Source organism: Antrihabitans auranticaus (genome assembly GCF_016481275.1).
Lineage (GTDB): Bacteria > Actinomycetota > Actinomycetes > Mycobacteriales > Mycobacteriaceae > Antrihabitans.
The window spans coordinates 1-115,343 of the sequence record NZ_JAEMNW010000011.1 but is presented as its reverse complement, the minus strand read 5'-3'; the positions used below and the strand labels follow the sequence as shown (position 1 = coordinate 115,343).

At 64.2% G+C, this 115,343-nt stretch carries 102 protein-coding genes, 2 pseudogenes and 2 riboswitches (1 of these 106 running past the window's edge); of the genes and pseudogenes, 54 read left to right on the top strand and 50 right to left on the bottom strand.

Annotated features, from left to right (window positions below):
• From JGU72_RS31360 to JGU72_RS28445, 6 genes are all read right to left on the bottom strand, one after another.
• A protein-coding gene (locus JGU72_RS31360) for an FUSC family protein (protein WP_199687660.1) crosses the window boundary here: on the bottom strand, positions 1 to 1,024 show its 5' portion. 614 nt of this gene lie to the left of the window's left edge; 1,024 of the gene's 1,638 nt are visible here — the first part of the coding sequence; it begins with the start codon at positions 1,022 to 1,024; its stop codon lies off the left edge, out of view.
• A gap of 3 nt (positions 1,025 to 1,027) precedes the next feature.
• A complete protein-coding gene (locus JGU72_RS28465) occupies positions 1,028 to 1,894 on the bottom strand; it encodes a DMT family transporter (RefSeq protein ID WP_307828643.1) in 867 nt (288 codons plus the stop codon).
• A 16-nt stretch (positions 1,895 to 1,910) separates the two neighbouring features.
• Positions 1,911 to 2,252: a UBP-type zinc finger domain-containing protein gene (locus JGU72_RS28460; protein ID WP_199687658.1), complete on the bottom strand. Its 342-nt coding sequence runs from the start codon at positions 2,250 to 2,252 to the stop codon at positions 1,911 to 1,913.
• The gene (locus JGU72_RS28455) at positions 2,236 to 3,693 is read right to left on the bottom strand and encodes an ATP-binding protein (protein WP_199687657.1); all 1,458 of its coding nucleotides are present in this window, start codon (positions 3,691 to 3,693) and stop codon (positions 2,236 to 2,238) included. The genes JGU72_RS28460 and JGU72_RS28455 overlap by 17 nt, the downstream gene beginning before the upstream one ends.
• 13 nt (positions 3,694 to 3,706) lie before the next feature.
• Positions 3,707 to 5,353, bottom strand: a complete 1,647-nt coding sequence (locus JGU72_RS28450) for an NAD(P)/FAD-dependent oxidoreductase (RefSeq protein ID WP_199687673.1) — start codon at positions 5,351 to 5,353, stop codon at positions 3,707 to 3,709.
• Positions 5,354 to 5,446: 93 nt separating this feature from the next.
• Positions 5,447 to 5,605 carry a hypothetical protein gene (locus tag JGU72_RS28445; protein ID WP_199687674.1) on the bottom strand — a complete coding sequence of 53 codons (159 nt, stop codon included), beginning with the start codon at positions 5,603 to 5,605 and terminating at the stop codon, positions 5,447 to 5,449.
• Positions 5,606 to 5,749: 144 nt separating this feature from the next.
• On the opposite strand from JGU72_RS28445, the gene JGU72_RS28440 reads away from it, so the two are divergent.
• Entirely contained in the window at positions 5,750 to 6,211 is a 462-nt protein-coding gene (locus JGU72_RS28440) for an SRPBCC family protein (protein ID WP_199687656.1), read from the top strand.
• On the opposite strand, the gene JGU72_RS28435 is transcribed toward JGU72_RS28440, so the two are convergent.
• On the bottom strand, positions 6,208 to 6,873 hold the full coding sequence (locus JGU72_RS28435; protein WP_307828645.1) for a TetR/AcrR family transcriptional regulator: 666 nt from the start codon (positions 6,871 to 6,873) through the stop codon (positions 6,208 to 6,210). The two genes, JGU72_RS28440 and JGU72_RS28435, sit on opposite strands and share 4 nt — an antisense overlap.
• 203 nt (positions 6,874 to 7,076) lie before the next feature.
• On the opposite strand from JGU72_RS28435, the gene JGU72_RS28430 reads away from it, so the two are divergent.
• The 5 genes from JGU72_RS28430 to atzF are packed head-to-tail and all read left to right on the top strand — an operon-like array spanning position 7,077 to position 13,606.
• Complete coding sequence (locus tag JGU72_RS28430; RefSeq protein WP_199687654.1) at positions 7,077 to 8,624, top strand: amino acid permease; 1,548 nt, start codon at positions 7,077 to 7,079, stop codon at positions 8,622 to 8,624.
• Positions 8,621 to 9,370, top strand: a complete 750-nt coding sequence (locus JGU72_RS28425) for a DUF1989 domain-containing protein (protein ID WP_199687653.1) — start codon at positions 8,621 to 8,623, stop codon at positions 9,368 to 9,370. The genes JGU72_RS28430 and JGU72_RS28425 overlap by 4 nt, the downstream gene beginning before the upstream one ends.
• Entirely contained in the window at positions 9,367 to 9,984 is a 618-nt protein-coding gene (locus JGU72_RS28420; RefSeq protein WP_199687652.1) for an urea amidolyase associated protein UAAP2, read from the top strand. The genes JGU72_RS28425 and JGU72_RS28420 overlap by 4 nt, the downstream gene beginning before the upstream one ends.
• Positions 9,981 to 11,993, top strand: coding sequence for a 5-oxoprolinase/urea amidolyase family protein (locus JGU72_RS28415; RefSeq protein WP_199687651.1), 2,013 nt, complete (start codon positions 9,981 to 9,983; stop codon positions 11,991 to 11,993). Before JGU72_RS28420 ends, JGU72_RS28415 begins: the two co-directional genes overlap by 4 nt.
• A gap of 56 nt (positions 11,994 to 12,049) precedes the next feature.
• Positions 12,050 to 13,606 carry an allophanate hydrolase gene (atzF, locus tag JGU72_RS28410; protein ID WP_199687672.1) on the top strand — a complete coding sequence of 519 codons (1,557 nt, stop codon included), beginning with the start codon at positions 12,050 to 12,052 and terminating at the stop codon, positions 13,604 to 13,606.
• Positions 13,607 to 13,705: 99 nt separating this feature from the next.
• Here the strand turns inward: atzF and JGU72_RS28405 are convergent, their stop codons facing one another.
• On the bottom strand, positions 13,706 to 17,803 hold the full coding sequence (locus JGU72_RS28405; RefSeq protein ID WP_199687650.1) for a bifunctional nitrate reductase/sulfite reductase flavoprotein subunit alpha: 4,098 nt from the start codon (positions 17,801 to 17,803) through the stop codon (positions 13,706 to 13,708).
• 159 nt (positions 17,804 to 17,962) lie between these two features.
• Between JGU72_RS28405 and JGU72_RS28400 the strand changes: the two genes are divergently transcribed.
• Both JGU72_RS28400 and JGU72_RS28395 read left to right on the top strand, forming a co-directional pair.
• Positions 17,963 to 18,691 (top strand): SIMPL domain-containing protein, encoded by a 729-nt coding sequence (locus JGU72_RS28400; protein ID WP_199687649.1) that lies wholly within the window; start codon positions 17,963 to 17,965, stop codon positions 18,689 to 18,691.
• Complete coding sequence (locus JGU72_RS28395) at positions 18,676 to 19,827, top strand: PQQ-dependent sugar dehydrogenase (protein WP_199687648.1); 1,152 nt, start codon at positions 18,676 to 18,678, stop codon at positions 19,825 to 19,827. Before JGU72_RS28400 ends, JGU72_RS28395 begins: the two co-directional genes overlap by 16 nt.
• Here JGU72_RS28395 and msrA read toward each other — a convergent pair.
• From msrA to JGU72_RS28380, 3 genes are all read right to left on the bottom strand, one after another.
• A complete protein-coding gene (msrA, locus tag JGU72_RS28390) occupies positions 19,824 to 20,519 on the bottom strand; it encodes a peptide-methionine (S)-S-oxide reductase MsrA (protein ID WP_199687647.1) in 696 nt (231 codons plus the stop codon). The genes JGU72_RS28395 and msrA overlap by 4 nt on opposite strands.
• Positions 20,520 to 20,548: 29 nt before the next feature.
• Positions 20,549 to 21,034, bottom strand: a complete 486-nt coding sequence (gene msrB, locus JGU72_RS28385) for a peptide-methionine (R)-S-oxide reductase MsrB (protein WP_199687671.1) — start codon at positions 21,032 to 21,034, stop codon at positions 20,549 to 20,551.
• Positions 21,035 to 21,238: 204 nt separating this feature from the next.
• Positions 21,239 to 22,270: a beta-ketoacyl-ACP synthase III gene (locus JGU72_RS28380; protein WP_199687646.1), complete on the bottom strand. Its 1,032-nt coding sequence runs from the start codon at positions 22,268 to 22,270 to the stop codon at positions 21,239 to 21,241.
• A gap of 281 nt (positions 22,271 to 22,551) precedes the next feature.
• Here JGU72_RS28380 and JGU72_RS28375 point away from each other — a divergent pair, with 281 nt between their 5' ends.
• The 6 genes from JGU72_RS28375 to JGU72_RS28350 all read left to right on the top strand — a co-directional run bounded on the left by JGU72_RS28375 (position 22,552) and on the right by JGU72_RS28350 (position 29,394).
• The gene (locus tag JGU72_RS28375) at positions 22,552 to 22,827 is read left to right on the top strand and encodes a GlsB/YeaQ/YmgE family stress response membrane protein (protein ID WP_199687645.1); all 276 of its coding nucleotides are present in this window, start codon (positions 22,552 to 22,554) and stop codon (positions 22,825 to 22,827) included.
• 112 nt (positions 22,828 to 22,939) lie between these two features.
• Complete coding sequence (locus JGU72_RS28370; protein ID WP_199687644.1) at positions 22,940 to 23,677, top strand: phosphatidylserine decarboxylase; 738 nt, start codon at positions 22,940 to 22,942, stop codon at positions 23,675 to 23,677.
• On the top strand, positions 23,674 to 24,546 hold the full coding sequence (gene pssA / locus JGU72_RS28365; protein ID WP_199687643.1) for a CDP-diacylglycerol--serine O-phosphatidyltransferase: 873 nt from the start codon (positions 23,674 to 23,676) through the stop codon (positions 24,544 to 24,546). Before JGU72_RS28370 ends, pssA begins: the two co-directional genes overlap by 4 nt.
• A gap of 30 nt (positions 24,547 to 24,576) precedes the next feature.
• Positions 24,577 to 26,742, top strand: a complete 2,166-nt coding sequence (locus tag JGU72_RS28360) for an AAA family ATPase (protein WP_199687642.1) — start codon at positions 24,577 to 24,579, stop codon at positions 26,740 to 26,742.
• A gap of 32 nt (positions 26,743 to 26,774) precedes the next feature.
• Positions 26,775 to 28,058, top strand: a complete 1,284-nt coding sequence (locus JGU72_RS28355; RefSeq protein ID WP_199687641.1) for a hypothetical protein — start codon at positions 26,775 to 26,777, stop codon at positions 28,056 to 28,058.
• Positions 28,039 to 29,394: a hypothetical protein gene (locus tag JGU72_RS28350; RefSeq protein WP_199687640.1), complete on the top strand. Its 1,356-nt coding sequence runs from the start codon at positions 28,039 to 28,041 to the stop codon at positions 29,392 to 29,394. Before JGU72_RS28355 ends, JGU72_RS28350 begins: the two co-directional genes overlap by 20 nt.
• Here JGU72_RS28350 and JGU72_RS28345 read toward each other — a convergent pair.
• Entirely contained in the window at positions 29,391 to 29,798 is a 408-nt protein-coding gene (locus JGU72_RS28345; RefSeq protein WP_199687639.1) for an NUDIX hydrolase, read from the bottom strand. The two genes, JGU72_RS28350 and JGU72_RS28345, sit on opposite strands and share 4 nt — an antisense overlap.
• A 104-nt stretch (positions 29,799 to 29,902) precedes the next feature.
• Between JGU72_RS28345 and JGU72_RS28340 the strand changes: the two genes are divergently transcribed.
• Genes JGU72_RS28340 through mnhG form a run of 6 tightly spaced genes read left to right on the top strand, consistent with a single transcriptional unit; the run spans position 29,903 to position 35,996 of the window.
• Entirely contained in the window at positions 29,903 to 32,737 is a 2,835-nt protein-coding gene (locus JGU72_RS28340; RefSeq protein ID WP_199687670.1) for a Na+/H+ antiporter subunit A, read from the top strand.
• Positions 32,734 to 33,273 carry a Na(+)/H(+) antiporter subunit C gene (locus JGU72_RS28335; RefSeq protein ID WP_199687638.1) on the top strand — a complete coding sequence of 180 codons (540 nt, stop codon included), beginning with the start codon at positions 32,734 to 32,736 and terminating at the stop codon, positions 33,271 to 33,273. The genes JGU72_RS28340 and JGU72_RS28335 overlap by 4 nt, the downstream gene beginning before the upstream one ends.
• The gene (locus tag JGU72_RS28330; RefSeq protein WP_199687637.1) at positions 33,270 to 34,886 is read left to right on the top strand and encodes a Na+/H+ antiporter subunit D; all 1,617 of its coding nucleotides are present in this window, start codon (positions 33,270 to 33,272) and stop codon (positions 34,884 to 34,886) included. The genes JGU72_RS28335 and JGU72_RS28330 overlap by 4 nt, the downstream gene beginning before the upstream one ends.
• Positions 34,883 to 35,407, top strand: coding sequence for a Na+/H+ antiporter subunit E (locus JGU72_RS28325; RefSeq protein ID WP_199687636.1), 525 nt, complete (start codon positions 34,883 to 34,885; stop codon positions 35,405 to 35,407). The genes JGU72_RS28330 and JGU72_RS28325 overlap by 4 nt, the downstream gene beginning before the upstream one ends.
• Positions 35,404 to 35,664 carry a monovalent cation/H+ antiporter complex subunit F gene (locus tag JGU72_RS28320; RefSeq protein ID WP_199687635.1) on the top strand — a complete coding sequence of 87 codons (261 nt, stop codon included), beginning with the start codon at positions 35,404 to 35,406 and terminating at the stop codon, positions 35,662 to 35,664. The genes JGU72_RS28325 and JGU72_RS28320 overlap by 4 nt, the downstream gene beginning before the upstream one ends.
• Positions 35,661 to 35,996 carry a monovalent cation/H(+) antiporter subunit G gene (gene mnhG, locus JGU72_RS28315; protein ID WP_199687634.1) on the top strand — a complete coding sequence of 112 codons (336 nt, stop codon included), beginning with the start codon at positions 35,661 to 35,663 and terminating at the stop codon, positions 35,994 to 35,996. Before JGU72_RS28320 ends, mnhG begins: the two co-directional genes overlap by 4 nt.
• Here the strand turns inward: mnhG and JGU72_RS28310 are convergent.
• From JGU72_RS28310 to JGU72_RS28285, 6 genes are all read right to left on the bottom strand, one after another.
• Positions 35,968 to 37,275: a phosphatase PAP2 family protein gene (locus JGU72_RS28310; protein WP_199687633.1), complete on the bottom strand. Its 1,308-nt coding sequence runs from the start codon at positions 37,273 to 37,275 to the stop codon at positions 35,968 to 35,970. The genes mnhG and JGU72_RS28310 overlap by 29 nt on opposite strands.
• Complete coding sequence (locus JGU72_RS28305; RefSeq protein WP_199687632.1) at positions 37,272 to 38,573, bottom strand: phosphatase PAP2 family protein; 1,302 nt, start codon at positions 38,571 to 38,573, stop codon at positions 37,272 to 37,274. Before JGU72_RS28305 ends, JGU72_RS28310 begins: the two co-directional genes overlap by 4 nt.
• Before the next feature lie 104 nt (positions 38,574 to 38,677).
• Entirely contained in the window at positions 38,678 to 39,826 is a 1,149-nt protein-coding gene (locus JGU72_RS28300) for a glutamate--cysteine ligase (protein WP_307828641.1), read from the bottom strand.
• Positions 39,827 to 39,828: 2 nt separating this feature from the next.
• Positions 39,829 to 40,488, bottom strand: coding sequence for a superoxide dismutase family protein (locus JGU72_RS28295; protein WP_199687631.1), 660 nt, complete (start codon positions 40,486 to 40,488; stop codon positions 39,829 to 39,831).
• A gap of 111 nt (positions 40,489 to 40,599) precedes the next feature.
• Positions 40,600 to 41,115, bottom strand: a complete 516-nt coding sequence (locus JGU72_RS28290) for a LytR C-terminal domain-containing protein (protein ID WP_199687630.1) — start codon at positions 41,113 to 41,115, stop codon at positions 40,600 to 40,602.
• Positions 41,116 to 41,155: 40 nt separating this feature from the next.
• Positions 41,156 to 41,488, bottom strand: coding sequence for a DUF3263 domain-containing protein (locus JGU72_RS28285; RefSeq protein ID WP_199687629.1), 333 nt, complete (start codon positions 41,486 to 41,488; stop codon positions 41,156 to 41,158).
• A gap of 149 nt (positions 41,489 to 41,637) precedes the next feature.
• Here JGU72_RS28285 and JGU72_RS28280 point away from each other — a divergent pair, with 149 nt between their 5' ends.
• The 13 genes and pseudogenes from JGU72_RS28280 to JGU72_RS28225 all read left to right on the top strand — a co-directional run bounded on the left by JGU72_RS28280 (position 41,638) and on the right by JGU72_RS28225 (position 56,273).
• Positions 41,638 to 42,231, top strand: a complete 594-nt coding sequence (locus JGU72_RS28280; RefSeq protein ID WP_199687628.1) for a peptide deformylase — start codon at positions 41,638 to 41,640, stop codon at positions 42,229 to 42,231.
• A complete protein-coding gene (locus JGU72_RS28275) occupies positions 42,221 to 43,153 on the top strand; it encodes an N-acetylglutamate synthase, CG3035 family (RefSeq protein WP_199687627.1) in 933 nt (310 codons plus the stop codon). The genes JGU72_RS28280 and JGU72_RS28275 overlap by 11 nt, the downstream gene beginning before the upstream one ends.
• 8 nt (positions 43,154 to 43,161) lie before the next feature.
• Positions 43,162 to 43,680: pseudogene (locus tag JGU72_RS28270) on the top strand (exodeoxyribonuclease III); the annotation flags it as partial.
• Between the two features lie 48 nt (positions 43,681 to 43,728).
• Positions 43,729 to 45,129: a recombinase family protein gene (locus tag JGU72_RS28265; protein WP_199687626.1), complete on the top strand. Its 1,401-nt coding sequence runs from the start codon at positions 43,729 to 43,731 to the stop codon at positions 45,127 to 45,129.
• Between the two features lie 437 nt (positions 45,130 to 45,566).
• A complete protein-coding gene (locus tag JGU72_RS28260) occupies positions 45,567 to 45,908 on the top strand; it encodes a hypothetical protein (protein ID WP_199687625.1) in 342 nt (113 codons plus the stop codon).
• Positions 45,909 to 46,243: 335 nt separating this feature from the next.
• Positions 46,244 to 47,455: an ArsR family transcriptional regulator gene (locus JGU72_RS28255; RefSeq protein WP_199687624.1), complete on the top strand. Its 1,212-nt coding sequence runs from the start codon at positions 46,244 to 46,246 to the stop codon at positions 47,453 to 47,455.
• Between the two features lie 933 nt (positions 47,456 to 48,388).
• A complete protein-coding gene (locus JGU72_RS28250; RefSeq protein WP_199687623.1) occupies positions 48,389 to 48,658 on the top strand; it encodes a hypothetical protein in 270 nt (89 codons plus the stop codon).
• A 222-nt stretch (positions 48,659 to 48,880) separates the two neighbouring features.
• Entirely contained in the window at positions 48,881 to 49,105 is a 225-nt protein-coding gene (locus tag JGU72_RS31480; protein WP_374101167.1) for a helix-turn-helix domain-containing protein, read from the top strand.
• Between the two features lie 279 nt (positions 49,106 to 49,384).
• Positions 49,385 to 49,579 (top strand): hypothetical protein, encoded by a 195-nt coding sequence (locus tag JGU72_RS28245; RefSeq protein ID WP_199687622.1) that lies wholly within the window; start codon positions 49,385 to 49,387, stop codon positions 49,577 to 49,579.
• Positions 49,576 to 50,445 (top strand): hypothetical protein, encoded by an 870-nt coding sequence (locus tag JGU72_RS28240; protein ID WP_199687621.1) that lies wholly within the window; start codon positions 49,576 to 49,578, stop codon positions 50,443 to 50,445. The genes JGU72_RS28245 and JGU72_RS28240 overlap by 4 nt, the downstream gene beginning before the upstream one ends.
• A gap of 685 nt (positions 50,446 to 51,130) precedes the next feature.
• Positions 51,131 to 55,351, top strand: coding sequence for a single stranded DNA-binding domain-containing protein (locus JGU72_RS28235; RefSeq protein WP_199687620.1), 4,221 nt, complete (start codon positions 51,131 to 51,133; stop codon positions 55,349 to 55,351).
• 278 nt (positions 55,352 to 55,629) lie between these two features.
• Complete coding sequence (locus JGU72_RS28230) at positions 55,630 to 55,947, top strand: hypothetical protein (protein WP_199687619.1); 318 nt, start codon at positions 55,630 to 55,632, stop codon at positions 55,945 to 55,947.
• 5 nt (positions 55,948 to 55,952) lie between these two features.
• Positions 55,953 to 56,273, top strand: a complete 321-nt coding sequence (locus JGU72_RS28225; RefSeq protein ID WP_199687618.1) for a hypothetical protein — start codon at positions 55,953 to 55,955, stop codon at positions 56,271 to 56,273.
• Positions 56,274 to 56,633: 360 nt separating this feature from the next.
• Here the strand turns inward: JGU72_RS28225 and JGU72_RS28220 are convergent, their stop codons facing one another.
• Positions 56,634 to 57,302, bottom strand: a complete 669-nt coding sequence (locus tag JGU72_RS28220; RefSeq protein WP_199687617.1) for a hypothetical protein — start codon at positions 57,300 to 57,302, stop codon at positions 56,634 to 56,636.
• A 90-nt stretch (positions 57,303 to 57,392) separates the two neighbouring features.
• Positions 57,393 to 57,659, bottom strand: a complete 267-nt coding sequence (locus tag JGU72_RS28215; RefSeq protein ID WP_199687616.1) for a hypothetical protein — start codon at positions 57,657 to 57,659, stop codon at positions 57,393 to 57,395.
• Positions 57,660 to 57,719: 60 nt separating this feature from the next.
• Between JGU72_RS28215 and JGU72_RS28210 the strand changes: the two are divergent.
• Positions 57,720 to 58,007, top strand: a pseudogene (locus tag JGU72_RS28210) (exodeoxyribonuclease III); the annotation flags it as partial.
• On the opposite strand, the gene JGU72_RS28205 reads toward JGU72_RS28210, so the two are convergent.
• From JGU72_RS28205 to JGU72_RS28190, 4 genes are read right to left on the bottom strand one after another with little or no spacing between them, the layout of a single operon-like run.
• Positions 57,977 to 59,680, bottom strand: a complete 1,704-nt coding sequence (locus tag JGU72_RS28205) for a putative bifunctional diguanylate cyclase/phosphodiesterase (protein WP_199687615.1) — start codon at positions 59,678 to 59,680, stop codon at positions 57,977 to 57,979. The pseudogene JGU72_RS28210 and the gene JGU72_RS28205 overlap by 31 nt on opposite strands.
• Positions 59,681 to 59,711: 31 nt before the next feature.
• On the bottom strand, positions 59,712 to 60,167 hold the full coding sequence (locus JGU72_RS28200; RefSeq protein WP_199687614.1) for a MarR family winged helix-turn-helix transcriptional regulator: 456 nt from the start codon (positions 60,165 to 60,167) through the stop codon (positions 59,712 to 59,714).
• Positions 60,167 to 61,942 carry an MFS transporter gene (locus JGU72_RS28195; RefSeq protein ID WP_307828640.1) on the bottom strand — a complete coding sequence of 592 codons (1,776 nt, stop codon included), beginning with the start codon at positions 61,940 to 61,942 and terminating at the stop codon, positions 60,167 to 60,169. Before JGU72_RS28195 ends, JGU72_RS28200 begins: the two co-directional genes overlap by 1 nt.
• 47 nt (positions 61,943 to 61,989) lie before the next feature.
• On the bottom strand, positions 61,990 to 62,319 hold the full coding sequence (locus tag JGU72_RS28190) for a GNAT family N-acetyltransferase (RefSeq protein ID WP_199687613.1): 330 nt from the start codon (positions 62,317 to 62,319) through the stop codon (positions 61,990 to 61,992).
• A 123-nt stretch (positions 62,320 to 62,442) separates the two neighbouring features.
• A riboswitch (TPP riboswitch) is annotated at positions 62,443 to 62,553 on the top strand.
• Between JGU72_RS28190 and thiC the strand changes: the two genes are divergently transcribed.
• Both thiC and thiD read left to right on the top strand, forming a co-directional pair.
• Entirely contained in the window at positions 62,545 to 64,095 is a 1,551-nt protein-coding gene (thiC, locus tag JGU72_RS28185; RefSeq protein ID WP_199687612.1) for a phosphomethylpyrimidine synthase ThiC, read from the top strand. (Overlaps the previous riboswitch by 9 nt.)
• 19 nt (positions 64,096 to 64,114) lie before the next feature.
• On the top strand, positions 64,115 to 64,966 hold the full coding sequence (thiD, locus tag JGU72_RS28180; RefSeq protein WP_199687611.1) for a bifunctional hydroxymethylpyrimidine kinase/phosphomethylpyrimidine kinase: 852 nt from the start codon (positions 64,115 to 64,117) through the stop codon (positions 64,964 to 64,966).
• Here the strand turns inward: thiD and JGU72_RS28175 are convergent.
• From JGU72_RS28175 to thiO, 7 genes are all read right to left on the bottom strand, one after another.
• A complete protein-coding gene (locus JGU72_RS28175; RefSeq protein WP_233533166.1) occupies positions 64,963 to 65,784 on the bottom strand; it encodes an adenylate/guanylate cyclase domain-containing protein in 822 nt (273 codons plus the stop codon). The two genes, thiD and JGU72_RS28175, sit on opposite strands and share 4 nt — an antisense overlap.
• 85 nt (positions 65,785 to 65,869) lie before the next feature.
• A complete protein-coding gene (locus JGU72_RS28170) occupies positions 65,870 to 67,327 on the bottom strand; it encodes a M28 family metallopeptidase (RefSeq protein WP_199687609.1) in 1,458 nt (485 codons plus the stop codon).
• Positions 67,328 to 67,485: 158 nt separating this feature from the next.
• Positions 67,486 to 68,259 (bottom strand): ABC transporter permease, encoded by a 774-nt coding sequence (locus tag JGU72_RS28165; protein ID WP_199687608.1) that lies wholly within the window; start codon positions 68,257 to 68,259, stop codon positions 67,486 to 67,488.
• Positions 68,259 to 69,200, bottom strand: coding sequence for an ABC transporter ATP-binding protein (locus tag JGU72_RS28160; protein ID WP_199687607.1), 942 nt, complete (start codon positions 69,198 to 69,200; stop codon positions 68,259 to 68,261). Before JGU72_RS28160 ends, JGU72_RS28165 begins: the two co-directional genes overlap by 1 nt.
• A gap of 718 nt (positions 69,201 to 69,918) precedes the next feature.
• Positions 69,919 to 70,677: a thiazole synthase gene (gene thiG, locus JGU72_RS28155; RefSeq protein WP_199687606.1), complete on the bottom strand. Its 759-nt coding sequence runs from the start codon at positions 70,675 to 70,677 to the stop codon at positions 69,919 to 69,921.
• Positions 70,670 to 70,882: a sulfur carrier protein ThiS gene (gene thiS / locus JGU72_RS28150; RefSeq protein WP_199687605.1), complete on the bottom strand. Its 213-nt coding sequence runs from the start codon at positions 70,880 to 70,882 to the stop codon at positions 70,670 to 70,672. Before thiS ends, thiG begins: the two co-directional genes overlap by 8 nt.
• Positions 70,879 to 71,934: a glycine oxidase ThiO gene (gene thiO / locus JGU72_RS28145; RefSeq protein WP_199687604.1), complete on the bottom strand. Its 1,056-nt coding sequence runs from the start codon at positions 71,932 to 71,934 to the stop codon at positions 70,879 to 70,881. Before thiO ends, thiS begins: the two co-directional genes overlap by 4 nt.
• Before the next feature lie 131 nt (positions 71,935 to 72,065).
• Here thiO and thiE point away from each other — a divergent pair, with 131 nt between their 5' ends.
• Positions 72,066 to 72,758, top strand: coding sequence for a thiamine phosphate synthase (gene thiE, locus JGU72_RS28140; protein ID WP_199687603.1), 693 nt, complete (start codon positions 72,066 to 72,068; stop codon positions 72,756 to 72,758).
• Here thiE and JGU72_RS28135 read toward each other — a convergent pair whose 3' ends face one another.
• Entirely contained in the window at positions 72,759 to 73,442 is a 684-nt protein-coding gene (locus JGU72_RS28135) for an NUDIX hydrolase (protein WP_199687602.1), read from the bottom strand. It lies immediately after the preceding gene.
• A gap of 48 nt (positions 73,443 to 73,490) precedes the next feature.
• The gene (locus tag JGU72_RS28130) at positions 73,491 to 79,349 is read right to left on the bottom strand and encodes an amino acid adenylation domain-containing protein (protein WP_199687601.1); all 5,859 of its coding nucleotides are present in this window, start codon (positions 79,347 to 79,349) and stop codon (positions 73,491 to 73,493) included.
• Between the two features lie 591 nt (positions 79,350 to 79,940).
• On the opposite strand from JGU72_RS28130, the gene JGU72_RS28125 reads away from it, so the two are divergent.
• From JGU72_RS28125 to JGU72_RS28115, 3 genes are read left to right on the top strand one after another with little or no spacing between them, the layout of a single operon-like run.
• Positions 79,941 to 81,293, top strand: coding sequence for a hypothetical protein (locus JGU72_RS28125; RefSeq protein ID WP_199687600.1), 1,353 nt, complete (start codon positions 79,941 to 79,943; stop codon positions 81,291 to 81,293).
• A complete protein-coding gene (locus tag JGU72_RS28120) occupies positions 81,290 to 82,276 on the top strand; it encodes a glutamate ABC transporter substrate-binding protein (RefSeq protein WP_199687599.1) in 987 nt (328 codons plus the stop codon). The genes JGU72_RS28125 and JGU72_RS28120 overlap by 4 nt, the downstream gene beginning before the upstream one ends.
• Before the next feature lie 19 nt (positions 82,277 to 82,295).
• Positions 82,296 to 84,620, top strand: a complete 2,325-nt coding sequence (locus tag JGU72_RS28115; RefSeq protein WP_199687667.1) for a serine/threonine-protein kinase — start codon at positions 82,296 to 82,298, stop codon at positions 84,618 to 84,620.
• Here the strand turns inward: JGU72_RS28115 and JGU72_RS28110 are convergent.
• Positions 84,598 to 85,803, bottom strand: coding sequence for an acetate kinase (locus JGU72_RS28110; protein ID WP_199687598.1), 1,206 nt, complete (start codon positions 85,801 to 85,803; stop codon positions 84,598 to 84,600). The two genes, JGU72_RS28115 and JGU72_RS28110, sit on opposite strands and share 23 nt — an antisense overlap.
• Positions 85,800 to 87,893, bottom strand: coding sequence for a phosphate acetyltransferase (gene pta / locus JGU72_RS28105; RefSeq protein ID WP_199687597.1), 2,094 nt, complete (start codon positions 87,891 to 87,893; stop codon positions 85,800 to 85,802). The genes JGU72_RS28110 and pta overlap by 4 nt, the downstream gene beginning before the upstream one ends.
• Before the next feature lie 74 nt (positions 87,894 to 87,967).
• Here pta and JGU72_RS28100 point away from each other — a divergent pair, with 74 nt between their 5' ends.
• Positions 87,968 to 89,080 carry a GGDEF domain-containing protein gene (locus JGU72_RS28100; protein WP_199687596.1) on the top strand — a complete coding sequence of 371 codons (1,113 nt, stop codon included), beginning with the start codon at positions 87,968 to 87,970 and terminating at the stop codon, positions 89,078 to 89,080.
• Positions 89,081 to 89,084: 4 nt separating this feature from the next.
• Here JGU72_RS28100 and fgd read toward each other — a convergent pair whose 3' ends face one another.
• Entirely contained in the window at positions 89,085 to 90,095 is a 1,011-nt protein-coding gene (fgd, locus tag JGU72_RS28095; RefSeq protein WP_199687595.1) for a glucose-6-phosphate dehydrogenase (coenzyme-F420), read from the bottom strand.
• Between the two features lie 484 nt (positions 90,096 to 90,579).
• On the opposite strand from fgd, the gene JGU72_RS28090 reads away from it, so the two are divergent.
• Together JGU72_RS28090 and JGU72_RS28085 are read left to right on the top strand one after the other, a co-directional pair.
• Positions 90,580 to 91,383: an HAD-IIA family hydrolase gene (locus tag JGU72_RS28090; protein ID WP_199687594.1), complete on the top strand. Its 804-nt coding sequence runs from the start codon at positions 90,580 to 90,582 to the stop codon at positions 91,381 to 91,383.
• Between the two features lie 9 nt (positions 91,384 to 91,392).
• Positions 91,393 to 92,196 carry a transglutaminase-like domain-containing protein gene (locus JGU72_RS28085; protein WP_199687593.1) on the top strand — a complete coding sequence of 268 codons (804 nt, stop codon included), beginning with the start codon at positions 91,393 to 91,395 and terminating at the stop codon, positions 92,194 to 92,196.
• Between the two features lie 2 nt (positions 92,197 to 92,198).
• On the opposite strand, the gene JGU72_RS28080 is transcribed toward JGU72_RS28085, so the two are convergent.
• From JGU72_RS28080 to JGU72_RS28065, 4 genes are all read right to left on the bottom strand, one after another.
• Positions 92,199 to 92,819, bottom strand: coding sequence for an antibiotic biosynthesis monooxygenase (locus tag JGU72_RS28080; protein ID WP_307828639.1), 621 nt, complete (start codon positions 92,817 to 92,819; stop codon positions 92,199 to 92,201).
• A gap of 88 nt (positions 92,820 to 92,907) precedes the next feature.
• Positions 92,908 to 94,140: an O-succinylhomoserine sulfhydrylase gene (locus tag JGU72_RS28075; protein ID WP_199687592.1), complete on the bottom strand. Its 1,233-nt coding sequence runs from the start codon at positions 94,138 to 94,140 to the stop codon at positions 92,908 to 92,910.
• Positions 94,125 to 94,532, bottom strand: coding sequence for a rhodanese-like domain-containing protein (locus tag JGU72_RS28070; RefSeq protein WP_199687591.1), 408 nt, complete (start codon positions 94,530 to 94,532; stop codon positions 94,125 to 94,127). The genes JGU72_RS28075 and JGU72_RS28070 overlap by 16 nt, the downstream gene beginning before the upstream one ends.
• 54 nt (positions 94,533 to 94,586) lie before the next feature.
• Positions 94,587 to 94,701, bottom strand: a riboswitch (SAM riboswitch).
• Positions 94,702 to 94,743: 42 nt separating this feature from the next.
• On the bottom strand, positions 94,744 to 95,148 hold the full coding sequence (locus JGU72_RS28065; RefSeq protein WP_199687590.1) for an Rv0361 family membrane protein: 405 nt from the start codon (positions 95,146 to 95,148) through the stop codon (positions 94,744 to 94,746).
• 215 nt (positions 95,149 to 95,363) lie between these two features.
• On the opposite strand from JGU72_RS28065, the gene JGU72_RS28060 reads away from it, so the two are divergent.
• Together JGU72_RS28060 and JGU72_RS28055 are read left to right on the top strand one after the other, a co-directional pair.
• Positions 95,364 to 96,737 carry an FAD-dependent oxidoreductase gene (locus tag JGU72_RS28060; RefSeq protein WP_199687589.1) on the top strand — a complete coding sequence of 458 codons (1,374 nt, stop codon included), beginning with the start codon at positions 95,364 to 95,366 and terminating at the stop codon, positions 96,735 to 96,737.
• Positions 96,738 to 96,826: 89 nt separating this feature from the next.
• Positions 96,827 to 97,642 carry an amidohydrolase family protein gene (locus tag JGU72_RS28055; RefSeq protein WP_199687588.1) on the top strand — a complete coding sequence of 272 codons (816 nt, stop codon included), beginning with the start codon at positions 96,827 to 96,829 and terminating at the stop codon, positions 97,640 to 97,642.
• Here the strand turns inward: JGU72_RS28055 and JGU72_RS28050 are convergent.
• Entirely contained in the window at positions 97,619 to 98,101 is a 483-nt protein-coding gene (locus JGU72_RS28050) for a DUF456 domain-containing protein (RefSeq protein WP_199687587.1), read from the bottom strand. The two genes, JGU72_RS28055 and JGU72_RS28050, sit on opposite strands and share 24 nt — an antisense overlap.
• Positions 98,102 to 98,200: 99 nt before the next feature.
• On the opposite strand from JGU72_RS28050, the gene JGU72_RS28045 reads away from it, so the two are divergent.
• Entirely contained in the window at positions 98,201 to 99,283 is a 1,083-nt protein-coding gene (locus JGU72_RS28045) for a CaiB/BaiF CoA transferase family protein (RefSeq protein WP_199687586.1), read from the top strand.
• A gap of 136 nt (positions 99,284 to 99,419) precedes the next feature.
• On the top strand, positions 99,420 to 101,237 hold the full coding sequence (locus JGU72_RS28040; protein WP_307828637.1) for a putative bifunctional diguanylate cyclase/phosphodiesterase: 1,818 nt from the start codon (positions 99,420 to 99,422) through the stop codon (positions 101,235 to 101,237).
• A 17-nt stretch (positions 101,238 to 101,254) separates the two neighbouring features.
• Here the strand turns inward: JGU72_RS28040 and yczR are convergent, their stop codons facing one another.
• Positions 101,255 to 102,718 (bottom strand): MocR-like transcription factor YczR, encoded by a 1,464-nt coding sequence (yczR, locus tag JGU72_RS28035; RefSeq protein WP_199687585.1) that lies wholly within the window; start codon positions 102,716 to 102,718, stop codon positions 101,255 to 101,257.
• 76 nt (positions 102,719 to 102,794) lie between these two features.
• Here yczR and JGU72_RS28030 point away from each other — a divergent pair, with 76 nt between their 5' ends.
• Complete coding sequence (locus JGU72_RS28030; RefSeq protein WP_199687584.1) at positions 102,795 to 103,334, top strand: methylated-DNA--[protein]-cysteine S-methyltransferase; 540 nt, start codon at positions 102,795 to 102,797, stop codon at positions 103,332 to 103,334.
• Positions 103,335 to 103,340: 6 nt separating this feature from the next.
• Here the strand turns inward: JGU72_RS28030 and JGU72_RS28025 are convergent, their stop codons facing one another.
• The 3 genes from JGU72_RS28025 to JGU72_RS28015 all read right to left on the bottom strand — a co-directional run bounded on the left by JGU72_RS28025 (position 103,341) and on the right by JGU72_RS28015 (position 105,957).
• A complete protein-coding gene (locus tag JGU72_RS28025; protein ID WP_199687583.1) occupies positions 103,341 to 104,111 on the bottom strand; it encodes an SDR family NAD(P)-dependent oxidoreductase in 771 nt (256 codons plus the stop codon).
• A 39-nt stretch (positions 104,112 to 104,150) separates the two neighbouring features.
• Positions 104,151 to 105,440 (bottom strand): adenylosuccinate synthase, encoded by a 1,290-nt coding sequence (locus JGU72_RS28020; protein WP_199687582.1) that lies wholly within the window; start codon positions 105,438 to 105,440, stop codon positions 104,151 to 104,153.
• Positions 105,441 to 105,522: 82 nt separating this feature from the next.
• Complete coding sequence (locus tag JGU72_RS28015) at positions 105,523 to 105,957, bottom strand: hypothetical protein (protein ID WP_199687581.1); 435 nt, start codon at positions 105,955 to 105,957, stop codon at positions 105,523 to 105,525.
• 161 nt (positions 105,958 to 106,118) lie between these two features.
• Here JGU72_RS28015 and JGU72_RS28010 point away from each other — a divergent pair, with 161 nt between their 5' ends.
• The 3 genes from JGU72_RS28010 to JGU72_RS28000 all read left to right on the top strand — a co-directional run bounded on the left by JGU72_RS28010 (position 106,119) and on the right by JGU72_RS28000 (position 109,686).
• A complete protein-coding gene (locus tag JGU72_RS28010) occupies positions 106,119 to 106,784 on the top strand; it encodes a hypothetical protein (RefSeq protein ID WP_199687580.1) in 666 nt (221 codons plus the stop codon).
• A gap of 9 nt (positions 106,785 to 106,793) precedes the next feature.
• Positions 106,794 to 107,570: a site-2 protease family protein gene (locus tag JGU72_RS28005; RefSeq protein WP_307828636.1), complete on the top strand. Its 777-nt coding sequence runs from the start codon at positions 106,794 to 106,796 to the stop codon at positions 107,568 to 107,570.
• Positions 107,571 to 107,655: 85 nt separating this feature from the next.
• Positions 107,656 to 109,686 carry a serine/threonine-protein kinase gene (locus JGU72_RS28000; protein ID WP_307828635.1) on the top strand — a complete coding sequence of 677 codons (2,031 nt, stop codon included), beginning with the start codon at positions 107,656 to 107,658 and terminating at the stop codon, positions 109,684 to 109,686.
• Here the strand turns inward: JGU72_RS28000 and JGU72_RS27995 are convergent.
• The 3 genes from JGU72_RS27995 to JGU72_RS27985 all read right to left on the bottom strand — a co-directional run bounded on the left by JGU72_RS27995 (position 109,683) and on the right by JGU72_RS27985 (position 111,843).
• Positions 109,683 to 110,471 carry an FHA domain-containing protein gene (locus tag JGU72_RS27995; protein ID WP_199687579.1) on the bottom strand — a complete coding sequence of 263 codons (789 nt, stop codon included), beginning with the start codon at positions 110,469 to 110,471 and terminating at the stop codon, positions 109,683 to 109,685. The two genes, JGU72_RS28000 and JGU72_RS27995, sit on opposite strands and share 4 nt — an antisense overlap.
• Before the next feature lie 3 nt (positions 110,472 to 110,474).
• On the bottom strand, positions 110,475 to 111,263 hold the full coding sequence (locus JGU72_RS27990; protein WP_199687578.1) for a PP2C family protein-serine/threonine phosphatase: 789 nt from the start codon (positions 111,261 to 111,263) through the stop codon (positions 110,475 to 110,477).
• An 82-nt stretch (positions 111,264 to 111,345) separates the two neighbouring features.
• A complete protein-coding gene (locus JGU72_RS27985) occupies positions 111,346 to 111,843 on the bottom strand; it encodes a winged helix-turn-helix transcriptional regulator (RefSeq protein WP_199687577.1) in 498 nt (165 codons plus the stop codon).
• A gap of 115 nt (positions 111,844 to 111,958) precedes the next feature.
• On the opposite strand from JGU72_RS27985, the gene JGU72_RS27980 reads away from it, so the two are divergent.
• Positions 111,959 to 113,125 (top strand): thiolase family protein, encoded by a 1,167-nt coding sequence (locus JGU72_RS27980; RefSeq protein ID WP_199687576.1) that lies wholly within the window; start codon positions 111,959 to 111,961, stop codon positions 113,123 to 113,125.
• On the opposite strand, the gene JGU72_RS27975 is transcribed toward JGU72_RS27980, so the two are convergent.
• Positions 113,093 to 113,554 carry a hypothetical protein gene (locus JGU72_RS27975; protein ID WP_199687575.1) on the bottom strand — a complete coding sequence of 154 codons (462 nt, stop codon included), beginning with the start codon at positions 113,552 to 113,554 and terminating at the stop codon, positions 113,093 to 113,095. The genes JGU72_RS27980 and JGU72_RS27975 overlap by 33 nt on opposite strands.
• Positions 113,551 to 113,856, bottom strand: coding sequence for a hypothetical protein (locus JGU72_RS27970; RefSeq protein WP_199687574.1), 306 nt, complete (start codon positions 113,854 to 113,856; stop codon positions 113,551 to 113,553). The genes JGU72_RS27975 and JGU72_RS27970 overlap by 4 nt, the downstream gene beginning before the upstream one ends.
• Positions 113,857 to 113,931: 75 nt before the next feature.
• Between JGU72_RS27970 and JGU72_RS27965 the strand changes: the two genes are divergently transcribed.
• Both JGU72_RS27965 and JGU72_RS27960 read left to right on the top strand, forming a co-directional pair.
• A complete protein-coding gene (locus JGU72_RS27965; protein WP_199687573.1) occupies positions 113,932 to 114,972 on the top strand; it encodes a response regulator transcription factor in 1,041 nt (346 codons plus the stop codon).
• A 120-nt stretch (positions 114,973 to 115,092) separates the two neighbouring features.
• Positions 115,093 to 115,343 (top strand): hypothetical protein (locus JGU72_RS27960; protein WP_199687572.1); only part of this gene is annotated, 251 nt, incomplete at its 3' end.

The window sequence follows — 115,343 nt, the reverse complement described above, 5'->3', positions numbered from 1 at the left end:
CGCGAACAGTTCCGTACACTCGATCGAGGCCTTGATGCAGGATCAGAACTGCGCCGATGATTGCCCAGTCGGGCCGGCCGAGGTCCAGGATCACACAGATTCCGCCGCTGCCGACGCAGGCGACTCCAGTTTTGACGGCGGTCGTGGCGGCGTGTGAGTCCATCGCGAGAGACCGCCGGAACCGAAAGCCGAGTGACGGTCGCGGCAACGGGATGCCGAGTTGAAAGGCCTGGCCATCCTCCTGCGCCCCATCCGGAACAGGTTCGCGAAATCCCATGAACTTCCGATGCGCGGCCAGCAGCGTCTGCATCTGCTCGTGGTTCTGCCCGGCGTCGTAACCCGCTGCCCACCCGTTCCACAGCGCCTCGGCCGCGCGGTAGCGGACGCCGCCGAACGGTTCGCCGCGTTCCCGGACGGCGCAGTACTCGTCGATCGCGCGACAGGCCGCTGCAATCGCGGTCCGTTCCGGCTTGTGCGGATCGCGGAGCATTCCCGCCATCGAGACGACGAAGGACGAGGCAACGCCGATCACCGTGCAACTCATGATTACCGCCACCGATACTCCGGACCGTGCCATGAGCAGCCCGACCGCCGACACGAGCACGAAAAAGAACGAGCCGGGCGGCCCGAGGCGACCTGCATCCACGACGAAGACGCCGACCACCGCGATCGCGCTGAGCAATGCCACTTCGAGGATGTGGAATTCCCGGCCTGTAGCGGGATCGCTATGTGCGACAAGTGCACCGAGGGTCGCCGAGACCAGAAGGCAGGCACCTGCGATCAGCACGGCACGCCCACGGACTCGGTAGGGCCGGTTCTCGCCGTAGAGCACCGCGAATGCGCCGAGAATCACCGACAGCGCCTCGTGGGGATAGCCGAGTGCCGTGCAGACCAGCGCAGGCGCACCGAATGCGACGGCGGCCCGCAGTCCCGCGCTCCAACGGGTTCCGAGCGCAGGAGCAGAAATCAGTAGTTGCCGCCCACGTGGACGTGGCGGCAGCGGATAGGCCGAATCAGCGGCCACGGACTATGCCACGGCCTGCTCGCTGCGACCGGACTCGCGGGCGAGCGCAATCGTTGCGACAGCCATAACGACCAGCGCGGCGACCAGTAGCAGCGCGACCTCCTTGTCGGCGTCCAGGTACTCGCCGAGTACGGCAAAGCCGAGTGCCGTCGCGATCACCGGCTCGGTGACAGTCGAAGCCGGTAGCGAGGCCTGCAAGTCGCCGGCCTGATAGGCGTTCTGCTGCACCGCAGTTGCGGTTATCCCGACGACGATGAGCGCGTAGGTCTCGAGTGAGGTGAGCAGCGCACCGACGCCTTCGCTCGCCACCGCGACCACGCCCTTGGTCAGCACCGCCGCAACACCGAACAGCGCGCCGGCGGCAACGCCGAGCAGCACTGCCTTCTGGGCACCGGTCCGCGCGCGAGCGGTCAGCAGACACATTGCGAGCAGCGGCAATCCGATGATTCCGATGATGGCCCAGTGCAGCGCTTCGGCGTGATTCTCACCCGGACGCGGATCGCCGACGACGACCAGAATCGCGACTGCTGCGGTCAGCGCACCCGCCCAGGCCCATTCGCGCGGTGCGATCGACCGCTTCGTCAGCCACGCGCCGAGCGGAAGGGCGAACAGCAATGACGTGACCAGCAGCGGCTGGACCAAGAGCAGCGAACCTTTACCGAGGGCTGCAGCCTGAAAGATGTAGCCGCCCATACCGACGAGTGTCCCCGCCCACCACAGCGGCACGCGGGTCAGCGAACCGACGGCTCCGAGTTTGCCGAGCTCGTCGTCGGGCACCTTTGCCGCCGCGCGCTGTCGAAGAACGGCGCCGACGGCGATGCAGAGTGCGGCGGCGAGGGCGAAGGCGATCGCGAGGGCATGTGCGGGCACCATCGGAGATTAACCGCTAATGCAGGTGATTGCGCCAATCGCGCGGCAGTCGGTCGGCGGGTCCGGGCGCGGTCTGCTCGACCGGATGGTGCACGGGTGCCGTCAGGACCGGTCCGTCGTACATCTGCTCGGTTTCGTAATTCCAGTACCAGTCCTCGCCCGGTTCGTAGCTCTGGATGAACGGGTGCCCGGATTCGCGCGCATGTTTGGACGCGTGCTGGGCGGGTGAGGAGTCACAACAGCCGACGTGCCCGCACTGCGCGCAGCGGCGCAGGTGAAACCACCAACCGCCGGCGCCGTCACACTCGACACAACCCGCGCCACTCGGTGCGACCGACGGATCAATTCCCTGCGTCATCTTCGCTCTCCTCCCTGGCCGCCGTGAGCGGCAGCCGAACGATGAACCGTGTGTTCCCCGGCTTCGATTCCACCCGAATGTCGCCGCGATGCTTGTTGACGACGATCCGGAACGAGATGTCGAGACCGAGACCGGTCCCTTCGCCGACGGGTTTCGTCGTGAAGAACGGCTCGAAGACCCGGCTCTGGATTGCCTCCGGCACGCCGGGACCGGTGTCGACGATTTCTACTGCGGCGCAGTCGTTCTCCTTGTAGGTCCGCACGGTGAGCACACCGCTGCCACCCATGGCGCCGACCGCGTTGTCGATCAGATTGGTCCAGACCTGATTCAGCTCGGCCGCGTAACAGGGCACGAGCGGCAGCCCCCGGTCGTATTCCTTGACGACCTCGATGCCCGTGCCGATCTTTCGTTCCAGCATCACGAGGGTGCTGTCGAGCAACTCGTGCACGTCGACCACCTGGAACGGCGCGCGGTCCATCTGCGAATACTGCTTCGCGGCGCTGACCAGCGACGTGATTCGGTTGGTGGAATCGGCGATCTCGTTCATCAGGAGTTCGGTTTCGATGGTGTAGTTCAGCCACCTGATCGCGCCCTCGAGCACGAAATCCGCGTCGTCACCGATCGTCGCTTCGACCCGCTCGAGCCAGCCGACATCGAAGCCCGCTTGCACGAACGTCGGCGCAAGATCCCAGCCGTTGGCAATTCCGCGATCCTCGAACCACTCGCCGAGGACGTCCTCGCGATCGGATTCCTCCATGGGCGTCAGAGTGGGAGCCTTTGCCACCTGCTCTGCGGCTTGCTCCTGCAGTCTGATCAGCGATTCCAGTTCGGCTGGATCGAATTTCCCCTTGGCGATCATTCCGAGCTTGTGCCGCATGCCGGCGACCCGTTCGCGTAGCAGCGCGGTCGCACGGACAGCCGCTGCCGCAGGGTTGTTGAGTTCGTGCGTCAGACCTGCGGACAGCGTCCCGAGGGCAAGCAGCCGTTCGCGCTGGTCGATGACCATGCGGGCGTTCTGATTACCGAAGAACACACCTTCGAGCAGGTGTACCGCCATCGGGAACCACTTCTGCATCATCCGGGCGAAGGTGCCCGCATCGAGGACGAAGAAGCGTGCCGTTTTCGTGACGTACATCGACGCCTGGTACTTCTGCTCGACGCGATCGCCGAGGTAGGCACTCCACGCACCGGAATACGAGCCCCGATGATCTGTCCGCACGGTCTCGATATCCTCACCACCGGAAAGCTTTCGCAATGCGAGCTCACCCGACAAGAGGACGTAGAAGCACGTGGCCAGTTCGCCTTCGCGGTAGACGACGCCTGGCTCGATCTCTTCGATATGGCCGTCGCGGCACAGCCAGGCAAGCTGTTCGTCGTCGAGCTTCTCGAAAAGGAACAGCGTCTGCAGTTCTGCGGGGTCGCAGGGCAATTCGGTCTTCACGGCATTTCCCTTTTCACGGCATGGCCAGGTATCTGTGCACGAGCATCACTGCCATCGCTCCTTCTCCTACCGCGGACGCGACGCGCTTCGCCGATTCCGCATGGACATCACCTGCGACGAATACCCCTGGGACACTTGTCTCGAGATGGTGCGGGGGCCGTTCGAGGGTCCAGCCGCGTGGCTTCGCGCCGAGATCGGGACCGGCGAGAACGAACCCGCGGTTGTCGCGCTTGACGACGCCGTCCAGCCATTCTGTGCCCGGCGCGGCACCGATGAAGAGGAAGAGCCAGCCGGCGCTCACCGTCTCCTCGATATTTCCCGCGTTGTCCCGCAACCTGATTCGCTCGAGATGCGTGTCACCCTCGACGCCGATCACCTCGGTGCACAGGCGGACCCTAATGTTTCCGATGCCCTGGATCTGCTGAATCAGGTAGTGGGACATGGACTTGTCCAGCGAATCGGCGCGCACCACGATCGTCACCGACCGCGCGCTGCGCGAAAGGTACACCGCCGCTTGTCCTGCCGAGTTCGCGCCACCCACGATGTAGACATCCTCGTTCGCGCAGCGTGGTGCTTCCGTCATCGCGGACCCGTAATACACGCCGCGGCCGGTGAAATCGTCGACGCTGGCGGCAGGGTGCTTCCGGTACGTGACGCCGGTCGCGACGATGACAGTGTGGGCATCGAGCTTGCTCCCGTCGGCGAAGCGGACGGTCCGCGCGGAACCGTTCACTTCGAGACCGACGACGTCACGCGTCGTGATGACTTCGGCGCCGAACTTCGCAGCCTGCCGCCGGGCGCGGTCGGCGAGTTGGGACCCTGACACACCGTCGGGAAAACCCAGATAGTTCTCGATGCGCGAACTCTGGCCTGCCTGACCACCTGTCGCAGTCCGCTCGACGAGAACGGTTCGCAGCCCCTCCGATGCGCCGTAGAGCGCGGCGCCCAGCCCGGCGGGCCCGCCGCCGATGACGATCAAATCGTAGAAGTCACGAGCAGGCGTGGTGCTGAGGCCGACGCGGTCGGCGAGTTCGGCATCCGTCGGATCGATGAGCGCGTTTCCGGCGGCAGTCACGACGACAGGCAGGTGGTCGGCGTCCGCGCCCGCCGCTTCGAGGAGGCGTACCCCCTCCGGCTCGTCGGACATGTACCAGCGATAGGACAGTTGGTTGCGCGCCATGAACTCGCGGACCTGAGACGAGCGGGCCGACCAGCGGTGCCCGACGATCTTCGTCTCGGTGATCGGCCGCTGATCGGTCGACAACCACGCTTCGAGCTGTTCGTCGATCACCGGATACAGCTTTTCCTCCGGCGGATCCCACGGCTTCAGCAGGTAGTGGTCGAGGTCGACGACGTTGATGGCATCGATGGCGGCGTCGGTGTCCGCGTACGCCGTGAGCAGGACCCGTCGAGCAAACGGGTGGATGTCCATGGCCTGCTCGAGAAATTCGATGCCGTTCATTTCCGGCATGCGGTAATCGGCGAGCAGCACCGCCACCGCCTGGCCGCGAAGCTTCATTTCCCTGAGCGCGGCCAGGCCGTCAGCGCCGGACTGCGCCCGGACGATTCGATAGTTTTCGCCGTAGTGCCGCCGCAGATCACGGACGACCGCGCGGGATACGCCCGGGTCGTCGTCGACGCTGAGAATTGCAGGTTTGATTTGCGCGGATGATTCATTACGAACGCGCGGTTCCGTCACCCTTCGAGTATGCCGACCATGAGCAGGTCGCAGCTACCGAACCCCCGGCGGACCTCAGACGCGGTGGTGCAGAACCTGGTCGATCTCGCCGGGGGTCAGCAGGCGTTCGAGCTTCTCGCCCGGCCATGACTTCGGCTTGCCCTGTAGGCGGGCGGTCTCGAGTATCGGGATGGCGCTGTCGCCGTGGCGGCGCAGGATCGAATGCAATTTCACGACCGATCACTCCGTGGGTATCGCGGGCAGAGGCAGTTGTTAAATCTGTGTTGCAGTTCCTCCATCGTCGATACTGCTCCGAGTATTACGTGTTACGCGTGAGGCGCGCGGGGCGTGTCGCCGACCTGCGGTAATACTGTCGGTATGTCAAACGCCAAGAATCTCGAAGCATCCATCGACATCGCCGCGCCCCCGGGCCAGGTGTGGGAGGTCGTATCCGACCTCAAGCGGATGCCGGAGTGGAGCCCGCAGTGCAGGCGGATGCAGCCGCTGGGCAAGGTGCGCGCGGGCACGCGGACCATCAACCTGAACAAGCAGGGCTGGAAGTACTGGCCGACCACGTCGAAGGTTGTTCGGTTCGAACCGAACAAGACGATCGCGTTCCGCGTGCTGGAGAACCGCAGTGTGTGGTCGTTCGAGATCACCCCGAACGCGAACGGCTCGACACTCACCCAGCGCCGCGAGATCCCGCCGTCCGGCACCTCGTGGATTTCGAGTTTCGGCATCGAGAAGGCATTGGGCGGAAACACCAGCTTCGAGGTCGCGCTCGTCGACGGTATGAACTCCACCCTCTCGAGAATCAAGTCCGCGGCCGAGAACGGCTAGCGCGAGACCCGCAGTTCGAGCAAGCCTTCGGCCTCGGCGCGGACCGCATGGAGGTCGCCCGTCCAGCCGATCACCCGCAGGGCTGCGCCGGGGATCAGCCGCGGCGCGTGCTCGGGTGACGTGCCGTCGTCCGAGCGCATGTTGATGACGGTCTCGACGAGCCGGAACGGCAGGTACTGCGCACCCTCGTCCACCTCCGAGCCGGCGGCGATCACCGCTTTGGCCAACTCGGCGTAGTGGGCGCGCAGATCGTCGCGCCGCACCCGGAACGACTCGAAGCGTTCGGTCCGCAGTTCGGGCAGGAGATACAGCGCCCCGAGATTCCACTTGCTCGAGCACAATTGGGCGGTGTCGAACAAAGCCAGCGCGTAGAGCTTCGCAACGGGATCGCCTACGTTCTGCAGCAACCATTCGGCCAGCGCGATGGGCTCGGCGATGGTCTCGGCAAGCAGCGCATCGAGAATGTCGTCCTTTGTCCCGAAGTGGTGGTACAGCGACGCCTGCCGGATTCCGACGGCGTCCGCGATCCTGCGCGTCGACGTGTTCGCGTAACCGCGGCTGGTGAAAAGCTCTGCGGCAGCGTCGAGTATCTCCGCGCGCGGCGTGGGGCCGGGCCGTCGACGCTGTTCGAGCCGGGGTCGGCCGGGTCCGGGGTTAGCCACGTAGTTCATTGTGGCACTGTCCGCGAAATTACCCCTGTGCGCGCAGGCCGGTGAGGTTTCTGTCATCCGATAGAAATTGACGAAACCCAGATGTAACACCCCGACACCGACTGGATACGTGGCCGTCACCACAGCTGCGACGAGACCAGGAAAACTTTCAGGCGATAGGTAACCGCTCGTCTCTCGACACATAAGGAACGACCGTGAGCGCACCCCCCTTGCCTGCCACGACGAACACGCCCGCCGCGAACGGCGACAGTTCGGACGGCGCCGACCTCGCCCACTTCGGCTACGAGCAGCAACTGCACCGCAAGCTCGGCCGCTACGCGTCCTTCGCCGCGGGCTTCTCCTTCGTCTCGATCCTGACAACTATCTTCCAGTTCTTCGGGTTCGGCTACTCCTTCGGCGGTGCAGCGTTCTTCTGGACCTGGCCACTGGTGTTCGCAGGCCAGTTCCTCGTCGCGCTGAATTTTGCGGAACTCGCTGCCCGCTACCCGATCTCGGGCTGCATCTACCAGTGGTCGCGGCGCCTGGCGGGCGAGGCGGTCGGCTGGTTCGCCGGCTGGTTCATGATCATCGCGCAGATCGTGACCGCCGCGGCCGCGGCAATCGCCCTGCAGGTGGTGCTGCCGACCATCTGGAGCGGCTTCCAGTTCATCGGCGACGACCCCGCCCTGACCTCGACGTCGGGCGCCGGCAACGCCGTCTTGCTCGGCTCGATCCTGCTCGTCGTCACGACGACCATCAACTGCATCGGCATCGACCTGATGTCGCGCATCAACTCGATCGGCGTCACGCTCGAAATCATCGGCGTGGCGGCGGTTGTCGGACTCTTCTTCACGCACGCCGAGCGCGGACCGGGCGTGGTCTTCGACACCTCGCAGGCAGCACCCGGCGGTTACATCGCCGCCTTCCTCGTCTCCGGTTTGATGGCCGCATACGTGATGGTCGGATTCGACTCCGCCGGTGAGCTTTCGGAAGAAACCAAGAATCCGCGCAAGGTTGCGCCCCGGACGATCCTCACTGCGCTCTCCGTCTCCGCAATCGGCGGCGGCCTGATGCTCATCGGCGCCCTGATGGCTGCGCCGAGCCTCGACGACGGCGACCTCGCCACCGGCGGCCTCGGCTACGTCATCACGTCGAAGCTGGACAGCCCCGCGGGCACCGTCCTGCTCTCGACCGTGGCCATCGCAATTACCGTGTGCACCTTGGCAGTTCAAACCGCGGGTTCGCGACTGATGTTCTCGATGGCACGCGACGGGAAGCTACCGTTCGCGAAAGCACTCGCAACCGTGCACCCGCGCTTCGGTACCCCGATGCTGCCGGCAATCGTCATCGGCGCTCTCGGCATCGTCCTGCTGCTCGTGAACATGGGCAACGCCGCACTGTTCACAACCCTTGCCAGCGTGTGTATTACGACCCTGTACTTGGCTTATCTGCTGGTCACGATTCCGCTGCTGCTGCGCCGCCTGCGCGGCTGGCCGAGTGACCAGTCGGACGCACCCGCGGACGGAAGCACACTGTTCTCCCTCGGCAAGTTCGGCGTTCCCGTCAACATCCTTGCCGTCGTCTGGGGCGCGGCGATGGTGATCAACCTGTCGTGGCCGCGCGCCGAAATCTACGACCCGACAGGTAAGGGCTGGTGGATGCTCTGGGCCGCACCGCTCTTCGTCCTCTTGACGCTCGCGCTCGGCGCGATCACCTACAAGGCGGTCGGCGCAAAGACTCGTGAAGGAAGTGTCGAGCGATGACGACAGCATCGACGGCCGGGGCGCGCTCGCACGCGCGCGCCCAGGCGGGGGTGGCCGACTTCTCGATTCCGTCGCCGCCCACGGGTGTGGACGCCGCGAAAGTGGTCTGGGCAGAAGAAGTTCCGGCAGCCAGCTACACCACGAAGGTACTCGGCCGTGGCACGCGAATCCGGTTGCAGGACACGGCAGGCAACGCGTGCGCGCACGTTCTGCTCCTGCGGGCGGAGGCGCCCTGGGAACGACTGAACGTCGCCGATACCGTCAAGGTCCCGTGGCAGGCCTATCTCGGTGCCGGCCATCCCCTCCTGTCGGATCAGGGTCGTGTGCTCGCGACGGTCGTCGCCGACACGTCGAGCCACCACGACACCTTGTGCGGTACAACACCAGCGGGACGCGAACTGCTCGCCCGTGGAGGTGCCAAGCATGGCCTGACAATCCGCGATATCGGTCCGACCGTCTCGTTCTTCCGCGGCGTGCGCGTCGATGGAAGCGGGACGTTGAACCCCACCGGAAGCGCCGAACCCGGCTCCTATGTCGACCTGCTGATCCACCTCCCGGTGACGATCCTGCTCACCAACAGCCCGCATCCGCTGGACCCGGCCCCAACGTCTGCACTCGATGTGGTGGCGTGGCGCGCGGCCGACGAACTCGGCACCCTCACCAACACCGAGCCCGAGTACCTGCGCGCCGTACAGAACACCGAGAGTGCTTGGAACGCAATGCAGAACGGAGACTTCGCGTCATGACCGCCGTCGCAACAGCTGTGGTGCTCGACGAGATCGTGGCCGCCAACGCACCGTGGTCGGGGATTGTCCGGGCCGGTGAAACGCTCGACATCATCGACCTGGACGGCAACCAGGCCGTCGACTGCGTCCTGTACTCCGTAGCCGACCACACCGTCCGCTACAGCGCGCAAGCCACCGTCGCCGCCCAGCGCAACATCTTCATCGGCGCGGGCAGCGTGCTGCGGACCGACGACGGCACACCGATGATGACCGTGGTCGCCGACGAGGTCGGCAACCACGACACCATCGCCGGTGCCTGCTCGAAGGAATCCAACACGCTGCGCTACGGACACCACACCCAGCACCAGCACGCGTGTGTCGAAAACTTCCTCGTCGCAGCGGCGAAATGGGGACTCGGCAAGCGTGACATCGTCTCGAACATCAACTGGTACATGAACGTTCCGGTCGAAGCAGACGGCACGCTAGGCATCGTCGACGGTCTGTCGGCACCCGGCAAAGTGGTATCGCTGCGGGCCGAAATGGACACCCTCGTCCTCGTGTCGAACTGCCCGCAGATCAACAATCCATGCAACGGCTTCGATCCGACACCCGTGCGCATGGTGATCTCGCGATGACGTCGAAGATCGACGTCGTTCGGCCCGGAATGCTCACGACGATTCAGGATTGGCCCGGCCGAATCGGCTACTGGCACATCGGCGTACCGCCGTCCGGCCCGATGGACGACCTCTCGTTCCGGCTCGGTAACCGCGCCCTCGGCAACCCTGAGGGGGCCGCCGGGATCGAGGTCACGATGGCGGGTCCGGCACTGCGGTTCACCGACGCCGCAACGATCTGTGTGACCGGTGCGCCCGTACCCGTCACGGTCGACGGGCGCCCGGTGCACCAGTGGCGAACACTGCAGGTGGCGGCCGGATCGGTACTCGATGTCGGCGTGGTCCGCGGTCCTGGCCTGCGCTCCTACATTCTCGTCGGTGGCGGCCTTGACGTGCCCGAATACTTGGGCAGCACTTCGACATTCACGCTCGGCAAATTCGGCGGGCACAACGGCAGAACCCTCGCGGCAGGCGATACCCTGCTCACGCTGCCGTATGTGGGAGTCGACCGCTCCTCGGCGGGTGTCCCGATGGAGGAACAGCCGGTTCTGACCCGGAACTGGCACATCGCCGTGACCGAGGGACCGCACGGTGCGCCGGAGTTCTTCACCCGGCGCGACCTAGCCACCATTACGGGCACCGACTACGAGGTCCATTTCAACTCCGACCGCACCGGCGTCCGACTCATCGGACCGCAGCCGGAATGGGCACGAACCGACGGTGGCGAAGCAGGCCTGCACCCGTCGAACATTCACGACACGGCTTACACGATCGGTGCTCTGGACTTCACCGGCGACACACCGATCCTCCTCGGACCCGACGGCCCCAGCCTCGGCGGATTCGTCTGCCCCGTGACAGTTGTCGCAGGCGAGCGCTGGAAACTCGGCCAACTGGCACCGGGAGACACCGTTCGGTTCGTGCCTATTCGCGCCGACCGGGCGCCGTCCCCCCGCGCTTTGGGGACCGCACGGCGAGCGAACCTGTCGGCCGTTTTCTCCTCCGGCGGCGACGGTGACGATGGGATTCTGGGCCGAACCCAGCATGACGACCACACCGACGTGACCTACCGACGCGCGGGCGACGACGGCGTGCTCGTCGAATACGGTTCGATGACATTGGATTTGGGCTTGCGGGCACAGGTTCACGCGCTCCATCAGCATCTGGTTTCCGAAGCCGTGCCAGGCATCACCGAACTCACTCCCGGCGTGCGCTCGCTACAGGTTCGCGTCGACCCCGACATCATGCCCATCGGCAAACTCATGGGCTTGCTCGGCGCGGCGCAACCGCTCATGCCTTCGGCCGACGAGCTCGTAGTCCCCAGTCGAACAGTGCATCTGCCGCTTTCCTGGGACGATCCCGCGACCCGCGAGGCGATCATCCGGTACATGCACGGCGTCCGTTCCGACGCACCGTGGTGCCCGTGGAACATCGAGTTCATTCGGCGCATGAACGGCCTCGACACTGTCGCCGACGTTTTCGACACGGTCTTCGAAGCCGAGTACCTCGTGCTGGGACTCGGAGACGTCTACCTGGGCGCACCGGTGGCCACACCGACCGACCCGCGGCATCGCCTCGTGACAACGAAGTACAACCCGGCCCGCACCTGGACCCCCGAAAACGCGGTCGGCATCGGCGGCGCATACCTCTGCATTTATGGGATGGAAGGGCCAGGCGGCTACCAATTCGTCGGCCGCACAACACAAGTGTGGAACCACTCCCCCGAGCACACCGAGGGACCTTTCGAAGCGGGCACGCCCTGGCTGCTGCGCTACTTCGACCGCATTTCCTGGTACCCGGTGAGCGCGGAGGAACTCCTCGACCTCCGCTCCGACATGGCCCGGGGCCGGGGTGAGGTCAAGATCGTCGACGGTGAGTTCTCCCTCGCGCAGTACCGACGGTTCCTTGCCGACAATGCAGCGTCGATCGGGGGCTTCCGCACACAGCAGGCCACCGCCTTCGCAGCCGAGCGGCAGGCCTGGCACGACGCCGGCGAGTTTGCATCCAGCGAAGTAGCGGAGGTGCCGGCGTGAGCGAGCGAACCATCGATACTGCCGTCTGGATTCACCGGGGCGATCCTGGCCCCGCGATGTCCGGCCCGCTCGCGGGCCTGCGGCTCGCGGTCAAGGACAACGTCGACGTAGCCGGAATGCCTACCACCGCAGGGTGTCCGGAGTTCGGGTACGAGCCGGCGGTCGATGCGGACGCAGTCGCAGCGCTGCGGTCCGCGGGCGCCGTCGTCGTCGGCAAGACCAATCTCGACCAGTTCGCAACCGGGCTGGTCGGCACGCGGTCGCCGTACGGTGCCGTCGCTGATTCCCTTCGTCCCGAGTACATTTCGGGCGGTTCGTCATCCGGATCCGCGGTCGCGGTAGCCACCGGCGAGGCCGACATTGCGATCGGTACCGACACTGCGGGGTCGGGGCGCATTCCTGCTGCCCTGCAAGGGATCGTCGGGATCAAGCCGACGCTGGGCGTCGTGTCGACCGTGGGCGTCGTGCCGGCATGCAGATCCTACGACTGCGTGACCATCTTTGCCCGCGAGCTCGACGTTGCGAACCAGGCCATGGCGGCGATGGCCGCCGGTGCTGCGGACCGGGCATGGCCGACCGATGCGCGACTCGCCGCTCCCCCCACACCAACTGTCGCGGTGTTCCGCGAGCTACCCGAACTCGACGCGACGTGGACAGCCGCATTCGGTCGTGCGGTGGACCGGTTGATCGACAACGGTGCGTGGATCGTCGAGATCGATCCGGCGCCCTTCCTCGACGCGGCCCGACTGCTGTACAACGGCGGGCTCGTCGCCGAAAGATACGCGGCTGTAGGTGAATTCATCGACTGTCACCCCGATAAGGTGGATCCGACAGTGCGCGGAATCATCGCGGGAGCCAAAGACATTCCCGCACACAGACTCGTCGCCGACCTCGCCGAATTGGAGCGCCTACGTGGGGTCGCTATGGCAAGCCTGTCCGGCGTCGATGGCCTGCTCGTGCCCACAGCACCGTTCCACCCGACGATCGCCGAAGTCGCCGCCGACCCGGTCGGGGTCAACTCGCGGATGGGCACGTACACGAACTTCTGCAACCTCTTCGACATGTGCGCGGTCTCGGTGCCCGCAGGCATGGCAGGCGAGGCGCAATTCGGGGTGACGGTACTCGGCCGGGCATTCGAAGACGCTGTCGCACTCGATATTGCGGCGCTCCTTACCGGTTCGCCGGTCGAGCCGGCCTGGCCATTGGCGGCCGCACCGACGGTCGAGCTCGCCGTCTTCGGCGCCCACCTTCGCGGCGAACCGCTGGAGCACCAGCTCAATTCACTCGGAGCCCGTTGGGCGGGTCCGTTGTCGACCGCACCCAGCTACCGCATGGCTGCCCTGGACACGGTGCCACCCAAGCCGGCGGTAATGCGTTGTCCCGCAGATGAGGTCGGCGTGTCGCTCGCTGCCGAACTGTGGACGCTGTCCCCCGCGGCGCTCGGCCAGTTCCTCGCCGCATTGCCCGCCCCGATGCAACTCGGCTCGGTCGAATTCGACGACGGCACCTGGCGCACGTCCTTCGGCTGCGACGGCACCGCCGCCCGCCAGGGCAAGGACATCAGCGAATACGGTGGTTGGCGGGCCGCTCTGCATGCGGGTGCGGTCGGCTGAAGCGCCGTCGCACCTCTTTTCGGGATCCGCACTGGGATTAGGGCCCTATTTCGAGTGCGGATCCCGAAATGCAGTGCGGCTGAGGTCCCGAGATGCGCCTCAGTACACATCCCGCACGTACCGCTTGTCGGTGGTGAGCTTCTTCTTGTAGGCGAGGGCTTCGTCTTCCGACATCTTGCCGTGAATCTGGGCGATCTTGAGCAGGGTGTTGTCGACGTCCTTCGCCATGCGCGCCGCGTCGCCGCACACATACAGGTGCGCACCCGATTCGAGCCAGCGCCAGAGTTCGGCGCCGTGCTCGATCATGCGGTCCTGCACGTAGATTCGCTCGCGCTGGTCGCGAGAGAACGCCAGGTCGAGCCTGGTCAGGAAGCCGTCGCGGAACATGTTTTCGAGTTCGGACCGGTAGTAGAAGTTCGTGGCCTTGTGCTGCTCGCCGAAGAACAGCCAGTTCTGGCCGCTCGCGCCGAGTTCCCTTCGCTCCTGCAGGAATCCGCGGAACGGTGCGATACCGGTGCCTGGGCCGATCATGATCATCGGTGTCGACGGGTCCATCGGCGGGCAGAAGTGCGGCGCGCGCTGCAGGTAGACCGGCACGGTGCCCTCGTGTCCGCGATCTGCGAGGAAGGTCGAGCACACGCCACCGAGGTCGTCGCGGCCGAAGCGAACCACCGACACCGTCAGCTGGACCTCGTCCGGGCTGACCAGCGGACTGGACGAGATCGAATACTGGCGCGGCTGCAGCGGTTTCAGGACCGATTGCCATTCGACGAGGTCCGCGTCGATCGGGTAGTCGGCCAACAGATCGACCGCCTGCCGGCCCCAGAGGAACTTGTCCAGTTCGTTCTTGTTGTCGCGCCGGAGCAGTTTCGCGAACTGGGGGTCGGAGTTTCGATCGGCGATGAATCGCAACAGATCCGGGGTGATCCGGCAGATGTCGTATCGCTCTCGCAGCGCATCACCGAGCGCCATTTCGTCGTTGCCGACCGTCACCGATCGTGCCGGGTCGAGCCGGGTCGAACGCAGCCAGCCCTGCACCGCGGCGGGGTGATTCACCGGGTAGACGCCCAGTGCGTCGCCGGCGTCGTAGGAGACTCCGAATTCGCTGATGTCGAAACCGAACTGCCGGACCTCCTTGGCCGACCCCGCACCGGTCAGCACTTCGTTGCGGGCGAGTCGAGCCTGGACCGGAGCTGTCCGTGTGAAGAGCGGTTTCAGCGCGGTCGATCCCGGACGGCGCACAGGGGTGAGTGGCCGTTCGGTTGTGGTCTGCCCCAACGCCTTCATGACGTCGTCGAGCCAGTCACGGAAGGGCTCTTCGAAATCCGGCTCGCTGTCGACGCGCGGCAGAATCGGGGTCGCACCGAGAGCGCTGAACCGAGTGTCGACGGCGCGGCCGTGCCCACAGAAATCGTCGTACGACGAATCCCCCATCGCGAATACCGCGTAGCGCGTGCCTGCCATGCGCGGCGCATCCGCGGCGCTGAGCCTGGTCCAGAAGTCGGCACCGTTGTCGGGGGGTCCGCCGTCGCCGAATGTACTTGTGATCACAAGTATCTCACTGGCGGAGACCAGCTCGTCGAGTTCGCTGGTGTCCATGTCCAGGAGTCGTGGCGCAAATCCCTTGGACTCGAGCTCTATCGCACACTGATTGGCGCACTCTTCGGCATTGCCGGTCTGCGACGCCCACAGGACGACGACTTCCCGAGCATCTTCTGCCACAACACGTTCGGCGAGGTCCACGCTGCCGGTCCACTGCGGCACCCGTGAGTAGGTGCCCGCGAGCATACCGTCGACCCACAACTTTGTGCCACGTGAAACAGGCGCACCGGCGGGCAGGACGGGCACTGAGTCGGGCGGCGTGATGTGCAATGCCTTGAGAAAGCCCCCGAGATAGAGCTTCTCGGCATCGGCGAGGACAGGTGGCGACGACAGGTCGATGCCGAGCGCGGCGGCGATGGGGTCTTGGACGGGGACGCGTTGCGGCGTGGTGTCGACGCCCGTCGCACTGCGGATCTTCGCTACCCGGCGCAAAGTTACTGCGCACACCTTGAATTCGGGTTGCAGCGATTCGGCGTCGACCGCGTCACTCGTCACTGCGTTGATCGTCACGTACTCGCCGTGTTCGTCGTTCCAATGGAACGGCGCGAAGCAACTGCCAGGTTGCACCCGATCAGTGACGACGGCCGGCAGGACCGCGCGACCGCGGCGCGACGCCACCTCGATGTCGTCACCCTCGACGAGCCCGAGACGCTCCGCGTCCTCCGGATTGATCTCGACGAACGGGCCCGGATTCAGCTTGTTGAGCTTCGCCACCTTGCCGGTCTTGGTCATCGTGTGCCACTGGTGCTGCAAGCGACCGGTGTTGAGCACCCACGGGTACTCGTCGTCGGGCAGTTCGAACGGTTCCATGTGCGGGCGCGCGAAGAAGTTGGCGCGCCGCGTGGGTGTGGCGAACGCGAGACGCGGCGTGAAACCCGAATCGTCGACGAACAGGTCCTGACTGACGCCGTCGTTGAGATAGCGGATCGGGTGGCGATCGACCTTGTCTCCCGGCGGACTCGGCCATTGCACGGGATTTTCACGCAGTCTGTCGTAAGTGATGCCACGCAGGTCGTATCCCGTTTTCGGGTTGGCGAAGCGACGTATCTCGTCGAAGATCTCCGCGCTGCTCGTGTATGCGAAGTCGTCGCCGAAGCCCATTTCGGTCGCGACCTGAGCGATCAGCAACCAGTCTGGGCGTGCATCGCCTGCCGGTTCGATCGCCTGTGCAAGAAGGGTGAGATTACGTTCGGAGTTCACCATGACCGCATCGGACTCGGCCCACATGGTCGCAGGCAACATGATGTCCGCGTAGGCATTCGTGGCCGTGTCCGTGTAGGCGTCCTGCGTGATGACGAGCTCGGCAGCCTCGAGTCCGGCGATTACCGTCTTTCGATTCGGCACTGTCGCAACCGGATTCGTGCAGATGATCCAGCATGCTTTGATCTCGCCGGCGGCGAGCATGCTGAACATCTCGACGGTGCCCGGGCCGATGTCGGTCCGAATGGACCCGGCTGCCAATCCCCAAGCCTGCTCGACGAATTCGCGGTCCTTGTCCGACGCGACCGAGCGCTGGCCCGGCAATCCCGGCCCCATGTAACCCATCTCCCGGCCGCCCATGGCATTCGGCTGACCGGTCAACGACATCGGACCGCTGCCGGGACGGCAGATCGCACCTGTCGCGAGATGCAGGTTGCAGATCGCGTTCGTGTTCCATGTTCCGTGCGTGCTCTGGTTCAAACCCATTGTCCAGCAGGACATCCAGTTGCCTGATTCGCCGATCCACTGTGCAGCCGTACGAATGTCGGCTGGGGCGAGACCGGTGATCTCGGCGACCCGATCGGGCGTGTAGTCCGCGAGGAACGCCGGCATCGCGTCCCAGCCAGCGGTGTGCTCGGCGATGAATTCCTGGTCGATCCAACCGTTCTCGATGAGGAGATGCAGAATTCCGTTGAGCAGCGCCAGGTCCGTGCCCGCCTTGATCTGCAGGAACAGGTCAGCGCGCTCGGCCGTCGTCGTACGGCGCGGATCGACGACTATCAGCTTGGCGCCCAGCTTGAGCCGATCCGCCATCCGGAGAAACAGGATGGGGTGACAATCCGCCATGTTCGAGCCGATGACGAAGAAGACATCCGCCCTGTCGAAATCGGCGTACGAGCCGGGCGGACCGTCCGCGCCGAGAGATTGCTTGTAACCGGTACCCGCGCTTGCCATGCAGAGCCGAGAGTTCGACTCGATGTGGATCGTCCGCAGGAAGCCCTTCGCGAGTTTGTTCGCGAGGTACTGCGCTTCGATCGACATCTGACCGGACACATAGAGCGCGATTGCGTCGGGTCCGTGTTCGTCGAGGATCTTGCGCAGCCGGGTCGCCGCTTCCTTGACGGCGGTGTCCACGGGGGCCGGGACGCGGTCGGCATCGCGTTGTGTCCGGACGAACGCCGTTTCCATGCGGCCGCCCGCGTTCATGAGGTCCGCATGGGTCGCGCCCTTCGTGCACAACCGGCCCGCGTTCGTCGGATGAAGTTTGTCGCCGGAGACCTTGGCGATCAACTGCCTGCCCGACGCGGGATCGCTCTTCGTCTCCACGACCACGCCGCAGCCGACACCGCAGTACGAACACGCGGTCCTCGTCTTGGCGGAATGGTCCTCAGGCACATACCGATGGTCGCGAATAGACGTTTCCGGCAGGTTTCCGTCTTGGTAAGGACACTGTCAAACGTTCCTCACCAGCAGAAATCTGCGGCTGAGAAGCGACGTGCGTCACAATCCGTACACTCGAAAACGGGTCAGGGGAGGCCAGACCTATTCAGGAGGGTGCCCGAGATGCAACGACGCACGATCGTCACGACCTCTGCGGTAGCGATTGCCGCCACCGTCACGTTGGGGTTGACGGGATGCACAGACCCCGACAACGGGAGCAAACCGGGCGAAGTGACGGTGGTGGGCAACGGCGAAGTCCGCGGTGCGCCGGACATCCTCAACGCAACGATCGGCACCGAAGTGACTGCTCCTGACGTCGAGGCGGCGGTATCCCAATCCAACGAGCGCGCGCAGGCGATGATCGACGCGGTGAAAGCCGCCGGCGTGTCGAGCGACGACGTCCGTACCGAGAACGTCTCGATCCAGCCGGAGTACGGCAGTCCCGGCCCCGACGGGGGTGCGAGCACGATCACCGGATATCGCGCGTCCAACTCGGTAAAGATCGTGGTCCGCGACCTCTCGAAGGCGTCCGACGTCCTCGACAAGGCTGTTCAGGCAGGCGGCAACAGCGCGCGACTCGGCGGAGTGTCCTTCGCGATCGACGACAACTCCGCCCTGCTCAGCCAGGCTCGCGAGCGTGCGTTCAACGATGCGAAAGCCCGGGCCGAGCAGTACGCCGACCTTTCGGACCTTTCGCTCGGCAGTGTGATCACGATCAGCGAGTCCAGCAGCGGGACAGCGCCACAGCCCGAACTTCGCGCCGACTCACAAGCCTCCTACGCACTGGAACCGGGTCAGCAGACAGTCGGCTTCCAGGTAACGGTCAAGTGGGCGCTCGACTAGGCGCCGTCGGCAACGGCCTTGCACTGTTCGCGGTGCTGGCCGCGTGTAGTTCTGCCGCGACACCCCGCCCCTCGACACCTCCGCCGCCCGACTTCCCGGCGCTGGACGTCACGACGGTGCTGACCGGACTCGAACATCCGTGGGACGTGGCAACGGCGCCGGACGGGACAATTCTGACGGGCGAACGCAAGGGACGATTCGTCGCTTTGCGGCCGGGCGGTCAGCCGGCAGAAGTGCGTGCCGACCTCGGCGACCTCTTCGCCTCGGGCGAGACGGGGCTGATGGCTATCGCCTTGGCGAGCGACTTCACCGAAAGCCGAAAGGTCTTCACCTGTCAAGGTTTTCAGAGCGGGGATCAGAAAGACGTTCGCGTGCAGACCTGGACTGTCGACGCGAACTGGACCGAACTCACACGCACCGGAACGTTGATCAGCGGCTTTCCCATCAATTCCGGGCGCCACGGCGGATGCCGCATCCTGCCCCAACAAGACGGTACCGTGCTCGTCAGCGTCGGTGATTCGGCACGTCCGTCGATTCCGCAGGACCTGCAGTCACTGGGCGGAAAGGTCTTGCGCGTCGATGCGACAACCGGGCAGCCCGCCGCCGGGAATCCGTTCGCGGACAGTCCCGTCTACACGCTCGGACATCGCAACGTGCAGGGCCTTGCATTGCAGCCCGAAACCGGCCGCGTCTACGCGGTCGAGCAGGGAAGTTCGCGAGACGACGAGGTGAACCTGCTGCAGGCGGGCGGCAACTACGGCTGGAAGCCTGATCGCGACCCGAGCCGATACGACGAATCGGTTCCGATGACCGACACCGAGCGGGTGCCCGGAGCGATCCCCGCGGTATGGAGTTCGGGCACCCCGACGATCGCTACGGCAAGCGGCACTTTCACGTCCGGCGAATCGTGGCGCGAATGGGATGGCAGCTTGGCCGTCGGCGTGCTCAAAGGCCAAGAGCTGCTGCTCATTCGGCTCGCCGACGACGGTCGGTCGGTCGTCGACGAGGTCTCGCCGGTAGAACTCGACGGCACCTACGGCCGCCTTCGCACCGTCGCGGCGCAACCGGACGGTTCGTTGTTGGTCACTACCGACAACGGCTCCGACGACAAGGTCCTACGGGTGACCCCGCGCTAGGTCGTCGATCGGTACTCAGCCGGGAACAACCGCTGCAGCGCATCGACTTTCGGCGCATCGTTTGCTGCGATGTACGGGTTGTCCGGATGCGTTGCCATGTAGTCCTGGTGATAATCCTCGGCAGGATAGAAAGTGTCGAGCGCGCTCACCGTCGTCACGATCGGCGCGGAGAACGCCTTCGCCTCGTCCAGCTGGGCAATGTAGGCGTTGGCGACGTCGGCCTGCTCGGGTGTGGTCGCGAAGATTTCGGTTCGATACTGCGTCCCACGATCGGGGCCCTGCGCGTTCAGGGTCGTCGGATCAGCGACGACGGTGAAGAAGATCTGCAGAATCCTGCCGTAGCTCACCACGCTCGGATCGAACGTGACCTCGACAACTTCCGCGTGGCCCGACGAGCCGCTGCTGACAGTCCCGTAGTCTGCTGTGTCCGCCGTGCCACCGGAATAGCCGGACACCGCGCTGAGCACTCCGTCGACGTGTTGGTACACCCCTTCGACGCCCCAGAAGCAACCGCCCGCAAGGACCACCTTCGCGGATCGAGCGTCCCCCACTTGCGGGTCGACCGCGGGCGCCGGAACGACCTCCCCCGGCGATGTCGTGTGCCCGGAAACCGTCGACACGTCGGATCCGCACGCGGTTGCCGCAGCACAGACCAGCAACGCGCCGATCACCGATCCAAGTACCCTACGCATCGCCATCGCTAGCCTCTCGTCGATCAGTTCTATTGCGCTGCTTCGAACTTCAGCGCAACACCGTTCATGCAGTAGCGCAGCCCGGTCGGAGGTGGACCGTCGTCGAAGACGTGACCGAGATGTCCGCCGCAGTTGGCGCAGTGCACCTCGGTCCGAGTGCCGTACGAGTTGTCGACCTCTTCACCGACCGCTCCGGCGAGTGGCTGGTAGAAGCTCGGCCAGCCCGTGCCGCTGTCGAACTTGGTTGCGGCGTCGAACAATTTCCGGTCACAGCCGGCGCATGAAAAAGTCCCGCCGCGGTGCTCGTCGTTCAGCGAACTCGAGAACGGGCGTTCGGTGCCGGCATTCCGCAGGACGTTGAACTGCTCAGCGGTCAACCGCTCCCGCCATTGCGCGTCGGTCAACTCGAACGGGAAATCTCCTGCCTGCGGCGCCGCCCGCGCGGTCTGGTCGTATGCGCTGGTTCCGCAGGCCACAGCACCAACTGCTGCCGCTCCGAGCGCCGCCGTCGCCATGAACACCCGCCGGGTAATCACGAGAACACCATGGCCTCAGCCTATGACCGAAAACCCATCGAGTCTGTGACGTCTTTCTGACGATCCGGACCGCCCCGCCCCCTCCGCCGCACCCCGGTTGGGGAGTCGCACCGAATTTATGGCACGAAAACGGGTGCGACTCCCGAGTCGGGGTGCGGCAGAAGTACGGGCGGTGAGGTCGAGCTAGACGGGCAACCCAGGCATCGTGACGACCTGGGATGCGTAGGACAAGCCCGCGCCGAAGGCGATGAGGAGAGCGGTGTCGCCCTTTTTCGCCTCACCGCGGCGGAGCATCGTTTCCATCGCGAGCGGGATCGAGGCAGCTGAGGTGTTGCCGGTTTCGACGATATCGTTGGCAACGGCGCAGGTGTCCGGCAATTTCAGGACGCGCGACATGACCTCGATAATGCGGCCGTTCGCCTGATGCGGGACCAGTGCGTCCAAATCTTCGGTCGTGACACCGGCGCGGTCGAGCGCTTCGCGACAGACCTTCTCCAGCGAGTGCGCGGCCCAGCGGAAGACAGTCGTGCCCTCCATCGTCAGATACGGGCGCACGGCGTCGGTGCCCTGGTCGTCGATTTCGTTGAAGAACTCCATCCAGTCCTTGGTCTGGCGGATCGCCTTCCAGCTTTCGCCTTCCGAACCCCAGACTGTCGGTCCGATGCCGTTCTCCTCCGACGCTCCGACGACAACGGCGCCGGCGCCGTCACCGAAAAGGAACGCCGTGGACCGGTCCGTGAAGTCGAGGGTGTCGGTGAGCTTCTCCACACCGATGACGAGGACGTGGCGGGCGGTGCCGCCCTTGACCATGTCCGATGCGAGGCCGAGTGCGTGACAGAAACCGGCGCAACCTGCGGAAATGTCGAATCCCGCTGTCGCTTTCATACCGAGTCCGCTGGCAACCTGCGGCGCCGCGGCGGGAGTCAGGAGCAGCCAGGTGGACGTTGCGACGATGACGCAGTCGACCTGATCTACCGCGATACCCGCAGACTCGATTGCGCTGCGCGATGCGTCGATCGCCATGGTGAGCACGGTTTCATCCGGCCCGCAGAACCGGCGGGTCTTGATGCCGGACCGCGTCTGGATCCACTCGTCGCTCGATTCGATCGGTCCTGCTACCTCGTCGTTGGTCACGATCCGCGATGGGCGATACACGCCGAGACCCAGAATCGCCGTGTTGGCGGCACCGCTACTCGATGCAATCTGTGCGGGCATGGACATCTCCTAAAGGTCGCGGCCGCCGTTGGCCACATTTCCGGGCAAAAAGTGAGGGCTCCTCATATTCTACTGGACGCTATACAACGGACGCACCTCTGCGCCGACCTGACGTACGCAGACAACGTTTACCGGACGTTTGCTCCGGGTAGTCGCCGTCAGCAGGCGTAGCAAATCGAAACCGAAATACCATCGAGATGTTGCTTCGTTTGCGGTATCAGTCGCTTACCGTTACGCGCACTGGGCGTTACAGATGCGCTCGCACACGAAAGGACCCTCCCATGTGGGGACTTATTTCGACACTCATCATCGGGCTTCTCGCTGGTGCCGTTGCGAGACTGCTCGTTCCAGGCAAAGAGAACTTCGGCTGGATCGGGACGATCGTCCTCGGCGTCGTCGGCGGGTTCGTCGGTGGAACGCTCGGTAGCCTCGTGTTCTCGCCGCACAAGTTCGACATCACGCCACCGGTGAACCACGCTTTCCTCGGCGCGATCGTCGGCGCAGTGATCCTGTTGCTCATCTATAACTTGGTCACGAAGAAGAGCGTTCGGTCCTGATCTCTGGGCAGACGATCAAAATCGGCGAGCCGCTCACGTAAGGTGTGAGCGGCCCGTTCGCATTCCTGCAATGCGAGCGAGCACCCCGATCAGAAAGTTTGAGGACCCTCTCTTGGCACGCCGACCGATGCCCCCCGGCACACCCCCGCAGACAGGACCCGGCCACATCGTCGACCTGGTTCGGGCCGCGGTTCCCCCGCTGCACCCCGCCGGGCTGCCGTTTGTTGCCGGCCCCCTTGCTATTGCAGTGCTCGGCCGCAAGCGCCCGTGGCTCCGCCGCGCCGGAATCGTTTCTGCCGCAGCGTGCGCCGCGTTCTTCCGGCACCCGAGCCGTGTGACGCCCGAACGTCCCGGCGCCGTCGTTGCGCCCGCCGACGGAACAGTTGCCCTGGTCGATTCGGCGACCCCGCCTGCAGAGCTCGGCCTCGGCGACGCACCGCGTCCCCGCGTCAGCATCTTCCTGTCCGTCCTGGACGTGCATGTGCAGCGGAGTCCGGTCGGCGGCGTCGTGCGAACGGTTGTCCACCAGCCGGGCAAGTTCCTCTCCGCGGACCTCGCCGAGGCCAGTGAGCAGAACGAACGCAACAGCATGCTGATCGAGACCGCGGACGGTCAAGAAGTTGCCGTTGTCCAGATCGCCGGTCTGATCGCCCGCCGGATCATCTGTGAGCCGGGTGTCGGTGACACCGTTCGAATCGGGGAGACCTACGGCCTCATCCGCTTCGGTTCGCGGGTCGACACGTACTTCCCCGCGGGAACCGAGCTGCTCGTCGAGGTCGGCCAGCGGGCCGTCGGTGCGGAAACTGTGCTCGCCGAGCTGTCGGCAGCCAAGCACGCACTCGAACCGTGACGAGCCAGGCGGCATCGAGCGCACGCGGCGCTCGGCGAATCCGGCCCGTCCGGCTACTGCCGAGCGCGATCACGATCCTCGCGCTGTGCGCGGGGCTGTCGGCCGTGAAGTTCACGCTCGACCATGAATACAAGATCGCGCTCGCGATGATCGGTGCAGGCGCGGTTCTCGACACACTCGACGGCCGCATCGCCCGACTGCTCGATGCGACAAGCAAAATGGGCGCCGAACTCGACTCGCTCTCCGATGCGATCTCGTTCGGCGTCGCGCCCGCTCTGATGCTGTATCTGGTTCTGCTGCAAGGAAACAACGCGGGCTGGATCATTGCGCTGGTGTTCGCGGTCAGCATCGTTCTGCGCCTTGCCCGTTTCAACACGCTCATCGACGACGACACCCGGCCGAGTTACGCAGGCGAGTACTTCGTCGGCGTGCCGGCACCGGCAGGTGCGCTGATTGCCCTCGTACCGATCGCGATGCTCGAGCAGTTCGGCGAGGGCTGGTGGTCGGAGTTCTACCTCGTCGCGGGATGGACGGTCTTCTCCGCCGCCTTGATCGTGAGCCGGATACCGACGCTCGCAATGAAGTCGTTCTCGGTGCCGCCTCATCTCGCGGTGGTGCTGCTGGTGCTCGTCGCGGTCGTCGCTGCCGCACTGGTTCTCTACCCGCTCGTCGCTCTCATGATTCTTGTGGCCGGCTATCTCGCGCACATTCCGTTCGCAATCCGCTCGCAGCGGTGGGTTGCTGCCCGACCGGAGAGCTGGGACCGCAAGCCTGCGGAGCGGCGCGCGGAACGACGCGCGATCCGGCGCGCGCCAGGTCAGCGGAAGTCCTCGGCCCGGTTGCGGCTGCGGCGGCCGAGTGTTCGCTGAGGCGACTGCTCGACCACCTAACGTAGTGGCATGCCCGAACTGTCTCTCACTGCCCGGCTGAACAATTCCGCAGCCGATACGCGCCGCGGTGTCGTGCGGCTGCACCCTGAGGCACTCGCCGCCCTCGGCCTGCGCGAGTGGGACGGCATCTCCCTGATCGGCGCGCGCAGGACCGCGGCGGTCGTCGGCATCGCACCGCCGGAGACGCCGACGGGGATTGCGCTGCTCGACGACGTCACGTTGTCCAACGCGGGCATCAAAGAGGACGCGACAGTCGTCGTCGCACCGGTGACCGTCTACGGCGCCAGACGCATCAGCGTCAGCGGATCCGCGCTGGCAACACAGGCCATTTCGACGACGACGCTGCGGCAGGCTCTCCTCGGCAAGGTCGTGACCCTCGGCGATACGGTGTCGCTTCTGCCCCGCGACCTCGGTCCCGGAACGAGCACCGCCGCCGCCTCGCAGGCTCTGTCGCGAACGTTCGGTGTTGCGTGGACCTCGGAGTTGCTGACGGTCACATCGACCGATCCGACGACCGGTCCGGTGAGTATCCAACCGAATTCGGCCGTCGACTGGGGATCGGGCGCCGCGAACGGCAGTGCCGCCACTGCGGTCGCAGCGGTCTCCGCGCAGCCGCCACGCGCGGTTCCGGTCGAGGACCTCGTCGGCGCACACACCCAGGCGGCGAAGCTGACCGAATGGCTCGGGCTTTCGCTCGACGAGCCGGAACTGCTTGCCGCACTGAAGGCGGAGCCGAATCTCGGTGTCCTGATCACCGGCCCTGCCGGCGTCGGCAAGGCGACGTTGGCGCGCGCGGTGATCGGTGAACGTCGAGTGGTCGAGCTGGATGGTCCGAGCATCGGCGCGACCGACATAGGTTCGCGCCTGCGCGAGATCAACGCGGGTGTGTCGATAGTCGCTAGCGGCGGCGTTCTGCTCATCACCGACATCGACGCGCTCTTGCCCGCCGACGCGGAACCGGTCGCGACGCTCATCCTCGACCAATTGCGTGCCGCGGTGCGAACACCCGGCGTTGCGTTCGTCGCGACGACCGCGCATCCGAGCGCGGTCGATGCCCGTCTTCGGGCGCCGGACCTCTGCGATCGTGAACTCGCAGTTGGTCTTCCGGACGGGGCGACGCGTAAGGCCCTGCTGGAGTTGTTGCTCCGCAAGGTGCCGACCGGAGACCTCAAGCTCGATGTAATTGCCTCTCGAACACCGGGATTCGTCGTTGCCGACCTCGCCGCTCTGTGCCGCGAGGCGGCCCTGCGGGCGGCGTCACGGGCGAGCAAGGCGCGCGAAGAGCCGGTGCTTGCGCAGGCCGACCTGGTCGGTGCTCTCGATGTCATCCGCCCACTGTCACGTTCGGGCACAGAGGAATTGGCGATCGGCAGCCTGACCCTCGACGATGTCGGCGACATGGTGGAGACCAAGCAGGCGCTGACCGAGGCCGTGCTGTGGCCGTTACGACATCCGGATTCCTTTGCGCGCCTGGGTGTGGACCCGCCGCGAGGCGTCCTCCTGTACGGACCACCCGGCTGCGGCAAGACATTCCTGGTCCGCGCGCTGGCTAGTACGGGCCAGCTCAGCGTCCACGCAGTCAAGGGTGCCGAGCTGATGGACAAGTGGGTGGGCGCGTCGGAGAAGGCGGTCCGCGAATTGTTCCAGCGGGCAAGAGATTCCGCACCATCACTCATCTTTCTCGACGAGGTGGACGCGCTCGCACCCCGGCGGGGCCAAAGTTCGGATTCTGGTGTGGGCGACCGCGTCGTCGCCGCACTGCTGACCGAACTGGACGGTATCGAACCACTGCGTGATGTCGTCGTACTCGGCGCAACGAACCGGCCCGAGCTCATCGACCCCGCACTGTTGCGCCCCGGACGCCTCGAGCGGCTGGTCTTCGTGCCGCCGCCGGATGCCTTGGCGCGCAGGGAAATTCTGCGCACGACCGGACGTTCCGTACCCCTCGCCGCCGACGTCGACCTCGATGCGCTCGCCGAAGAACTGGATGGCTACTCGGCGGCCGACTGCTCGGCGCTGCTGCGCGAGGCAGCGCTTGCGGCCATGCGTCGCAGCGTCGATGCAGCCGACGTCACGGCTGCCGATGTGGAATCGGCGCGACGCGCGGTCCGGCCGTCGCTCGATCCGGTCCAGGTTGCGGCCCTGCAGAGCTACGCGGACAACCGATCCGCATAACTCACGATCGGGAGTACGTTCGGAGGGTGCAAATGGGTGCGCAACGCCACGCCGCCCGGTGGCTCGAAGCGGTCGCGGCGTTCGCGATCGCACTGACGTCTGCCCTCGCAATCGCCGATCCACGTGCCGCGATCGGGCACGTTCCGGGCGCCGTGGACCTGCCGATCGAGCTGGTCGTCGACCTCGTCTCCGTGTCACCCATCGCGGCCCCGCTGGCTGCGGTCGTCGCGGTCTGTGTGTGCGCTGCCCTTCGCAACTCGCGTTGGGCGTGGCCGACCGCGGCCACTGCGACGACCCTGCAAGCGGTGTTGCGGATCCCCGTCTCCGACGAACTCGAGACCCAGGTGTCGATCGCCGCGGCAGTCTTTGCGGGAATCGCGCTCGGCGCCGTCGCTGCCACTGCATGGCGGCGAAGCGCCGCATCTGCGGCGGTCGCGGTCGTGGCCGGGTTCTTCGGCGCAATGCTGCTCAAGCATCTGTCCCTGCAAGATTTCACGTATCGGCCGATCAGCCGGTCCGCGCTCGCAGTCGAGCCGATGATGCCGTCCCCACCCGTGTGGCCGTTCGCGATCGCAGCGGTCGCGGCCGTCGCCAGCGCACTTGTTGCCCGACCGCCCGCGAGCGGTGATTCGCCGCGTCAGCCGCGCCTCGCACTGGCAGCGGTCGCACTTACGATCGCGATGATCGCAACCGAATACCTGGCGGCGCAGTGGCTGGTAGAGCGCCGGATCGACGTCCTCGTTGCGATGACGATGTTGTTCGCTACCACCCTCGTCGCGGCGATCGTCCTTGCTCGCATGGACGGTCCGTGGTCGGGCGCGTTTCTGCTGACGACGACTGCAGTGGTTGCGGCCAGTCATCTGGCCGGCGGGTCCGATGTGTCGCTACTGCCCCGGGACAGCCGCTGGTGGTTGTTGCTCGTCGCGGCCGCGCTGCTCGCAGGCTTGGCACTCGGTGTGCGCCTGCACCATCGGCCGTTGCGGATCGTATTTGCACTTCTTGCCGTTGCAGCCGTCCTCGAACCGGCGTCGTTCATGTCCTTGCTCGCCATCGCCGCCCTCGGCGGCTTCGCGATGGGTGTGAGCCTTCCCGGAGCCGGCCCGCTCGCCGTATCCATAGCCCTCTCCGTCCCCACCACCGGCATCGCGTTCGCCGCGACAACGGACACTGTCACTTACCCGAACAGTTCGACGCGGCTCGCCGCGACCGCTGTCGTCATCGCCTGCGCGCTAGGAACCGTGGCGGTTGGTTGGTTCTCGCAGGCCACGCTCCGGCGAGCTGAGGTACCGTCTCCCGGTGACGCCAAGCCTTCGTGAGCTGATCGCAGCCATCGCCGCAGTGGTGTGTGGTGCGCTCGCAGCATTCGTCGCGACGCCGATCCTCGGGATCAACTGGTCGTTCTCTGCCGAACTCGCCGACACCGAGAAGTGGATTGCCGTGCAATCCAACACGGTGGCGATCGGCGGCGCGCTCGCTGTTCCGGTGTGCGTTCTGCTGGCGAGCCGGGGCTCACGCCAGCTTGCGTGGGGCGCCGCGGCGGGGTTCGCGCTCATCGTCGGAATCGCGACGCTGATCCTTCCGGACGGGTCCGGCATCGACGCCCAGGGCACGTACTACCTGCGCGCGCTGGCTGCCGGCGGCCTGATCGGTGCGGCGGTCGCAGCATCGTGGGGCAGACGGGCACTGCAGCTCGCGCTGGTGCTCGGGGTCGTCGCAACGTGGCTGATCGTGTGGATGCGTGAAGCGCAGGCGTTTCACGACGTCTTCGATCCGGCTGCGCGCCGTGCCGGCGACCCCTGGTGGTGGCTGGTCGCCCTTGCCATCGTCGCGGCAGCCGCGGCCGCAGCGACAGCGCATTCGTCCTACCGTGCCCCACATCCCGGGCTCGCCGGTGTCCAGGTCGCGATCGCCGGGGTGATTTCGTTCGTCGTCGTCAACCGCCTGCTCGGCGCTTGGCTGACCAATGTTGCCGACTCCCCCCGGCCACGGCTGTGGACGGTCACGCTGTCGGTCGTCGCGCTGATCTTCGTTCTTGTCTTCTTCATCTCCCGGATGACGCCGGGCACCGACGGCAGGTTCGTCCTGACGATGACCGGTATCACTGCAGCGGCGATGCCTGTGGTGTGCAGCGCACACGGTCTGCTGACCCGCGAGGTCGACCTGTGGGTCGGCCTCTTCGTGGGCATTCTCGCCGTCGCAATCGGTCTCCGCGCAGCCATCGTCGTTCCGCATCCCGTTGCCGGCCTGGCCGTCGCCGGTCTGGTCCCGCTGCTCGGAGCGCTGTGGCCAGAATTCGGCACCGGCGATGCCTGGATCGTTCTGCGACTTGCACTCCTCGGGCTCGGTGCCGGGCACGCGATCGGGTCCAACTTCGCGAGCGAGTCTCCGATCACCGCGCTCGGCCTGGTCATCCCCTTCACCGCGCTTGCGCTGTCCCGCGCGTATACGATTCCGCTCGTCGGCGCGACCGAGGAGACGGGCGATTACGGGCTGCCGAAGCTGTACGGCGACCCGGAGCTCTTCAACGACAACGCGGTGGCGATCGTGATGACGGTCTTCGTCGGGTGCTGTGCGGCCGCGATACTCACCTACCGGCCGCGGCCCGCAACGCCCGGCCATTTCCGCAGGATCTCCGACTCCTCCGCGCTCTAGTCGACCAGTCCCATGCCTTGCAGATGCCGGAAGACGAGCATCGAGCCGGGTGCGACGTGGTCCATCGCGGCGTACTCGGCGACGGTGAAGTAGCGCAGCTCGGCTATCTCGCTGGTGGGTCGTGGCTCGTCGACGAGGTCGGCAAGAAAACAGGTCATGTGCAGCTGGGTGCCGGGCGGATGGCCATAGGCTTCGGCACGGAAAATTCCCAGCTCCGCGACGGTCGCCGGCACGATCCGGGTACCGAGCTCCTCGCGAATCTCGCGGTGCAGGGCCTCTTCCGCGGTCTCACCGAAATCGATCTTCCCGCCGGCCATGTAGAACGCTGGGTTGTCGACCGACCTGGTCTGCAGGAGGCGTCGGCGCTGCACATATGCCAGCGCTGCGGTCCGGATCTCGGGCACTGGGTCACAGTACCCAAGGCCGCGTTACCTAAGATGGACCTACGGCAGTTCTTCCAGCGCCGCCGTTCTACACCCCGCCGCTGACAACAAACGACGGAGTGCCATTGCTCGAGATACTGCTCGCACACGCGGTCGCCGCTGCTCTGGCACCGGTGTGCGTCCGATACTTCGGGCGAAATGCGTTCCTCGGGCTCGCGCTCGTTCCCCTCGTCTGCCTCGGCTGGGTAGTCGCGAATTGGAACACCGAACGCAGCGTCGATGTCGAGTGGATCCCCGGACTGTCGATGAACATCGTCCTCCGCTTCGACTCGCTCGCGGCGATCATGTCGGTTCTCGTCCTCGGCATCGGCAGCCTCGTCCTGGTCTACTGCGCGAGATACTTCGAGGACGACGAACCACGGCTCGGTGTCTTCGCAGCACAGATGGTCGCGTTCGCAGGAGCGATGTTCGGCCTCGTGACGAGCGACAACCTGCTCGTTCTGTACACCTTCTGGGAACTCACGACCGTCCTGTCCTTCCTGCTCGTCGGCCACTACGCCGAACGCGCGACGAGCCGTCGCGCTGCCACCCAGGCGCTGCTCGTGACCACAGCCGGCGGGCTGGCGATGTTGGTCGGGTTCATCGTCATCGGCGAAGTCGGCGGCAGCTATCTGCTCTCGGAACTCCTGGCGAACCCGCCCCGCGGCTGGCTGACGAACGTCGCCGTGGTCCTGATCCTGATCGGCGCGCTCAGCAAGTCCGCCGTCGTACCGATGCACTTCTGGCTGCCCGGTGCGATGGCCGCACCGACGCCGGTCAGCGCGTACCTGCACGCCGCCGCGATGGTGAAGGCCGGTATCTACCTCATCGCGCGACTGGCACCCGGCTTTGCCGAGACGCCCGTCTGGCACGCGACGATCATCCCGCTCGGGCTCTTGTCGATGCTCTTCGCGGGCCGCCGGGCGCTGCAGGTCTACGACCTGAAGCTGGTCCTCGCGTTCGGCACCGTCTCGCAGCTGGGCTTCCTGACCGTCCTGGTCGGGGTCGGCAGCCAAGACGTCGCGCTCGCCGGAATGACGATGCTTGTCGCGCATGCCTTCTTCAAGGCGGCGCTCTTCATGGTTGTCGGCATCATCGACCACTCGACCGGGACCCGCGACCTCCGCAAGCTTGCCCACCTGGGCAGGCGCCTACCGGTCCTCGCCGGGATCGCGACGCTGGCGGCAATGAGCATGGCCGGCCTGCCGCCGCTGATCGGCTTCGTCGGCAAGGAAGCCGCACTCACAGCACTCGAGTCCACAACCGCGCTGACGCCGGCGGTACGCGTAGCGGTGCTGATCGCGGTTGTGCTCGGTTCGGTACTGACCGTCGCCTACAGCGTGCGTTTCGTCTGGGACGCCTTCGGGGCGAAGGAACGTGCCGAGCCGAGTTCGGCGGTCGCGCAGTTGCACGCGCCGAGTCCCCTGCTGGTAGCTGTTCCCGCCGTGCTCGCCGTGAGCGGTCTCGCCCTCGGGCTCGCGGCACCATGGCTCGACGGCCTCCTGGTCCGGTATGCGCAGACCCTTCCCGGGCCCGGCGGCTATCACCTCGCGTTGTGGCACGGCGTCGGTCTGGCCCTTGGACTCACTGTCCTCGTGATCGTCAGCGGCGTGTTCCTGTATCTCCTGCACGATCGGGTGCGTTGGCGGCGCCCGCTGTTCGGAAACGCGGACCGCGCCTACGACGCCACGCTGCGCTGGGCCGACCGGGTCTCGATGCGGTTGACCGGTTCCACCCAGCGCGGCTCGCTGCCGCTGACGCAGGCGATCATCCTCACGACCCTCGTCGTCTTGCCGATGGTCGTGCTCGCGATCGGGCCGCGGAACGAACTGCACCTCCGGTTCTGGGACTCACCGATGCAGCTGGCCGTCGGCGCAGTCATGATCGCGACGGCGCTCGGCGCAACCGTCATGCGGAACCGCCTCGCGAGCGTGCTGCTCGTGGGCGTTGCCGGCTACGGCTGCGGCGTCATCTTCGCGTTGCACGGTGCGCCCGACCTCGCGCTGACGCAGTTGCTGGTGGAAACGCTGACGCTCGTGATCTTCGTTCTGGTGCTGCGAAAGCTGCCCGCCGAGGTCGACGACCGTGGCGCTCGCGGCTTCCGCGTGTCCCGCGCGATCCTGTCGATCGGTGTCGGGGCGACACTGACGACGATCGCCGCCTACGCGATCAACGCCCGGACCGCGCCGCGGATTTCGCTCGAAATGCCCAACGCCGCTTACGAATTCGGCAACGGCAAGAACGTCGTCAATGTCATCCTCGTCGACATCAGGGCCTGGGACACGCTCGGTGAGGTCTCGGTGCTGCTGGTTGCGGCGACCGGTGTCGCGTCGCTCGTGTTCCGGAGTAGGAGGTTCGGCAGCGCGCCCCGCGTCGCCGACGCGACCGCCCCGAACATCTCGCCGACCGACAGCGTGACGTGGTTGCGTGGCGGCGACCTGATCCACCCGCGGCACCGTTCGCTGGTTCTCGAGATCACCACACGCCTGGTGTTCCCGACGATCATGGTGCTCTCGGTCTACTTCTTCTTCGCGGGTCACAACGCGCCCGGCGGTGGATTCGCAGGCGGGCTGACTGCAGGTCTGGCACTGGTCCTGCGTTACCTCGCAGGCGGTCGCTACGAACTCGGTGAGGCCTTGCCCGTGGACGCGGGCCAGATCCTCGGCGTCGGACTGATCGTGTCCGCGGGCACCGCGGCGATCTCGATCCTGCTGGGCGCCCCCGTGCTGTCGTCGGCGACTTTCGAGATGTCGATCCCGCTGATCGGGGATGTCAAGCTCGTCACCGCGCTGTTCTTCGATCTCGGCGTGTACCTCATCGTCGTCGGCCTGGTCCTGGACGTGTTGCGCAGTCTCGGCGCGCGCCTCGACTCGCCGTCGGAATCGAAGCCGACGTTCTCCGCGAACGGGGTGCAGCGATGACCGCCAACCTCGGACTGCTCATCGTCATCGGCGTACTCGCTTCGGCCGGAACGTACCTGGTTCTGGAACGGAGCATCACGAAAATGCTTCTCGGCGCCGTGCTCATCGGAAACTCGATCAACCTGCTGATCCTGACGGTCGGCGGCGAGGATGGAAATCCGCCGATCGTCGGGCGGACCCGCGAGGGCGCCGAAAGCACGCCGGAGAACATGGCCGACCCGCTCGCGCAGGCGATGATCCTGACCGCCATCGTGATCACGATGGGCCTCAGCGCGTTCGTCCTCGCGCTCGGTTACCGATCTTTCACGCTGACGACCGAAGACCGGGTCGAGAACGACCCCGAAGACGTACGCGTGCAAACGCGCCGCACTCGCGCGGACGCCCCCGACCAGGACCGTTCCGACGACCCCATCACAGGCGAACCGAGCCGCAGCGGCGATGCCTTCGACTCGAAGGGAAACCCCATTCCGCTCGAAGCGCTGCGCAATCGCAAGGATCTGCTCTCGACCGAAGAGGCCGAGGGAGACATCGAATGACGATCGTTCCGGACATCGTCGGCTCGCTGGCGCCGCTTCCCGTACTGATTCCCCTCGTCGCGGCCGCGATCACGCTGATCTTCGGCCGCCGGCCACGTGTGCAGCGCTACACGGCGATCGGCGCCCTCTTCGCCGTGCTCGCGGTGTCGGGGATGCTGCTCTTTCTCGCAGACCGGGACGGCACGACTGCCATTCAGGTCGGCGGCTGGGACTCGCCGATCGGCATAACGCTGGTGGTCGACCGGCTGTCTGCGTTGATGCTCGTCGTGTCGTCGATCGTGTTGCTTGCCGTGATCGTCTACGCCGTCGGTCAGGGTGTTCGCGACGGCACCGAGAATCAGCCGACGTCGATCTTCGCCCCCACCTACCTTGTGCTGTCGGCAGGGATCTCGAACGCCTTCCTCGCGGGCGACCTGTTCAACCTCTACGTCGGCTTCGAGGTGCTGCTTGCGGCATCGTTCGTGCTCCTGACGCTTGGCGCGAGCGAGGATCGCGTGCGGGCGGGCGTCTCCTACGTCATGGTGTCGCTGCTGTCGTCGCTGATCTTCCTGTGTGGCATAGCGTTCGCGTATGCGGCAACAGGGACACTGAACCTCGCGCAGATGGCAACTCGGCTCGAAACGGTCCCCGCCGGAACGCGTACCGCGATGTATGCGGTTCTGCTTGTCGCATTCGGCATCAAGGCGGCGGTGTTCCCGCTGTCGAACTGGCTACCGGACTCCTACCCGACCGCGCCGGCACCGATCACCGCGGTCTTCGCGGGATTGCTGACGAAAGTCGGTGTGTACGCGATCATTCGCACACACACCCTCCTCTTCCCCGGCGGTGAACTCGACGACGTCCTGATGGTGGCAGGTCTTCTGACCATGCTCGTCGGCATCTTCGGTGCGATCGCACAGAGCGATATCAAGCGACTGCTGTCGTTCACCCTCGTCAGCCATATCGGCTACATGGTTTTCGGTGTCGCGCTCTCGACCGAAACCGGACTGTCGGGCGCCGTCTACTACGTCGCCCACCACATCATCGTGCAGACGACGCTGTTCCTCGTCGTGGGCCTGATCGAGCGGCAAGCCGGGTCGGCGTCGCTTCGCCGGCTCGGCGGGCTTGCCGCGGCGAGCCCGGTTCTGGGCGTGCTGTTCCTCATCCCGGCGCTGAATCTCGGTGGCATACCGCCGTTCTCCGGGTTCATCGGGAAGGTTGCGCTGCTGCAAGCGGGTACCGAGCAGGCGAGTGTTCTCGCGTGGGTGCTGGTCGGCGGCGGAACCGTGACCAGCCTGCTGACGCTGTATGTCGTGGCACGCGTCTGGACGAAGGCATTCTGGCGACCGCGTGCCGATGCGCCGGAGGGCGACATGGCAGACAACGGGCCCTCGGCGCTGATCGACGAATCCTTCGATGTCGCGTTCCACAAGCGCGCGGACGTCGGCAGGATGCCCGCGTTCATGCTCGTTCCCACCTTCGCACTCGTCGGGGTCGGGATCGCGCTGACAGTGTTCGCGGGCCCGCTGATCGGCATCACGCAACGCGCGGCCATCGACCTGCAGGACCGCTCCGGCTACATCGACGCGGTCCTCGGACCGGGCTTCACCGCAACAGTGGGAGCCGCACGATGACGCGCGAACGAGTGGTCCAGATCTCGGTCCTCTGCTGGCTGGCGATCGTCTACGTCTGGCTGTGGGGCGACATCAGTGTCGGAAACATCCTGGCAGGACTCGTAATCGGCGCACTCGTGATGTGGTCGCTGCGGCTGCCGCGCGTTCGGGTCGAAGGCCGCGTCCACGTCCTGTCGATTTTGCAGTTGATCTTGCTCACGGGGTACTACGCCCTCGAGTCGAGCGCGCAGGTTGCCTGGCTTGCGATTCGGCCCGGTCCGCTGCCGCCGACCGGTGTCCTGCGCATCCGGTTGCAGATCGAGTCGGACCTCGTACTGGTGCTGTGCTGCGACGTGCTCAACCTGATCCCGGGCACGATGGTCCTCGAGATCGACAAGGCCCGGCGGACGGTCTACGTGCACGTGATCGACGTCGGCAGCACGAAGGCGGTGGGTAAGTTCTATCGTTCGACCCGACGATTGGAGAAGCTCTTCATCGACGGGTTCGAGAGCAACCGAAAGCAAGCGGGGGCGGAGCAATGACGGTCGTCGCGATCATCGCGGGAACCATGCTGATACTGGCGGCGGCGCTGACCTGCTACCGGATTCTCGCCGGCCCTAACTCGCTGGACCGACTGGTTGCCATCGACACCGCGATGGCGGTCGCGATGTGCGGGCTCGCGGTGTGGGCGGCCGCGAGCAAAGACACGACGGTCGTACCCGCGATCGTCGCGCTGTCCCTCGTCGGCTTCCTCGGGTCCGCGAGTGTCGCGCGCTTCAGGGTCGGTGACGACCAGTGACACTGATCCTCGACGTCGTTTCCGGCGCTTTCATGATCCTCGGTTCACTGCTCGCGCTGACGGCCGCGGTCGGGATCGTGCGCTTCAAAGACACTCTTTCGCGCATGCACGCGGCAACGAAACCGCAGGTCGTAGGCTTGATTCTGGTGCTGACGGGAGCGGTGATCCAGTTGCACGGCAACGTCGATATCTGGATGCTCGTTCTCGTCGGGCTGTTCACGGTGCTCACCGCACCGGTGATCGCGCACATGGTCGGCCGCGTCGCCTACCGCGAGCAGGGCACCACGGACGCTCGGCTCGTCGTCAACGAGATGGCCGAGGATCAGGAATAGACCCCCGGTGCGCGGTTACCGAGTTCGTAGACTCGCTAACCGCGTACGGGCGCGCAGCGCCTCTGTTGAAGGCAACCCACAGTGCGGCAAGCGATCCGAGCAGCAACGGCGTCGAAAATTCGGGGTGCGCGGCGATCGGAACCGCGAGATATCGGTACGACGCGAGCAGACCGACGAACAACAGCGACCCCGCACCGACCAGCTTGATCCGGGGCCACGTCCACCCGCGCTCCGGATCACGCAGGGCTGCTTCGACGGTGAGGCAGAGCACCGCGCCTGCAATCAGGTCCACGCCGTAGTGGTAGCCGAGACCCAGGGTCGCCATACAGGTCACGATCAGCCAGAACGTCCCCAGCGAGCGCAACCACCACGGGCCCTGCCTGGTGTGGATGAACAGCGACAACGCCCACGCCGTGTGCATGCTCGGCATGCAGTTGCGGGCTGTGTAGTTGTTGAACGGGATCGGGTTCGGCGTCGTGTCGGCAGTCGGAAACACGGTCGGCCAGATATTCGAGACCTGCGAGCCGACTCCTTCGGCGCCGTAGGCGAAGACCGGCCCGACGACCGGGAATGCAAAGTAGAACAGCGGACCGATAAGGCCCATCACGAGGAACGTGCGCAGCAGATAGTGGCTCGGCCACACCCTGTCGCGGACCACGTTGCGCAGCTGCCAGAAGACGACGAAAACGGCGGCAAACGTCAGGTCGCTGTAGACCTCGGAAACCGCGCCCTGGACGATCGGCGCCACGTGCACGATGCGGTACATAACCCACGACGGAAAGCCCAGGGCGCGATCGGCGAGCAGGGCGTATTCGTCGAGGACAAACGGCCGCAGCACAATTGTCGCGTGCAGGCAGGCCGCCGCGAGTTGCCAGGCCATGATCAGCAACGCGCCCAGCGCAATTCCGCGCAAGGCAAGTGTCCGCCGCTCCCCTGCCCAGCGGAACGCCACGACAGCGGCGAGCACCGGTAAGACGAGCAGCGGGCCCTTGCCGGGATCGATCGCCTCGCCGTGGATTTGCTGAAGCACGCAGGTCTGGACGTCGATCAGCAGCGCTGCCAGCAACGTGATCGTGCGGGCTCGGCGGTCCAGCCCGACCACGGCAACGATCAGCGCACCCCAGGGGACCGAATACGACGGTGGGGCGCCGGCCATATCGTCGAACAGGCCCAGGATCGGCCCGCGGGCATCGTGACTGTTCGCGAACAACTGCATCGCAATCAGCAAGAGCACCGACGTCGCGACCATCATCGCAAGCAACGACGGCCTTCTGGTCATGCAGACTTCACTGCTGCGCTGGGCACAGCCCGCACTGCTGCGTTACGCGCAAAGAATGTGGTGTAGAACAGCACGACCATCGCAACCAGGGACCCGACCAGTAGCGGACCGGAGATCTCGGGGTACTGCGCAATCGGAACCGCCAGGAAGCGGTACGACAGGAGCAGCGCCACGAACAACACGGCACCACCTACGACGAGGCGAATGCGGAAGAAGCCCCAGCCGCGCTCGGGATCGCGCAGCGCCGACTCCACCGTGAGGCAGAGGACCGCGCCGGCGATGAGGTCGACGCCGTAGTGGTAGCCGAAGCCCAGGGTCGCCAACAGGGTGCCGATCAGCCAGAAGGTGCCCATCCAGCGCAGCCAGCGTGGACCGCCACGACTGTGGATGAAGATCGAGAGGACCCACGCGGTGTGCATGCTGGGCATGCAGTTACGCGGGGTGAATTCGTCGAACGGGATCGCCGACGGCGTCAGGTCGAGGGGCGGCACGAAGTTCGGCCAGGAGTTCGACACCTGCAGACCATTGCCGTCGACACCGAATGCGAACATCGGGCCGACGACCGGGAACAGGAAGTAGAAGACCGGACCGATCACGCCCATGACGATGAAGGTCCGCACGAGGTAGTGGCTCGGCCAGCCCTCGGGAGTCTTCGACGCCCGGTAGAGCTGCCAGCAGGCGACGATGATCGCCGCGAACGAAAGCTCGCTGTAGATCCAGTGCAAGAGGAAGTTGCCGACCGGTCCGGATGCTTCGACCAACTGACCGACCAGCCAGGACGGGTTGCCGAGCGCGTGGTCGGATATCTGCGCGTACTCGTCGAGCACCATCGGCTTGCTGAGCGAGGTGATCTTCAACCAGGTCTCGGCGACCTTCGAAGCCATGACGAGCAGCGCGCCGACGGCAATGCCACGCAGTGCGAGCGTCCGTTGCCGACCCGACCAGCGGACTGCCACCGCGACCGCCAGCACGGTCAGGACGATCGTGGGGCCGTTGCCGAGTGCGAACCGATTGTCGAGAAAGAGGAACCGAACGCCTGCCATGGCGACGTCGAGCACCAGCGCAGTCGACAGCGCGACGATGCGCCACTGCTTGTTCAGGCCGACCATCGCGATCAGTAGGCTCGCCCACGGAACGGAATACGAGGCCGGCGTCGCTACGTAGTCGTAGCCGAGCGCAACGAGTGGTCCGCGGATGTCGTCACGGAACGCGACGATCTGTATGCCGACCATCAGAAGGGCACATGCAATGAGCATGCCGAGCAAAAAGGCGTCCGCCGAATGCAGTCGGCGGACCATCGAAGGCCTCGTTGCTTTTCTCAACACAAGAGAACATAGTAAACGGCCGATTAACACATTCCTTGCCAGATGAACTGTGGGCAACGAATCCGCGCCCGCGGTTCTCAGCTGTCGAGCTCCCGGACCAGCGAGTCGACGACCGCAACGAGATCACCGTTGTTGTCGGCTGCGACCTTGCGTTGTCGCTGGTAGGACGCACCGTGTCGCGGAATCTCGGCGACTCGGTCCAGTTCGTCGGAGCACCCGAGGAGGCGCGCGGTAGGCGCGAGCCGTTCGAGAAGATCGTTCAGATCGTCCGTGACGAGCCTCTCGTTGCTGTCCGCATCGAGAATGATCTCCGCATCGAGCCCGTACCGTGCGGCGCGCCACTTGTTTTCCTGGACGTGCCACGGCGGGATGCTCGGCAACGTTTCGCCGTTTTCCAGGCGCGTATCGAGGTCTACGACGAGGCAGTGGATCAACGCGACGAGCGCACCGAGTTCGGCGCGGGAAGGTACGCCGTCACAGACGCGGACCTCGATCGTTCCCCACTTCGGAGCCGGCCGAATGTCCCAGTGCATGCTGCCGATGTGGTCGATCACGCCGGTTTTGACCTGGTCGTGCACGAACGACTCGAACTGGGACCAGTTCTCGAACTGGAACGGCAAACCGGCGGTCGGCAGCTGCTGGAACATCAGCGCTCGGTTGCTGGCATAGCCCGTATCGAATCCGGCCCACACCGGCGACGACGCGGACAGAGCGAGCAGATGCGGGTACTGCAGGAGCAGCGAGTTCAGGATCGGGAAGACCTTCTCCTGGTGGGAGAGTCCGACATGCACATGGACGCCCCAGATCAGCATCTGCCGACCCCACCACTGCGTACGTTCGATCATCTCTTCGTAGTGCGGCGACTTGGTGAGCTGCTGCGTCGACCATTGCGCAAACGGATGCGTACCGGCGCAGAACAGATCGACGCCGAGTTTGTCGGCCGCACGCCGGACGACGTCCATCGTGCCGCTCAGATCGTCGACCGCCTCATCGACCCGGTGATGCACACCGCTCACCAATTCGACGGTGTTGCGCAGCAGTTCCTTGGTGATCTGCGGCGTGCCGTCGTGGGCGTGCAGGTCTTCGCATTCGTCGAAGACATCGGCCGCATTGTTGACCAGATCGCGCGTGGTCTTGTCGACCAGCGCCACTTCCCACTCGACCCCGAGAGTATGTCGCTCCGAAGTTGCGAACGGCACCCTGTGCTGGGTTCCCCCCGCGGACACCGCTACTTCTTGATAACGCCGCAGGCAACCCTGCTGCCAGAGTCACCGGTCGACTTCGTCGTCGCGTCCGCGCCCTGTCCACCCTCGCGGTTCGTGTACCGGTCCGCGGGGATGTTGGCGAAGTTGTCCGGCCCGGAGTGGACGATGATCGTCTTGTTCTCGATGTCTTCCAGCGTGACCATGTCGGTAGCGGTGGTCAGCGTGGCCTCACCGTTCTCGAGCGCCAGCAGCGACGTCAGATCGCCGCTCGAGTGACCGGACTCGTTGCCCGGAATGTTCAGGTGCCCGCCCGCGGACGTGAAGTCGCCGTCGCACTCGCCGCCCTGGTGAATGTGGAAACCGTGGAAGCCCGCGCTCAGCGTCGTGACGTCTGCGGAGACTGCGACGTGACCGTCGGCCTCGGTGAACGTGACCTCACCGATCTTCTGCCCGGCCGAGTTCTCCAGGTCGGCAACCAGCGAATCGCCGGAGCCCGCTTCGAGTTCGCCCGTTGCCTGCTCAGCGGCGGCAATCGAGGGTGCGACCGAAGTGAACGGCGGCGGTGTCGTGCCCTTCTCGCTGGTCGGATCCTGACCGTTCGAGCAGGCAGCGAGGCCGAGTGCCGCGACAGCGACCATCGGCGCAATGCGCCACGTCAGGCGAACACGGTTGGACAACGCCATGGAACCGCTCCTCATTTGGTGGGCGAGCAAGAGCAAGTGGGACTGATCATAGACGGGCTACTACACGGCCCGTAGCGATGCCGGTAAGAATGCGCCAACACTGCAAACCGGCTACTCCGTTACGACGACGACTATGACACCGTCGCCCAGCGAGGTGATCGCGGCGGTCTTCACTTTTGCCGTCGCGTCTATCTCCTCGGCGATCTCGAGCGCAGCCGCCTTCTGATCTGCCGCGCCCTCGTCGTAGAAGACCGAGTTCGCGGCGACCGCCGAATCGGGGTAATTCGCTGTCGTGGCGACGTTCCAGCCGGCCTCTTCCAACTGCGTGCTGACGCGGGCGGCGAGACCGCCGATCTGGCCGCCGTTGTAGACCGAAATCGGATCCGACTTGTCCGCCGTTGCGCTCGCGGCGCTGGTGACGGGGCTCGAGTTGCCCGCCCCTCCGGTCGTTGCGCCGTTTGCAGTCGGGGCGACGCTCGAAACCGACGCCGACGAACTGTCGGAATCAGAATCGGACTTGGACAGCGAAAGGGCACCCAGTCCGGCGAACACGATTCCGAGCGCAATCAGAATCATCGCGAGCGCTCGAAGCGGCGGCCCACCGGCGGGCGGATGCGGGTTGCTCACTGATTTGCCTTCGACACTGCAGTGACACTAATCGACAGTGTCAGGTGACTTCGAATCCAAGCCGACGCGCCGCGCGCGCCTTCTGGCGGCTCGCACGCAGTCTGCGCAGGCGCTTGACCAGCATCGGATCGGCAGCGAGGGACTCCGGCCGGTCGACGAGCGCGTTCAAAACTTGGTAATAGCGAGTTGCGGACATGTCGAAGAGTTCCTTGATCGCCTCTTCCTTCGCACCTGCGTACTTCCACCACTGCCGCTCGAAAGACAGAATGTCGTGCTCACGGCGGGTGAGTCCGTCCGCGCCGCGTTCGTTGGCATTGGCCGAATTTCCGGCCGGCCCAGGCTGATTCCGGCTTCGCGCTGCTGCGCCGTCCATCTCACTCCCTTGACAGTGCCCGCCGCTCCGCCCAGTATTCGAGGCGAATTACGCGGATGTTGTTCGGGATCATTGAACCATGATCACGCGTCGGCGTTTGGCTTCCTGCGCGCGCGTCGCGAACCACTACGCCAGTATTCTTGGCGACCATGGCAATTCTTCCGATCCGCATCCACGGCGATCCGGTCCTGCATCGCCCGACCGAACCGGTCACCGAGTCGCCCGCAGAACTTGCGGAGTTGCTGGCCGACATGCGGGAAACCCTTGCGGCCGCGAACGGCGTCGGACTGGCAGCGAACCAGGTCGGCGTCGGCCTGCGGCTGTTCATCTACGACTGCCCGGACTTCGATGCCGACGGTAATCAGATCCGCCGCACCGGGACCGTGATCAATCCGGTCCTCGAGACGTCCGAGATTCCCGAGACGATGCCGGACCCCGACACCAACGACGAAGGCTGCTTATCCGTTCCGGGAGAGACGTTTCCGACCGGACGCGCAGACTGGGCGAAGGTCACCGGCACCGACGAGGACGGTGATCCGGTGACGCTCGAGGCGCACGGTTTCTTCGCCCGCATGCTGCAGCACGAGGTCGGGCATCTCGACGGGTTCCTCTACGTGGACGTCCTGGTCGGCCGCAACGCACGAGCCGCGAAGAAGGCGATCAAACGCAACGGCTGGGGCGTGCCCGGGTTGAGCTGGATTCCGGGGCAGGTTCCCGATCCGTTCGGCCACGATGACGAGTGAGATTCCGCTCGGCACGCGCGTAGTGCTGCGCTATCGCCTACCACCCGGTTATGCCCAGGTCGTGACGGACGTCATAGGCGAGCTGCTGTCGTTGGATCCGCCACGGGTGCGGAGCAAGAGCGGCGAGGTACTCGAAATCGCGGCAGACCGCGTCGTCGCACTGAAAGCGCTGGGCCCCAGACCTATTCGCACGAGCGAGATACGGGCACTGGAACGTGCCGCCGCGGACGGTTGGCCAGGCATCGAACAGGAGTGGATCGACGGTTGGCTGTTGCGCTACGGCGCGGGCTTCACCGGACGGGCCAACTCCGCTGCGCCGCTGGGCGACTCGGTGGGGCCCCTGCCACTCGACAGGATCCGCCAGTGGTTCGCCCTGCGCGGCGAGGACTTTCGGCTGCTGCTCCCCGACCGCTTGGGCGCGGTCCCGAGTGGGTGGCATTCGTGGGACGAGGTCGCTGTGCTCGCAGCGGACATCGACAACATCGTCCTGCCGGACGGTCCGGCAATGATCACCATCACAGATCGCCCCGGCCCCGAATGGCTTTCGCTGTATCGCTATCGCGGCTCGGTCCCGCCGCCCGCCGCGGTGAGCCTGCTCGAGGCGGTCCGCGACGGGCAGGTCGCGTTCGGCCATCTGCTGGTTGTCGACGGTCAGCCGCTCGCAATCGCGCGTGCCGCGATCACGTCCGCTCCGGACGGCCGCCGCTGGGTCGGCCTCACGGCGGTCGAGGTCGCACCGCAGCATCGACGGCACGGTCTCGGAACTCTCATCTGCGCCAGGATGATTCGGTGGGGACTCGACAACGGCGCCACCCACGCGTATCTGCAGGTCGCAGTCGACAACGAGCCGGCGATCGCGATGTATCGGCGGCTCGGCTTCATCGATCACCATCACTACCGCTACGCCCGTCCGGAAGGCTGATCCGTCCCATGCTCAGATTGGCTACCTGGAACGTGAACTCGGTCCGCTCGCGCATCGATCGCGTCATCGACTGGCTCGACCGCTCCGATATCGACGTACTCGCGATCCAAGAGACCAAATGCCGGGACGACCAGTTCCCGTACGAGCGGTTCGACGCGGCCGGTTACACGGTCGCCCATGCTGGTTTCAACCAGTGGAACGGGGTCGCGATCGCGTCGCGAGTCGGACTCGACGATGTGCAGATCACCTTCGAAGGTCAACCCGGATTCGATCGCGACGAGACCGAAAGCCTGTTCTCCGCACCGGTCGTGGATGCTCGTGCGATTGCCGCGACCTGTGGCGGAGTTCGCGTGTGGAGCCTGTACGTACCCAACGGCCGCGCTCTGGACGATCCGCATCTGCAGTACAAGCTGGAATGGCTGGCACGGCTTCGCGACGAAGGCCGGCGCTGGCTCACCGCCGACCCGGACGCGCAGATCGCCCTGGTCGGCGATTGGAATATCGCGCCGACCGACGACGACGTGTGGTCGGTCGAGTACTAGTTCGTCAAGTTTTAACTGTGTAGTCTGTAGTCTATGAAAACCGCAATCTACGTGCGCATATCGAAAACTCAGGGTGGCGGCGACCGGCACGGCGTTGATCATCAGGAACGCGACTGTCGAGCCGAAGCGGATCGGCGCGGCTGGCAAGTGGTGGAAGTATTCGAGGACAACGACATTACGGCGTCGGGCAAGAAACCTCGCCCTGCCTACGAAGGCTTGATGGACGCGATTGAGCGCGGAGCGGTTGATGCGCTACTCATTCGCGACACCGACAGGCTGTACCGAAGACCGCTTGAGCTTGAGCGACTGATTGATCTGGTCGAAAGTCGGTGCGTAGAGGTTCAAACGCTGCGTTCCGGCAGTGTCGATTTGAGTAGCGCTTCAGGACGCGCTCACGCGCGAGGCCAGGCGGTGCAGAACCGCTACGAGATCGAGAAGCAACGGGAACGGATGCTCGACAGCCACAGGAACCGCGCTATCGACGGAAAGCACCGGGGAGGCGCTAGACCGTTCGGTTGGGACGAGGGGCTGAATACTGTTCCCGAAGAGGCCGACGCAATCAGGGAGGCGACGGCCAAGCTGTTGCGGGGCGAGTCGTTACGCGGTATCGCAGCGGAGTTCAACAAGCGCGGCTTACCGAGTGCTCGAGGTGCCGAGTGGACTCCTGTGTCAGTGCGCAAGGTCGTTGCTCGTGCGAGGAACGCCGGTTTGGTCGAACTTCGGGGAAAAATTCTGGAGGGCGTGCAGGGGAAGTGGGAACCGCTTGTTAGCCCGGATGAGTTCTACGGTGTACGTGCGTTACTTGCGGACCCGTCACGGAAGCGAAGTCACGTCTTCAAGCGACGGTACCCGGGCGTCGGTGTCTACCGATGCGGGCGTGTAGTTGAAGGACGGACTTGCGGCAAGCCGTTGGAGTCTTCGAGCGACCATCGCGGGCGTGCGGTGTACCGGTGTCGAAACCTGCATCTTTCTCGAGAGGTCGCGCATGTTGACGCCAACATTGCCGCGTTGGTTGTGGAGCGGCTGGGTCGAGAAGACTTTGGCTTGATCCTTGCGCGGAACGACGTGGAGATTGATGTTGTTGGATTGCAAGCGGAACGGGATAGTTTGGTTGAGCAGAAGCGCGCAGCGGCGGCGGCGTTCGCGGATAGAGATATGGGCTGGGACTTCGAGCAGATCAAGATCATTAACCAGCGGTTGAATGCCAAGATCAACAACATAGACGAGCAGCTAGTGAAAGCCAGAACCGTAAGCCCAACCGCTGATCTGCTCTTGCAGGGTGATGATCTAGCGGAAGCCTGGTCGAAAGCATCGCCTACCGTGCAGGGCAAGATCATCGCTGAGTTGATGGACGTGACGCTGTTGGCGGTTCCAGCGAGCGAACGAAACCAACCATTTAACTTTGACTATGTGCAAATTACGTGGAAAGTGTGACGTAGCTCATACTCAGCACGTCGGGTGACGGGAACAATAGAAATACAGCACGTGTTGGACCCATGTTAGGTTGTCTGGCTTCGGCCAGGTCCGTTCGGAAATGAACACAGCAAGCCTATCGGAAATTGTTGTGTCGCAATGCTGTCAGGGTAGCCCTGGCGCAGACGGAGCTACGACCGTTGTCTACCAAAACAACAAGAACTATTTATGTCGACATTGAACGCATTCGCCGTGAAGCTGATCGGGCAGAACGGGAAGCGCGGCCAACCGACGAATGTAGACGACGTGTCGCAAATCTACTGGGTTGCAGCATTCGGCTGAATGAGTGATTCTCAATCGCGCTATTCCTGCCTTTAATTCGTTTCCGCTACTTTCGTTTGAGCGGCGGGAATACAAACCGAAATGAACACGTTCAAAACACCATGACACTAGACAACATGAAACCAGTACGGAATACCGGCGACTTCTGGGGCACACTGAACAGCGCGCAACTCAGCAACGTTCACGCTGACCACATCGACGGACAGCGTTGCTTCATCTGCGCAGCCGAGTTCCTGATTCATCCGGTGCCGAGATCGATCATGTACCTGTATCGGCGGGAGGTTGGACAGCCCGCAGAACTGGACGCCGAACCGGTAAGCCTGGTCGCGTGCAACGACTGTATTTCGAGTGTGTGGACCGAATGCACCGGAGAGCAACAAACCGACTTCGATGCTGTGCGGCGTCACGGAATGTGTATGGACATGTTCGATGGAGAGTACGCGATTTCGCTGGATTAAGTTTCGACCCGCGTTCGTATCCGTTCCCCCAACTTCCCCGGCACCGAACCGTTGAATACAATTGAATCAAAAAGACTCCAAAAGGAATGAAAAACAATTGAATTACAAAGCGTTTAGCGAATGGGTCGCGCCTACCGGTGTTATCACCACAAAGCAGGGCGACTTCATCGGTCGTTGCTCCTGCCCGGTATGTGGCACAACCGTCCTGATTCGCACCGATCTATGCCTGGTTAACCACGGTTGCCCTGGTCCTGATACGGATACGATTCTTCACAACCTTCTCAAGTTTTACAAACTCGAAACATCTTTCGTCTAAACAAAAACCAATAGGAAAAATGAACACCGAAACCACAACTAAAAAAGCCAATGCCACGCCAGTATCTCGAGATGCCCAAAAGGCGAACCTCGAGGTACTGACGCGCGTATCGACGGAATTTCTAGGCGAGCATTACGACACGCAAGCACTACACGCAACCGTGGCTGCTGCGGCGGCGCATCGACTCTCTGGTTCCCCTGCGTGGCTGGTTCTAATCTCGGGCTCTGGAAACGCGAAAACGGTAACGGTCGATTCTCTTCACACCGTTGAAAACGTTACAGCCGTGAGTGTGATCGGTTCCGAAGGCGCTCTGTTGTCAGCGTCTCCCGCGAAGGACCAAACCAAGGCGTCGACTGGCGGACTACTCCGAGAAATTGGGGACGATGGAATTATTGTTATAAAAGACTTCACGTCAACTATTTCAAAAAGCGGAGACGCGAAAAACGAAACCCTAGCCGCACTCCGCGAGGTTTACGACGGAAACTGGACCCGCAAAATGGGTGTCGACGGCGGAAAATCCTTAACCTGGTCGGGGCGCGTAACTGTAGTTGCCGCTTGCACTACGGCCTGGGACAGGGCGCAGTCTGTCATTGCCGCCATGGGCGACCGCTTTGTACTGTGCCGAATGGACTCGACTTCAAAGGCGGTGCGCATGTCAGCGGGGCGCAGTGCGTTGTTGGGCAGCGGTAACGAATCCACGATGGCGACGGAACTATCCGACAACGTGAAAATCGTTCTCGAGGGTATCGACGTGGACGACCAGCCCAAGCCAACCAAGCAAGAAATAAATGCAATCCTGTGTGCGGCGGAACTGATCACAAAGGCGCGCACAGCGGTTGAACGTGACGGCAGGGAGCCGTCTATGGCGAATGCTCCCGAAATGCCGACACGTCTAGCCAAACAGCTACTCAGCCTATTCCTTGGCGGTGTGGCTATCGGGATGGAACGTGCAGACGCGATGACGATGGTTTTACGTTGCGGTAGCGACTGCATTCCTCCGATGAGGTTGCAGATACTCAAATGGCTCGAGACTAATCCAAACCAAACGACGGTAGATGTTAAGAACGGTATCAACCAGCCGCGCCAGTCCACGGACCGAGAATTGCAATCTTTGCAGCTACTCGGCATATTGGCTCGCACCGAAGAGTCGAGTTGGCGGTACCGACTTGCAGACGGGATCGACCTCTCCGTTCTGCGGCCGTGCCCACAATTCGCACCCCCTTCTCTATAGGCAGGCACACCCCCTACCGTGCCCACAATTCGCACCCCCTTCTCTTTAGGCCGCTACCACCCCCCTCCGGGGGAAGGGGGGTATGCAAAATGTGGGCACGGAGTGACCTGCGGTCTTAATTGACAAAAAACCAAACGTAACACCAAGAACTAAGGGCAGCGCCCTACCAAATTTTGGAATGTAACGTCATCTTTAAACCGGTGCAGAGCGGCAAGGCTCTGTTCCGCGCTTGGTCGGCTTCTGTTCCAAATTCGAAGAGCGTGAATTTGTAACGAGAATTTTAAACCGATTGGTTTCATTTTCACCCTTGGGTTGCCCGTAGCGAAGCGGAGGGTAACAAAACTCCGGTAGGACTCTTGGGCGAGGTTGCCCGCAAGGCTGCCCCGCTTTGGGTTCCGATGTTCCGATTGTCCGTAGTGGGGCTGCCTGGCGGGCTACCTCTCTACTAACCAACGTCACCAAAAAATATTGAAAGAACAAGATCAAAATGAATGAAAATCAGCACAACAGGCTACGCAAAATATTATCCGAAACAACCGGGCTCCTACAACGAACGTCCATGACCCGCGTAGATGCATCCTCGCCCGAGGCCGCTGCGCGTTTTATGTGGACATGTCATGTGTGCGGCTCAGAATCGACGCTCAGTATGGACGAGATTAGCTATTGCATAAACATGGTCCATGCACCTGGTTGCGTTCGTCCCTCCTCTCGGCGCGTCTGATGGCGATTCAAGCGTTCTTGCATGGCCGTTGCATCAGCAATGTAGGGGTGAAGCGGTCACGGTCCCGCTTTTACGATCCGGCGACTAAGGTACGGACGCGAGCCGATTGCGTTGTTATCAATCTGGACGATCTAGCATTCGAGCTTGGCGAATCGGAAGCATTATCACTTGCCGACCGCATAATCGATTGCCTCGAGGATGGCCGGTAGACCGTGAAGCCGAGGAAGTGGCACGACTTCTCTGGTTACAGTGGTGCGGATGCGTTGGCGTCACTGAAAATCGAGATTGCGAAGGCGGTTGTGGACGAACTGAATGTCGTCTACAAGGGTAAGATCAACCAGACCCGAGCGGCTGCTAAATTGCGCGTGCGGCGGCAGGCGTTGGGTCATGTTATCTCGTTTCAGATGGACAAAGTTGGTATGGCATTCTTGCTTGATATAGCGTCCAAGTTGAATATTCGGTATACCTTCCGGCGTGAGTGACGCATAAAACGTCAACAGATCAGCGCAATTCTTGCAGCAATTGATAGCCCTACCAGCATGAATGGCAATTTGTCGCAATAAATGGTATAATAGTTTTGTCACTACAAGAATGCGTTTTTCCGGTCGGACGGGCTACTGAGCCCTGGTCCGGCCATTTTTATTTTGCACCCTAATCTTATCGAAACGATAAAACCGAGCAGAACCCATTGGAACAAAACACAGATGAACACAAAAAACAACGGCGGTGAAACTGTAACCGTCGCAGAAGCCGCCAAGGCCCTAGGCGTATCGCGAGACCGCGTATACCAATTGGTCAAAAGCCTCGAAGCATATAAGGCCTCGCTAGGCGCGCCCTGGTCGATTCCCAAAACGAAGCTGAACGAACTAATTCAAATCCGCCGCGCCGAAACACCCGACTACCGCACGCGCCCCCCTGAACTCCCGTGAAATTGGAATAGCCCACGGGAACCGATCAACGAGAGTCGCGATGGAACCTTTCGTTGATCAGGGACTTTGGTTGATCGAACACCGCAACGAGCAACATCACGGAACTCGTTCGCCGTGGTCAACCGAAGACAAGTGTGCGCCCCCGAGTCCCTTTCGCCGTTTGTTTTGATGCCGCACGTGGGGTTGTGGAATCCCTCACCTAATGCGCTCAACATTCTGGGACTCGGGGCGTACACCCAAAGACATTCGATACATCATTTTCAACAACAGAAAAGAACAATGGAAAATCTAGAAGCAATCAACGCCTTTGTGGCAGAACGCGACCTCACAAAGACCGAAATAATCGAACTCAACCGCCAACTACAGCAGAAGTACAACGTGGATGCGAAGGTCGAAGCGGCCAAGCAGCACGCGCGCGAGGTCATTCGTAGGCGAGGCCAAGTTCCGCGCAGTGAAAGCGAGGCTACGAAGTGATCAACCCTGCGACCCTTCCCACGCTGGTCAAAATGAACCCTGTTCTGCGGGAATCTGTGTTGGCTGAAACGGATTACGAAAAGTACGAAACATTCCTCGAGGAAATCAGAAAGCGGCGTCGCCCGTTCCTGGTCACCCAACCAGCGGGGGCCACAGATGCCATCGTGCAGGACGTTGCAGACGCACTCGAGGTACCGGATGATTTCGAAACCACGGTCGGAAATGCGTACGTGACGGCTAGCTCCTGGCGTGAAATCGCGGAAGCGTATCGAAAACTAGTGGCAAAGACAGAGAACGCCAGAGACGAGCACGTGAAGGAAAAGACATTAGAGATTCTAGGTGACTTGAATCAGCGGATCGAAAACCTCCAAGCGGACCTGACCAAAGACGTAGCAGCGTTGAAGGGAGCGCGGTCGCTAGAGGAGGTCGTCACCAAGGGTTACGAGTGTGTCGAGGCTTGGAACCGAATCGGGTCTGTACATACCGTGACGTACAAAAACATTCGAAAAGCTCAGCACGTCATCACACCGTACGACTTGAATGATGCCGAGGCATTTCTAACCGGTGGTCACCGGCTGAACTATCTTCGCTTCATCCTTCGTAACCATGCGGACTTTGACGATATTCGCGACAGTATCCGGACAAAGCGAACCAGCATCATCGATATGGGTGCCCGGCTTGGTCCGTCACCTTGGCCGGATACTGCTCTGTCGTTTCTGCTCTGGTCGGTGGATGCAAGAGCCGTCTTCTGGGTTCCGAAGCCCGCGCAATACGCGACCGAGGCACCGGCCGATAATTTCCCGCTGGTGTCCCGCCAGAAGGCCCATTCCATGGTGACTGATGTGACCGCAAGATTCGAAGACTAAAAGGAACAAACAGTAATGCCCAACTACACGTCGAAGATCGAACGTCTTCATTTCGCATTTGCAAAATACCTTGCAACGTTGTCCGACTCCGAACTCACCGAATACCTAGAGGCTATTGCCACAACAGGCGCGCCCCCCGTGGTCGAAGAGTAGGAGTGCGTTCCAAGCGAAGGGCGGTTGCCGTAAATGGTGACCGCCCTTTTTCATTTCACTTTGTACCGCCCCTTGCACCAACTGCCGGCCGCAGCCCTGAATATTTCAGACGGTAAAAGGGTACCCCCGGCGCTATTTCGTTCGTCAACGGCCATCCTGTGGCCAAACAAGGCGCATTCCAAGAAGGTTTCACATGTCCACTTTCGAAAACTTCTCGTTAAACCGAGCGGGAGTAAGACAATTTCTCACATCTGACGACCTACACGCGTTCATGCGAGACCAGGGCGATACGGCGGCACGAGTAGCGCGAGCCCGATTGCCCCGCAGAACCGGCAAACTCCGTGGATCGGTAACAAGTTCCGAACACGTCGAACGGGACCGATGGGTTACCACTGTATCCGCAGACGCAGGCAAAGCCTTTCATCTCGAAGCCGGAACAAAAAACATCACTGCTCAACGCATTCTGAAAGCACTAGCTGCCGAAATAGATCAATAAACCTTGCGGTAAAAAGCCGCTGAAACGAGTAACACAATGGCCATAATCGCAAAAGCTGATCTACAGATCAATCCGTCCATGCGCGGATTCTTTACAAAGATCAAAAATGAGCTACGTGCATCGAACATCGTCGCAAAAGTCGATGTAGCGCCGGACATGGCGAATTTCCGTCAACGACTACAGCAAGCGGCACGCGGGCTGACCGTCAACGCCAGACTCAACGTCACCACACAACCGATACAAGTCGATCTTGACTTCGCGCGAGCACGAGCACAGATCGCAGCGTTCCAGCGGTCCGCTCCACGAGTCACTCTCGGTGTAGACGTGAATACCGCCGCCGCGAACCGGCAATTGGCACGTCTGGCACGGACCAGGACGGCGTTGATCCGAACGCGGGTCATCGGGCCTGGCGCTGGCGGTCGCGGTGGCAACAGCAACGGTGGAGGGCTTGGCGGCGCTCTGCTACCAAACGCGGCGGTTCTCGGTCTCAGTGCGCTACCAGCGACGGCAACGGCAATCACATCGGTCACGCAAAGCATCGGGGACCTCGCCAAAGCGGGACTAGTGCTTCCAGCCGTATTCGCGGGCATCGGGGCCGCAGTCGGCACGCTCACCGTTGGCCTGACCGGGATGAAAGACGCGCTGTCTAGCGATCCCGAGAAGTCTGCCGAAGCGTTCGCAAAGTTGTCGGAGTCCGCGCAGAACACCGTGACGGTAGTCAAATCGTTCTCCGAGCAATGGACAGAACTTCGAAAAGGTGTGCAGAACAACCTATTCGACGGAATCGCCGATTCGGTGCAGCGACTCGGCGACAAGGGTCTACCAGTACTTCGGCAGGGCATGGAACAAACCGCTTCCGCACTAGCCAAAGGGTTCAGGTCCACTCTTGACGAATTGTCCTCTGATGCAAGCGTTTCCGACTTCACGAAAATCTGGGGCAACGTGTCGACGGGCATCGACAACGCCACTGGGGCTGCTAAACCGTTCGTTCAAGCCATTCGAGATATCGTTTCGGTTGGTAGCGAGTTCCTTCCGAGCTTTGGAACGGGCCTCAGCAACGCAACACAGAAATTTGCAAACTTCATCGCCAAAGCACGCGAAACAGGCAAGCTAAAAGAGTGGATGCAGGACGGAATTGATTCCGTAAAAGACTTGGGCGCGATTGTCAAAAACGTCGGCTCTACGCTCGCATCCATCTTTAAAGCAGCAGACAACGACGGAAAAACGTTCCTCGAAACGGTACGCGACGTTACAGAGCGTATGTCCAACTGGTCTAAAGGCCTTGAAGGGCAGGGAAAACTACGGGAGTTTTTCGAAAACAGCAGGGAAAGTATGGATCGTTGGCGTCCTGTGTTGAAAGACATTGGGACGCTACTGGTTGCAGCATCGACCGCAGCCGGGGCATGGTCCGCTGTACTCATGCCATTCCTCAGTGGTGCGGCGCAGTTCCTTTCTGAACACACAACTTTGGTACAGGCCATTGTCGTCGCTTGGTTGGCAACGAAAACCATTGTGCCAATCATCCTTGGAATTTCAGCTGCTGTTACAGCGGTTCGGACCAGCATGGCAGGTCTCGCCGCAGCGAGCGGCGCAGCCGGTTTGATGGGCGCTCTCGGTACTGGCGGATTGACGCTCATCGTGGCAGGACTCGCGGCAGGACTCTATTTGCTCACGTCTCGGCATAAGGATGCGGCGGCAGCGGCAGAAGAGCAGCGCCAAAAGGAGAAGGCCCTACAGGACACGCTTGACGAAACAACGGGCGCAGTCACCGAAGGAACGAAAAAGGCTGTAGCACAGGACTTTCAAGACCGTGGAGTGCTGGAGCGGGCTGAATCCTTTGGCATAGATACCAAATCATTTAACGATGCTGCGTTGGGTTTGAACGAACCTGAAAAGGATCGAATTTCGCAGCAGCTTCAAAAAGTGGTTGCGGATGAATTGGCGAACACCGATAGCTTCACTGGTCGACGTGGATACGGTGCCAGGCTGAACAACAATGGTTTGGACACCGATGCGGTAAGCGCGGCTCTGTCCGGAGTACCTGAAGCGGTGGAGCGTTACGCCAATGTGGTCGAGGACGTAAATACCCGTCTTCGCAATGCGGGCGCGAAACCAGGTGATCTACTACCTGACCTTTCCGAACTCAAGAATGAATTGTCCGATGTAGGCGAGAGTGCCGCTACGCTTAGTGGCGAGATGCTCGGGACGGGTGAGTCTGTTGCTAACGCGGCTGCGAGGGCTCGAGAGCTCAACTCCACGCTGAACGGTACCTACGAATTGACCGAACAGGGTGCGCAGTCGTTCAACGATATGGGTATTGCTGTCAGAAGTGTTCCGGATTCGAAAACAGTGGTCATTGAGGATACGACAGCGGAAAACATTGCACGACTTCAAGAACTAGGCGCAACCGTTGTTGACCTGCCGGACGGCACCACAACCGTAACTTTGAACGACGTAGAGGCCCGCGCAAAAATTCGGGAAATCATTGCACCGAAAAGGCTCGAGGTTGAAGTTGTTCCTACCGGTTCGTTTGCGAATGCGTTCACGCGTCTACAGGGTGCCGTTCGGCGCGCTAGTGGTGGCATTGTGCGTGGCCCCGGTTCGGGCACTTCCGACAGCATCATGGCCTTTTTGTCGAATGGCGAATATGTCATTAATAGCGAGTCTACGAAACGGTTTTTGCCACTTCTGGAATTGATCAACAAGAACCTCTTGCCGAAGTTCGCCCGTGGTGGACTAGTGACCGAAGAGGAACGTGCCCGCATGGGTGGCGGTGTGGTCAACATGTCGTTGCTCGAGGCTGTTCGCTCGAAGTACCCGAATGCTGTTCTTACGTCTGCCAAGACCGATCACGGTGTTGATGGGGGTTATCACCCGAAGGGGATGGCAATTGATCTTGGTCCCGATGGCGGTGTTCTTGATTTTCTTTGGCAGAACCGTGATCAGTTGGCGCAGATTATTTTCGATGATCCAACAAAGGTCTGGTACAACGTAAACGGAGAAAAAGCCGAAGGCGCGGAAGCTAGAGCAATTTACGGCGAATCCACCATGGCGCAACACGGAACGCATATCCACGTTGCCGCTTTGAGTCCGGTCAACTTCGGTGGATTCGCTGGCGGGACCGGCCAAGGCGGTACAGGTGAGTTCAAGGCGGTTCCGACTGCCGCGACCGAGCAGGACCGCGTTGTTGATGCCATCATTGCCGAGGGTCGCAAACAAGGAATATCCGACAAGGGCATTCAGATTGCGATTGCTACCGCTTTCGCGGAATCTGGCGGACGTATCCTTGCGAACCCGAACGTTCCGGAGTCGTTGGAGATTCCGCATTCTGGAGTCGGAACGGATCACGACAGTGTGGGACCGTTCCAGCAACGGAACTCGTGGGGTTCTGCGGCGGACCGCATGGACCCGAGCACGTCGGCAGCCCTGTTCTATGAGCAACTGAAAAAGTTGGATTACGAGAAGATGGACCCAGCAGCAGCCGCACAAGGTGTGCAGGGTTCCGCATTCGCAGACGGCTCGAATTACCAGGCGCAAATGTCCAAGGCACAAGAGGCCTTCGCGGCGCGCTCTGGTGGCTCTACGGGCGATTCAGGGGCGTTTACGGGTGGTCGGGCGTCCATGGGTGGAGACGGTTCCGCTGCGCCGGTATGGGTGACCAACTGGCCGGGACAACCGGCCTCTACGCCAGGTGGACCAAGCGCCAGTGATCCGTACTCGACTGGTTGGGGTTCCGTTGGAACAGGTGCAAGTTCATATGGAACAGGTGCAACAAGTTCATACGGAACACAATCCGTAGGACAACTACCAGGATCGGCAGACGTACTCGCAGGAATCAAAAAGGTACCGGAATGGTTGCCTGGCGGAAACCTACTCCAGCCCTTCGTCAGCGCCCTACCTAATTCTCTGCCAACCGAGATCGGACCCGGCGGAGACTTCTCGAGTGCTTGGGGCAGTGGATTGACGGCTGGACCATGGTGGAGCCACGGGGCGCAGTCCGGTGCAGCATTGAGCGGGCAAGCGGCAGCGTTGGCACAGAGAACAGCTTCCGATTTCATCGGATTCTTCAATCCTCAAAACGTGCGGGGAATGCTGGAAACTGGCGTAGCCGGATTGGGTGCAAGTGCGATGAACGGTGGCGGAACGTACGCGCCTACATTCAATAACACGGGAATGTCGCCTAGTAAGGTCGGGGCCGTAATCGCGAGGCATGAGGCGCGTCTAACGAGAAGTTATTCACGTAATCCGACGCGGTAATGCGTAAGGGTAGACCGGGTTGGGTGTTGGAATTTAATTCTGTTTCAACACCCACCTGGTTTATTCCAAGGGGGGGTCAGCCGCCGGCAATTGCTACAACACTCAATACAAACATGAAATACGTTGTGCTGCAAGGGGAGTGGGGGGAGCCCGTATGGGGGTCACTCTTGTACCGCGAAGCACTGCGGCTAGATAATTTCGCACCCCGTTTTCCGCTGGGCTCCAATGACGCTCTGAACAGGGCATGTATTCATTTTAAGTCGAATTATAGGTGTTTTATGGCAAAAATAACGTATCCAAACGGCTTGAAAGAGTCCGGTAAGGCCCTCTATAAGTCGATTGTAACCGTTTATGATCTTTCTGTAAGCGAGAAACAAACGCTGACCGAGGCTTGCCGAGCGGTTGATAGGCTGGATTTGCTGGCATCGGAGTTGGAAAAAGATCCGTTCAATAAGTCGTTGATGGTTGAAACGCGGTTGTTGTCGGCGCACAAGGTCAGGTTGATTACAGCGTTGCGCCTTCCCGAGGTTCTCGAGGACGAGCGCGTGTATAGGCCGCAGAGGCGTGGCGGTTACCGAAATGGCAACCGTAGGTAATTAGCGTGGCACAGTTCAAAAAGGTAGCCCCGGACAAACCGCAGGTACCCGAGCGTTTCCGCGACGGCATAAGCATTGTGTTGTTCGCCAGGGCTGAGTATGAAGCATTCGTGTTGCAACGGAAGTTTCTGAGTGCTCCTCAAGTCGAAAAACAAGTTGCTGATATTAAATGGGTTGCGCGGCAACGGTTCTGGAACGAACTTGATGAATGGTTATTGGCTAACGGTTACGTCCACCACGGTTACGCGCACCGGGCAGGCGTTCACGGTCAGATGCCGATTCGGGAATCAAGTCAGTTCCGTTGGCCCGCGCACAGTTCCAAGTAAGGATTCATTTTGTTGCAATTTCAATTTACGGATACGTTTCGGGTGCATCGACGGCTAGCGCGCGACCGGTTCGGAGACGACGACTACGCATGGCACCACGACATACGGGGCGCTGTAGCCCCTACGGGGGGCAGAGAGTGGGCCTCGAGTCCTGGCGTGGTCTCGAGAGATTCGCACCGTGAAGACTTGGCTCTGTTCACCGAGCTTCATTCTGATGTAATCCATTCGGACAGAATCGAATACGACGGAAGCATGTTCAATATCGTTGAAGTGCAACGATTTACTCAGAAAGCGCTTACCGGTACGCCGGGGTTCAAGGTGTTGAAGCTCGAAGGATTCGACCGGGACTGAGAGTGACGTTTAGTCTTTGAATCCCAACAGTATCGCGGCAACGCCACCGACGAGAGCGATTATTCCGCTCGCAACGAGCGATACACGCTCGAGCGTGAAGCCGTTCCGGCGAGACAGTACGACCGGTTGGCGGCGTGCCTTCTGAATGTTGCTGAAATAGACGCACAGACTCGTAAAGATCAGTAGTACGACGGCTGTCCCTTCCAAGGTCCAGGCCACCGCCTTGTTGCCGTCATTCCAAAGCGCAACAGCAAAGGGAAGCGACCACATGAAGGCGACATAGATCGCAAACGACCGAACCCAACTCCAAAGCTTCCATGTGAACCAGCTTCTATTCGGCAGATTCGCCCAGTAGTGCGAAACCTGGGAGAGGCGGTCGCGCGCAGTGTCGCCTTTCGCTTCCACCCACGGTTCAAATCGGTTGAGACACACTGTGACCTGAGAACCGTCTGCGTACTCGAAAACGCCGAACAGGCGCACCAGGTGCTGCGCATCTTCTACCGGGGCGAGGTCAGATACATCTGTGAGTCTCGCTTCACTTCCGTCTTCCCATGTGGCCTTACCGGCCCACAGGTTCCGCGCGTCGGTCGCGGGAAGTTGCATCAGTTCGACAAGTTCGTCGGTCGTGATCTGGCCGGGGCGCAATGCGACGCGAGTCGGTTTGACCTCTTTCTTCAACGAACGGCTCTTTTCCGATGTAGGGGCGCACGGCGACGGGACAGAAGATTACCGCCTTCGATGCGCACCGCATCAGAAGGCGTACCGCAACTAGCTAGTGGTGAACTCATGTCCCGCGTAGTGGGGGTGGAGCGCCGCAATCTGGTCGCACTCGACGCATACGACTCCGCTGGCTTTTAGCACTGCGCCTTCTCTGGCAACCTCGAGCGCAGCAACCATACGGTTCACAGCTTCGGGGGAGAGGTCTACGGCGACCCCGGCGACCTCGAGCCGAACCAACGGCTGTTCCTCTATAGCGGCGGAACTGATCTTGATTTCAACATCGGGGTAGGTTGCGCGTACGGTCGACGTTGACATTGATGGCCTCTCAAACTGCGAATCTGCTGGTCAGAACACTGTGAATTGTGTACCCGTTAGTACTTCGAGGGCAAGACGCACACCTCACCGGCGGAACGGTCGGCGTTCGACGCGATCGTCGCGGCGGGCTACGCCGACGTGGTCCGCCCGTTCGCACCCGGCCCAGGCGTCTTCACCTATTGGGACTACACGCGGCTGCGGTTTCCGCGGCGCGAGGGGATGAAGATAGATTTCGTCCTCGCCTCGCCTGCGCTGGCCACTCGCGCGACGAGCGCGCTCATCGACCGTGAAGAACGAAAAGGCAAGGGCGCCAGCGATCACGCGCCGGTGGTCGTCGAGTTCGCGTAAGTCGTTGCGGCGGCGGCAGGCATCGCCGCGCCGAGATGCCAACCCTGCGCGTAGCGGTAGCCGAGGTCGCGTGCGAGGGTCAGTTGCCGTTCTGTCTCGATCCCCTCGACGACTGCCCGGACGCCGAACGAGTCGGTCATGTTGCGAAACAGTCGCAGCAACGACGTCGCCCGGTGAATATCCCTCTCAGCGACGAAGCGGCGGTCGATCTTGATGCCGTCGAGCATCCCGGACGCCGAAAGATCGCTCAGCCGACCGATATTCGAGTATCCGACACCGAAATCGTCGACAACGACGGCAATTCCGGCCTCGCTCATTTTCTGCAGCGTGTTGCGCGTCGCGAAGCTGTCGTCCATCATCGCGGTCTCGGTCAGTTCGACGCTGACTCGGTCGACCTCCAGGCCCGCCCCTTTGGCTGCCAGGACGATTCGATTGGGCAGATCACGATCGCGCAATTGCCGGGGCGCGATATTCACCGAAATGCCGATGCTCGAATCCCATCCGGCCGCAGCCGCGAGCGCTTGTTGCAGGATCACCTCGAACAATTCGTCGATCAACGGAGATTTCTCTGCGAGCGCGATGAATTCGTCGGGCCGGATCTTTCCCAATTGCGGATCGTTCCACCTCGCGAGCGCTTCGAACGCCACGACTCTGCCGCATTCGATGTCCAGCACCGGCTGAAACTCGGCGTGCAACGCGTGTTCGGCGACCGCCCGGCGCAACCGCGTCGACACCGTCAGACGGCGGCTCGCGCGGTCGATATCGGGCGAGTAGAACCGGTAGGCAGCGCCGCCCGAATTCTTCGCGGCATACATCGCGGTGTCTGCCCGCGCGAGCAACCCAGCGGTGGTGTTCCCGTCGCGGGGTGACACCGCCACTCCGATGCTGGCTGTGATGCTGACGTCGATGTCTGCCGGCGGGTCGAGAATCGGCAGGTCGATCAGCAGCGGGCCGGCAATGACCGCCAGCACGTCTTTGGCGACTCGCTCCAGTGCAGCGAAGTCGGAGAGCGGCAATCCGATGACCAACTCGTCGCCGCCCAACCGGCCGACGATGGCTTCTTCCGGAACCGCTGTCCGAATTCGCGTCGCGATGCGGTTGAGGACGAGATCGCCCAGCGCATGCCCGTGCGAATCGTTGATGTCCTTGAAGTCGTCGAGGTCGACGAGCAGAACCGCGAAGCCGGCGCCGGCCGCGAGCGCGCGACCGATGAGGCTCTCGGTGTATTGCCGACTGCTGAGTCCGGTTACCGAGTCGTCCTGCGCAAGCTGGCGAAGTGCATTCTGATTCTTCACCTGCTCGGTGACGTCGACGCTCACTCCGAGACTGCCGATCAGCTCACCCGAGGCCGAGTACGTGGGGGTGTACCGCGTTTCGAATACGCGGTCCAGAACCGTCGCCTGAATATCGAATTCCTCGCCGGCGATCGCACGGCGGAAATGTCCCGCGAAATCCGCTCGCTCTGCGTAGACGTCGAAGATGCTGTTCCCGACGAGCTGGCCCGGCGCGAATCCGAGTTCGATCAATGCTCCCCCGGTCGATACGCGAATTATTCCGTCGATATCGATAGCGAAAACGATCAGCGGGGCAGCGCAGAGAATTTCGGACAGCCGCTCAGCGCTGTGCCAGCGGACAGCGTCCGCATCGGTATTTTCCGAAGGACCGGCCGTCATCGGAATTCACCTTCCAGTGCTGCGGGAGCCCTCAGCCTAGTCCACCGTCGTCGTCCGCCAAGGCATCTTCGAGCTGCACCAATGCGGCGGCGAGGGTCTCGCGCGTCGTTGGTTCCAGCTGCGCCAGGGCAGCGGCGAACCTTTGGATCCGATCCGAAGTCAGCCCGCTGACCAGAGCCTTTCCCGTTTCGGTCGCCGAAAGCAACGTCGCACGGCCGTCGCTGCGATCTGCTTCGCGGCGCAGATGCCCGGAGGCGTCGAGCGCAGCCACGATCCGCGACATCGTCGGAGCGGACACTCGCTCGGTGGCAGCGAGGTCGCTGAGGCGCATCGGTCCCGACCGCACGAGAGTCGCCAACGCGGAACCGCTGCCCGGGCTCAGCGCACCGGCGTCACCCGACCGGCGCAGGGCCCGAGTGATCCTGCCGAAAAGCAGGTACAGATCAGCTGCCGTACCCAACGCGTCGTCGTCGAGGTCGCCGGTCATCACACCCCTACTTTGTCGGCTTCGCGCAGTTCCTCTTCCTCCTCGTGAACATATCGACCGCCCGCCCACCACGATGCCGCAGCCCCGAGGAACATCATGATCGCCGCCGCCAGGAACACGACGACGAGGCCCGAATGGAACGGTGCGGACATGAGGTTGGGGAAGAAGTCCTGGCCCGTGAGCACCTCGGCGTCGACGCCGGGCCGGGTCAGCTCGCCGCTCGGCCCGACGAGTTCTTCGATTGGGTTGAAGCCGAGGAACGCCGCGAACAAGCTGCCGACCGGCGGCAATCCGGCAACTTCGCCCGCGACCTGGCTGGACACGCCTTGGTCTTCGAGACCCGATTGCAGCGCGCCGGGCAATGTGTTGGAGAGCCCGATGATCATGAGGGAGAAGAAGATTCCGATCGAAAGCGCCGTGCCGCCGTTGAACAGGGTGCCGCGCATACCGGACGCCGCGCCGCGCTGGTCGGCGGGGACGCTCGACATGATCGCCGCGGTGTTGGGCGAGGAGAACAACCCGGACCCGACGCCGTTGAGGAACACGATGAACGCGAACAGCCAGTAGTTGAAGTCGACCGGAATCACGAGCAGCAAGAGGAACGTGATGCCGACGATGACGAGCCCGCCCGTCGCGAAGGGGCGGGCGCCGAATCGGTCCGACAGCCAGCCCGAAACAGGTCCGGCGGCAAGGAATCCCACCGTCAGCGGCAGCAGGTAGATGCCCGCCCAGAGCGGCGTCGACTCGTAGTCGAAGCCGTGCAGCGGCAGCCAGATGCCCTGCAACCAGATGATCAACATGAACTGCAGTCCGCCCCGCCCGACCGAGGCCATCAACCCGGCGATGTTGCCGAGCCCGAACGCTCTGTTCCGGAACAGCGCCAGCTGGAACATCGGTTGCGCCACTCTGGTTTCCACGAAACAGAAGACAGCGAGCAAGGCTAGGCCACCGAAGACGGCCGACAGCACCCAGGGGTTGCCCCAACCGGTGCTCGAACCGCCGTAGGGCTGAATTCCGCAGGTGATCCCCGCGAGCAACGCAGTGAGCCCGAGTGCGAACGTCAGCGTCCCGGCCAAGTCCAGTCGGCCAGGATTGCGCGCGCCCAGTTCGTGCAGCGACCGGTACGACCAGACGGTGCCCAGAATGCCCAGCGGCACGCTGACCCAGAACACCGCGCGCCAGTCCCACTCCGACAACACGCCACCGATGATCAAGCCGAGAAACGAACCGGCAACGGCCGCAACCTGATTGATGCCCAACGCCATTCCGCGCCGGTTCGACGGGAAGGCGTCGGTGAGGATCGCCGTCGAGTTCGCCATGAGCATCGCACCGCCCACGCCCTGCACGACGCGCCAGAGGATCAACCACATCGCGCCGCCACCGCGGTCGAACGGATCGATCGAAAGCGCGACTGCGGCAACCGTGAAGACAACGAAGCCGAGGTTGTAGATCTTGACCCGGCCGTACATGTCGCCGAGGCGGCCGAACATCACGACCAGCACGGCCGACGCGAGCAGGAATCCCATCAGTAGCCAGAGCAGGTAGCTGACGTTGCCCGGCGCGAGTGGATTCAGGTCGATGCCCCGGAAGATCGCGGGTAGCGAGATGATCACGATCGACGAGTTGATCGTCGCCATGAGCACGCCGAGCGTCGTGTTCGACAGCGCGATCCACTTGTAGTGGGGATGGTCGTGGTCTACCCGGAGTCGGCGCCGGATGGTCGCGGCGTCCGCGAGGTCGACGGGTTCGGGTTTGCTATCGAGGGCAGCACTCACTTACGAGATATTAGTTGCTTAACGCTAAGCAACCAATATTCCGCTCGTCACACCGCGATGACGACATCCCGGTAACCCGGGTTCTCGGCGAGATAGCGCCGGACGTACGAGCACACCGGCTTGACCTTCCAGCCGTAGGCCCGTGCCCGCTCCAGCGACCCCTTCACGATCACGCTCGCCAACCCGCGATGCCCGAAATCCTCGGTGATCACCGTGTGCATGAACGAAACGACGACCGGCCTCCCCGTCCGGGGACCACGTCCCGGGTCGACCTCGAAATACCCGAGGATGCCGACGAGGTCGCCGTTGAGCCACAGCTCGAACCGATTCTGACCTGCATTGTCGGTGACATTCACCGTCGCGGAATCTGCTAACACCCGTGCCTCCATCACACCGTCGCCGATCACCGCGTTGTGATGTACGCCACTATCTAACCGGCAGCCGACCCGGTTGTCACTCCCTTTGCCGAAACGTCTGGGCTAAGGTGCCAAGCGACAACTACACATTTCCACGGGGGCTCGCACCAGCGGGCTGAGAGGACGGCTATCGGGCCGTCGACCGTACGAACCTGACCGGATAATGCCGGCGTAGGGAGAAACACCATGACGGTGACGTCTGTAACCACGGGTCCGATCGAGGGCAGCAGCAAGCACTATCTCGAGCTCGACGGGCTTTCAGTACCTGTTCGCCGCGTCCATCTGACCAATGGCGAGCATTTCGATCTGTACGACACATCCGGTCCCTACACGGACTCGACGGTGACAATCGACCTCGATGCGGGTCTGCCGAAGCTGCGCGACGCCTGGACCAGACCGGCAGCCATCGGCGGCGCCGCCACACAACTCGAGTGGGCACGAGCCGGGATCGTCACCGATGAAATGCGGTATATCGCTGCGCGCGAAGGTTTCTCGCCCGAATTCGTCCGCGACGAGGTCGCCGTCGGGCGTGCCGTGATACCGGCCAATCATCGCCACCCCGAGTGCGAACCGATGATCATCGGCAAACAGTTCGCAGTGAAGGTCAACGCGAACATCGGCAACTCCGCCGTCACGTCGTCGATCGCCGAAGAAGTCGAGAAGATGGTGTGGGCGACCCGCTGGGGCGCAGACACGATCATGGACCTCTCGACCGGCAAGAACATCCACGAGACCCGCGAATGGATTCTCCGGAACTCACCCGTCCCGGTCGGCACCGTGCCGATCTATCAGGCGCTGGAAAAGGTCAACGGCGATCCGACGGCGCTGACCTGGGAGGTCTACCGCGACACAGTGATCGAGCAGTGCGAGCAAGGCGTCGACTACATGACGGTGCATGCCGGGGTGCTGTGGCGGTACATACCGCTGACCGCGAAACGGGTCACCGGAATCGTCTCGCGCGGGGGTTCGATCATGGCGGCGTGGTGCTTGGCCAATCGGCAGGAGTCGTTCCTGTACACACACTTCGAAGAAATATGCGAGATCCTTCGCCGCTACGACGTGACGTTCTCACTCGGCGACGGACTGCGCCCCGGCTCGATTGCCGACGCCAACGACGAGGCGCAGTTCGCCGAACTCCGCACCCTCGGAGAGCTGACCACAATCGCGAAATCGCATGGCGTGCAAGTGATGATCGAAGGCCCGGGCCATGTGCCGATGCACAAGATCGTCGAGAACGTGCGTCTGGAAGAAGAACTGTGCGAGGAGGCGCCGTTCTACACGCTCGGACCGCTCGCAACCGATATCGCGCCGGCCTACGACCACATCACCTCCGCGATCGGTGCAGCGATCATCGCCCAGGCCGGAACTGCCATGCTCTGCTACGTCACGCCGAAAGAGCACCTGGGTCTCCCCGATCGCGACGACGTGAAGGTCGGCGTGATCACCTACAAGATCGCGGCACACGCCGCGGACCTCGCCAAACAGCACCCGCGCGCCCAGGAGCGCGACGACGCGCTGTCGAAGGCGCGCTTCGAGTTTCGCTGGCTCGATCAGTTCGCACTCTCGCTCGATCCGGACACGGCGAACGCCTACCACGACGAGACCCTGCCCGCCGAGCCCGCGAAGACGGCGCACTTCTGCTCGATGTGCGGGCCTAAATTCTGCTCGATGCGCATCTCCGCGGACGTCCGCGAATACGCCGAGCGCAACGACCTCGGTCTGGTAACTAGGGTCTAGCACTGTGGAACGTGACGCTGTGGAACTACTGCCTCTGACACCCGACGGCCAAACGCCGGTTCGCGTCCTCACCATCGCTGGAACGGACTCCGGCGGTGGCGCGGGCATCCAGGCCGACTCGCGCACGATGGCGATGTGCGGTGTGCACGCACTCGTCGCCGTGGCGGCGGTAACGGTCCAGAACTCCGTCGGGGTCAGCGGGTTCCACGAGATCCCGCCGCAGATCGTCGCCGATCAGGTTCGGTCGGTCGTCGGCGACATCGGGCTCGGCGCCGCGAAGACGGGAATGCTTGCGTCGAGCAAGATCATCGACGCCGTCGCGGCCGTGTGCACCGAGGTCGGGATCGGTCGCAACGGGCAGGTCCCGCTCGTGGTCGACCCGGTGTGCGCGTCTATGCACGGCGATCCGCTGTTGCATCCGGAAGCGCTCGACGCCGTCCGGCACACGCTCATCCCGCTGGCGACGGTTGTCACACCGAATCTCGACGAGGTCCGGCTGATCACCGGTATCGACGTCGTCGACGACACCACCGCACGCAAGGCGGCCGAGGCCCTGCACGGCCTCGGTGCGCAGTGGTCGCTCGTGAAGGGCGGGCACCTTCGCACCTCGACGTCGAGTACCGACATCCTGTTCGACGGCGACCGCTTCCTGGAGTTCACGAGCCCGCGAATCGACACCGGCAACGATCACGGCGGCGGCGACACCCTCGCCGCGGCGATCGCGTGTGCCTTGGCAAACGGCTACGACGTCCCGCGAGCGGTGGAATTCGCGAAGGCGTGGGTCACGCGCTGCCTCGCGGCGTCCTACGACCTCGGCGCCGGGCACGGTCCGGTGTCACCGCTGTGGCGGCTACGCGAGGTGCGCGCTTAGGCCTCGCGAAGCTGGAAGATCCGCAGGTCCTCGGGGACTCCGTTCAGCGGCGCCGCAAAAAAGCTTCGCCGATACGGCTTGACGGTGTAGCCGAGCTTCATGAGAGTGTCCGGATGCAGCGCTTGCAGAGTATTTGCTGACAGCATCGTATTGCCGTTTCCACCCGCTTCCATGACGCGCGCGGCAATGGTCACGTCCACGCCCAGCCAGTCGCCGCCGATCTCTTTCGGCGCGCCGGTATGCATGCCGACCCGCATCTGCGGCTTGAAGCCCGCAACCTCGACGTCAGCAAGGTGTTCCCGCATGGCAACAACAGCCTGGACGGCCCGATCGGCCGACGTGAAGACCGCCATGAGCCCATCGCCCATGCGCTTGACGACGCTGCCGCCGCGGTCCACGACCGGCGGCTCGATCGCCTTGGCAACTTCGCGCAGCAGTTTCAGCGTCGCTTCGTCGCCGGCGCCCAGCGACCAACTCGAAAACCCCACCAGATCGGTGAAAACGATTGTGACTTCACGGTTTCCCTTACCGCGACCGACGCGCTCGAGCATCGCCTGCCACACCTGAAGTGCGCCGAGGCCGAGTTCGCGGGCAGCGCCGGGCTCGTCGCCGACGAGCCGATCGGTCACCCGCGCGACCGCACTCGCACCCCCTGGTCCAGCAGTCGACAGCGGATCGCCGAAACCTGGATCACCAGGCAGAACGTTGCGCAGGCGCCGTACCGAGTCGATCACCTGAGGTTTGCGATTCGTCGAATCCAGCCACTGGCCAAACGTGGTGTGACGTGCGGATTTACCCTCGTCCGACCTATCGTCCAGCGCGGCGGGCAGTGGCTGCTCGCCGTCACGAGACGATGTGTCGGTCACCAAACGAGGGTATCTCAGAGGCGGGTGCACAGGGCTGTCACTCGTCCTCGCCCCGAGCCGCCGCACGATCGGTTCCGACGGGAACACCGTCCGGTCCGGTGATATCCAGGGCATACGTGGCAACCCCCCAGGCAGCCGCGGCGGCGTTCAATTCGAGGGCGTCGCGGTTGATGTTTGCCAGAGTATCGCCAGGGCCGTGATAGTTCTCGTCGTAGGGCTTGTCCGCGGCACCGCCCCACTTCGCGGCCTGCTCCGGCGTCTTGTCGCCTTCGGCGCCGGAGAAGACACCGCCCGCGGGGATTTTGTGCTCGATGAACGGTCCGTAATCGGAGCGACCGCTGAAGTCGGAGCCCTCCGGGGAAATCCCGTGCTCGTCGAAGTACTCGTTGAACGTCCGCTCGATCTCGGCGGACCCTTGCGGACCTTCCGCCTCACCCTCGCCGTCCGAGTTGTCGCCGTCGTAGGTGAAGTAGGCGGGGTTCGGCGAACCCAGCATGTCGAAGTTCAGGTAGAGCGCAATGTCGTCGCTCTGTTCCTCGGTCAGTTTCTCGACGTAGTCGGTAGAGCCCAGCAGACCGAGTTCCTCGCCGCCCCACCAGGCAAAGCGCACCGCGTTCTCGATCTCCGGCGAACTGCCGAGTTGGGCCGCGATCTCGAGCAGGGCCGCCGATCCCGAACCGTTGTCGTTGATTCCAGGCCCCTCCGGCACGCTGTCGAGATGGGCGCCGACCATCACGACGTTGTCAGGTGAGCCCGTCTTCGTCTGCGCGATGACGTTCCGGGACGTCTGCCAGACCGTTTCGGCATCGATCTTCAACGTCAGGTCGCCACCGGCCGCGCCGAGACCGAGGAGTTCGGTGTCGTTGATCCGCGCCACGGGAATCTTCGCGGCCTCCGGTGCACCCAGGGTGCTGCCGCCTTCGGCGTTGTGAGCAAAGATCACGAGCACGGCCGCGGCTCCGCGGTCTGCCGCGATGCGCTGCTTCTGCACGAACTCACAGGTACCGCGCGGAACGACAACGATCGCGCCCGCCACGTCGAGACCGTCGTAGTCGGACTCCTCGCAGCCGGGTGAGTCGTCGGCGGGCACCGCGACAAGGCGCCCGCGGACCCCCTCGGGCGGTGTCGAAGGCGAAAACTCGAGCGGTGTGACCTCGAACGTCTTATCTCCGGCCGCAAGGCTGTCAGATCGCGTCTCGTACGTCGCGAACGTGAATTCCGGCGTCTGCACGTCGAAACCCAAAGCCTTCAGCTGGTCGGTCACATAGTCGACGCTTGCGTCGTACCCGGCCGTCCCAGCCGCGCGGTTGCCGTCGTGTTCCTTCGCGATGCGTTCCAGCGCAGCGAGATGCCCGACGACGGCGTCGATCCCGATCGAGGATGCGAACGTCTCGGGACTCAGCTCGTTCGACTCATCCGTGCTGCCCGAACCGCATGCGCTACCGACGAGCGCCACGGCAACCAGCGCAGCAGACAGTCTCAGAGCCGACCTCATTCGAACCCTCCCACAGATTTGAACAGCGTACCGAGTCACAGCGACGGCCCGGTGTGGGAAAACCCACACCGGGCCGATCGTGCACCCAAATCGCCCGGGCAGTGGGCAATTCGGGTGAAATGCGGCTCCCCCGACAGGAGCCGCGTGCCGGTCAGCTCTCAGGCATCGCGCCGGTTCACAACGAAGATCGCGGCACCGAACACGACCGCGACGAAGACCGCGAAGTAGATCAGGCTGCCCCACGGGCCCCAGTGAAAGTCGACGCTCGATGCGTTCTCGTCCATGAAGTGGTTGGCGTTGGCGAACGGAAGGAACGCGGTGATCTTCTCGCCGACGTTGCCGAAAAGCCCGACGAGCGACTCGATCAGCAGTGGCCACAGCACGACCAGCGAGATCGCCGCTGCAGACTGCTTCACGAGCGTGCCGACACCGATCGCGAGGACGACACACAGGAACGCGTAGATCGGGATGCCGTACACGGCTCGCCACTGCTCACCGGTCGACAATTCGAGCGGCGCCTGCGCGTCGGTGTTCGCGATCAGGCCGGCGACAAAGATCGCGCCGAACGCGAGCACCGACGTCAGGACGGCACCGAAGACGCCGACGAGACCCGCCTTGGTCGCAATCACCTTCGTGCGACTCGGCATCGCCTGGAACGTCGTCTTCAACGTTCCGAAGCGGTATTCACTCGTCACGACGAGCGCGGCCATGATCATCAAGACCATGACGCCGAAGCCCGTCACGCCACCGGCTGCGGTCGCGGGAGTCAACCCGGGAAACCCCTCAGAATTCTCGGGATCCGCGATCGCCTGATTGGCCACCCAGCCCATGAGAGCTGCGAAGCCGAGTCCGAGTACAACGATGATCGCTGCCGACCACCATGGTGATCTCGTCGACGTCAGCTTGATTCGTTCTGCTGCCAAGACGCCCATCAGAGCACCCCTCCCATCACTTCGTCGACGCCTTCGCCGTGGTACTGAACATCGTCGCCAGTCAGTTTCATGAACGCCTCTTCGAGCGATCCGCGTTGCGGCGCAAGCTCGAACAGCGTCACTCCGTTGGTACCCGCGAGCTGCCCGATCTCGTCGCTGCGCGCACCGAGCACGACCAGCGCAGGGCCTTCGATGCTGTTGTCCTCGCGAACCGTCAGGCCGTGCGAGGTGAGCAGGCTGCGCAGGAGGTCGAGCTGCGGACTACGCACGCGCACGGTCGATTCCGACGACTTGTCGATGAACTCCTGCACCGTGGAGTCGGAGATCAAGCGGCCGCGGCCGATGACCACGAGGTGCTCGGCCGTCTGCGACATCTCCGACAGCAGATGGCTCGACACCAGGACGGTCCGGCCTTCTGCCGCGAGCCGGTGCATGAACTTGCGGATCCAGAGGATGCCTTCGGGATCGAGTCCGTTGACGGGCTCGTCGAAGAGCAGCACCTTCGGGTCGCCGAGCAGCGCGCCGGCAAGGCCGAGCCGCTGCGACATGCCGAGTGAGAACCCACCCGCGGACTTGCCCGCGACTTCGGTCAGGCCCACGAGGCGCAGGACCTCGTCCACCCGGGACTTCGGAATGCCGTTGGACGCCGCCATCCACTGCAGGTGCGCGCGCGCCGAGCGGTTGGGGTGTACCCAGCGCGCATCCAGCAACGCACCGACCTCGCGCAGCGGGTTGGTGAGGTCGCTGTAGTGCTTGCCATTGATGAGTGCAGTGCCCGCAGTGGGCTTGTCGAGACCGAGAATCATCCGCATCGTGGTCGATTTACCGGCACCGTTCGGCCCGAGGAACCCCGTCACCTGTCCAGGTTTGACAGTGAACGAGAGGTCGTCGACCGCAACGGTCTTGCCGTAGTGCTTGGTCAATCCTCTTACTTCGATCATGGGATCAACTATCTCCCGTAATCGCCGGTAAACACATCGACCGGAGGTCTCGATTCGGGTCATCCAAAAGGATGAGAGAACCCTGAGCCTGGGGTGGGGCGTTGATGATCACGACCAACGGGTCAACAACACGCCGACAACACGAGCCATTTCCTCGTGATCACGACCAACGCCGCACGGGTAGCCGGTGATCACGACCAAAAGGCGCGCGGGCGCCGGTGATCACGAACAAATGGTCAGCAACACGCCGACAGCACGAGCCATTTCCTCGTGATCACGACCAACGCCGCGCGGGTAGCCGGTGATCACGACCAAATGGCGCGCGGGCGTCGATGATCACGACCAAAAGGTCACCAACACGCCGACAACCCAAGCCATCTCCTCGTGATCACCAACCAACGCCGCACGGGCAGCCCCTGATCACGACCAAATGGTCCTGGGCATTGACGATCACGACCAAATGGCGCGCGGGCGCCCCTGATCACGACCAAAAGGTCAGCGACACCCCGACAACACGAGCCATTTCCTCGTGATCACGAACAAATGGCGCACGGGCGCCCGTGATCACGACCAAAAGGTCACCAACACGCCGACAACACGAGCCATTCCCTCGTGATCACCAACCAACGCCGCACGGGCGCCCGTGATCACGACCAAAAGGTCACCAACACCCCGACACCCCAAGCCATTTCCTCGTGATCACCGCACCTGGAAACGCCTAGATCGCCGGCGACGACGCCTGTGCCCAGAACCGCTTCGGGATCCGTCCTGCCTGGCGCGCCCGGTGGCCCGCGCGGACCGCGTCGGCCATGGCCGCGGCCATGAGCGCGGGGTTCTTTGCCCTGGTCACGGCGGTTGCGAGGAGGACGGCGTCGCAGCCGATCTCCATGGCGAGGGCGGCGTCGCTGGCCGTACCGATCCCCGCGTCGAGAATGACGGGGACGCCCGCTGCCTCGACGATCATCTCGATGTTGTGCGGATTCGCGATACCGAGACCGGTGCCGATCGGCGAGCCCAGCGGCATGACTGCCGCGCAACCCGCTTCTTCGAGCCGGCGTGCCAAGATCGGATCGTCGGTCGTATAGGGCAGAACGATGAACCCGTCGTCGACCAGTTGTTCTGCTGCCGTGATCAGCTCGATGGCGTCCGGCAGCAGGTTTCGTTCGTCGGCGATGACCTCGAGTTTGATCCAGTTCGTTTCGAGCGCCTCGCGGGCGAGTTGCGCAGTGAGCACAGCTTCGGCAGCACCCTTGCAGCCCGCCGTGTTCGGAAGCGGCGCTATCTCCATGCGCTTCAACAGGTCCAGCACTCCGGTTCCGCCGGCGGAGTCGATGCGGCGCATCGCAACCGTCGTCAACTCGGTGCCCGACGCGACAAGCGCTTCTTCCAGCACCGCAAGGCTTTCCGCGCCGCCGGTGCCCATGATGAGCCGGGAGCCGAAGTGCCGGCCCGCGATACAGAGCGAGTCGTCAGCCACCCTGCACCGCCGTGAGAACCTCTATCTCCCAACCCTTTTGGACGCTCTCGTCCCAGCGCGCCTTGGGGAAGACGGCACCGTCGACCGCCAGCGCGATGCCTTTCTCCGGCAACCGCAGACGGTCGAGCAACTGCCGAACCGACACTTCTTCGGTCAACGTGTGCTCTTCACCGTTCACGGTGATCCCGATCAAAACTGCGCTCATCGAACCACTCCTGAAAATCGTTCTGGGTCTGCATGTTTGGCCTCGGGTAGCGCCGTTCCAGCCAGCGCCGCAAGGACTGCGTCCACGGTCAGCGGCGCGAGCAGGATCCCGTTGCGGCCGTGCCCTGTGGCGACCACGACCCGGTCCGACACCCTGCCGATCAGCGGAACATTGTCGGCACTGACCGGTCGCAGGCCGGCCGCGGTCTCCGCCAGCTCGTACTCCCCGATGCCCGGGAGCAGCGCTTCCGCATCCGCGATGAGGTCACGCACACCGCCGACCGTCACCCGCGTGTCGTCGCCGAACTCGTACTGCGTCGCACCGACGACGATCCCGTCTGCCCGCGGGACGAGGTACACCGGCCTGCCGTGCACCCGCGCGCGGACCGTTCTGCTCGGCCCCGGCGCGGCACCCGGTCGCGTCCGGAGTCGCAGGATCTCGCCTTTGACGGGACGGACCGGCAATCCCGGCCACAACGCCGCCGACCGCGAACCGGCGGCGAGAACGACCTGATCCCCGCCGACCGCATCGAGGTCTTCGACAGGTTCCTCGAGCACCGAAACTCCGGCTTCGAGAACTGCTCGCTGCAGCGCGCCGAGCAGCAGCCGATTGTCGACGGACCGCTCGTTCGCGGCGAGCAGTCCCAACCGAATACTGCGCGGCAGGGCAGGCTCGAGTGCCCTGACCCCAGCACGGTCCACGATCTCGAGGTCATGGCCTTGCTCACCGACGAACGCCGCGATGGTTCGCAGGTCGGCGGCGTCGGCCGAATCGAGTGCGACGGTCAAGGTGCCGGACGACGTGAAGACCTGCTCGCCGAGCCGGTCCGCGAATTCGGCCCAGCGGTCCAGCGACGCTGCGCCGAGACCGAGCAGCCGCTCTTCGCCGGGCCAGCCTTCCGACAGTGGGGCAAGCATCCCGCCCGCCACCCACGACGCACCCGACGCGGGCTGCGGATCGAACAGTGTTACTTGCCAACCGTTCTGCGCGGCGCGCCACGCGATCGACATCCCGATCACGCCGCCACCGACAACAGTCAACGTCTGCGCCACAACCACCTCACTCCCCGCGCCGGCATTACCCGGATCAGGTCCGAACGGTCGGGGCCGCGTCAGCGGCCTCCCTCTCAGCCCAACCGGGGCTCCCGTGTCCTCTTCCCACGGTAGCGGCTACCGTCGGAACCGTGCATACGCATTCTGTCAGGGGGCCGTCGCCTCGTGAGCGACTGGCCACTGCATACCTGTACCTCTGCACCGATGCCCGGCGCGAGAAGGGCGACCTCGCAAAATTTGCGGACGCCGCGCTGGCCGGTGGGGTGGACATCATCCAGTTGCGCGACAAGGGCTCCGCCGGTGAAGCGAAGTACGGGACGCTGGAGGCACGCGACGAACTCGCCGCTCTCGCAGAGCTGCGCGCCGCGACCCGGCGCCACGGCGCCCTCCTGGCGGTCAACGATCGTGCCGACATCGCGCTGGCCGCGGGTGCGGACGTACTGCACCTCGGCCAGGGCGATCTGCCTGTCCACTACGCACGCCGCATCCTCGGCAACGACGTCGTCATCGGCCGGTCGACCCACAGCCGGGCGCAGGCCGGGCTGGCTGCCATCGAGGAAGGCATCGACTACTTCTGCACCGGACCGATCTGGGCGACGCCGACCAAGCCGGGGCGCACAGCCGCCGGGCTGGACCTCGTCCGCAGCACGCACGACGCCGGACCGTCCCGAACGTGGTTCGCGATCGGCGGTATCGACACCAAGCGCGTTCCGGAGGTCAAGGCGGCCGGCGCGAGCAGGATCGTCGTGGTCCGCGCGATCACCGAAGCACGAGATCCTGAGGCCGCAGCTCGCCAGTTGAAGTCGCTGGTGCTGCAACCGTAGTCACGCCAGCAAATCGCCGGTCGCCAAGGCAAGGGCATTGACCGGCAGCTCGGGCAGTCCGTTCACGTCGTCGCTGACGACGACGGTGAGGATCGACGGGTCGTCCGAATCCGACTCGGCGACCCCCGGCAGCCAACCGAAGCGGCCGTCGGGCAGTTCGATCGTGCGCGGTATCGCGTCGATCAGCTTGTCTCGATCTGCGACGTCTCCGAGCACCATCCGCACCCGGACCGCGCGCAACAATTCCCAGCTGACCGCGAAACCCGGATGCAGCGGCAGACCGCTGACCTCGGCTTCGGGCACCCACCGCAGTTCGGCGCTCTCCCCGTTGCGGATCGTCGACAACGTCGCCGCCGCATCCGCGACGACCGTCGTGTAACTCCAGCCACTCAACGCTCGCGCGGTGACCCGTTCGGCCCGTACCTGCAGCAAATTCTCGGTGAGCCCCGCCTCTTCGCGGGCCTCACGCATCGCGGCGCGAACGGTCGACTCGTGACTGTCACGTGCCCCACCGGGCAGGCCCCAGGTTCCGCCCTGGTGGCTCCACGGTGCACGGTGCTGCAGCAGCACTGCTGACTCGGCACCCTCCAGCGGTGCCCGGACGAGCAACCCGGCCGCGCCGTGCCGGCCCCAATGCCTACTGCCATCGGGGCTCAACGACCAGCCATCACCGTCACCGCGCATGTATCGACTGTATTCGAGGATCGAGGGTCGGGTCTGCCTGGTGGAGCTCTAGGCGTGCGCGGTCGTGACGGGTTCCCGCGCCAGCCAACGCTCCAGGTCCGGCCCGAGAACCGCGAGCGCCGCGGGCGCCATCATCTCCGCGTGCGTCGCCGGAACCTGAGTTGTCTGGATCCGGCCCTGCACGTACGGCCCCCACGCCCGAGCACCGTCGATTCCACCGTGTTCGGCACCGAAGAAGCGGATGTCGCCGTCGAACTGCGCCGGCTTGTAGGTCCTCGTCAGCTCGGCGGACCGCATCGCCGCGGCAATCATCCGCTGCAGGCGCTCGCCGGTGAGCCTCGCCGACGCCCCGCCGAAGACCTCGACCATCTCCTGGGCCTCGCCAACCGTGAGCGTCGTCGGGTCGGCATCGGCAGCGATCTGCACACCGGTGGACCGCAGTGTCGCGACCAATTCGGACCGGACGACAGCGGCATCGATCGCCGGCTCGGAGTCGACGAGCGTCAGCGATACCGACTGGCCCTGGGCCTGCAGCTCCGCGGCCATCGCATGGGCGATCACTCCGCCGAGCGACCAGCCGAGGAGGCGATAGTGGCCCTCGGTCTGCACACGCCGGATCTCATCGACGTACCGCACGGCGAGCGCGTGGATCGACGGTGCCGCGAAGTCCGCTTCCAGAATTGCCGGCGTCTGCAGTGCATAGATGGGCCGCGACGAATCGACGTAACGCGCGAGTTCGCGGTAGGACCAGCCGAGCCCGCTCAGCGGATGCACGCAGAAGAGCGGATCTGCCGAATTGCCACGCCCCACATGGACGATGGGTCGCAACGCAGCATCGGCGTCGGCATTCGAAATTTCGGGTTGCGTGAGCCGCCAGGCCAATTGCTCGACAGTGGGATCGGTGAAGAACCACGGCAGCAGCACGGTCGTACCGAGGTCGTAGCGCAGGATCGCGGACGCCCTCGCAGCGAGCAGGGAATGCCCGCCGAGTTCGAAGAAGTTGTCGTCCAAGCCGATTCGCTCGATACCGAGGACCTCCTCGAAGACGTCGGCGATCGTCCGCTCGACCGGTGTGCGGGGTGCGCGGTACTTCCGCGGTTCGACGACCGGCGCGGGCAGCGCGCGGACGTCGAGCTTTCCGTTCGACGACCGCGGAATCTCGTCCACCACCATCGAGGCGCTGGGGACCATGTAGGACGGCAGTTCTCGCGCAAGCGTGGAACGCAGGTCGGCCGGGTCGACGCTCGCACCGTCTGCCGCCACGACGTAGCCGATCAATTGATTTCCGACGTGCTCGTCGGCACGCGCCACGACCGCCACCTGGGCGATGTCGTGCTGCCGCAGCAAGGCCGCCTCGACCTCGCCGAGTTCGACGCGGAAGCCACGAACCTTGACCTGGAAGTCGGTCCGGCACAGGTACTCGAGTTCGCCGTCGCGGTTCCACACGACGAGGTCGCCCGTGCGGTACAGCCTCGTTCCAGGTGCGCCGTACGGATTGCCGACGAATCTCTCCGCTGTCAGTCCGGGCCGGTCGAAGTAGCCGCGGGCAAGCTGCGTACCCGCCAGGTACAACTCACCCGGAACGCCGACGGGGACCGGGTGTAGGCGCGAATCCAGCACGTACACAGCGGTATTCCACTCCGGCACACCGATCGGCACCGACGTTGTGTTCGCCGCGCACACGGTGTGTGCGGTCACCGATACGGCGGTCTCCGTGGGGCCGTAGAGGTTGACCAACTCGGCGGCATTGCCGCGCCGGAACCGCTGTGCGGTGTCGGCGGGAAGTGCTTCACCGATGACGAGCACCCGGCGCAGAGCGGGTGTGAGTTCGCCGTCCGCGTCGGTGAGCAGCGCGTCGAGCATCGACGGCACGACGTGCAACGTGCTCACCCGCGCCCGCTCGAGCAGAGCATTGAGATAGGACGGGTCGCGGTGGCCGTCCGGCGACGCGATCACCATCCTCGCGCCGGATACCAGCGGCGACCAGAATTCCCAGACGGAGAGATCGAACGTCGCCGACGTCTTCACGAGCACGGCGTCCTCACCGCCGAGCGTGTATTCGGCTCGCTTCCACAGCAATTGGTTCGTAATCGCACCGTGCGACACCGCCACACCCTTCGGACGGCCCGTGGACCCCGAGGTGAAGATGACGTAGGCGGTGTTCGACGCCCGGAGTTCCCCACGACGCTCGGCGGCGGCGATCGGGTGTGCCGACACCCCGGACAGCTCGAGCGTGTCGACGGCGACGACGGGCACGTCGGAGGCGATAGGCAATCCACCGCGCGCAGTAGTCAGCACGCAGACGGGGCGTGCGGTCTCGAAGATGTGCGCGATCCGCGCCGCCGGATGGTCGACGTCGACCGGTACGTACGCGCCGCCCGCCTTGACGACCGCGTACATCGCGACCACGAGGTCCACAGACCGCTCCATGGCCAGCACGACCAGGCGCTCCGGGCCGACGCCGAGTGAGATCAGATGCCGTGCAAGCCGATTGATCCGAGCGTCGAGCTCGGCGTAGGTCAGCTCCGTCAACCCACCGGCTGCGTCGTCGGCGACGATCGCGAGTGCGCCGGGGGCCGCCGCGACCGCCGCGTCGAACAGCGACACCAATGTCTGGCCGGGCTCGACAGCGTGGTCCGTGGTGTTCCAATCCGCGAGCAGACGCGGCCGCTCGGCGGCGTCGAGAATGTCGACGTCGCCGACTATCGCGGCCGGATCGGCAAGCACGCCGCGGATGATCCGCTCATAGCGGCGCGCAAACGTGCGCACCGAACTCTCGTCGAAAAGATCTGTTGCATAGCCGAACTCGATGAGAATCGGCCCGGGATCCCCGTTTTCCTCGTGCTGATCGACGATGCTGATTTGGAGATCGGTCTTCGCGAGCTGCGCGTCGAACTCGACCGCCGCCACCTGCAGGCCGGGCAGTTCGAGTGGCCGGGTGGACATGTTCTGGAACGAAAAGCCGATCTGGAACAGCGGATTACGAGAGACCGACCGCGGCGGATTCAGCACCTCGACCAATCGCTCGAACGGCACATCCGCGTTCGCGTAAGCCTGCAGGTCGGCCTCACGGACACGGCGCAGGAGCGCATCGAACGACTCGTCGTCGTGGACGCGGGTCCGCATGACCAGCGTGTTGACGAACATTCCGATCATGTCGTCGAGTTCTCGCTCACCCCGCCCGGCAACCGGTGTCCCGACGACGATGTCGTCGGCGCCCGACAGTCGTGCGATCAGGACCGCCAGCGCCGCGTGCAGGACCATGAACGGGGTCGCACCGGACGCTTTTGCCAGCGCGAGGATCTCGTGGTGCGTGCTCGCATCGAGTGTCAGGTCCGTCGATGCTCCGCGGAAGGACTGCACGGCGGGACGCGGCCGGTCCGTCGGCAATTCGATGTGGTCCGGAACGCCGGACAACTCGGCTTTCCAGAACGCAATCTGCTGTGCCACAAGCGATTGCGGATCGTTGTCGGAGCCGAGCAGTTCCCGTTGCCAGAGCGCATAGTCGGCGTACTGCACCTCGAGCGGCGCGACAGCGGGGACGCTTCCGGCGGCGCGTGCCGCATAGGCGGCCGCGAGGTCGCGCGCAAACGGCAACATCGATGAACCGTCTGCGGCTATGTGGTGCACGACCACCGCGAGCACGTGTTCGTCCGTGCCGAGTTCGAACAACATGACGTGGAGCGGAACTTCGGTGGTGACATCGAAGCCGCGCAGCGCGACGTCCAGGATCCGCTCTTCGAGTTGCTCGGCAGCGATCGGTACGGGCGACAGATCGGGCACGGGGCTGTCCGCCGGCAAAATCACCTGGTAGGGACCGTCTTTGTCGGTCGGATACAGCGTGCGCAGGGTCTCGTGGCGCGCGATGAGATCACCGAGCGCGGCTTGCAGCGCAGCCTGATCGAGCGGTCCCGACAGCCGGACCGCGAACGGAATGTTGTCGACGGCAGAGTCCGTATCGAACTGATTGAGGAACCAATAGCGCTGCTGCGCATAGGACAGCGGCGGCCGGGCGGGTCGGTAGCCCGCGACCAATGCGAGCCGCGCGCCTTCGCCCTTACGCTTCTCCGCTTCCGCGGCGAGGGCGTGCACCGTCGAGGATTCGAACACGATCCGCGCGGGAATCCGGGCGTCGAGTGCCGCGCTCAGCCGGGCCGCGACCTGTGTCGCTACCAGCGAATTTCCGCCCAGTTCGAAGAAGTCGTCGTCGCGGCCGACACGTTCGAGCGCAAGCACCTGACCGAACACCTCGGCGACAATCTCTTCCATTGCCGACGCCGGTGCCACATAGGCCTTCGTCTCGAGCACAGGCACGGGTAGTGCGCCGCGATCGATCTTCCCGACCGGTGTCAGCGGGATCCGCTCGAGCACGGTGACCGCGGCAGGCACCATGTGCGCCGGCAGCGCTCGAGACAGTCCGGCCGTGAGGTCGCCGGGGCAGAGCTCGCGACCAGTCACAGGGAGAACGTAGGACGCGAGAATGGTTGTACCGCTGGCAGTTCGGTGGCCGATCGTGGTAGCGAAAGCAACATCGGCATGCGCGGCGAGCACCGCGTCGATCTCGCCCAGTTCGATCCGGAAGCCGCGAATCTTCACTTGCGAATCGTTGCGACCGACGAACTCGACGGCGCCCGAATCCCGCAGCCGGACAATGTCTCCCGTCCGGTACAGCCGATCACCCGGGTCGGCCGAGTACGGGTTGGCGACGAATCGCTCTGCCGTCATTCGTGCCCCGGAGTGATAGCCGCGGGCCAGTTGTACCCCCGACAGATACAACTCGCCCGCGACGCCCGTGGGCACGCGGCGAAGCCGGCCGTCGAGCACGTGTGCCGACATGTTCCGGATTCCCGCGCCAATGGTGATCGGCGCCCCTGGCTGGAGCGGATCGCTGATGTTGGTCATGATCGTCGTCTCGGTCGGCCCGTAGCCGTTGTGGAATGCGCGTCCCGGCGCCCACCGGTTCACCAATTCGGGCGGGCAGGCTTCACCACCGACGACCACGACACCGAGGGTTTCGAGACCCTCCGGATCGATCGAAGCCAGCGCCGCAGGCGTGATGAATGCGTGGGTGACACCTTCGGCAGCGATCAGCGACGCAAGTTCGGCGCCGCCGTAGATCTCCGGCGGAGCGACGACCATCGTCGCGCCTGCACCCACGGCGAGCAGCAATTCGAGGACCGACGCATCGAAACTCGGCGACGCGAAATGCAGCGTCCGCGACTGCGCGGTGAGGTGATACCTGTCCACCTGCTCGGCACAGAAGTTCGCCAGGCCGGCATGCGTCACGACGACACCCTTGGGCACACCGGTGGAGCCGGAGGTGTAGATCACGTAGGCCGGGTTCTCGGCTCGCAGCGGTCGTACGCGGTCGACGTAGGAAACCGGCTCAGCCGACAGCGCGGCCAACTCGGCGTCGATCTCGGCGGTGCCGAGCGTGAACCAGTCGACGTGTGCGGGCAGGTCATCGATCGCGGTCGCTACGGTCAAACCGAGCGTCACACCCGAGTCGGCGACCATATGCGCGGTCCGGGAGACGGGATAGTTCGGGTCGATCGGGACGAAACCGGCACCGGTCTTTGCGACCGCCCAGACCGCGAGCACGGACTCCAACGAGCGTGGGATACCGATCGCGACGAGGTCCTCGGGACCGACACCCCGCGTGATGAGCAGCCGCGCGAGCCGCGACGACTTCGCGTCCAACTCCGAGTAGGTGAGCTGGCGACCCTCGTACGAGATCGCTACGGCGGCGGGGTCGAACTCCACCGCTTTTGCCAGCAGTTGCGGCAGCGGAACCGACCGGCGGCGGCGCTGGCTCGGCCCATCGGCCTTGGCGCGCCGTTCCTTCCTGTCGCGACGATTGCTACCTTGCGCAGTCGCGCCTATCGCAGGTCCAGTTGTCGTGTCCATCAGCAGAGCCCCAACCCTTCTCCGAACCAGGTGTACAGAAAACGGTCCCGTATCAATTCCGTATCAGCGCGCTACTCCTTGACGCACAATTCCGATCTCGCTGATCCGAACCATTCCTTCGCGAGCCAAACAATTTCCGCAGCCGAGTAACAACCTGCCCATTCGGCGCGAACAATAAACAACACACCTAAGCCCGACCGAAGGTTGTTGGCTGGGAGGATAACCCGAAAAGCCAGCGCGAATCCAATTGACACGAGCAGCCGACTTGTCAATTCCCTATTACGATATTCAAATCTCGAATAATGCCGCATGTTCGAAACATTTGGGCGTCGTAATACCAATTAAACTGGCCTCGGGTTTGTTTTGCGGGCGTGATAGCCGATATCGATTCGGTGAATACGCGGATTGCCGGTACCTCGCCATCAACCGCGGACGCGAAGACGGCGCCGCCCCAGCTGTGGCGTCCGACACGTACCAACCGGTCCGATTATTCGACGTGAGCCCGAATGGCCGACAGCTTCCCGCGCGGCGAGGTTGGAGCCACGGCGCGGTTGGAGCCACAATGGAGTTCCCAATTGCCTGGAGGTTCGTGTGGTCGGTGCGCCGTCGGCAAACCCGTCGCTTCGGTCGCTGCAGGGCAATCTCACGCCGAAGGCCGCCGCGGCCATCGTTCGCGAACACCTCGATCCCAACGACATCCGGGTGTTCGTGCGGTCCTCCCCCGCCAGGCTGCTCGCACTCGGAGTCGTGATCGTCACGTTGTGCCTGGTCGCCGGGATAGTCGCGGCGAACACGACGAGCAACCGGCAACAAACGCTCAACGAACTACTCGCCGAGAGCGAGCCCTTCGCCGCCTCGGCCCAGCAGTTGTACAGCTCGCTGTCGGTCGCCGATGCGGCCGCCGCCACCGCATTCATTGCCGGCGGGCTCGAGCCGCAGGACGTTCGCGATCGCTACACACAGGCGATCGGAGAAGCGGCAACGGAGCTGACCAGCGCCTCCGGTTCCCCGGATCCCGAGGCACCGGCGCGGAAGTTGCTGTCCTCGGTCGCGTCGTTCCTGCCTGTCTACACCGGGCTCGTCGAGACGGCCCGGACCAACAACCGCAGCGGCTACCCGGTCGGCGCCGCGTACCTCGCCGAAGCCTCGACGCTGATGCAATCGAAGATGCTCCCGGCCGCCGAGGAGTTGCACGCACGCCAGGCGAGCGCGGTCGCCGACACCCAGCGCAGGTTCGTGCAACCGCCGTGGCTGGCTTTCGGACTGCTCGTGCTCGCCCTTGCAGCACTGGTCGTGGCACAGCTGATCCTGTTGCGCCACTGGCACCGGATCTTCAATCCCGGCATGATCCTCGCGTCGTTGACCATGGCTGCCCTGCTCGTCTGGATGATCGTTGCCGGGTGGTTGTCGGCCTCGGCCACCAACCGGGCGCTCCACCACGGCAGCGTGCCGCTGGGCTTGCTCACCGAAAGCCGCATCCTGGCCCAGCAGGCGCGTTCGGACGAGACGTTGAAGCTGGTTCGGCGCGACACGACGGGACAATTCGATTCGTTCTACGACGACGACATGGCACGGCTGGCGCAGCGACTCGGCGAGTACGGAACAGACACCGAAGGCGCACATCTCGTTGCGGATGCACTGGCGGCACAAGAGCGGTGGCTGGTCGCGCACAAGCGCATGAACGACACTCTCGACGCGGGCGATTTCGCAGGCGCGGCCGTCGTAGCCATCGGCCCCGGCGACGCAGACTCGGCAGCGCAGTTCGAGGCGGTCGATTCCGCGATTGCGCAGGCAATACTCGACACGCGCGCCACACTGCGCGCCAACATATCGCGCGCGGCGCGGTCGCTCGAGGCGCTCGGCGCGGGCGCCATGGTGCTCGCGATCCTGTCGACACTCTGGATTGCCCTCGGACTGTGGCCACGCTTGCGGGAGTACCGATGAGCGCCCGAATGCGCCGGTTGGCGTTACTGCTCGCCGTGGTGGTGGCGGCAGGCGCGAGCTGTTCGGTCGAACCGACGTCCAATGCAGAATTGCCCGCCGCCACTGCGGTTTTCACTGCGCCGCCGCTGCCGAGCGGCGCGGAAGCCGCCGCGTCCACAACCCAGAACGCGCCGCCGCCGAACGAGTGCGGTGATCCGACAGCGAGCCTGCGACCGGTCACCGACGAAGGCGAACCGCCCGGGCCCAATGTGGACGCGATCCGCGCCCGCGGCCGGTTGATCGTCGGATTGGACTCCGGCAGCAACCTTTTCAGCTTCCGCAATCCGGTCACCGGATCGATCGACGGCTTCGATGTGGAAATCGCCAAGGAGATCGCGTTCGACCTCTTCGGCGACCGGGAACGGCTCGAGTTCCGGATCCTCAGCTCGGCGGATCGCGTCACGGCGCTGCAGGAGCGCAGCGTGGACCTCGTCGCAAAGACGATGACCGTGACGTGCGCGCGCCGCGAACAGGTCACTTTCTCGACGGTCTACTTTCAGGCGAGCCAGCGCATCCTGGTCGTCAAGAACTCCGGGATCAGGAGTGTCGCGGACCTCGCCGGTAAGCGGGTCTGCGTCGCAAAGGGTTCGACGTCGCTCAATCACATTCAGGAGCGCCAGCGTGCGGCGACGATCATGACGGTCCCGACGTGGGCGGACTGCCTCGTCGTCTTGCAGCAACGCCAGGTCGACGCGATCAGCACCGACAACTCCATCCTCGCCGGGCTCGCCGCACAGGATCCCTACGTGGAAATCGTCGGAGAGTCGATCAGTCCCGAGCCATATGGCATCGGCATCACCAAGGGCAACGACGATCTGGTCCGATTCGTCAACGCCACACTCGAGCGGATTCGGGGCGACGGGACCTGGAACCGCATCTACTCGCGGTGGCTGACCGTGCTCGGGCCTTCGCCGGGACCGCCCACCCCGCACTACGCGGATTGACGCGGTGTTGGATATGAACATGCCGGATGAGGAGGTAGGGACGCAGGCGGCAGCGCCCGACTCTGCCCGTACCGCGGCGGCCTTCGACGCCGCCGACTCCAAAGGCACGCGCGCGACCCCCTTCGAGCCGCCGGGCACGCAGGGCGCACCGCTCACCACGGCGGGAACCGCACGCAGCGGCAGCGACGGCACCACTGGAATCAGCCGCTCTTCGGGGCGCAACTCCCGAACGGTTCGCACCCGTCAAACCGTCCGGCGACTGGGCGGCGGACTCGTCGAACTGCCCGCGGTCACACCCGTCGACCCGCAATCGGCAGTGCTGCGCGATCCTGTTGTCGCCGAACACAAGCGCTACTGCTGGAAGTGCAACAAGCCGGTCGGGCGCGAGGGTGCGAAACCGTACGGCACCTGCCCCAACTGCGGATCGCCCTTCGACTTCCGGCCGCAGCTGCGCAACGGCGACATCATCGCGTCGCAGTACGAGATCCAGGGCTGCATCGCGCACGGCGGTCTGGGGTGGATCTACCTCGCGATCGACCGCAACGTCAGCGACCGGTGGGTGGTCCTCAAGGGCCTGCTGCAGTCGGGTGACGCCGAGGCACGCGCAGTCGCTGTCGCGGAACGCCAATTCCTGGCCGAACTCAACCACCCGAGCATCGTCAAGATCCACAACTTCGTCGAACATCCGCTGCCCGACGGCACGCCGATGGGCTACATCGTCATGGAGTACGTCGGCGGGCGGTCGCTCAAAGCTGTTCGCGCCGAGCACAAACCCAAGCGCCTGCCGATTCCGGAAGCGATCGCCTACGTCATCGAAATTCTGCCCGCGCTCGACTACCTGCACGCGACCGGCGTCGTATACAACGACCTGAAGCCCGACAACATCATGGTCACCGAGGAGTCGCTCAAGCTGATCGACCTCGGCGCGGTCGCAGGCATCGAATCGTACGGATTTCTTTACGGCACACCGGGATACCAGGCGCCCGAGATCACCAAGACCGGTCCGACAATCGCCTCCGATATCTACACGGTGGGTCGCACACTCGCTGTGCTCACACTCGACATGCCGACCGAACGCGGTCGTTACGTCGACGGCATACCGAGTCCCGAAGACGAACCGCTGCTCGCGAAGCACGAGTCGTACTACCGGATTCTGCTGCGCGCCACCAACCCCGACCCGAGTAGACGATTCGCGTCGGCCGACGAAATGTCGGGTCAACTCTGGGGCGTGCTGCGCGAGATACTCGCACTCGAGACCGGCGCCCAGCACCCCCGGCTCTCCACGATCTTCAGCCCGCAGCGCACGAGCTTCGGCACGGCAGAACTGGTCGGTCAGACCGACGCGTTCGCCGACGGCCTCGGTCGTGACCTGACCCTCAACGCGTTCGAAGTCGTCACCGCACTTCCTGTTCCGCTGATCGACCCTGCCGACCCGTGTGCACCGCTATTGGCCGCGGCAGTACACAGCGAGCCGCACCAAACGCTCGACTCGCTCCGGCACGCGCGCGAGAAGATCGCCGACGAGTTCGAAGACGCGGCCGAATCCTTCGAACTGGAGGTGACGCTCGCCGAGGCCAAGGCGCACCTCGACCTCGGGGAGGTCGAGCAGGCACGGCATCTGCTGGATCGCCTGCCCGGCGAGATCGGGGTGTACTGGCGGGTCGACTGGTACCGCGGCCTCACAGGTCTGCTCGGGAACGAGTGTGCGCAAGCGTTCGCCTACTTCGATTCGGTGCTCGCAGCCGTTCCCGGTGAGATCGCGCCGAAGCTCGCGCTCGGTGCGGCAGCCGAACTACAACTGCAGCAACCCGATACGACGGACCGGAAGAAGTGGCGCATCTGCGCCGAGAAGTTCTACCGCACCGTGTGGCGAACAGACCGAGGTGTCGTGAGTGCCGCCTTCGGCCTGGCCCGCCAGCTCGCGGCACGTGGTGACATCGCCGGTGCGATCGCTGCGCTCGACGAGGTCCCCCCGACCTCCCGGCATTACAACATCGCCCGCATGACCAGCGTGCTGATCCTGCTCGCCAGCCATCCGGTCGACCAACTCGACGAAGAGGCGCTGCGCGAAGCTGCAAAGCGGGTCAAGGCTCTGCCGGCCGACGAGGGGCGCGCGCTGCAGATCCGCACCCTCGTGCTGGGTGCCGCGCTCGAATGGGTGCGCCTGGGCCACACCGCAAGTGCGTCGAACAGCACATTGCTGGGTTCACCGTTCGACGAGCGCGGGTTGCGCCGCGGCGTCGAAACCGGGCTGCGCATGCTCGCCCGCGGCGCTCCCGGCCGAACGCATCGTTACGCGCTCGTCGACCTCGCCAACATGATCAGGCCGAAGAGCTGGCTGTAGCGGCGAGTGCCGCCCGCGCGATCGCCAACTCTTCGTTGGTCGGCACAACGAGCACTGCAACCTCGGCGGAATCCGGGGAGATGCGGCGCGCCACGCGACTTTTGGCGGTGTTACGCGCGTCGTCCACCGCGATACCGAAACGGCCGAGACCGCGGAGCGCGTCGGCACGAACAGACGCGCTGTTCTCGCCGACACCCGCTGTGAACGTGATGACGTCGGCCCCGCCCAGCTCGATCAGATAGGCACCGATGTAGCGGCGCAACCTGTGGATATAGACGTCGTAGGCGAGTTGCGCAGCAGTGTTGCCGTCGTCGATGAGCTGACCCAGCGCACGGAAGTCGTTGACGCCCGATAGTCCCTTCAGGCCGGACCGGCGGTTGAGGAGGTCGTCGATGTCGTCGACAGACATTCCGGCACTGCGGCGTAGATGGAGCACGATGCCCGGATCGATGTCGCCACTCCTGGTACCCATCACCAGACCCTCGAGCGGGGTGAGTCCCATCGACGTGTCGATTGCTGTGCCGCGCAGAATCGCCGACGCCGATGCGCCGTTACCCAGATGCAGGACAATCTGATTCAGCTCTGCCACGTCGCGCCCGAGAAATTCGGCGGCCTGGCCCGACACGTATTTGTGCGACGTACCGTGGAACCCGTAACGCCGGATGCCGTGTTCGCGCGCGAGGTCGAGGTCGATCGCGTACGTGCTCGCCGCAGCCGGGAGGCCATGGAAGAACGCCGTGTCGAAGACCGCCACCTGCGGCACGTCCGGCAGCAGCGCGCGTGCACTTTCGATGCCGGTCACGTTGGCCGGGTTGTGCAGCGGCGCGAGCGCGGACAAGCGCGAAATCTGTTCCACCACTTCGTCAGTGATCACCGTCGGCTTGTAGAACACCTCACCGCCGTGGACCACGCGGTGGCCGACGGACCGCACACCCGCGCCGCTCAGCGGGTAGCCCGATTGCTCGAACATCCCGAACGCCAGGGCAAGCCCCTCCGCGTGATCGCGAATCGGACCGCGATGTTCGATCGTCTCGGTACCGCAATGGTGGGTGACGATGCCGTCGTCCTCGCCGATGCGCTCGACGATTCCGGACGCCACCGCCTCGCCGCCGGCCGCATCCACCAGCTGATACTTCACCGACGATGAACCCGAATTGATGACCAGGACAAGCGAATTCGTCACTGCTCGGCCCCGGCTGCCTGAATGGCGGTGATGGCGATCGTGTTCACGATGTCTTGGACGAGTGCGCCGCGCGAGAGATCGTTGACCGGTTTGTTGAGCCCCTGCAGCACCGGCCCGACCGCGACGGCGCCCGCGCTCCGCTGCACAGCCTTGTAGGTGTTGTTGCCCGTGTTGAGGTCGGGAAAGATGAACACGGTTGCCCGGCCTGCAACTTCCGAGTCCGGCAGTTTCGACTTCGCGACGGTCGGCTCGATGGCGGCGTCGTACTGAATCGGTCCCTCCAGCAACAGATCCGGGCGCCGCTCGCGCGCGAGCTTGGTTGCCGCTCGCACTTTGTCGACGTCCGCGCCGGTTCCCGACTCTCCCGTCGAGTACGACAGCAGCGCGACACGCGGTTCGATCCCGAATTGCTCCGCCGTGACGGCCGACGAAATAGCAATGTCTGCAAGCTGTTCCGCGGTCGGATCCGGGACGACAGCGCAGTCGCCGTATGCGAGCACCCGATCCGACAGACACATCAGGAACACACTCGACACCGTCTCCACACCGGGCACGGTCTTGATGATCTCGAACGAGGGGCGGATCGTGTGCGCGGTCGTGTGCGCGGCGCCCGACACCATCCCGTCCGCAATTCCCATGTGCACCATCATGGTTCCGAAGTAGGAGATGTCGACGACGACCTCACGGGCGCGCTCGACGGTCATGCCCTTGTGCTTGCGCAGTCGCGCGTACTCGGCGGCGAACTTGTCGAGGAGGTCCGAGGTTCGCGGCTCGATGACCTTGGCGCCGCCGATGTCCACGCCGAGTTCGGCGGCCCGGGCACGAATCGCGTTCTCGTCACCGAGAATTGTGAGGTCGGCAATGCCGCGCTGCAGCACCCGCCCGGCAGCGCGCAGCACCCGATCGTCGTCACCCTCGGGAAGCACGATATGCCTGCGCACCTCACGGGCCCGGTGAATGAGTTGGTACTCGAACATCTGCGGTGTGACGACCGACGGAATCGGGACATCGATCTTCGCGAGCAGTTCGCCCGAATCGACGCGCTCCTCCATCAGACTCAGCGCGGTGTCGATCTTGCGCTGTGAACCTATCGTGAAGCGGCCGCGGGTCCGCGCGGCGGCACTCGCGGAATCATAGGTACCGAGCTTCGTCGTCAGGATCGGCAGCCGCGGCTTGAGCCCCGCCATCAGCCGGGCAATCGACGGGTGCGGCAGCATCGCGCCGTTCATGATGATGCCTGCCAGCGACGGAAACCCTTCGGCCTCATGGGCGTTGACCAGGCTCAGCAGCACGTCGGACCGGTCACCGGGCGCGATCACGACCACACCTTCGGTCAGCCGCTCCAGAATGTGCTCGGCCGTCATCCCGCCGACCATCACCTTCATCGCTTCGCGATGGAGCAGTTCGGGGTCGCCGCTGTAGATCTCGCCGCCGATCGCCTTGCAGAGTTCCGCCATCGTCGGCGCCTGCAGCAGCGGGACCTCGGGAATGCTCCAGGTGGGCACCCCGTACCCGGTCAGCGCCGGTGGCATTTCGTCGAGCATTCCCGGATCGCACCGGTTTACGACGATGGCGGCGAGGTGCGCACGCTGCGCGCTGAGCTCGGCTTCGCACACCGCGACCAGCTGCTGCACCTCCTCGACCGTCCGGCCCGCGCCCCGCACCGTCAGCAGCACCGGCGCACCGAGGTTCACCGCGATGCGCGCATTGAAGTTCAGTTCGCTCGGGCTGACGATGTCGGTGTAGTCGCTGCCGATGATCACGACCGAATCGCACCGCTCGGCGACAGTGTGAAACCGCATCACGATCTCACTGAGCGCTGCCTCCGGGTCCTCGTGGACCTGTTCGTAGGACACGCCCATCGCCTGCTCGTAGGTGATGTCTGCGGTGCAGTGCTCGAGCAGCAGCTCGAGAACGTAGTCGGGCTCAGTCGTCGAGCGTGCGATCGGACGGAAGACACCGGCGCGCGCAGTGGTCGCGCCGAGCATGTGAAGGACGCCCAGTGCCACTGTCGACTTTCCGGTATCGCCCTCGGGCGACGCGATGTAGACGCTCGACGTGTGCTTGATGTCCGAGTCCGCGGAAGGCATGCGAGCAGCTTAGTGAGCGCCTCCGATGAGGTGCCGACCACACACACCAGACACTGTCGGGCAACAATGGGATCATGCGTGACCTGATGAGGGAGTGGTGGCGACATCCGGTCGACCGCAACTGGCTGCTCGATTTCTTCGACTCGCGCCTTCTCACGTCGTTCATCAAGGCCGCGATCGGAATAGCAGCCGCGATACTGGCGACTGCGCCCGGCGTCGCGGTGTTCACTGCCTGGGGCGCCGAGAGCGCAGCGGGCCGCTGGGTGCTCGCCGCCATTGCCATCGGCTCCCTGGCCTGGGCTTTGCGATGGTGGCTCGGTGCCTGGCCGTCACTGACCGTGTCCGCCATCTTCCTGGTCTGGGGCGATCTCGCCATCAGCATCGCGTGCCTACTGGAAACCAACGCGGTTGCCGGCCTCGGCGGCTCGATCGCGCTGGTGCTCACCGGAACGTACGCGACCTTTCTGCACGGGCCGAAGATGCTGGCCGCGCATATCGCCTGGTCGTCGCTGACAGTGGTTGCCCTGGCGGTTCAGGTGGTCCGGGATCCCGAATGGGATCCCACCCTCGTCGTCCCGAAGGTGGTTGTCGCGCTCGTAGCAATCGTGGGGCTACCGCCCGCGATGCAGTTTCTGTTCTGGCTCGTGCGCATGAACTCGGTCGACTCGCTTATCGATCCCCTGACCGGCCTGCTCAACCGGCGCGGCCTGCAGAACCGGACGGCGGCGCTGGTCGCAAAGGGGCTCGGCGACGAGCAGGTCATCGCGATGATCGTGGTCGACCTCGACCGGTTCAAGGCGGTCAACGACACCCACGGCCACGCCGCCGGCGATGAGGTCCTCATCCGAACCGGTTTGCGCATCAAATCAGTCCTGCGCAGCGGTGCGGTCCTCGCGAGATTGGGCGGCGAGGAGTTCGCCGTCGTCGATGTCCTGCCACCCGAAGGCATCGACGGCCTCGCCGAACGGATTCGCAAGGCGATCGCGGCACCGGCAGACCGCGTACCCGTCACCGCCAGCCTCGGGGTCGCCGTCACCGGGAATCCGGCCTGTACGCGACAGAACGCGTACGTGGACGAGTTGTTCGAAGATCTGCTACTGCGCGCCGACATGGCGATGTACCGGGCAAAACGCAACGGCCGCAACAGCGTCTTCGTCGACGAGCCGGAAGATCCGGTCGACGCCTGACCGATCAGCCCAGCGCGCGCAGACGCGGACCGAGGTCCCGCTCGAACAGCTCGAGGAAGCGGCGCTGATCGTGCCCGGGCGCGTGGAACACGAGGTGGTTGAGACCCGCATCGACGTACGGCTTCACCGCGGCGACGACCTCGTCCGGATCGGAGCCGACGATCCAGCGCTTGGCGACCTGCTCGATCGGTAACGCATCGGCCGCGGCTTCCATCTCGATCGGGTCTTCGATGCTGTGCTTCTGCTCGGGCGTCAACGAGAGCGGCGCCCAGAACCTGGTGTTCTCGAGTGCGAGTTCGGGATCGGTGTCGTAGGAAATCTTGATCTCGATCATGCGGTCGATGTCGTCGACGGACCGCTCGGCCTTCGCTGCGCCCTCGGCGACGGCCGGCAGCAGCTTCTCGGTGTAGAGGTCCATGCCCTTGCCCGACGTGCAGATGAAGCCGTCACCGGCCCGGCCCGCGTAACGCGCGACGACCGGTCCGCCGGCCGCGATGTACACGGGGACACCGCCCTCGGGGACGTCGTAGATCGAGGCGCCCTTGGTGGTGTAGTAGTCGCCCTCGAAGTCCACGCGGTCGCCGACCCAGAGCTCACGCATGAGCGAAACCGCTTCGCGCAGCCGCGCGAAGCGCTCCTTGAAGTCCGGCCACTCGCCGGCGTATCCGGTGGCGATCTCGTTGAGTGCCTCGCCGGTTCCGACGCCGAGCATGATGCGCCCGGGATACAGGCAACCCATCGTCGCGAAGGCCTGCGCGACGACTGCCGGGTTGTAGCGGAAGGTCGGCGTCATGACGCTCGTGCCCAACAGGATTCGTTCGGTCCGCTCGCCGACCGCCGTCATCCACGCGAGCGAGAAGGGGGCATGGCCGCCCTTGTGCCGCCACGGCTGGAAGTGGTCGCTGACGGTTGCACTGTCGAGTCCGTGCTGTTCTGCGAGGACGGCAAGCTCGACGAGCTCGCGAGGTCCGAATTGTTCCGCAGAAGCCTTGTAACCCAGCTTGAGTGCACCCATATCTGCTCCCTGAATGTCGACTACCTCCGAGACTAACCACGGCCCGAAAACCCGGCCGCCCGGGTAGGCGGCGATCGCAGAAAAAGAAATCCCCACACATCTGGACAAATGGCCAACCGCGCCGTTATATTTCCGAGACCTTGCTGGGCTGTACATCGCAATGCGTGTGAGGTAGTGGTCGCCGCTGTCTCCCAGCGAGGTGTACGGCACGGCAGGACCATGCGTCAAAGCCGCCGCGTGTCTGCCGTGTCGAAGAAGGTAGGGCGATAGAAGTGCCACAGCCCAAACATCTTTCCCGTTCGGGAAGGCGACAACCCGACTCGCAGCACGACTCGTCGACCACACCGCGCCACAGCGCGGAGCTTCACACCGACCCGCATCCTGCCAATGAACCACGCCATCGTGCCGCCGCCGATCTACCCGGCGCCGGCACGATCTTGGGCGACGGACCGGCGAAACACCGAGCAGCGCGCACACTGGGGGCATGAGCGAACGCGAGGAGACCCGGCCGCTGTCCTACCTCATGGACATGGACGGGGTTCTTATTCACGAAGAACACCTGATCCCGGGGGCAGATCGCTTCCTCGCCGAATTGGCGGAGAACAACACCCCGTTCATGGTGCTCACCAACAATTCGATTCGAACGCCACGCGATCTGCAGGCCCGGCTGCGCGGCAGCGGGCTCGACATTCCCGAGAAGTCGATCTGGACGTCGGCACTCGCGACCGCGACCTTCCTCGCCAACCAGCGACCCTCCGGTAGCGCGTACGTCGTCGGTGAGTCGGGTCTGACGACCGCGCTGCACGACATCGGGTACGTCCTCACCGACTCCGATCCGGACTACGTCGTCCTCGGGGAGACGCGGACCTACTCCTTCGAAGCAATCACCACGGCAATCCGGCTGGTCGAGCGGGGTGCCCGGTTCATCGCGACGAACCCGGATGCGACGGGGCCGTCACGAGACGGTTCGCTACCTGCGACCGGGTCGGTCGCAGCCCTGATCACACGCGCGACCGGACGCGAGCCCTACTACGTCGGCAAGCCCAACCCGCTGATGATGCGCTCGGCGCTGCGGTCGATCGGCGCACACTCGGAGAGCACGCTGATGATCGGTGACCGTATGGACACCGACGTCGTGTCCGGCCTGGAAGCAGGCCTTCGCACAGTCCTCGTTCTCACCGGAATCTCCACGCGGGCGACCGTCGACCTGTTCCCCTACCGGCCCACGCTGGTCCTCGATTCGGTCGCCGACCTTGTCGGGCGCACCCAGGATCCCTTCGCGATCTAGGATCATCGCGTGCAACGCCACGTATCGGTCTATCTCGACGTCGACATCAGGGCCGAAACAGTCTTGGAATTTCAGATCACCGTGGCGCAGCAGCCCGGAATCGATGTCACCGAATCACTGTCGTTCGTGCTCGGCGGCGAACCCGTCACCGCGCAGGAGATCATCGGCCTGCACGGCACCCGAATCCACAAGTTCGCCGCAGGCGTCGGCAATCTGCAGGTCAACTACCGCGCGACGGTAGACGGCCGGGCAGCGCTCGACGAGCCGACCGAACTGGACCGCTCCGTCTACCTCAGGCCGAGCCGCTACGCCGAATCCGACAAGTTCTTCGGCTTTGCGGCCAAGGAGTTCGGCGAGTTCAGCGATTCCGCGACCATTCTCGCAAAGGTTTCGTCGTGGGTCCGCTCACGCATGTTCTACGTCCCGGGTTCGAGCGATCCGATCGACGGTGCGTCGGACACGCTTCTCGCAGGTGCCGGCGTGTGCCGCGATTACGCACACCTGGTCGTCGCGTTCTTACGTGCGGTGAACGTCCCCGCGCGGGTCGTCGCGGTCTACGCGCCGGGGTGCGTTCCGATGGACTTCCACTCGGTCGCGGAGGCGTACGTCGACGGCGTGTGGCGGGTCGTCGACGCCACAGGGCTTGCCCCACGGCAAACCCTGGTACGGATCGCGACCGGGCGCGACAGCGCCGACACCGCCTTCCTCGACAACCACGGCGGCGATATCTGGCTCAACAACGTCTGGGTCACCGCCGTCGTCGAAGGCAACCTACCCGACGACGACGTGACCGAACTCGTATCGATCGCCTGACGTCAGACCAACTCGGGCACGTGCAGGTGCGCGAGCGTCAACTCGAATTCACACACCTCGAGGACCTCGGCGCCCGCGTCCGCCGTACCGGCTTCCCGAATCGTCCCGGCTTCGCCGCGTGTGCGTTCCATCGCCTCGGCACTGTCGTAAGTGACCGAGGCACAGGCGATTCCCTCGCTGCGATCGATCATCAGGCTCGCGCTGCAGAACCCTTCGAGTTCCTCGAGCGCGGGAATCGACGACAGCCTGAAGATGTCGACCGCACGATCGAACTGCGCCGGATCGACACGGAACCACGTTGCGCGAACGCAGGCACCGTCGTGCGACGGATGGTTGCGGTGCAGAGCACCGATTTCCCATTCATCGACCTGCGGGCGACCGCCCAGCGCTTCCGCCGCCCGAGTCCGGACCGGATGTAGTTGGGTGTCGGCGGCTCGCATGTCGGCTTCGGTCCGCCACGAGCTCGTGACGATGCAGCGCCGGGTGGTGCGGTCGACGATCATCGACATTCCGAGGCAACCCGGCATGTCCCGGAGCATCGGCATGACCTCGGCTTGGATGAACCTGATCCCCGAATCGATCGAATTCGGGTGCGCTACGACTGTCGTGGAACGTGCGAACACGGCGTTGACCTCCGGTCGGGGCAGCGCCCCGGCGGCGCCACCGGTCGCCTATGACGATGCTCTCCCGGGCGACCGATGGCAAGCAGTCTCAGCTCAGCGCTCGGTCCAGATCGCCGAGCAGGTCCTCGAGGTCTTCGAGACCGACCGAGATTCGCACAACCGCGTCCGTAATGCCCACTGCCGCACGGCCTTCCGGCCCCATCGCACGATGAGTCGTGGTGGCTGGATGGGTGATCAGCGACTTGGCGTCACCGAGGTTGTTCGAAATGTCGATGATCCGCAGCGCATCGAGGACCTCGAACGCACGCTTCTTGCCGAGCCCCTCCGGGGCGTCGAGCTCGAACGTGACGACCGTGCCGCCGCCGCTCATCTGGCTGCGGGCGAGGTCGTACTGCGGATGCGACTCGAGGTACGGGTATTTCACCCAGCGGACCGCTTTGTTCGCCTCGAGGGACTTCGCGATCGTCAGAGCCGAGGCATTGGAATGGTTGACCCGCAGGGGCATCGTCTCGAGGCCCTTGAGCAGGGTCCACGCGTTGAACGGGCTCAAGGCGGGTCCGGTGTGACGCATCAGGTTCTTGACGGGTCCGTCGATGTACTCCTGCGAACCGAGAATCGCGCCGCCGAGGACTCGGCCCTGGCCGTCGATGTGCTTGGTGCCGGAGTAGACGACGACGTCGGCACCCAGTTCGAAACTGCGCTGCAGCAATGGCGTGGCAAAGACGTTGTCCAACACGACCTTTGCACCGGCAGCGTGCGACAGCTCGACGACCCGGCGCACATCGACGAGCGACTGCATCGGATTCGACGGCGTCTCGAAGAACACGGCGGTCGTCGGAACGGACAGCGCCTGCTCCCACTGCTCGATGTCTTCGCCGTCGACGAAGACGGTCTCGACTCCCCAGCGCGGCAGGATCTCGTTGCACACGACGAAACAGGAACCGAACAGGCTGCGCGCGGCGACGAGCCGGTCACCGGCCTTCAGCAACGCGCCGAGCGCGGTGAACACCGCCGCCATGCCACTGGCCGTTGCGAAGCAAGCTTCGGCACCGTCGATCAAACGCATGCGCTCTTCGAACATCGCAACCGTCGGGTTGCCGTAACGCGAGTAGACGAAGTGATCCACCTCGCCGGTGAATGCCGCCTCGGCTGCCTGCGCGCTCTCGTAGACGAATCCCGACGTCAGGTACAGCGCCTCGGCGTTCTCCTCGAAACCGGAGCGCATAAGACCGCCGCGGACACCGATCGTCGCGGGACCGACGCCTTCGGGTAGCGGCTTCTCGAACGCGCCGCCGGTCGGGCGGCTCACGACTGCTTCCAAGGCAAGCCGAGGACCTTCCAGCCCTCCACATCACGCTGCCCGCTCGGCCCGACTGCACCCTCGAAGCCTTCGAGGACGTTGTAGGAGGGCTCGATACCTGCTGCGGTCGCCGCGATCGCGGTGTGCACGGAACGCTGGCCCGACCTGCACAGGAACACGACCGGTCCCGCCTCCACACCGTTGGCACGAAGGTCGTCGACGAAGCTCTGGTTCCGCTGACCGAAGTTGTTCACCCACTCGATGAAGATCGGGGCCTTGCCGATTTCAGCCGTGTCCGGGATGCCGATCGCGCGCCACTCGCCGTCGGTGCGAACGTCGACCAGGACGGCATTTGGATCGTCTCGCAGCAGATCCCATGCTTGCTGCGGGGTGATGTCACCTGCATAGCTCACGGTTGCCACCTTTCACAGTGCTGGGACTCACTCGTTGCACTGGTGTGGCCGGTGAGTCCGCGCTTGCCGCGTCCGGTCGGAGCGCGGCCAGGTCGTCACCCGGAGCACCCCACCGCGGAGGAGGGTTGCCGACCAGCAAGCCGGGGCTTGAGCGCTGGTACTCATGACCTCAGCAGAGAATACCCGATACGACGCTGCGCCCCTGTGCGGCCTAATTGCAGACGAGCCAGGCGTCCTTCTGCTTGACCAACGTCCAGAGCATCGTCTTCTCGTCCTTGTCGTCGACCTTGGTTGTGACGTCGGTCGTCGCTCGATCACCGTCGATGTCGGCTTCGCTCACCTTCTCGACGACGAGGTTGCCGGTGCGGTCGGCGAGCCAGGCATCGTCGAAGCCGGCGCAGGCGGTGTCGCGAATGCGTTCCTCGTCGCCGCTGTTACGTGCTTCGACAAACTCGTGGACGGCGATCCGGATCTGTTCGGTGTCGGACACGTTGCCCTCCGCCGGCGAGATGATCTGGCTGATGATGATTCCGGCGATGACGACCGCAACCACTGCAAGGGCCGCAATGAAAGGGACTGCGGTTCGTTCCCACTTCTGCTCTTCGTCGTCGGTCACCTGCAGGATCATTCCCGCCTGTACCGTTCGGGGCAAATAGGACACCCGGCGGTCGCCGAAAGCAGCCGCCGGGACTTGCCCCGAGGCGGAGCCGATAGAATGGCCGTTCCGAGTAGCGGTCGCCTATTAGACCACGCTCCGCCTGTGCAAGTTAGGCATGGCTTAGTTTAGGCTCGCAAGAATCGTCCAATCGTCGAAAAGGTGTGCGGTAGCAGATGACCGACCAGTCCACAGATTCCCGTCCGCTCCGCGTTGCCATCATCGGCGCAGGCCCGGCCGGTATCTACGCCGCTGACGCCCTGATGAAATCCGACACCGAGGTGAGCATCGACCTCTTCGAGCGGATGCCGGCACCGTTCGGCCTCATCCGCTACGGCGTCGCCCCCGACCACCCGCGCATCAAGGGCATCATCACCGCCTTGCACAAGGTGCTCGACAAGGACCATGTCCGCCTGCTCGGCAACATCGACTACGGCAACGACATCACGCTCGACGACATGCGCCGCTTTTACGACGCGGTCATCTTCTCCACTGGCGCCAACGCCGACCGCGCCCTCGACATCCCCGGCGTCGACCTCGAAGGCTCCTACGGCGCCGCCGACTTCGTCTCCTGGTACGACGGTCACCCCGATGTCCCGCGCACCTGGCCACTGGAAGCCGAGAAGGTCGCCGTCCTCGGCGTCGGCAACGTCGCCCTCGACGTCGCCCGCGTCCTCGCCAAGACCGGCGACGAACTGCTCCCCACCGAGATCCCGGCCAACGTCTACGAAGGCCTCAAGGCGAACAAAGCCCTCGAGGTCCACGTGTTCGGCCGTCGCGGCCCCGCACAAGCCAAGTTCACCCCCCTGGAACTGCGCGAACTCGACCACTCGCCGACCATCGAAGTGATCGTCGACCCCGAGGACATCGAGTACGACGAAGGCTCCGAAGCCGCCCGCCGCAACTCCAAGATCGTCGACATGGTCGCCAACACCCTGCAGGACTGGGCGATCCGTGACCCAGGCACCCGCCCGCACAAACTGTTCCTGCACTTCTTCGAATCCCCCACCGAGATCCTCGGCGAAGACGGCAAGGTCGTCGGCCTGCGCACCGAACGCACCGAACTCGACGGCACCGGCAACGTCCGCGGCACCGGCAAGTTCCGTGACTGGCCGGTCCAATCCGTCTATCGCGCGGTCGGCTACCTGAGCCAGAATGTGCACGAACTGCCCTTCGACGACCAGGCCGGCACCGTCCCCAACGAAGCCGGACGCGTCCTGGACGACGCGGGCAACCACGTCTCCGCGACGTACGTCACCGGCTGGATCAAGCGTGGTCCGGTCGGCCTCATCGGCCACACCAAGGGCGACGCCAACGAGACGGTCGCGTGCCTGCTCGACGACCGCCCCAACTTCGCCGGTGCTGCCGAACCCGACGAGCACGCCATCATCGACTTCCTCGAGGGCAAGGGCATCCCCTTCACCACCTGGGACGGCTGGTACCGCCTCGATGCCCACGAACGCTCTCTCGGCGAGCCCGAAGGCCGCGAAAGAATCAAGGTCGTCGAACGCGAAGACATGCTGCGCGCGAGCGAACCGCACAAAGCCTGACGGTGTGCGTGACCTCGATCACGCACCGAATGCCTTAATTTACGTGACCTTCCCCTTGTAGGACGGTCGGCTGGGGCATGCTTGTAAGCGTGTTCGACGCCCACTTCCACATCATCGATCCGCAGTTCCCGCTCGTCGAAAACAACGGTTTCCTGCCGCAGCCGTTCACGATCGCCGATTACAGAGCGCGAATGGACGGGTTCGGCGTCGACGGGGGCGCGGTCGTCAGTGGGTCGTTCCAGGAGAACGACTCGACGTTTCTCGTCGCTGCCCTCGCAGAGTTCGGCGAGGGCTATGTCGGTGTGATTCAGCTGGATCCCGATGCGACCGACGAGGACATTCTCGAGCTCGATCGGGCGGGAGTCCGGGCGCTGCGCTTCAATCTCAAACGCGGCGCGATCGACATTGCCGGATTGACCCACCAGGCCCTGCGCGCGCACCAGCTTGCCGGGTGGCATGCAGAGTTGTATGTCGACGGATCGCTGCTGCCCTCACTGGAGCCGGTACTCGCCAAGTTGCCCGCGGTGAGCATCGACCACCTCGGAATGTCGGACGAGGCGCTGCCCTATCTGCTGGATCTCGTCGATCGCGGTGCCCGGATCAAGGCAACGGGTTTCGGTCGCCTCACCTTCGACATCCCGCACGTCCTGCGCCGAATCCACAGTGTGAGCCCGGAGGCGCTGATGTTCGGTTCCGACCTCCCTGGTACCAGGGCGTCCCGCTGTTTCGAAGCGGCCGACCTCGACATGATTGCCGAAGCGGTCGGCGGCGACCTGCACAACGTCCTCGAAGCCAATGCCCGGCAGTTCTATCGCCTGCCGCCGAAGGAACCGGAGGACATCGGCGCGCCACCCATGCCGCTCTTCCGCGCGCGGGCTCGGTTACGCGAAGATCGCGGCGAATAGCCACACACCGGCGGCCAGCAGCGCACCGAGGAGCTCGATCAGGATCGACAGCCCGACCGCTTTGGTCGCGTGCCATGTCGCCTGCCACGCCGCCTGCGGGTGTTTGATCCGCTCGAACTCGGAGAGGTACACACCGAGCACGAACCCGAGCGGCAGGCCGAGAATCGGAATGACGAAGAAGCCGACGATGCCGAGCAGGGCACCGATGACCAGCGAGCGCGTCGGAACTCCCGCGTTCTTGAGGTTCCGGCCAGGCCACGTGTACTTCACGACGCCCGAGACCAGCAGCAACACGGTGCAGATCGCGAAAACGGTCCAGCCGGCGGTCGAGCCCTCGACGATCGCCCAGGTCAGGATTGCGCCGAAGATCAGCACCACCCCGGGCAGGATCGGCAACACGACGCCGACCAAGCCGACAAGGATGACGAGTGCTACTAAAAACTCGGCGCCTGCGCTCATGGCTGAAGACCCTATGGCAACCGACCTCGGAGCATCGCGGGGACAGCTGCGTTATACGCTGTCAGATAATCAGCCGTCATCCCACAACGAGGTGCATACATGACCAGAGGTACAGGACCACTCGCAGGAATTCGCGTCATCGAGCTGGCGGGCATCGGCCCGGGCCCCCACGCGGCGCTGCTCCTGGCCGATCTCGGTGCGGACGTCGTGCGTGTACAGCGCGCGGGCGGCCTACCGGGCGGCATCGATCGCCAGCAGTTGCGCAGCCGCACGGTCGTCGAGGCCAACCTGAAGGATCCGGCCGATCTCGACAAGGTCCTCGACCTCATCGATCGCGCGGACGTGCTCATCGAAGGCTTCCGGCCCGGCGTCACCGAGCGCATGGGCCTCGGTCCCGACGACCTCCTCGCCCGCAATCCGCGCCTCGTCTACGGCCGCATGACCGGCTGGGGTCAGCACGGCCCGATGGCCGACCGCGCGGGTCACGACATCAACTACATCTCGATCACCGGTGTCCTGCACGCGATCGGCCGCAAGGGCGAGCGCCCGGTGCCGCCGCTCAACATGGTCGGCGACTTCGGCGGCGGTTCGATGTATCTCGTCTTCGGCATTCTCGCCGCGCTGGTCGAGCGTCAGACCTCCGGCAAGGGCCAGGTGATCGACAACGCCATGGTCGACGGCGCGCTGTCGCTCTCGCACATGATCTGGGGCATGCGCGGTGCGGGCGTGTGGTCCGACGAACGCGGCGTGAACATGCTGGACACCGGATTCCCGTTCTACGACACCTACGAGACGTCGGACGGCAAGTACATGGCTGTCGGCGCGCTGGAGCCGCAGTTCTACGCCGAGTTCATCAAGGGTCTCGGGCTGGACCCTGACGCCATTCCGAACCAGTTCGATCCGCGTGGGTACGACGAACTGCGCAAGATCTTCACCGACACCTTCAAGACCAAGACGCGCGACGAATGGGCAGCCATCTACGACGGCACCGACGCCTGCACGACGCCGATCCTCACGTTCGCCGAGGCCGAGAAGAACGAGCACATCGTCGCCCGCGGCTCGTTGATCGAGGTCGACGGGGTTGTGCAGCACCTACCGGCACCCCGATTCTCGCGCACACCCAACGGTGTACCCTCTGCCCCGCCAGTCGAGGCGACGGACGCGGCGACCATTTGGCGGTAGGTCACAACACGACAACTAGACAATTGACCTACTGAAACCGAACCCCACGCCTCCGCTTAACGTAATAATCCGGATATCAACTAGGCACCCTCCATTGTTTCGGGGTGGGTGGGGATCGAGCGGTAATGTGAACAAGGTGCGGCGACCCCCTGGTCTGAGCGAGCCCGGTGCACCGGCGCGTGTGCCGTTTGCCGTCGCAACCTCGACAGTCATGGCGCGTACGACCGGTGGTCTCTACGCGATGGGCGGAATCCTCGGGACAACCCTCAGCATTTTGATGCCGCACGACGGCCCCGGAAATCGCGGGGTCGTCGCTGTGGCGGCATTCGGTGCCATCTGCTTCGGCGCCGGTCTCGCGGTCCTCGGCGACAGGGTCCGGCCGCGCACGCACCAGGTGCTCGTCGGTGTCGGAACGATTCTGATCACCATCGCCTGCCACCAGTCGACCAGCCCGATCGCGGCGCTCGCACTTGCCAGCTTCTACGTTTTCGCGGCCTGCGATGCGTCCTTCTTCTTCTCCTGGCTCAACGCATCGGTGCAGATCGTCTTCGCGGTGGTCTGCTGCATGGGCGTGCTTCTCGCACGGGGCGACCTGCCGTGGTGGGCGGGGCTGGTGCCGGCAGGTGTGACCGTCGCGGTCGGCGGGGTCGTCGGTGTGCTCGCGAGGCTGGCGTCCGACGCCGACATCGATTCGCTGACCGGGTTGCTCAACAGGCGCGGCTTCGACCGCATGCTGCATCTCGAGCTTGCGCGGGCTACCCGAACGGGTCAGCGGCCCGCACTCATCCTGTTCGACCTCGACCGCTTCAAGTCGGTCAACGACGAACTCGGGCACCGCTCGGGCGACGCCGTCCTGCAGAAGGTCGCCGACGAGTGGCAGCAGATGCTCGGCGGCAACCGCATCCTCGCCCGCTACGGCGGTGACGAGTTCGCGCTGCTGCTGCCCGATATGAGCGAGCAGGCTGCGATCACGCTCGCCGACGACATGCGTGAGCGCATCGCCCTCGGTTGCTCTGCGGGTGTCACATCCTGGCAGCCGGGCGAATCGGGTTCGTTCCTCGTCAGCCGCGCCGACGTCGGGCTGTACCGCGCGAAGCAGGCGGGCCGCAACCGAACGGTCCTCGAATCGTCACGGCGGCCACCACTCGCGGTCGAGCTCGTCGAAGCGATCGCACGGGAGACGCTCGACGTCCACTACCAGCCGATCGTGAGCCTCACCGACGGCGGTGCAACGATCGGTGTCGAAGCACTCGTGCGCTGGACCTCGGTCACGCAGCCCTCGGTCACCACTCAGGAAGTAGTGCGGGTCGCCGAGGAAAACGGTCTCATCGCGAATCTCGATCGCTTCGTGCTCTATCGCGCATGCCGCGACGGCCTCGAACTCCAAGCAGCACTTCCCGACCGGCCACTCATCCTCAACGTCAACGTCTCCGGACTCGAACTCGTCGAAAAGGACTACGTCGGCCGGATCGACGAGGTTCTGCGGGCGACCGGTTGGCCGGCAGCCCAACTGGTACTCGAAGTCACCGAGAGCGTTCTCGACGTCAACACCCCGACCGCGATCGCCAACCTGGGCGAACTGCGGGCGCGTGGTGTCCGAATCGCGATCGACGACTTCGGCACCGGCTATTCGTCCCTCAGCAGGCTCAAGACACTGCCGACCGACTTCCTGAAGCTCGACGGCTCGTTCATCACCTCGATCACGTCCGAGGGCGAGGCGCCGCCGCTGCTCGAAGTCATTGCGCTGCTGAGCGTCTCGCTGGGCCTGCCGGTGATCGCCGAAGGCGTCGAAAATCAGTTCCAGGCCGCGGTGCTCTCATCGCTCGGCTACTCGCTGGCGCAGGGCTACTACTACTGCAATCCGCAGCCGGTCAAAGCACTCGTCGAACGACTGTCGAAGGAAGCTGCGGCATCGCAGCGCAGCGCTGCGCGCGGATTGATCGAACACAGCTGACTCGAAGCACAGCTGACTCAGACGCACACCAGCGCGGCCGTGGCCTCGTCGGAGCGCGGTGACAGCGCACCGTAAGCCGCTGCGACTCCGCTGACAGCGGCACGCAGTGTCACCTCGTTGTGCGTGTACGGCAACCGGACGAACCGTTCGAAGGCCCCCTCGACACCGAACCGCGGACCGGCTGCCAGCAAGACACCGAAGTTGGGCGCCGTCGCGGCCAGAGCTGTAGACACGGGCGTCGGTAGCTGAATCCAGAGCGACATGCCGCCGGGCCCCGGCATCGGGCGCCACTCGGGCAGCTGCAGCTCCAGTTCGTCCAGCAGCGCAGACCGCTGCCTGCGCAGGAGGTCGTGCCGAGCGGCGAGGATCGTGGACGCGCTGCCCAGGAGGTCGGCGGTGGCCAACTGATCCATGACCGGTGTGCCGAGGTCGACGGCCGATCGGGTGCCTGCCACGCGTGTGATGAGCGACGGGCGTGCCCGAATCCACCCGACCCGCAGACCGCCCCAGAACGACTTCGACGCCGAACCGATTGTGATGACTTCCGCACCGCGCGCGAATGCTGCGACGGGGGTGCGCTGTTCGATATCCAGGTTCAGTTCGGCCATCGACTCGTCGACGATGACGGTCATTCGCGTCTCCCGTGCGATCCGCGCCAGCTCCGCGCGGCCCTCGTCCGACATGCAGAGGCCGGTCGGATTGTGGAAGTCGGGAATCATGTAGGCCAATCGCGCCGCGGTCTGCCGGGCGGCGGTCCGGATGCCGTCCAGATCCCAGCCTTCTTCGGGTCGAATCGGCACCGGCACCGGCCGCGCACCGGAGTGGCGGATCGCCTCGATCGCGTTGGGGTAGGTCGGGTGTTCGATCAGGACGCGATCGCCGGGACCGATAAGCGCGGCGAGCAGCAGGCTCAGGGCGTGCTGGGCACCGAGGGTGACCATGATCTGGTCGGGTTCGGTGGGCAGGCCACGCTGCCGGTAGCGGTCGGCGATGGCTTCCCGCAGTACAGCGAGGCCGATCGGCTCCATGCCGTGCGATGTCAGATACGCCGGGAGTGCTTGCAGCGCAGCGCCGTACGCGCCCTCCATTTCAGGCGGTGCAGGCAGCGCGGCCGAACTCATCTCGACGACCGGCGCATCGACGTCGGTCCTGATGTGAATCATGTTCCCTGACCGCGCCGCACCGGACGGCAACGCGACCGTGCTGCGCGAGCCCTGCCGACTGATCAGGTAGCCGTCTTCGCGCAGCACCGAGTAGGTCGATGTGATCGTGGTCCGGCTCAAGCTGAGCCCCGTCGCGAGGTCTCGCTCGCTCGGCAGTGCGACCCCGAGTGGCACCCTGCCGTCGTGGATCAGCAATCGGATCGCTTCGGCCAGCGCCTGGTATGCGGGACGTGCCGACTTGCGGCGGCCATCGTCGTCGTCACGCCAGCGGCCGAGGTCGCGCGTGAGTGAGCTGACACCGAGAACTCGCATGACCATACAGACCAGTATTGGCAAATTGGCCTTGGTTTTCAAGGCCAGTCGACTTGTCGGTGGTCAGCGGCATACTCGGGTCATGACGGCGAGCGATTACACGCTGTTCGACACACCGATCGGCGAATGCGGCATCGGATGGACGGGTAGTCGAGTCGTCGCGCTCCAGTTGCCCGAGGTCACTGCTGCTGCTACGCGGGAACGGCTCGCATCGCTGACGAAAGGCGGGCTCGACAAGGAGCCTCCGCAGTTCGTCCAGGAGGTGATCGCGGGCATTCGACGCCACCTCGCGGGCGAACTCGACGACCTGCGCTGGGCGCCGCTGGACACCACGGCCCTTCCGCCGTTCGATCGCAAGGTCTACACCGTGACGCGCGCAATCGATCCCGGTAACACGTTGACCTACGGCGAGGTCGCAGAACTTGTGGACTCCCGCGGCGCAGCGCAGGCGGTGGGACAAGCGTTGGGCCGCAACCCGATTCCCATCCTGATCCCGTGCCATCGCGTCCTGGCCGCCGGAAACCGGATCGGTGGCTTCTCAGCGTACGGCGCCGTCCGGACGAAGCGCACGCTCCTCACGATCGAGCACGCCCCCGGCTTCGACGACCCGGTTCTGTTCTGACGCGCCTCACATATGCGCGCCGCCGTCGACCCTGATCTCCGTGCCGGTGAGAAACCGGCCGTCATCAGAGCCGACCATGGCGACCACACCGGCAATGTCCTCCGGATTTCCGAGGTTGCCACCGCCGAGCCACCCACGGAGCTTCAGGAAGAGGTCGCCGTCGGAATCGTGCGGCAATCCCATGATGGATTTTGTCGTGATCCCGGACTTGATCCCGCCCGGCACGATGTTCACCGCACGCAAGCCCTGCTTGACGTACTCGAGAGCGATCGCGTGCGTAAAGGCATTGACCGCACCCTTGCTCGCCGAATACGCCGCCATGTACGGGTGCCCGAAGTGCGCGGACGTCGATGAGAAGTTCACGATGCACCCGCCGTACGGAGACTTCAGCAACCACGGCAGACCCGACCGCACCATGAGGAACGTGCCGGTCAGGTTGATGCCGATGACGCGGTTCCAGGTGTCGAGCGACATGTCGTGGGTGTGGCCCGGCACAAGTATTCCGGCCGCGTTGACCAGCACGTCGAGGCTGCCGAGGTGGTCGAGCGCGGCGGTGTAGGCGTCGGCGACGGATTGCTCGCTGCTGATGTCGACGACGACTGTCGCCAGCCGATCGCCGACCTCGCCGGCCCGCTCCACCGTCGTTGCCAGTCCGGCGGCGTCGACGTCCGCTGCGACCAGACGAGCGCCCTCGCTGAGCAATCGCAATGCGACGCCCTGACCGATTCCCGAACCTGCACCTGTTACGAGGACGCTGCGGTCCACATATCTGTCCACGCCAGAACTAGAACACGTTCCAGAATGGGCGTCAAGAGGTCAGGCGAGGATGTCCCGCCGGACGATCGTCTGGTCGCGCCCCGGACCGACGCCGACACACGAAATATGGGCACCCGCGAGGTCTTCGAGGCGGAGCACGTAGTCCTGCGCGTTCTTCGGGAGGTCGGCGAACGTGCGGGCGCCGGAGATGTCTTCCCACCAGCCGGGCATCTCTTCGTAGATGGGCTGCGCGTGGTGGAAGCCGGTCTGCGTCATCGGCATGTCGTCGACCCGCTCGCCGTCCACGTCGTAAGCGACGCAGATCGGCACGGTGTCGAGGCTCGACAGCACATCGAGTTTGGTGAGGAAGTAGTCCGTGATGCCGTTGACGCGCGTTGCGTAACGCGCGATCACGGCGTCGAACCACCCGCAGCGCCGCGCACGGCCGGTCGTCACGCCGACCTCCCCGCCCTGCTTCGCCAGGTAGGCGCCGTGCTCGTCGAAGAGTTCGGTCGGGAACGGTCCCGACCCGACGCGCGTCGTGTACGCCTTGAGAATGCCGAGGACGGTCGAGATCTGGTTCGGCCCGATGCCGGACCCCACGGCAGCACCGCCGGCGGTCGGGTTCGACGACGTCACGTACGGGTAGGTGCCGTGGTCGACGTCGAGCAACGTGCCCTGCGAACCTTCGAGCAGCACGGTCTCGCCGCGCTCGAGTGCCTGGTTCAGTTGCAAGCGGGTGTCGGTGATGCGGTGTTTGAAGCTTTCGGCCTGCGTGAGGACCTCGTCGACCACGTGCTGCGCGTCGAGCGCGCGACGGTTGTAGATCTTGACGAGCACCTGATTCTTGAATTCGAGGGCCGCCTCGACCTTCTGCGTGAAGATCTTCTCGTCGAGCACGTCGGCAACCCGAACGCCGACGCGCGCGATCTTGTCCTGGTAACACGGCCCGATGCCGCGACCGGTCGTCCCGATCTTGTTGTTGCCGAGGAAGCGCTCGGTGACCTTATCGATAGCCACGTGGTACGGCATGATCAGGTGCGCATCCGCCGACAGCAGCAAACGGTCGGTGTCGACGTCGCGCTTCTCGAGGCCCGCGAGTTCCGACAGCAGGACGCCCGGATCGACGACGACCCCATTGCCGATCACGTTGTTGACGCCGGGTGTGAGGATGCCCGACGGGATCAGGTGCAGTGCGAAGTTGTCGCCGTTGGGGAGGACCACGGTGTGGCCGGCGTTGTTGCCGCCCTGGTAGCGGACTACCCATTGGACCCTGCCACCGAGAAGATCGGTTGCTTTGCCTTTGCCCTCGTCGCCCCACTGGGCGCCGATCAGCACAATTGCCGGCATTGAGTCTCCTACGGTCGACGCGCAGCACGCGAGCGGCGAACTGCAGCTACTTGCCGCACGGGGCAGTGGCCGGAAGCACATTCTACTCGAGCCGGGAGAGCGCTTTCCGCTGCACCGGACTGACCTCGACCTCGAAGTTCGCTCCGGTCCCCCGACGTCCTACTCGGGCACGGCAGGTCGGTGGCGTCCACACCTCGACGAGTTCCTGGTCAGCGCGGTCCAGCGCCGCGTGCATATGGAAATAGACGGGCCTGTCGCGGTCGCCGCCGATCAGATAAGTCAGATCGCATTCACTGTTTTCGATTACACCGCAAAGGATTTCGGCTCCCACCGGCCGGGCATCGGTAGCGCAGAACAGACCGGTCGAACGTGCCCGGATCCGATTGGGCAGGAACCACTCGCCGATCCAGCTGTCGTTGTCGACAGCCAGATCGTCGAGTTCGAGTTCTTCCCAGGTCTCGTTGAGGACTCTCACGTTGAAGACTCGGTCACTCGCGTAACCCATCTCGCAATACATTGTGATCACCTTCGAGCTGTCTCGGTTTTACGCACTACATGGGAGTTGCTGCTGCCATACCGCTATCGTGGCACTCGAGTCCGACAGCTTCACGAGTAGCCACTACTGGCTTTCCGGCGTTGGAGGTAGCCACGAACACGGAATACAAGTCGCGAAGCCGCGTGGACATCGTCGTTCTGCGCTGCGGCGACGGACCGGTTCCGATCACCCTTTTGTCGCACCACGCGACGGTGGTGTCCGCGGTACCCGGCGCCGCCGAATTCGAAGAACTCTTCCCGACTCTCGATGCGCTCAAGCGCCCACGCCTCGTCGTACTCGGCGACGACGCCGCCCTCGCCGCCTCGCTCACCTGGTTGATGCGTACCGAACGGCTGTCCGTCGAAGTCGCGCACGTGCCGGTCGAAGCCAGTCCCGCGGCGCGGATCTACAAAACGGGGACCGGTGCGGAGGCAGCGAACCGCGCGCTCAACGGTACGGCGACCGAACTGCCCCTGATCCGCGACGACCGCGGAAACGTCCTGGTAGGCAGCGCAATCATCACCGGACCACGCGGTGCGGCGCTGGAGGGCGAAGCGTACGTCGACGACACCCGGATGTTCACCGGACTCGTCGCCGCGCTGCACATCGAACCGACCGTAGAACTGCCCGGACTGCGTTCCTTCGTGGACACCGGCAAACGATTCCGCCGCAAGAGATGGGTCGCTGGGCGCGCGATGCAGCTCGGCACTCGAGCGGCCGTCATCAGCCGCGACAGTGTGTCGGAGACGCGAACGGTCAAGCGGTCGGCTTTCTACCGCCACCACGAACCGTGGTTGCTGGTGCGCTGAGATGCATCCGTGAACAAACCGATTCCGATTCGGTCGCGTGCAGTCACGCCCAGTCCGATCTTTCTTGCGGTCGTCGCGGTCGCAATCGGCGGCGGGGTCATCGCATGGAACGCCGAACTCGACTCGGTTGCCGCGCACGTCGGTGTGATCACGATGGTCGTCTTCGGCTGGATCGTGTCCGTCTGCCTGCACGAGTTCGCCCACGCCTACACGGCGTGGAAGGCCGGTGACCACGAAGTCCAGATGCGCGGGTATCTCACGCTCAACCCGCTCAAATACAGCCACCCGCTGCTGTCGATCGGTTTGCCTGTGCTGTTCATCGCGATGGGTGGCATCGGGCTGCCCGGCGGTGCGGTCTACGTACGGTCGGGGCTGTTCGACGCGAAGACCCAGCGCCGCATCAGCCTCGCCGGACCGGTGGTCAACGCTGCGTGCGCCGTCGTCCTGCTGGCGATCGTCCGCATCTTCGGCGAGACCGCGTCGCACCCGGTCTTCTGGTTCGGGCTGGCGTTTCTCGGATTTCTTCAAGTCACCGCCACCCTTCTGAATCTGCTACCGATACCGGGGCTCGACGGCTATGGGGCCATCGAACCGTCGCTGAGCCCGCAAACCCGTCGCAGCCTCGACCAATACAAGGGATTCGGACTCGTGGCCCTTATGGCTTTGTTGTTCGTTCCACAACTCAATGCAGCGTTCTTCGACGCGGTCTACTGGTTCTACGAACTGTCGGGCGTGCCTTCGCTGTGGTCGCGGTACGGGGCCTTCCTGACGCAGTTCTGGCGTTGAGGAAAGATATAGTCCAAAGCTGATCTGCGGGGAGATCTCGATGACCGCCCTACTTCAGGCACGACTCGAGAGGCAGGAGGTCTGAGTGAGCGAGCCCGGCTTCGGCCCTGGCGACGTATTCGCCGGCTTCAGGATCGAGACTCTCATCGGCACGGGCGGCATGGGCGCCGTCTTCCTCGCACAACATCCCAACCTTCCGCGCAAAGTCGCACTGAAGCTGCTGCACCGCTCGCTGACCGCAGACGACTACGTCCGCTCCCGATTCGAGCACGAGGCAAATCACGCAGCGCGACTGGAGCACCCGAACATCGTCTCGGTCTACGACCGGGGTCGCATCGAGGACCAGTTGTGGATCTCGATGCAGTACATCCCCGGCTCCGACGCGGCGAAGTTGCTTGCCAACGGACCGATTTCGGTTCAGTCGGCCGTTCACATCATCACCGAGACGGGCAAAGCCCTCGATCACGCACACCACCTGGGCATCCTGCACCGCGACGTGAAGCCCGCGAACATCCTGCTCTCGGCGGGCGACTACCCGGGTGCGCCACAGCGAGTCCTGTTGACCGACTTCGGCATTGCCAAGGCGCTCGACGAGGCCGGGCACATGACCCGGACCGGAACACTTGTCGCCACCTTGCACTACGCATCGCCCGAACAGATCGAAGGAAGCCCGCTCGATCACCGTGCCGACGTCTATTCGTTGGGCTGCACGCTCTTTCACCTCATCACCGGGGCGCCGCCGTTTCCCGGACCCAACTCGTCGGCGATCATGCTCGGCCACCTCAATCGTCCGGTTCCGAAGGCGTCTCAACTCGTCCGGGGAATTCCACCCGCGCTCGACGACGTCATCGCGCGAGCGATGGCAAAGAACCGCGACGACCGCTACCGAAACTGCGCCGAACTTGCCGCAGCGGCACAGTCCGCAATCTCCCACGCGACCCCGTCACCGCCCCCGCCCCCGCGTCCGCCGACACGACCGCCCACACGACCGCCCACACCGCCGCACCCGCAGCCGAGTTGGCAACCACTCATGCCGCCGGGCGACCGCTCACCTCGGCCGGCGCCGTCGAAGCCCTGGTGGAAGGGCCCGATCGTGCCGCTGGCCGCCGTGCTCGTACTGGTGACCGGCGGTGTCGCGCTGTTCGCACTGTGGCCGAAGGACGACTCCAAGTCCAGCAACGGACCGACCACTACGACCACCCCGCCTGCGCAGGCGAACCCCGCCGCCGCGTTCGACGGCATGTACGAGGTGACGTACGCAATCACCGACAAGGCGGGCAAGGACTACTCCGGATCCGACAACTACACCGAGCAATGGGCGGTGCAGACCTATTGCGCAGAATCCGACGGGCCCTGCGTCACATCGGTTTCCACGCGGGATCCAGCGGACACGACACAACGGGAGATGTCCCAGTTCGTCCTGGATTACAACGACGGCAAATGGACCGGCGTGCGCGAACTACAGAAGTCGACGTGCGAGATCCAGGCGACCAACACGCCGCTCGAAGACGTCGACACCTGGGATACGCACACGATCGAGTTCGACGGAAGCGACACCGACAAGCTGACCGGCTCCCGGATCAGGCTCGTCGACGAGCCCTGCGGTAACAGGTCGGAGTTCAGCGTTGCGCTGACCCGGACCGGCGATCTGGTCCCGAACCTCAAGCCGCCGAACCCCGCCGACATCGGCCCGCCCGAACCCGAGTCACCCGCGGCAGCCTTGCACGGCACGTACCAGGCGACGCTGCGCGCGTCCGCGACGCCGCCGGGCGCGACACCCGTGGCACCGGAGGACTACACCGGCCGCTTCGACACCTACTGCCTGCGCAACAGCGAGCGGTGCGCGTCGGTTCTCGTGACCAACGACGTTCCGCAGGGGTACATGTTCATCTACGGCGGCGGCACCTGGACCGCCGAATCGACGAGCGCACCACAGGACTGCTTCGACACCTCCGACGGCCGGACCGGCATCGTGCATTTCACGACCACCATTACGGCTACCGATTCAGCCGACGACCCCGTGAAGGAACTGACCGGTCGCGAGATTCGCGACCGCACCGGCGCCTGCCCGGGCACGTGGGAACTCACACAGAAGTACGAGCGGACAGGGAACTAGTTCTCCGGGGCAGCCGCGAAGCGCAGCACCACACCGTCCCCGATTTCCACGGTGTCGCCGGTCGCGACGCGGTAGGGGTGGTCCGGCGTCATGGGTTCGGCGGCGGAGCCCGCTTGCTGCAGCCGCGAGCCGTTCGTGCTGCGCAGGTCCACGACGCACACCTGTAAACCTTCCAGGCGCACCGCAAGGTGCGTCCGCGATACCTCGGCATTGGGGCTCGGCACCGTGATGAGCTTGGGCAGGTCGGTGACGGTCGTCCGTTGGATGCTCGGCGCGGACCCGATCAACAGCGGCTTGTCGAGCGGGATGGTCATTCCGGTGGACACCTGCAGAACCCGCGGTGCCTTCGGCGGTGGCGCAGCACGAACCGGCCAGGTCAGCGAAATATCCACCGCAAGAACGACTCCCATCGATATGGCCAGGTCCGGGCCGGTCGGCGGGTCGTCGACCATCGTGCGGACGACAGCGGCGGCGAGCGGAGACTGCGTCGTGTGCGAGTCACCGCCGTCGATGTACACGTGCTCTTCGCCGGCACGAATACCCACACTCAGTTCCCCGCGCACGGAGACGAACCCACGGCCGTCACTCCCGCGCAGCACGAGTGCATAGGGCGGCTGCCAGCCTGTCGAGTCGAGGAGGTCGAGCAACGCTCGCTGGTCGGCTCCGGAGCTCAGTGCGCGGAAGAGCCGGTCGACGACGACCGCGTCGACGGCGGGTCCCACGACGAGACACCCGTGCTCGCAGACGACGGCAGGCCAGCCGCCGGGACGATACCGATGCGCCATCGATCAGGCTCGTACGACCGGGGTCGGGCGGGTCTCCGGCACTGGTTCGCCGGCTTGCACGGCGTCGACCACGAGCACGGTGATGTTGTCGTGCCCGCCGTTCTGAATTGCCAGCCGGATGAGTTCGTCCGCGGCAGCTTGAGGGTCCGCGATCGCGGTGAGGACCTCGACAAGAGTGGGGTCGTCGACCTCGCGGGTCAGTCCGTCGGAGCAGACAAGAATGCGGTCGCCCGCAACCATCGGGAGTTCCCAGAGGTCGGCGTCGTAGGGAGTGTCCGCGAGGAGCGCGCGTGTGACGATATTGCGGATCGGATGGAAATTCGCGGTGGAGACGTCGATCTCTTCGGAATCGATCAACTCCTGCACAGCGGAGTGGTCCTTGGTGATCTGCCCGAATCCATTCGCATCGAGGCGGTAGGTGCGGGAATCGCCGATGTTCACGACCATCCAGTACGGCATCCCGTTTTCCTCGGTGACGATGACACCCGTCAGGGTCGTGCCCGGTGGCCGGCCGCCGTCGATCCGGATCCGGCCGATGCGATCACGCGCGTCGGCGAAACACGACCGCAGCATCTTTCCGGTGACAGGCACCTTCCCGGCGAGAGTCGCCATTGCCGCGATGGCCTCCCGGCTCGCGGCATCACCCGCGGACTGACCGCCCATGCCGTCCGCTACGACGTATACCGGCGGCTGGTCACAGTAGGAGTCCTGGTTCGTCTCACGAACCGAACCGACATCGCTTGCGGCACCCCAGTTGAGGGTCGCGCCGGCGATCACCGTGTTGAACGTCATCGCTGAACCTCGTATCGGCACGGGTCGTTCGCCCGTCTCTCTAGCGTAGGTCCGATGCAGCCGATTCGATCTCCGAACGCGCTCAGCGATCTCGACTTCTCCGCGTCCGGTCGGTCCGGATGCGTAATTTCCGCAGGTCTGTCACAGGGCCTTCACTACCTCGCACTTCGACGCTGACGGGCGTCCCAGTGGAGTCCTCGACCACGGTGAGCGGTGCACCGCGGTCGCCCTGCAGGTATTTGTCGCCCCACTGCATGAGTGCGAGAACCGCAGGCAGCAGGTCGATACCCATCTGAGTGAGCACGTATTCGTGCCGAGTGCGCTGCCCAGGCTCGCGGTAGGGGCGCTTCTCCAGCAGTCCGGCCGCGGTGAGTTCCCGCAGTCGGGTCGACGCCACGGCCTCGGTGATGCCGACCCGTTCGGCGAAGTTGTCGAATCGCGTTGTGCCGTAGTACGCCTCGCGCAGCAGCAGCATGGCCGAGCGAGTGCCGACGACGGCCATCGCTTTGTCGATAGAGCAGTCGGTTGCTTGCCATGCCGAGCGGTCCGCGAGGACCCCTTCCAGCCGAATCGGTGACATGAATCTCAGCATACTCTGACTTGCCAAAAACATAGTCAGCTTCTACTCTCTAACTATGGCAATGCAAAGTCAGCTTGCCAGTGGGAAAGGACCCAGTGGGAAAGGACGGAGTGTCATGAGGGACGCAGTCATCGTCGAAGCGGTCCGCACTCCGGTCGGCAAGGGCAAGCCGACCGGCGCGCTGCACGGAGTCCATCCCGTGGATCTCTTCGCACATTCGCTACGCGCAATCGTCGAGCGGACCGGTATCGATCCGGCACTCATCGACGACGTTATCGGCGGCAACGTGACCCAGGTCGACGAGCAAGCCGCAAACATCACTCGCAATGCCGTACTCGCGGCGGGCTATCCCATCTCGGTCCCGGCGACAACGGTCGACCGGCAATGCGGAAGCAGCCAGCAGGCAGTGCATTTCGCGGCACAGGGCGTGCTTTCGGGCGCCTACGACATCGCCGTTGCCGGTGGTGTCGAGTCGATGGGCCGCGAACCGATGGGGTCGAACATTCGCGACAAGTCACCATGGAGTCCGGGCCTTGCCGCCCGCTATCCCGAGGGCCTCATTCCGCAGGGCATCAGCGCAGAGTTGATCGCCAGCCGCTGGGGCATCTCCCGCCAGCGGATGGACGAGTTCGCTTTGAGTAGTCATGAAAAGGCCTACACGGCAACACAAAGCGGCCTACTCACCAAACAGCTCGCAACCTTGCCGGAACTCGCAACAGATGAGGGGGTTCGGCCCGGCAGCAGCTTGGAGACGCTCGCCGGTCTGCGCCCCGCCTATTACAGCAAGGAGGTCGCTGCGCGGTTCCCCGAGATCGGCTGGAACGTCACGGCAGCCAACTCCAGCCAGCTAAGCGACGGCAGTGCAGCGGTCATGATCACAACGAGTGAGATCGCAAAACGACTGGGCCTGAACCCGATTGCACGGCTGCACAGCTTCGCCGTCGTCGGTGACGATCCGTTCCTGATGCTGACCGCCGTGATCCCGGCGACGAAGAAGGTGCTCGCCCGGGCCGGACTGACGTTGCGCGACATCGACCTGTTCGAGGTCAACGAGGCCTTCGCGTCGGTCGTGCTGGCCTGGGCCGACGAGACCGGTGCCGATCTGGACAAGGTCAACGTGCACGGCGGTGCCCTTGCGATCGGTCACCCGCTCGGTGCGAGTGGCGCCCGCATCCTGACGACGATGCTCGGCGCCATGGACGATCATGGCGCGAAGTACGCCCTGCAGACCATGTGTGAAGCGGGCGGGCTATCCAACGCGATGATCGTAGAACGCCTCTAGGCGCTCGCTGCCCTGGCGTACCGGCCACGCAACGGCCCACGTCAGGGCAGCTATCGCAGCAATCGATCCGACGTGGAACACCCACTCGATCGGCAGCAGGGCCGCGGGATCCATACCGACGTGCCGATGCAGATTGCCGTGCGGCATCCACGACGCGAAGAGCCAGATGGTTGCCAGCCAAGCCGTCATCGCGCGGGTCCGGTCGGGGGTCTTGGCAACGAACCAGCCGAGACCCGTGAACAGCACCGCGACTCCTGCGCCGAAGGCGAGGTTCTCAACCATCGCCTCGGCGATCAGCCCGCCGCGAACGTGACCGGCTGCGTCGTGGCCGTGTGAGGCGGGCGCCCAGAATCCACCGAGTGGCCCGATTGGGCTGACGAGCACAGCGAAAACCGTTCCTGCCATTGCGATTGCGATGGTCTGCCTCATGATGCTGCAGCGATCACACGCTCGGCGACGACAGTCAGCAACACGGGTGCCTTGTAGTCGACCAGTTGGTCTTTCGATTGCGGCGTCGCGCGGACCTTCTCCAGGGCCCTCGCAAACTCTGCAGCGTCGTCCTGTGAGTCGAATTCGAGGTCGACGACGACTTTCTCCGGCGAACCCGCGAGCCGGCTGATGCGGTAGGACCGAACGTTCTTGTCGGCCCTGAACCGGTCGAACTTGTCGAAAGTTGCCTTCCACGAGTCGAAGTCGCGGACTGTGTTCTCGAGGTGCAGTGTGGTTGTCATGCGTCCAGTGTGTTGCGGGCAGGGCTCGTCGGCACATCCCCGATCCTGGGGATCTTTTCGTCGTACGCTGACCGCATGGCGGCGACGCGGGAGCTGCTCGACCGAGTCGAGCGCCACTGCTCAGGCGAGCACAGCGCGAAGGCGCTGCGGGAAGCGATCGTGGCGGAACTGCGGCGTGCAATACCTTTCGACGGCTACGTTTTCGCGGTGACCGACCCGGTTACGCGAGTTGCAACAGCGCCGCTCGCCGATGTCCCCGGGCTCCCCTGGGAGCGGTTACCGGAGCTCATTCGGTGGCGCTACCAGACGACAATCAATCGGTGGACCGAGATGCTGGACGCCGGTGAGAGCGCTGCATCGTTGCTGGCGACGACCTGCGGCGAACCGTCCGCATCGCCCTTGTGGCACAACGTTCAGCGCGACTTGGGTGTAACAGACTCCGCCTCAGTGGTTTTCGGTGACCGATACGGGTGCTGGGGGTTTCTCGAACTGTTGCGACGATCGCCAGTTCCGTTCGCCAAGAACGAGATAGCGCTGCTGTCGGCACTGTCGCCGATGGTCACCGCCGGACTTCGACGGGCGCTTGCACGGACCTTCGTTGCGCCGGCCGAGCACGTGACGCGACTGGGTCCGGCCGTTGTCATACTGGGTCCGGATCTGGCGGTCCGCAACCAAACGGCCGGGGCTGCAGAGGCTCTCGCAAAGCTGCTTCCGCCCGACGAGCCCATTTCACCGATTCCGGCGGCCGTGTACAACATCGGTGCGGCGTTGATCGCGTCGGAGAACGGGGTCCCGGTCGGACCGCCGTGGTCGCGGGTCAATCTCGGCGGAAGTCGGTGGCTGACGGTGCGGGCCGACCGGATCGGCGGCGAAATCGCCGTGTCGATCGAGGTCAGCACGTCGGCGGAGCGGATGGATCTGTTCGCGCGCACCCACGCGCTGTCCGCGAGGGAAACCGAGGTGCTCGAACTGCTCGCCACCGGGCTCGACACCAAGGAAATCGCTGCGGCACTGGTTCTTTCGGACCATACAGTCAACGACCACGTGAAGGCTGTGCTGGCCAAATGTGGGGCCCGAAACCGGCAGGTCCTGCTCTCCCGGGCGCACGGGGGTTAGGGCGGGGTCTGGTGCGGGGGCTGGCGGCGGGCGCAAACGTGATTCCACCTTTCTACTTCGCAACGTCTTCAGTCAATGTAACCCTAGCCATATCAACAGGTTTCGAATAGAATAGCAAGTATGTTCGAACAGTTGCTGCAGGCACTCACCGGAGCCGGGTTACCCGACCCCGCCGCCGCGCCGACCCCAGCACTGGTCGACACCGCCACGTCCCTGCACCGGTTCGAGGCTGCCGTGTCCGCCCGCACGCATGCCTATGCGGCGGCGGTGTTTCACCGCTGCCTCGACGAGGCACCCACCGATCCTGATCCGGTGTCGACGATCGACCCCTGGGACGCCGCCGAAGCCGAACTGTCGGCTGCGTTGACGAT

What these genes read in the sequence shown, in the direction of transcription:
- JGU72_RS28375 (WP_199687645.1), top strand. Translation starts at nt 22,552, where the DNA reads ATGTGGGGACTTATTTCGACACTCATCATCGGGCTTCTCGCTGGTGCC.
- JGU72_RS28320 (WP_199687635.1), top strand. Translation starts at nt 35,404, where the DNA reads ATGACGGTCGTCGCGATCATCGCGGGAACCATGCTGATACTGGCGGCG.
- JGU72_RS27980 (WP_199687576.1), top strand. Translation starts at nt 111,959, where the DNA reads ATGAGGGACGCAGTCATCGTCGAAGCGGTCCGCACTCCGGTCGGCAAG.
- thiS (WP_199687605.1), bottom strand. Translation starts at nt 70,882, where the DNA reads ATGAGCGCAGTTTTGATCGGGATCACCGTGAACGGTGAAGAGCACACG.
- JGU72_RS28165 (WP_199687608.1), bottom strand. Translation starts at nt 68,259, where the DNA reads ATGGGCGTCTTGGCAGCAGAACGAATCAAGCTGACGTCGACGAGATCA.
- JGU72_RS28020 (WP_199687582.1), bottom strand. Translation starts at nt 105,440, where the DNA reads ATGCCGGCAATTGTGCTGATCGGCGCCCAGTGGGGCGACGAGGGCAAA.
- JGU72_RS28295 (WP_199687631.1), bottom strand. Translation starts at nt 40,488, where the DNA reads ATGGCGTTGTCCAACCGTGTTCGCCTGACGTGGCGCATTGCGCCGATG.
- JGU72_RS28285 (WP_199687629.1), bottom strand. Translation starts at nt 41,488, where the DNA reads ATGGACGGCGCAGCAGCGCGAAGCCGGAATCAGCCTGGGCCGGCCGGA.
- JGU72_RS28425 (WP_199687653.1), top strand. Translation starts at nt 8,621, where the DNA reads ATGACGACAGCATCGACGGCCGGGGCGCGCTCGCACGCGCGCGCCCAG.
- JGU72_RS28205 (WP_199687615.1), bottom strand. Translation starts at nt 59,680, where the DNA reads ATGACGGCCGGTCCTTCGGAAAATACCGATGCGGACGCTGTCCGCTGG.
- JGU72_RS27990 (WP_199687578.1), bottom strand. Translation starts at nt 111,263, where the DNA reads ATGACGTTCAACACGGTGATCGCCGGCGCGACCCTCAACTGGGGTGCC.
- JGU72_RS28265 (WP_199687626.1), top strand. Translation starts at nt 43,729, where the DNA reads ATGAAAACCGCAATCTACGTGCGCATATCGAAAACTCAGGGTGGCGGC.
- fgd (WP_199687595.1), bottom strand. Translation starts at nt 90,095, where the DNA reads ATGGGTGCACTCAAGCTGGGTTACAAGGCTTCTGCGGAACAATTCGGA.
- msrA (WP_199687647.1), bottom strand. Translation starts at nt 20,519, where the DNA reads ATGCGTAGGGTACTTGGATCGGTGATCGGCGCGTTGCTGGTCTGTGCT.
- JGU72_RS28100 (WP_199687596.1), top strand. Translation starts at nt 87,968, where the DNA reads ATGCGTGACCTGATGAGGGAGTGGTGGCGACATCCGGTCGACCGCAAC.
- JGU72_RS28360 (WP_199687642.1), top strand. Translation starts at nt 24,577, where the DNA reads ATGCCCGAACTGTCTCTCACTGCCCGGCTGAACAATTCCGCAGCCGAT.
- JGU72_RS28030 (WP_199687584.1), top strand. Translation starts at nt 102,795, where the DNA reads ATGACGGCGAGCGATTACACGCTGTTCGACACACCGATCGGCGAATGC.
- JGU72_RS27970 (WP_199687574.1), bottom strand. Translation starts at nt 113,856, where the DNA reads ATGACAACCACACTGCACCTCGAGAACACAGTCCGCGACTTCGACTCG.
- JGU72_RS28245 (WP_199687622.1), top strand. Translation starts at nt 49,385, where the DNA reads ATGGAAAATCTAGAAGCAATCAACGCCTTTGTGGCAGAACGCGACCTC.
- JGU72_RS27995 (WP_199687579.1), bottom strand. Translation starts at nt 110,471, where the DNA reads ATGGCGCATCGGTATCGTCCCGGCGGCTGGCCTGCCGTCGTCTGCGAG.
- JGU72_RS28230 (WP_199687619.1), top strand. Translation starts at nt 55,630, where the DNA reads ATGGCAAAAATAACGTATCCAAACGGCTTGAAAGAGTCCGGTAAGGCC.
- thiC (WP_199687612.1), top strand. Translation starts at nt 62,545, where the DNA reads ATGACGGTGACGTCTGTAACCACGGGTCCGATCGAGGGCAGCAGCAAG.
- JGU72_RS28060 (WP_199687589.1), top strand. Translation starts at nt 95,364, where the DNA reads ATGACCGACCAGTCCACAGATTCCCGTCCGCTCCGCGTTGCCATCATC.
- JGU72_RS28130 (WP_199687601.1), bottom strand. Translation starts at nt 79,349, where the DNA reads ATGGACACGACAACTGGACCTGCGATAGGCGCGACTGCGCAAGGTAGC.
- JGU72_RS28460 (WP_199687658.1), bottom strand. Translation starts at nt 2,252, where the DNA reads ATGACGCAGGGAATTGATCCGTCGGTCGCACCGAGTGGCGCGGGTTGT.
- JGU72_RS28215 (WP_199687616.1), bottom strand. Translation starts at nt 57,659, where the DNA reads ATGTCAACGTCGACCGTACGCGCAACCTACCCCGATGTTGAAATCAAG.
- msrB (WP_199687671.1), bottom strand. Translation starts at nt 21,034, where the DNA reads ATGGCGACGGCGGCGCTCGGAGCGGCAGCAGTTGGTGCTGTGGCCTGC.
- JGU72_RS28255 (WP_199687624.1), top strand. Translation starts at nt 46,244, where the DNA reads ATGAACACCGAAACCACAACTAAAAAAGCCAATGCCACGCCAGTATCT.
- JGU72_RS31480 (WP_374101167.1), top strand. Translation starts at nt 48,881, where the DNA reads ATGAACACAAAAAACAACGGCGGTGAAACTGTAACCGTCGCAGAAGCC.
- JGU72_RS28335 (WP_199687638.1), top strand. Translation starts at nt 32,734, where the DNA reads ATGACCGCCAACCTCGGACTGCTCATCGTCATCGGCGTACTCGCTTCG.
- JGU72_RS28045 (WP_199687586.1), top strand. Translation starts at nt 98,201, where the DNA reads ATGACCAGAGGTACAGGACCACTCGCAGGAATTCGCGTCATCGAGCTG.
- JGU72_RS28160 (WP_199687607.1), bottom strand. Translation starts at nt 69,200, where the DNA reads ATGATCGAAGTAAGAGGATTGACCAAGCACTACGGCAAGACCGTTGCG.
- JGU72_RS28280 (WP_199687628.1), top strand. Translation starts at nt 41,638, where the DNA reads ATGGCAATTCTTCCGATCCGCATCCACGGCGATCCGGTCCTGCATCGC.
- JGU72_RS28050 (WP_199687587.1), bottom strand. Translation starts at nt 98,101, where the DNA reads ATGAGCGCAGGCGCCGAGTTTTTAGTAGCACTCGTCATCCTTGTCGGC.
- JGU72_RS28135 (WP_199687602.1), bottom strand. Translation starts at nt 73,442, where the DNA reads ATGCGCGGTGACGGTGATGGCTGGTCGTTGAGCCCCGATGGCAGTAGG.
- JGU72_RS28420 (WP_199687652.1), top strand. Translation starts at nt 9,367, where the DNA reads ATGACCGCCGTCGCAACAGCTGTGGTGCTCGACGAGATCGTGGCCGCC.
- JGU72_RS27985 (WP_199687577.1), bottom strand. Translation starts at nt 111,843, where the DNA reads ATGTCACCGATTCGGCTGGAAGGGGTCCTCGCGGACCGCTCGGCATGG.
- JGU72_RS28325 (WP_199687636.1), top strand. Translation starts at nt 34,883, where the DNA reads ATGACGCGCGAACGAGTGGTCCAGATCTCGGTCCTCTGCTGGCTGGCG.
- JGU72_RS28115 (WP_199687667.1), top strand. Translation starts at nt 82,296, where the DNA reads ATGCCGGATGAGGAGGTAGGGACGCAGGCGGCAGCGCCCGACTCTGCC.
- JGU72_RS28120 (WP_199687599.1), top strand. Translation starts at nt 81,290, where the DNA reads ATGAGCGCCCGAATGCGCCGGTTGGCGTTACTGCTCGCCGTGGTGGTG.
- JGU72_RS28200 (WP_199687614.1), bottom strand. Translation starts at nt 60,167, where the DNA reads ATGACCGGCGACCTCGACGACGACGCGTTGGGTACGGCAGCTGATCTG.
- atzF (WP_199687672.1), top strand. Translation starts at nt 12,050, where the DNA reads ATGTCCGGCCCGCTCGCGGGCCTGCGGCTCGCGGTCAAGGACAACGTC.
- JGU72_RS28310 (WP_199687633.1), bottom strand. Translation starts at nt 37,275, where the DNA reads ATGACCAGAAGGCCGTCGTTGCTTGCGATGATGGTCGCGACGTCGGTG.
- JGU72_RS28235 (WP_199687620.1), top strand. Translation starts at nt 51,131, where the DNA reads ATGGCCATAATCGCAAAAGCTGATCTACAGATCAATCCGTCCATGCGC.
- JGU72_RS28260 (WP_199687625.1), top strand. Translation starts at nt 45,567, where the DNA reads ATGAAACCAGTACGGAATACCGGCGACTTCTGGGGCACACTGAACAGC.
- JGU72_RS28275 (WP_199687627.1), top strand. Translation starts at nt 42,221, where the DNA reads ATGACGAGTGAGATTCCGCTCGGCACGCGCGTAGTGCTGCGCTATCGC.
- JGU72_RS28330 (WP_199687637.1), top strand. Translation starts at nt 33,270, where the DNA reads ATGACGATCGTTCCGGACATCGTCGGCTCGCTGGCGCCGCTTCCCGTA.
- JGU72_RS28380 (WP_199687646.1), bottom strand. Translation starts at nt 22,270, where the DNA reads ATGCCCGCACAGATTGCATCGAGTAGCGGTGCCGCCAACACGGCGATT.
- JGU72_RS28305 (WP_199687632.1), bottom strand. Translation starts at nt 38,573, where the DNA reads ATGGTCCGCCGACTGCATTCGGCGGACGCCTTTTTGCTCGGCATGCTC.
- JGU72_RS28015 (WP_199687581.1), bottom strand. Translation starts at nt 105,957, where the DNA reads ATGTATTGCGAGATGGGTTACGCGAGTGACCGAGTCTTCAACGTGAGA.
- JGU72_RS28440 (WP_199687656.1), top strand. Translation starts at nt 5,750, where the DNA reads ATGTCAAACGCCAAGAATCTCGAAGCATCCATCGACATCGCCGCGCCC.
- JGU72_RS28170 (WP_199687609.1), bottom strand. Translation starts at nt 67,327, where the DNA reads ATGAGGTCGGCTCTGAGACTGTCTGCTGCGCTGGTTGCCGTGGCGCTC.
- JGU72_RS28415 (WP_199687651.1), top strand. Translation starts at nt 9,981, where the DNA reads ATGACGTCGAAGATCGACGTCGTTCGGCCCGGAATGCTCACGACGATT.
- yczR (WP_199687585.1), bottom strand. Translation starts at nt 102,718, where the DNA reads ATGGTCATGCGAGTTCTCGGTGTCAGCTCACTCACGCGCGACCTCGGC.
- JGU72_RS28090 (WP_199687594.1), top strand. Translation starts at nt 90,580, where the DNA reads ATGAGCGAACGCGAGGAGACCCGGCCGCTGTCCTACCTCATGGACATG.
- JGU72_RS27975 (WP_199687575.1), bottom strand. Translation starts at nt 113,554, where the DNA reads ATGAGGCAGACCATCGCAATCGCAATGGCAGGAACGGTTTTCGCTGTG.
- JGU72_RS28355 (WP_199687641.1), top strand. Translation starts at nt 26,775, where the DNA reads ATGGGTGCGCAACGCCACGCCGCCCGGTGGCTCGAAGCGGTCGCGGCG.
- pta (WP_199687597.1), bottom strand. Translation starts at nt 87,893, where the DNA reads ATGCCTTCCGCGGACTCGGACATCAAGCACACGTCGAGCGTCTACATC.
- JGU72_RS27965 (WP_199687573.1), top strand. Translation starts at nt 113,932, where the DNA reads ATGGCGGCGACGCGGGAGCTGCTCGACCGAGTCGAGCGCCACTGCTCA.